This is a genomic window from Pedobacter sp. (assembly GCF_965279535.1).
GTDB lineage: Bacteria > Bacteroidota > Bacteroidia > Sphingobacteriales > Sphingobacteriaceae > Pedobacter.
The window spans coordinates 1,730,144-1,845,486 of record NZ_OZ257244.1; the positions used below are offsets into that span (position 1 = coordinate 1,730,144).

83 protein-coding genes, 2 tRNA genes and 3 rRNA genes (1 of these 88 cut by a window edge) are annotated in these 115,343 nt (G+C 38.3%); 39 read left to right on the top strand and 49 right to left on the bottom strand.

Going from position 1 to position 115,343, the window contains the following annotated elements:
• Window positions 1–54: 54 nt before the first annotated feature.
• Entirely contained in the window at window positions 55–2,445 is a 2,391-nt protein-coding gene (locus ACQY77_RS06875) for a gliding motility-associated C-terminal domain-containing protein (RefSeq protein WP_421938718.1), read from the bottom strand.
• A gap of 96 nt (window positions 2,446–2,541) precedes the next feature.
• On the opposite strand from ACQY77_RS06875, the gene ACQY77_RS06880 reads away from it, so the two are divergent.
• The 3 genes from ACQY77_RS06880 (at window position 2,542) to ACQY77_RS06890 (ending at window position 9,070) form a co-directional block, all read left to right on the top strand.
• A complete protein-coding gene (locus tag ACQY77_RS06880; protein WP_421938717.1) occupies window positions 2,542–3,831 on the top strand; it encodes a bifunctional folylpolyglutamate synthase/dihydrofolate synthase in 1,290 nt (429 codons plus the stop codon).
• Window positions 3,832–3,899: 68 nt separating this feature from the next.
• Window positions 3,900–5,552: an alkaline phosphatase PafA gene (gene pafA, locus ACQY77_RS06885; RefSeq protein ID WP_421938716.1), complete on the top strand. Its 1,653-nt coding sequence runs from the start codon at window positions 3,900–3,902 to the stop codon at window positions 5,550–5,552.
• Window positions 5,553–5,695: 143 nt separating this feature from the next.
• Window positions 5,696–9,070, top strand: coding sequence for a methylmalonyl-CoA mutase family protein (locus tag ACQY77_RS06890; protein ID WP_421938715.1), 3,375 nt, complete (start codon window positions 5,696–5,698; stop codon window positions 9,068–9,070).
• A gap of 66 nt (window positions 9,071–9,136) precedes the next feature.
• Here ACQY77_RS06890 and ACQY77_RS06895 read toward each other — a convergent pair whose 3' ends face one another.
• The 6 genes from ACQY77_RS06895 to ACQY77_RS06920 all read right to left on the bottom strand — a co-directional run bounded on the left by ACQY77_RS06895 (window position 9,137) and on the right by ACQY77_RS06920 (window position 16,079).
• Entirely contained in the window at window positions 9,137–10,117 is a 981-nt protein-coding gene (locus tag ACQY77_RS06895) for an acyl-ACP desaturase (RefSeq protein ID WP_421938714.1), read from the bottom strand.
• 325 nt (window positions 10,118–10,442) lie between these two features.
• A 5S ribosomal RNA gene (gene rrf / locus ACQY77_RS06900) occupies window positions 10,443–10,554 on the bottom strand.
• A gap of 137 nt (window positions 10,555–10,691) precedes the next feature.
• Window positions 10,692–13,569 (bottom strand): 23S ribosomal RNA (locus ACQY77_RS06905).
• 483 nt (window positions 13,570–14,052) lie between these two features.
• Window positions 14,053–14,126, bottom strand: a tRNA-Ala gene (locus ACQY77_RS06910).
• Window positions 14,127–14,211: 85 nt separating this feature from the next.
• Window positions 14,212–14,286 (bottom strand) — tRNA-Ile (locus ACQY77_RS06915).
• Window positions 14,287–14,557: 271 nt separating this feature from the next.
• A 16S ribosomal RNA gene (locus ACQY77_RS06920) occupies window positions 14,558–16,079 on the bottom strand.
• Together the 16S, 23S and 5S rRNA genes with 2 tRNA genes alongside form the textbook arrangement of a ribosomal RNA operon.
• Before the next feature lie 1,742 nt (window positions 16,080–17,821).
• Between ACQY77_RS06920 and ACQY77_RS06925 the strand changes: the two genes are divergently transcribed.
• The 11 genes from ACQY77_RS06925 (at window position 17,822) to ACQY77_RS06975 (ending at window position 30,459) form a co-directional block, all read left to right on the top strand.
• Window positions 17,822–18,751 carry an outer membrane protein assembly factor BamD gene (locus ACQY77_RS06925; protein ID WP_421938713.1) on the top strand — a complete coding sequence of 310 codons (930 nt, stop codon included), beginning with the start codon at window positions 17,822–17,824 and terminating at the stop codon, window positions 18,749–18,751.
• A gap of 6 nt (window positions 18,752–18,757) precedes the next feature.
• Window positions 18,758–19,084, top strand: coding sequence for a DNA-directed RNA polymerase subunit omega (locus ACQY77_RS06930; RefSeq protein ID WP_421938712.1), 327 nt, complete (start codon window positions 18,758–18,760; stop codon window positions 19,082–19,084).
• Window positions 19,085–19,156: 72 nt separating this feature from the next.
• Complete coding sequence (gene coaBC / locus ACQY77_RS06935) at window positions 19,157–20,353, top strand: bifunctional phosphopantothenoylcysteine decarboxylase/phosphopantothenate--cysteine ligase CoaBC (RefSeq protein WP_421938711.1); 1,197 nt, start codon at window positions 19,157–19,159, stop codon at window positions 20,351–20,353.
• Complete coding sequence (locus ACQY77_RS06940) at window positions 20,350–21,240, top strand: DUF4835 family protein (RefSeq protein WP_421938710.1); 891 nt, start codon at window positions 20,350–20,352, stop codon at window positions 21,238–21,240. The genes coaBC and ACQY77_RS06940 overlap by 4 nt, the downstream gene beginning before the upstream one ends.
• 299 nt (window positions 21,241–21,539) lie before the next feature.
• Window positions 21,540–21,911, top strand: coding sequence for a BlaI/MecI/CopY family transcriptional regulator (locus tag ACQY77_RS06945; protein WP_421938709.1), 372 nt, complete (start codon window positions 21,540–21,542; stop codon window positions 21,909–21,911).
• Between the two features lie 90 nt (window positions 21,912–22,001).
• Entirely contained in the window at window positions 22,002–23,936 is a 1,935-nt protein-coding gene (locus tag ACQY77_RS06950) for a M56 family metallopeptidase (RefSeq protein ID WP_421938708.1), read from the top strand.
• 105 nt (window positions 23,937–24,041) lie between these two features.
• Window positions 24,042–25,694 carry a DNA repair protein RecN gene (recN, locus tag ACQY77_RS06955; protein WP_421938707.1) on the top strand — a complete coding sequence of 551 codons (1,653 nt, stop codon included), beginning with the start codon at window positions 24,042–24,044 and terminating at the stop codon, window positions 25,692–25,694.
• A 62-nt stretch (window positions 25,695–25,756) separates the two neighbouring features.
• A complete protein-coding gene (locus ACQY77_RS06960; protein ID WP_421938706.1) occupies window positions 25,757–26,569 on the top strand; it encodes an enoyl-ACP reductase FabI in 813 nt (270 codons plus the stop codon).
• Between the two features lie 97 nt (window positions 26,570–26,666).
• Complete coding sequence (locus ACQY77_RS06965; RefSeq protein WP_421938705.1) at window positions 26,667–27,920, top strand: carboxypeptidase-like regulatory domain-containing protein; 1,254 nt, start codon at window positions 26,667–26,669, stop codon at window positions 27,918–27,920.
• 163 nt (window positions 27,921–28,083) lie between these two features.
• Complete coding sequence (locus ACQY77_RS06970) at window positions 28,084–29,331, top strand: carboxypeptidase-like regulatory domain-containing protein (protein WP_421938704.1); 1,248 nt, start codon at window positions 28,084–28,086, stop codon at window positions 29,329–29,331.
• A gap of 60 nt (window positions 29,332–29,391) precedes the next feature.
• Complete coding sequence (locus ACQY77_RS06975) at window positions 29,392–30,459, top strand: PA0069 family radical SAM protein (protein WP_421938703.1); 1,068 nt, start codon at window positions 29,392–29,394, stop codon at window positions 30,457–30,459.
• A 107-nt stretch (window positions 30,460–30,566) separates the two neighbouring features.
• On the opposite strand, the gene ACQY77_RS06980 is transcribed toward ACQY77_RS06975, so the two are convergent.
• Together ACQY77_RS06980 and ACQY77_RS06985 are read right to left on the bottom strand one after the other, a co-directional pair.
• Window positions 30,567–31,079 carry a CAP domain-containing protein gene (locus ACQY77_RS06980; protein WP_421938702.1) on the bottom strand — a complete coding sequence of 171 codons (513 nt, stop codon included), beginning with the start codon at window positions 31,077–31,079 and terminating at the stop codon, window positions 30,567–30,569.
• Window positions 31,080–31,233: 154 nt separating this feature from the next.
• A complete protein-coding gene (locus ACQY77_RS06985) occupies window positions 31,234–33,786 on the bottom strand; it encodes an ATP-dependent Clp protease ATP-binding subunit (protein ID WP_421938701.1) in 2,553 nt (850 codons plus the stop codon).
• 1,158 nt (window positions 33,787–34,944) lie between these two features.
• Here ACQY77_RS06985 and ACQY77_RS06990 point away from each other — a divergent pair.
• The 5 genes from ACQY77_RS06990 to ACQY77_RS07010 all read left to right on the top strand — a co-directional run bounded on the left by ACQY77_RS06990 (window position 34,945) and on the right by ACQY77_RS07010 (window position 42,407).
• On the top strand, window positions 34,945–37,851 hold the full coding sequence (locus tag ACQY77_RS06990) for a SusC/RagA family TonB-linked outer membrane protein (protein ID WP_421938700.1): 2,907 nt from the start codon (window positions 34,945–34,947) through the stop codon (window positions 37,849–37,851).
• 16 nt (window positions 37,852–37,867) lie between these two features.
• Complete coding sequence (locus tag ACQY77_RS06995; protein WP_421938699.1) at window positions 37,868–39,364, top strand: RagB/SusD family nutrient uptake outer membrane protein; 1,497 nt, start codon at window positions 37,868–37,870, stop codon at window positions 39,362–39,364.
• 302 nt (window positions 39,365–39,666) lie between these two features.
• A complete protein-coding gene (locus tag ACQY77_RS07000) occupies window positions 39,667–39,894 on the top strand; it encodes a hypothetical protein (protein ID WP_421938698.1) in 228 nt (75 codons plus the stop codon).
• 126 nt (window positions 39,895–40,020) lie between these two features.
• Window positions 40,021–41,253 carry a YaiO family outer membrane beta-barrel protein gene (locus ACQY77_RS07005; RefSeq protein WP_421938697.1) on the top strand — a complete coding sequence of 411 codons (1,233 nt, stop codon included), beginning with the start codon at window positions 40,021–40,023 and terminating at the stop codon, window positions 41,251–41,253.
• Window positions 41,253–42,407, top strand: coding sequence for a hypothetical protein (locus tag ACQY77_RS07010; RefSeq protein WP_421938696.1), 1,155 nt, complete (start codon window positions 41,253–41,255; stop codon window positions 42,405–42,407). Before ACQY77_RS07005 ends, ACQY77_RS07010 begins: the two co-directional genes overlap by 1 nt.
• Before the next feature lie 8 nt (window positions 42,408–42,415).
• Here the strand turns inward: ACQY77_RS07010 and ACQY77_RS07015 are convergent, their stop codons facing one another.
• The 4 genes from ACQY77_RS07015 to ACQY77_RS07030 form a co-directional block, all read right to left on the bottom strand.
• Window positions 42,416–44,470 (bottom strand): LTA synthase family protein, encoded by a 2,055-nt coding sequence (locus tag ACQY77_RS07015; RefSeq protein WP_421938695.1) that lies wholly within the window; start codon window positions 44,468–44,470, stop codon window positions 42,416–42,418.
• A 6-nt stretch (window positions 44,471–44,476) separates the two neighbouring features.
• Window positions 44,477–45,904 carry a glycosyltransferase family 2 protein gene (locus tag ACQY77_RS07020; RefSeq protein ID WP_421938694.1) on the bottom strand — a complete coding sequence of 476 codons (1,428 nt, stop codon included), beginning with the start codon at window positions 45,902–45,904 and terminating at the stop codon, window positions 44,477–44,479.
• Complete coding sequence (locus ACQY77_RS07025) at window positions 45,901–46,833, bottom strand: HEAT repeat domain-containing protein (protein WP_421938693.1); 933 nt, start codon at window positions 46,831–46,833, stop codon at window positions 45,901–45,903. Before ACQY77_RS07025 ends, ACQY77_RS07020 begins: the two co-directional genes overlap by 4 nt.
• A 122-nt stretch (window positions 46,834–46,955) precedes the next feature.
• Entirely contained in the window at window positions 46,956–47,321 is a 366-nt protein-coding gene (locus ACQY77_RS07030) for a response regulator transcription factor (protein ID WP_421938692.1), read from the bottom strand.
• Between the two features lie 131 nt (window positions 47,322–47,452).
• On the opposite strand from ACQY77_RS07030, the gene ACQY77_RS07035 reads away from it, so the two are divergent.
• Together ACQY77_RS07035 and ettA are read left to right on the top strand one after the other, a co-directional pair.
• Window positions 47,453–48,661, top strand: a complete 1,209-nt coding sequence (locus ACQY77_RS07035) for a GAF domain-containing sensor histidine kinase (protein ID WP_421938691.1) — start codon at window positions 47,453–47,455, stop codon at window positions 48,659–48,661.
• A gap of 176 nt (window positions 48,662–48,837) precedes the next feature.
• Complete coding sequence (gene ettA / locus ACQY77_RS07040; protein ID WP_421938690.1) at window positions 48,838–50,517, top strand: energy-dependent translational throttle protein EttA; 1,680 nt, start codon at window positions 48,838–48,840, stop codon at window positions 50,515–50,517.
• A gap of 94 nt (window positions 50,518–50,611) precedes the next feature.
• On the opposite strand, the gene ACQY77_RS07045 is transcribed toward ettA, so the two are convergent.
• From ACQY77_RS07045 to ACQY77_RS07060, 4 genes are all read right to left on the bottom strand, one after another.
• A complete protein-coding gene (locus ACQY77_RS07045; RefSeq protein WP_421938689.1) occupies window positions 50,612–53,293 on the bottom strand; it encodes an outer membrane beta-barrel protein in 2,682 nt (893 codons plus the stop codon).
• Window positions 53,277–53,510 (bottom strand): DUF1456 family protein, encoded by a 234-nt coding sequence (locus tag ACQY77_RS07050; protein ID WP_029274124.1) that lies wholly within the window; start codon window positions 53,508–53,510, stop codon window positions 53,277–53,279. The genes ACQY77_RS07045 and ACQY77_RS07050 overlap by 17 nt, the downstream gene beginning before the upstream one ends.
• 100 nt (window positions 53,511–53,610) lie before the next feature.
• Window positions 53,611–54,915 (bottom strand): DEAD/DEAH box helicase, encoded by a 1,305-nt coding sequence (locus tag ACQY77_RS07055; protein WP_421938688.1) that lies wholly within the window; start codon window positions 54,913–54,915, stop codon window positions 53,611–53,613.
• A 334-nt stretch (window positions 54,916–55,249) separates the two neighbouring features.
• Window positions 55,250–55,468: a hypothetical protein gene (locus ACQY77_RS07060; RefSeq protein ID WP_421938687.1), complete on the bottom strand. Its 219-nt coding sequence runs from the start codon at window positions 55,466–55,468 to the stop codon at window positions 55,250–55,252.
• Between the two features lie 208 nt (window positions 55,469–55,676).
• On the opposite strand from ACQY77_RS07060, the gene ACQY77_RS07065 reads away from it, so the two are divergent.
• Together ACQY77_RS07065 and ACQY77_RS07070 are read left to right on the top strand one after the other, a co-directional pair.
• Window positions 55,677–56,150: a ribonuclease H-like YkuK family protein gene (locus ACQY77_RS07065; protein ID WP_421938686.1), complete on the top strand. Its 474-nt coding sequence runs from the start codon at window positions 55,677–55,679 to the stop codon at window positions 56,148–56,150.
• Window positions 56,151–56,230: 80 nt separating this feature from the next.
• Entirely contained in the window at window positions 56,231–56,698 is a 468-nt protein-coding gene (locus tag ACQY77_RS07070; RefSeq protein ID WP_421938685.1) for an SRPBCC family protein, read from the top strand.
• 55 nt (window positions 56,699–56,753) lie between these two features.
• On the opposite strand, the gene ACQY77_RS07075 is transcribed toward ACQY77_RS07070, so the two are convergent.
• The 6 genes from ACQY77_RS07075 to ACQY77_RS07100 all read right to left on the bottom strand — a co-directional run bounded on the left by ACQY77_RS07075 (window position 56,754) and on the right by ACQY77_RS07100 (window position 64,139).
• Complete coding sequence (locus tag ACQY77_RS07075; protein ID WP_421938684.1) at window positions 56,754–57,329, bottom strand: DUF4468 domain-containing protein; 576 nt, start codon at window positions 57,327–57,329, stop codon at window positions 56,754–56,756.
• Window positions 57,330–57,415: 86 nt separating this feature from the next.
• Window positions 57,416–58,432, bottom strand: a complete 1,017-nt coding sequence (locus tag ACQY77_RS07080; RefSeq protein WP_421938683.1) for a porin — start codon at window positions 58,430–58,432, stop codon at window positions 57,416–57,418.
• Between the two features lie 50 nt (window positions 58,433–58,482).
• Window positions 58,483–59,871, bottom strand: a complete 1,389-nt coding sequence (locus ACQY77_RS07085) for an ammonium transporter (RefSeq protein ID WP_421938682.1) — start codon at window positions 59,869–59,871, stop codon at window positions 58,483–58,485.
• A 349-nt stretch (window positions 59,872–60,220) separates the two neighbouring features.
• On the bottom strand, window positions 60,221–61,165 hold the full coding sequence (locus ACQY77_RS07090; protein ID WP_421938681.1) for a TIGR01212 family radical SAM protein: 945 nt from the start codon (window positions 61,163–61,165) through the stop codon (window positions 60,221–60,223).
• A 349-nt stretch (window positions 61,166–61,514) separates the two neighbouring features.
• Entirely contained in the window at window positions 61,515–62,105 is a 591-nt protein-coding gene (locus ACQY77_RS07095) for a hypothetical protein (RefSeq protein ID WP_421938680.1), read from the bottom strand.
• A gap of 597 nt (window positions 62,106–62,702) precedes the next feature.
• Window positions 62,703–64,139 (bottom strand): APC family permease, encoded by a 1,437-nt coding sequence (locus ACQY77_RS07100; RefSeq protein ID WP_421938679.1) that lies wholly within the window; start codon window positions 64,137–64,139, stop codon window positions 62,703–62,705.
• A 277-nt stretch (window positions 64,140–64,416) separates the two neighbouring features.
• On the opposite strand from ACQY77_RS07100, the gene ACQY77_RS07105 reads away from it, so the two are divergent.
• The 4 genes from ACQY77_RS07105 to ACQY77_RS07120 all read left to right on the top strand — a co-directional run bounded on the left by ACQY77_RS07105 (window position 64,417) and on the right by ACQY77_RS07120 (window position 70,340).
• Complete coding sequence (locus ACQY77_RS07105) at window positions 64,417–66,663, top strand: sodium-translocating pyrophosphatase (RefSeq protein WP_421938678.1); 2,247 nt, start codon at window positions 64,417–64,419, stop codon at window positions 66,661–66,663.
• Window positions 66,664–66,795: 132 nt separating this feature from the next.
• Entirely contained in the window at window positions 66,796–68,253 is a 1,458-nt protein-coding gene (locus ACQY77_RS07110) for an amino acid permease (RefSeq protein ID WP_421938677.1), read from the top strand.
• Between the two features lie 96 nt (window positions 68,254–68,349).
• The gene (locus ACQY77_RS07115) at window positions 68,350–69,684 is read left to right on the top strand and encodes a porin (protein WP_421938676.1); all 1,335 of its coding nucleotides are present in this window, start codon (window positions 68,350–68,352) and stop codon (window positions 69,682–69,684) included.
• Window positions 69,685–69,758: 74 nt separating this feature from the next.
• Window positions 69,759–70,340 (top strand): MarC family protein, encoded by a 582-nt coding sequence (locus tag ACQY77_RS07120; RefSeq protein ID WP_421938675.1) that lies wholly within the window; start codon window positions 69,759–69,761, stop codon window positions 70,338–70,340.
• Window positions 70,341–70,462: 122 nt separating this feature from the next.
• On the opposite strand, the gene ACQY77_RS07125 is transcribed toward ACQY77_RS07120, so the two are convergent.
• The 4 genes from ACQY77_RS07125 to ACQY77_RS07140 all read right to left on the bottom strand — a co-directional run bounded on the left by ACQY77_RS07125 (window position 70,463) and on the right by ACQY77_RS07140 (window position 78,259).
• Entirely contained in the window at window positions 70,463–71,260 is a 798-nt protein-coding gene (locus ACQY77_RS07125; RefSeq protein ID WP_421938674.1) for an N-acetylmuramoyl-L-alanine amidase, read from the bottom strand.
• Window positions 71,261–71,640: 380 nt separating this feature from the next.
• Window positions 71,641–72,147, bottom strand: a complete 507-nt coding sequence (locus tag ACQY77_RS07130) for a hypothetical protein (protein WP_421938673.1) — start codon at window positions 72,145–72,147, stop codon at window positions 71,641–71,643.
• Window positions 72,148–72,472: 325 nt separating this feature from the next.
• Window positions 72,473–77,446: a hypothetical protein gene (locus tag ACQY77_RS07135; protein WP_421938672.1), complete on the bottom strand. Its 4,974-nt coding sequence runs from the start codon at window positions 77,444–77,446 to the stop codon at window positions 72,473–72,475.
• A 378-nt stretch (window positions 77,447–77,824) separates the two neighbouring features.
• Complete coding sequence (locus tag ACQY77_RS07140; RefSeq protein WP_421938671.1) at window positions 77,825–78,259, bottom strand: hypothetical protein; 435 nt, start codon at window positions 78,257–78,259, stop codon at window positions 77,825–77,827.
• A gap of 330 nt (window positions 78,260–78,589) precedes the next feature.
• Here ACQY77_RS07140 and ACQY77_RS07145 point away from each other — a divergent pair, with 330 nt between their 5' ends.
• Window positions 78,590–79,144, top strand: coding sequence for a helix-turn-helix domain-containing protein (locus ACQY77_RS07145; RefSeq protein ID WP_421938670.1), 555 nt, complete (start codon window positions 78,590–78,592; stop codon window positions 79,142–79,144).
• Window positions 79,145–79,479: 335 nt separating this feature from the next.
• On the opposite strand, the gene ACQY77_RS07150 is transcribed toward ACQY77_RS07145, so the two are convergent.
• From ACQY77_RS07150 to ACQY77_RS07165, 4 genes are all read right to left on the bottom strand, one after another.
• Window positions 79,480–80,640 (bottom strand): RsmB/NOP family class I SAM-dependent RNA methyltransferase, encoded by a 1,161-nt coding sequence (locus tag ACQY77_RS07150; RefSeq protein WP_421938669.1) that lies wholly within the window; start codon window positions 80,638–80,640, stop codon window positions 79,480–79,482.
• A 21-nt stretch (window positions 80,641–80,661) separates the two neighbouring features.
• A complete protein-coding gene (locus tag ACQY77_RS07155; RefSeq protein ID WP_421938668.1) occupies window positions 80,662–81,876 on the bottom strand; it encodes an ABC transporter substrate-binding protein in 1,215 nt (404 codons plus the stop codon).
• Window positions 81,877–81,984: 108 nt separating this feature from the next.
• Entirely contained in the window at window positions 81,985–83,514 is a 1,530-nt protein-coding gene (gene guaA, locus ACQY77_RS07160) for a glutamine-hydrolyzing GMP synthase (RefSeq protein WP_421938667.1), read from the bottom strand.
• A 544-nt stretch (window positions 83,515–84,058) separates the two neighbouring features.
• Window positions 84,059–84,292 (bottom strand): hypothetical protein, encoded by a 234-nt coding sequence (locus ACQY77_RS07165; protein WP_421938666.1) that lies wholly within the window; start codon window positions 84,290–84,292, stop codon window positions 84,059–84,061.
• A 477-nt stretch (window positions 84,293–84,769) separates the two neighbouring features.
• Here ACQY77_RS07165 and ACQY77_RS07170 point away from each other — a divergent pair, with 477 nt between their 5' ends.
• Together ACQY77_RS07170 and ACQY77_RS07175 are read left to right on the top strand one after the other, a co-directional pair.
• The gene (locus ACQY77_RS07170; RefSeq protein WP_421938665.1) at window positions 84,770–85,243 is read left to right on the top strand and encodes a hypothetical protein; all 474 of its coding nucleotides are present in this window, start codon (window positions 84,770–84,772) and stop codon (window positions 85,241–85,243) included.
• A 3-nt stretch (window positions 85,244–85,246) separates the two neighbouring features.
• Window positions 85,247–85,609, top strand: coding sequence for a type II toxin-antitoxin system PemK/MazF family toxin (locus ACQY77_RS07175; protein ID WP_421938664.1), 363 nt, complete (start codon window positions 85,247–85,249; stop codon window positions 85,607–85,609).
• Window positions 85,610–86,032: 423 nt separating this feature from the next.
• Here ACQY77_RS07175 and ACQY77_RS07180 read toward each other — a convergent pair whose 3' ends face one another.
• The 3 genes from ACQY77_RS07180 to ACQY77_RS07190 are packed head-to-tail and all read right to left on the bottom strand — an operon-like array spanning window position 86,033 to window position 88,260.
• Window positions 86,033–86,272: a type II toxin-antitoxin system Phd/YefM family antitoxin gene (locus tag ACQY77_RS07180; RefSeq protein WP_421938663.1), complete on the bottom strand. Its 240-nt coding sequence runs from the start codon at window positions 86,270–86,272 to the stop codon at window positions 86,033–86,035.
• 39 nt (window positions 86,273–86,311) lie between these two features.
• Window positions 86,312–86,767, bottom strand: coding sequence for a deoxycytidylate deaminase (locus ACQY77_RS07185; RefSeq protein WP_421938662.1), 456 nt, complete (start codon window positions 86,765–86,767; stop codon window positions 86,312–86,314).
• A gap of 59 nt (window positions 86,768–86,826) precedes the next feature.
• Entirely contained in the window at window positions 86,827–88,260 is a 1,434-nt protein-coding gene (locus ACQY77_RS07190; RefSeq protein ID WP_421938661.1) for an MFS transporter, read from the bottom strand.
• 145 nt (window positions 88,261–88,405) lie between these two features.
• Between ACQY77_RS07190 and ACQY77_RS07195 the strand changes: the two genes are divergently transcribed.
• Window positions 88,406–89,035, top strand: coding sequence for a LysE family translocator (locus ACQY77_RS07195; protein WP_421938660.1), 630 nt, complete (start codon window positions 88,406–88,408; stop codon window positions 89,033–89,035).
• A 103-nt stretch (window positions 89,036–89,138) separates the two neighbouring features.
• On the opposite strand, the gene ACQY77_RS07200 is transcribed toward ACQY77_RS07195, so the two are convergent.
• On the bottom strand, window positions 89,139–91,040 hold the full coding sequence (locus ACQY77_RS07200) for an amidophosphoribosyltransferase (RefSeq protein WP_421938659.1): 1,902 nt from the start codon (window positions 91,038–91,040) through the stop codon (window positions 89,139–89,141).
• Window positions 91,041–91,242: 202 nt separating this feature from the next.
• Between ACQY77_RS07200 and ACQY77_RS07205 the strand changes: the two genes are divergently transcribed.
• From ACQY77_RS07205 to ACQY77_RS07220, 4 genes are all read left to right on the top strand, one after another.
• Complete coding sequence (locus ACQY77_RS07205) at window positions 91,243–94,017, top strand: TonB-dependent receptor (protein WP_421938658.1); 2,775 nt, start codon at window positions 91,243–91,245, stop codon at window positions 94,015–94,017.
• 5 nt (window positions 94,018–94,022) lie between these two features.
• Window positions 94,023–95,345: a DUF4876 domain-containing protein gene (locus ACQY77_RS07210; RefSeq protein ID WP_421938657.1), complete on the top strand. Its 1,323-nt coding sequence runs from the start codon at window positions 94,023–94,025 to the stop codon at window positions 95,343–95,345.
• Window positions 95,346–95,550: 205 nt separating this feature from the next.
• Window positions 95,551–96,951, top strand: a complete 1,401-nt coding sequence (locus tag ACQY77_RS07215) for a DUF6850 family outer membrane beta-barrel protein (protein ID WP_421938656.1) — start codon at window positions 95,551–95,553, stop codon at window positions 96,949–96,951.
• Between the two features lie 3 nt (window positions 96,952–96,954).
• Window positions 96,955–98,094, top strand: a complete 1,140-nt coding sequence (locus tag ACQY77_RS07220) for a cytochrome-c peroxidase (protein ID WP_421938655.1) — start codon at window positions 96,955–96,957, stop codon at window positions 98,092–98,094.
• 131 nt (window positions 98,095–98,225) lie between these two features.
• On the opposite strand, the gene murI is transcribed toward ACQY77_RS07220, so the two are convergent.
• The 13 genes from murI to ubiE all read right to left on the bottom strand — a co-directional run bounded on the left by murI (window position 98,226) and on the right by ubiE (window position 110,140).
• Entirely contained in the window at window positions 98,226–99,044 is an 819-nt protein-coding gene (murI, locus tag ACQY77_RS07225; RefSeq protein ID WP_421938654.1) for a glutamate racemase, read from the bottom strand.
• 103 nt (window positions 99,045–99,147) lie between these two features.
• Window positions 99,148–99,726, bottom strand: coding sequence for an OmpH family outer membrane protein (locus ACQY77_RS07230; protein WP_421938653.1), 579 nt, complete (start codon window positions 99,724–99,726; stop codon window positions 99,148–99,150).
• Between the two features lie 59 nt (window positions 99,727–99,785).
• On the bottom strand, window positions 99,786–100,313 hold the full coding sequence (locus ACQY77_RS07235; RefSeq protein ID WP_421938652.1) for an OmpH family outer membrane protein: 528 nt from the start codon (window positions 100,311–100,313) through the stop codon (window positions 99,786–99,788).
• 99 nt (window positions 100,314–100,412) lie between these two features.
• Complete coding sequence (gene bamA / locus ACQY77_RS07240) at window positions 100,413–102,956, bottom strand: outer membrane protein assembly factor BamA (RefSeq protein ID WP_421938651.1); 2,544 nt, start codon at window positions 102,954–102,956, stop codon at window positions 100,413–100,415.
• 142 nt (window positions 102,957–103,098) lie between these two features.
• Window positions 103,099–103,839, bottom strand: a complete 741-nt coding sequence (locus ACQY77_RS07245) for an isoprenyl transferase (protein WP_421938650.1) — start codon at window positions 103,837–103,839, stop codon at window positions 103,099–103,101.
• Window positions 103,840–103,858: 19 nt separating this feature from the next.
• On the bottom strand, window positions 103,859–104,656 hold the full coding sequence (locus tag ACQY77_RS07250) for a DUF6089 family protein (protein WP_421938649.1): 798 nt from the start codon (window positions 104,654–104,656) through the stop codon (window positions 103,859–103,861).
• A gap of 2 nt (window positions 104,657–104,658) precedes the next feature.
• Window positions 104,659–105,540, bottom strand: coding sequence for an NAD kinase (locus ACQY77_RS07255; protein WP_421938648.1), 882 nt, complete (start codon window positions 105,538–105,540; stop codon window positions 104,659–104,661).
• Window positions 105,541–105,549: 9 nt separating this feature from the next.
• Window positions 105,550–106,212, bottom strand: coding sequence for a CBS domain-containing protein (locus ACQY77_RS07260; RefSeq protein WP_421938647.1), 663 nt, complete (start codon window positions 106,210–106,212; stop codon window positions 105,550–105,552).
• A complete protein-coding gene (locus ACQY77_RS07265) occupies window positions 106,212–106,976 on the bottom strand; it encodes an alpha/beta fold hydrolase (protein WP_421938646.1) in 765 nt (254 codons plus the stop codon). The genes ACQY77_RS07260 and ACQY77_RS07265 overlap by 1 nt, the downstream gene beginning before the upstream one ends.
• A gap of 254 nt (window positions 106,977–107,230) precedes the next feature.
• Entirely contained in the window at window positions 107,231–107,677 is a 447-nt protein-coding gene (locus ACQY77_RS07270; RefSeq protein WP_421938645.1) for a GatB/YqeY domain-containing protein, read from the bottom strand.
• Between the two features lie 89 nt (window positions 107,678–107,766).
• Window positions 107,767–108,528, bottom strand: coding sequence for an SDR family NAD(P)-dependent oxidoreductase (locus ACQY77_RS07275; protein WP_421938644.1), 762 nt, complete (start codon window positions 108,526–108,528; stop codon window positions 107,767–107,769).
• 86 nt (window positions 108,529–108,614) lie between these two features.
• Window positions 108,615–109,412, bottom strand: a complete 798-nt coding sequence (locus ACQY77_RS07280) for an outer membrane beta-barrel protein (protein ID WP_421938643.1) — start codon at window positions 109,410–109,412, stop codon at window positions 108,615–108,617.
• Window positions 109,409–110,140, bottom strand: coding sequence for a bifunctional demethylmenaquinone methyltransferase/2-methoxy-6-polyprenyl-1,4-benzoquinol methylase UbiE (ubiE, locus tag ACQY77_RS07285; protein ID WP_421938642.1), 732 nt, complete (start codon window positions 110,138–110,140; stop codon window positions 109,409–109,411). Before ubiE ends, ACQY77_RS07280 begins: the two co-directional genes overlap by 4 nt.
• A gap of 146 nt (window positions 110,141–110,286) precedes the next feature.
• Here ubiE and yihA point away from each other — a divergent pair, with 146 nt between their 5' ends.
• From yihA to ACQY77_RS07300, 3 genes are all read left to right on the top strand, one after another.
• A complete protein-coding gene (gene yihA, locus ACQY77_RS07290) occupies window positions 110,287–110,907 on the top strand; it encodes a ribosome biogenesis GTP-binding protein YihA/YsxC (protein WP_421938641.1) in 621 nt (206 codons plus the stop codon).
• Between the two features lie 34 nt (window positions 110,908–110,941).
• Window positions 110,942–111,805, top strand: coding sequence for a UbiA-like polyprenyltransferase (locus ACQY77_RS07295; protein ID WP_421938640.1), 864 nt, complete (start codon window positions 110,942–110,944; stop codon window positions 111,803–111,805).
• Between the two features lie 63 nt (window positions 111,806–111,868).
• Window positions 111,869–113,581 carry a M3 family oligoendopeptidase gene (locus tag ACQY77_RS07300; protein ID WP_421938639.1) on the top strand — a complete coding sequence of 571 codons (1,713 nt, stop codon included), beginning with the start codon at window positions 111,869–111,871 and terminating at the stop codon, window positions 113,579–113,581.
• Between the two features lie 51 nt (window positions 113,582–113,632).
• On the opposite strand, the gene ACQY77_RS07305 is transcribed toward ACQY77_RS07300, so the two are convergent.
• A complete protein-coding gene (locus ACQY77_RS07305) occupies window positions 113,633–114,865 on the bottom strand; it encodes an MFS transporter (protein WP_421938638.1) in 1,233 nt (410 codons plus the stop codon).
• Between the two features lie 243 nt (window positions 114,866–115,108).
• Here ACQY77_RS07305 and ACQY77_RS07310 point away from each other — a divergent pair, with 243 nt between their 5' ends.
• Window positions 115,109–115,343, top strand: partial view of an amino acid permease gene (locus tag ACQY77_RS07310; protein ID WP_421938637.1) — the 5' portion only. It continues 1,715 nt past the right edge of the window; only the first 235 of its 1,950 coding nucleotides appear in the window; the start codon lies at window positions 115,109–115,111; the stop codon falls past the right edge of the window.

Below are 115,343 nucleotides of genomic sequence, written 5' to 3' on the forward strand. Positions count from 1 at the left end.
ATGCCTTTTTCATTTTATCTTGCGGCTATTTAGCTATCCTGCTGAATCGAAAGGCTATCTAATCAAAGTAACAGAACCCTTTTTAATAATCACTTTATTTTCTTGAGTAGTAAAGGTGGCAACCCAAAAATAACTTCCCACCGGAGCAGCACCTCCCTTATAATCTCCATTCCAACTGTCATATAATCGATTTGAACTAAACATCAGCGCACCTCTCCGGTCAAAAATCTGTAGTTTAAAATTCGTTGCTCTGCTCCCCTCTTTAGCCTTAAAAAAATCATTAACACTATCTGAGTTCGGGCTAAAGGCATTTGGAAAAGAAATATCATTGCATGCTTCTTCTTCCAGCGTTACGTCAACCTCATCTGCCATGCATCCATTAGCCTTAAGAATATCGAAGTGATAATTCCCTGCATACAACCCGGTAAAATTATGGCTTGCCTGATAAACAATCCCGTTGTATCTAATCATGAAATCGTTATTGTGCTCACCTATCGAGAAAGAAATCTGACCGCTCAAATCGCAAACCGGATTTTTAGCATTTATCCTTACCAATGGCTTTGTTAAGTTATAATCTGGCACTGTAAAGGTACTGTATTGTGGCTGGGCACCTCCTGATGCTTTTACTTCAATTTCATAAGAACCTGGTGCCAGCATCTCGAAAATCCCGGTATGATTTGAAATGGAATTATTTAGCGTAAATGTGTAAACCTCCGGAATAGTTGGGCTAATAATCTTCGCGATGCCCTTTCCCAGTACGTTACATTCCTGTTGTATTTGAATGTCATCAATAACCATAGCGCAGGGCTCATAAACGAGCTCCGCTACTTTTTCATCAATCAAACATCCTTGCTGATTAACCACTGTAAAACTATAACTACCTACATCTAAGTTATTAAATTCATGCTCGAAAGGAAAAGTTACACCTTTATATAAAATCCTGTACAATTCACCGTTAGCGAGCTGGTTAAATTTTATTCTCCCTTTAACAGCACATACAGGATTAGCACTAATGATGTTAAACACTGGCTGCAAAGACTTGTAATCTGGTACAATTGCGGTAGTTTCTATTTCATCTTCATCTGATACAATTTTAATGTTATAGCTACCAGGGAGTAAGTTTTTAAATATCCCGGAGTTATTAGTTTCAATTCCATTTAAAAAATACTTATAACTGGCTGTATGTGCTTGTGTTAAAACGGTAACTACACCTTTATTAAAGGCATCACACTGACGCTCTATTGTTACTTTATCCAGAATAATTCTGCATTTATCCTGTTTTATGGGAATATCGACCGTTTCTACCAGACACCCATTTTTATTAACAATTTCGAAATGGTAGGTACTTCCTGCAGTCAATCCTGAAAGGGTGCTATTTATTGGATAAAGCTTATTGAGGTATCTAACCTGATAAGTACTGTTGGCCTCGGGTGTTGAAAAGGCTACAGCACCTGGATTTCCACAAGATTCATCACGGGCTTTCCAGGTGTAATCAGGTTTTATTAAATCATATTCAGGCACTTCCAATGTTCCGGAATAAGCATCTGATTCTGAAGTTATTGTAAATGAGTAATTCCCTGCTTTTAATCCTGTAAACTTTCCAGTGCTATTGCTTATCCCGTTTAAGGTAAAAGTATACGTTTCAAAACGAGACCTGGTTATAATATCCACTATGGCCAGTTTATCACTTGAACAATCTTGCGTGATATCTACTTTATCCAATTCAATTCCTAGGGTACTCCCATCCTCAACAGGACTAGCAGCATCCAGTACTGAATAGGGTAATATTCCTACATCTCTCACGATCTTCTGGTTTTCCATATCCAGTTCAATCACATTGGTTTGCAATTCGTTTTTATACACCAATCCATAAACAGTATTTTTCCGCAAACCAGTAGCAACACTTACAATACCAAAAAGTTGCTGGCTCATTGGAATATGCAAGGTACTTTGACTTGGGTTATTTAGATTTACCTTAACGATTCCATTAACACTGGCCATATATAAATCTTTATTGTAAAAGCACATATCGCCACTTGGTGCAAAATTTAGCGCACCCAATGCTTCCGATTTACCTGTATTGATATCTGTTGTAAGCAAATATCCTGCAGCGTAGTATAGCTTATTATCAGCACCAAGAGTTAAAGCATTTGAATTACCCATATTGGGAAATAATTTAGTACATCCCTCCATCAAAATATCTTTCACACTTGCAGCGTGGATATTATTTTGATTTAACCAATACATCTTATCCTTATTCATTGCAATAGAAAAATATTGATCGCCAGTTGTACATTCGGCCACTTTAACAGACTGCAAACCTGAAGGGGTAACAGTTACTTTATGAATACCGCTCCTTACTGCGCTTACATAGAAAACCTGAGCTTCAGACCTAAAATAAAATGCTAGAAGAATGAAAAGAATGACTTTAACTTTGTTAATCACTTTGGAGATACGTTATAGCGGCGGCTAAAGATAATAACAAAAACAATAATTAAAACATGCATTTTTTCTTGTAAAGCCCTGCCGTATATTTGCATCATGAATTACCAGCAAACACTTGATTTTTTATACAGTAAGCTACCCATGTTTACACGGGTGGGCGCAGCTGCGTTTAAAAAAGATTTAACCAATACCCTCATCCTTTGTGAGGCATTAGGAAATCCTCAGGAGAAGTTCAAAACCATACATGTTGCTGGTACCAATGGCAAAGGTTCAACTTCTCATATGCTTGCTGCTGTTTTACAGATTCAGGGATATAAAACCGGATTATATACCTCTCCACACTTAAAAGATTTTAGAGAGCGTATCCGAATTAACGGCAAAATGATGCCCAAAAAAGAGGTTGTAGCATTTGTAAAAGATCAGCAAAAAACAATAGAAGAAATCGAACCCTCTTTCTTTGAAGTAACAGTAGCCATGGCCTTTGATTACTTTGCCAAACATCAGGTGGATATTGCAGTAATTGAAGTTGGCCTGGGCGGGAGACTGGATTCTACCAATATTATCCTGCCTGAACTTTCTGTAATTACCAATATCAGTATGGATCATACCAATATGCTGGGTAATACTCTCGAAGAAATTGCAGGTGAAAAAGCGGGAATTATCAAATCGAATACACCTGTGGTGATTGGAGAAAGCCAGAAAAAATCAAAAGCAGTTTTTATCCGCAAAGCGGAAGAAATGCAGGCTCCAATTATTTTTGCCGATTCGGTTTTGTCTGGTACCGACTTCAAAATCAAAAACAACAAGTTACAGCTTTCCATATTGGAGGGAGAAAAGATCAAATACAAAAACCTGAGTAGTGACCTGGCAGGGGTTTATCAACACAAAAATATACTTACCGTTATAGAAGCTTTGACTGTATTAGATCAAAAAACTGCCTTTAAAATTGATGAGAGCAGTATTTATAGGGCCTTAAAGCAGGTAAAAAAACTTACTGGTTTGCAGGGAAGGTGGCAAACACTTCAAAAAAATCCGCTAATCATCTGCGATACAGGACACAATGAAGCCGGAATTGCTGAAGTATTAAAAAATATTGAGCAAACAAAGTTTGATAAACTCCACATTGTTTTTGGAATGGTTAAGGATAAGGATATTACTAAAGTTCTATCCATGATGCCTCAAAATGCAATTTATTATTTTGCTAAACCAGATTTAGAGCGAGGATTACCGGCCGATGAATTAAAGGCACAAGCAGCCGAATTTGGCCTGCTTGGAGATGCCTACCCTACTGTAGCAATGGCAAAAGCTTCAGCAAAAGAAGCGGCCACAGTAAAAGATTTAATTTTTATCGGTGGCAGTACATTTGTAGTAGCAGAAGCGCTATAAAATCTTTACAGAAACTTCAAAAGTTCTTCATCTTAAAATCCTTACTTTAGCGCTTTAACAAAAAAATAATGAAGAAAATTTCATACCTGATTGTCTCCTTATCTCTTTTATCTGCAACATTATCAAACGCACAAACAAAAAAAACAACCCCAGTAAAAACGTTCCCTGCGGAAGTTGCACGACCGAAACTTGTGGTGGGTTTAGTAGTCGACCAAATGCGCTGGGACTATCTGTACCGATATTATAACCGTTATACCAATGGCGGATTTAAAAGGCTGATTAATGAAGGCTTTTCAGTAGAAAATACATTCATTCCTTATACACCAACTTATACAGCCTGTGGCCACACCTGTATTTATACCGGATCCATTCCAGCTATCCATGGTATTATTGGCAACGATTGGTATAATGAAGAAACCAAGAAAAATGTTTATTGTACCGAAGACAGTACCGTAACAACAGTGGGTAGTACCCCATCTGCAGAAGGAAATATGTCTCCAAAAAATATGCTCACCAATACCATTACTGATGAGCTCCGTTTAGCTACAAACTTTAAAGGAAAAGTTATAGGCATCTCCTTAAAAGACAGAGGTTCTATCCTGCCAGCGGGTCATGCTGCAAATGGCGCATATTGGTACCAGGGAAGTACAGGAAACTGGATTACCAGTACTTTTTACATGAAAGAAGTTCCAACCTGGATTGCTGATTACAACAAACTAAAACTCGCGAATAAGTTTTATGCCAAGAACTGGGAAACCCTCTACCCTATCAATACCTATGTAAACAGTACGAAGGATGAAAACGCTTACGAAGGAAAAAACAGTACATTTCCACACCTGTTAGCGCAAAATATAGATAAAAATTTTGACGCCATCAGAGGCACACCATACGGTAACACCATTACTTTAGATTTAGCTAAACTGGCTATCCTTTCTGAGGATTTAGGAGCAGATAACATAACCGATTTTCTTGCAGTTAGCTGCTCTTCTACAGATTATGTTGGCCATGCTTATGGTCCTAACTCTGTTGAAGCAGAAGATACCTATTTACGTTTAGATAAAGATTTTGAAGAGTTTTTTAACTATCTGGATAAAAAAGTTGGCAAAGGAAATTATACCGTATTCTTAACAGCAGACCATGGCGCAGCGCATGTACCAGGATTTATGAAAGAGAACAGACTGCCCGCAGGTGTGGTAAGTGACAGAGATATAACCTTTAAGTTAAACGCTTTTCTAAATGATAAGTTCAAATTGAAAAACGTGGTATTGAAATCAATGAACAACCAAATTATTTTCGACCATGCTAAAACCAATGAGGCAGACGTAAGTTTTGACGTAATCAAAGCAGCATCTATAGAGTTTATTAAAAGAATGGATGGAATTGCAAATGCTGTTGATATCGCGAAAGTATCTCAAAGTACACTGCCAGAAATTCAAAAGAAAATGATAACCAACGGGTACAATGCTCGCAGAAGTGGCGACATCTACTACATTTTAAATCCAAACTGGTTTAACGGTAGCAGCACAGGAACCACCCACGGCAACTGGAATCCTTATGATGCACATATTCCCTTGGTATTTATGGGTTGGGGAATTAAACCTGGCGCCTCTAATAAAACTCACTACATGACCGATATTTCGGCAACCTTAGCCGCTCTACTTCATATCCAGATGCCTAACGGCTGTGTAGGAGAACCAATCACAGAAATCACCAATAAATAATTTATCAGAGCCACTTTCCAAACGTGGCTTTTTTCATGCTTATATTTTTACATCAGAGCCGTAAACCAAAGGCCATAACGGTTTAAGGTCTACGGCTTCCAACAAGGTTATTTTGCTACATTTGCATACTAACTATTATTGCTATGCAACAAGCAGAAATTTATAAACCTAAGCATAAAATCCGTTTTGTAACTGCCGCTTCTCTTTTTGATGGACATGATGCCACAATTAATATTATGCGCCGTATTTTACAGTCATCAGGTGCAGAGGTTATTCACCTGGGACATAACCGCTCAGTTGATGAAGTGGTAAACTGTGCTATTCAGGAAGATGTTCAGGGTATTGCAATGACCTCCTATCAGGGCGGACATATAGAATACTTTAAATACATGTATGATTTGCTTCAGGAACGCGGATCAGGTCATATTAAGATTTTTGCAGGAGGTGGCGGTGTAATTCTACCCAATGAAATTGAAGAGCTTGAGGACTACGGCATTTCAAAAATTTACTCCCCTGATGATGGACGTAAAATGGGTTTGCAGGGAATGATTAACGACATGTTGCAAAAAACTGATTTTGTAACACAATCGGCCATTCGAAATGAACTGAATGACATCCCCCGGAAAGAAGTGAAAGCAATTGCCACAGCCATTACCATTGCAGAGAATGATCCAGAAGCCACTCAATCTTTTGTAGATGAATTAAAACGCTTATCTGCAAACAATACTGCCCCCATTTTGGGTATAACCGGAACCGGTGGAGCTGGTAAATCATCTTTAGTAGATGAGCTGGTGAGGAGGTTTTTAATTGAAGTACCAGATAAGACCCTGGCTATTATTTCCGTCGACCCTTCCAAACGCAAAACTGGTGGTGCTTTGCTTGGCGATCGTATTCGGATGAACGCTATTAATAGTCCCAGAGTTTACATGCGCTCACTGGCCACACGTCAAGCCAATTTGGCTTTATCCAAAAACGTTCAGGAAAGTATTGATATTTGCAAAGCTGCCGGTTACGATCTTATTATTGTGGAAACCTCTGGCATAGGGCAATCGGACACTGAAATCACAGAACATTGCGATGTTTCTTTGTATGTTATGACACCAGAGTTTGGAGCAGCAACACAATTGGAAAAAATTGACATGCTTGATTTCGCCGACCTGGTTGCAATCAATAAGTTTGATAAACGAGGTGCTTTAGATGCATTAAGAGATGTAAGGAAGCAGTACAAGCGTAATCACAATATATTTGATGCCAAAGATGAAGAAATTCCTGTATATGGTACAATGGCTTCTCAGTTTAACGATCCTGGAATGAACAACCTTTTTGTAGCCCTGATGGACTGCATTAAAACCAAAACCGGAACGGATTTTCAAGCCAAAATGGAACTGACCACTGACCAATCAGAAAAAATATACATTATTCCACCAGATCGCATCCGATACCTCGCAGAAATTGCAGAAGCCAGTCAAAATTACCAGGAATGGGTTGATAAACAAGTAGGAATAGCGCGTAAGATGTATCAAATTAAGGGGGTGGTTGATTTATTATCTGACACAAGTCAATCTTCCGAGATAATAACGAGTTTAAATAATGTCTATTTATCATATGAGGAGCTTTTAGATGGTGAGTGTAAAAGGTTACTTCGCCAATGGCCAGAAACAAAGAAAGCATATAAAGAAGCTTTTTTCATCTATAAAGTAAGGGATAAAGAAATTAAGCAGCCACTGTTTTATGAATCGCTTTCCAAGCTTAATATCCCAAAAGTATCCTTACCTAAGTACGAAGACTGGGGCGATATCTTACGTTGGTTACTAACCGAAAATCTTCCTGGTGAATTCCCTTATGCAGCAGGTGTATTCCCACTCAAAAGAGATGGGGAAGATCCAACCCGAATGTTTGCAGGAGAGGGTGGCCCGGAGAGAACCAATAAACGTTTCCATTATGTATCCTTAGGACAACCGGCACATCGCTTATCAACAGCATTCGATTCAGTTACTTTATATGGAGAGGATCCCCATATTCGCCCTGATATTTACGGAAAAATAGGTAATTCTGGTGTAAGTATCGCTACACTGGATGATGCGAAAAAACTATACTCTGGATTCGATCTCTGCGCAGCATCAACATCAGTTTCGATGACAATTAATGGCCCGGCACCCATGCTTTTAGGCTTTTTCATGAATGCAGCCATTGATCAGCAATGCGAGAAATACATCATTGAAAATAATTTAGAAACTGAAGTTAAAGCCAAAATTGCTAAAATTTACGAGGCTAAAAATATTGCCCAACCCAGCTATAATGGTTCATTACCCGAGGGGAACAATGGCCTGGGTTTGATGTTGCTAGGCCTTACCGGCGATCAGGTATTGCCAGCGGATATTTATGCCAGCATCAAGGCAAAAGCGATCAGCACGGTTAGAGGAACCGTTCAGGCTGATATTTTAAAAGAAGACCAGGCACAAAACACCTGCATATTTTCTACAGAATTTGCCCTGAGGATGATGGGCGATATTCAAAAATATTTTATCGATCAGAAAGTTCGAAACTTTTATTCGGTTTCTATATCGGGATACCATATTGCAGAAGCAGGTGCAAACCCTATTTCCCAGCTTGCTTTTACCTTAAGTAATGGATTTACTTTTGTAGAATACTACCTGAGTAGAGGAATGCATATTGACGATTTTGCACCTAACCTGTCGTTCTTCTTTTCTAATGGTATAGATCCGGAATATGCAGTAATTGGGAGGGTAGCCCGGAGAATCTGGGCCAAGGCAATTAAAAATAAATATAAAGGAAATGATCGCTCACAAAAACTGAAATATCATATCCAAACGTCTGGCCGCTCCTTACATGCACAGGAAATTGATTTTAACGACATCAGGACTACATTACAGGCGCTATATGCTATTTATGATAATTGTAATTCCCTACATACCAATGCTTATGATGAAGCCATTACAACGCCTACAGAAGAATCTGTTCGCAGGGCGATGGCTATCCAGTTAATTATCAACAGAGAATTAGGATTGGCTAAGAATGAAAATCCATTGCAGGGAGCATTTATAATTGAAGAGCTGACTGATCTGGTAGAAGAAGCCGTACTAACGGAGTTCAAGAGAATTAATGACCGTGGAGGGGTACTCGGGGCGATGGAAACCATGTATCAAAGAGGAAAAATCCAGGAGGAAAGCCTGTATTACGAAACATTGAAACATACCGGGGAGTATCCAATTGTAGGAGTTAATACATTCCTGAACAAAAATGGATCACCAACTATCATTCCGGGAGAAGTTATCCGCGCTACTGAAGAGGAGAAACAGTATCAAATTGCTGCACTCGAGAAGTTTCAACATAGAAACCATGGTCAAGCTGAAGAAATGCTAAAACAACTTCAGAAAGCAGCAATTTCTGGCGATAATATATTTGAACAGTTGATGGAGGTTTGTAAATATTGCTCTTTAGGGCAGATCAGTAAAGCCCTCTACGAGGTTGGTGGTCAATACCGCCGGAACATGTAAAAGCTTAAAACTGAAAAGCCTGGAACTTCAAAATTCCAGGCTTTTAAATGCTTTATTTTTAATTCCTTAACCGGCAATCCAGCTAAATTTATAATCCATTGTTGGGTTTTTCATGCGTTCTGCAACACGTAGCAAACGGGCGGGTAGATTCATGATATAATCACGAGCTTTCTCTCCTGCCTCATTCAAATCACGCATACCTTCAATTTTCCAGTCTTCGATAAGTTGCTGCATAATCTCTACATAATCCACTGCCGTATATACGCCTAAACGTTGCGCAGCGTCAGTAAAATGCCCAAAGGTCTGACCTATTTTCAAACCAACCTCACGTAAAAAATGAGCAGGCATCACGATTTTCTTACGCATCATATCTTCAAAGGCAAGCATTGCCTCATTAGGATCGACTTCGAAAATGCGGTTCATAAAATCTTTATAGGCCTTGGCATGTCTGGCTTCATCAGAAGCGATTACACCACACATTCTGGATAATAAGGTATCGCCATCCTTTTTAGCCAAAGATGCTACTCTTCTATGAGAAATGTTAGTTGCCATTTCCTGGAAACTGGTATAGATGAAGTTACGATAAGGATCGTGCCCTGTACCGATTTCAAATCCATCAGCAATTAAATACTGTGTAGAAATTTCCATCTGGCGCATATCAACACGTCCTGATAAATAAAGGTATTTATTTAACAAATCACCATGACGGTTCTCTTCTGCAGTCCAATGACGATTCCATTTCATCCAACCACCATCTTCAGCCATACTAGGGCCTTCAACCATAGCTAACCATGATTCATAAGTTGGCAAAGCCTCCTCGGTAATGGTGTCTCCAATTAAAACAGCTACCAAATCATAAGATAGTTCTTTCGCATTTTCTCTTAAAGCACGGATATCCTGATAAAATGTTTCACTGGTAGAATCTGGTAAGAAGTCTGATGGTTGCCAATTGGTATCGATTGGTTTCAAATAGGTATCCATCATTTCGAGCATATACTTCTCGATATGTACCATTACTTCACCTCTTTTCTGTGCAAAAAAGCTCATTCGTTATTCTTATAAAATTGTTATCCTACAAAGATAACCAAATAATATGCAATCTATGCTATATTAACATATTAAGTACACAATCAGTTTTAAAAGTGACTGACATTACTTTATAATCCTTTCTAAATTGAAATCGTAGCGGGAGTTCTGAGTATAGAGTAGGGAGCTGGGAGTTGTGAGTTCTCAGTCAAAAGTCTAGAGTCATCAGTCATGAGTCCTGAGTTGGGAGCTGAAAGGTCAAAGTCTTCAACATTGTGCCTTTGGTCCTTGTAAACCTTATAAAACACGAAAACCCCTCAGAGTTAACTGAAGGGTTCCGTTTAAGATCTGGCACCGACCTACTCTCCCACGTGTTACCGCAGTACCATCGGCTCTGGCGGGCTTAACTTCTCTGTTCGGAATGGGAAGAGGTGGACACCGCCGATATAGGCACCTGAATATTTTTATTTAAGTAATAAGTGGTAAGTATTAAGTTGTAAGTAAAACTTACTTAAAACCTATAACTTATAACCATCAACTTAAATGACATATTATTGAAAGAAGTTAAGTTTCGAAGAGCAAACAACTTGTGTTGCTTTGAAAGCTTCGGGTGATTAGTATTACTCGACTGTGATGTCACCATCTTTACATCTGTAACCTATCAACGTAGTAGTCTGCTACGGCCCTATATGGAATTCTCATCTCGTGGCTAGTTTCGCACTTAGATGCTTTCAGCGCTTATCTATTCCCAGCGTAGCTACTCTGCAATGCCCCTGGCGGAACAACAGATTCACTAGAGGCTGGTCCAACCCGGTCCTCTCGTACTAAGGTCAGCCCCACTCAAAATTCCTACGCCCACAACAGATAGGGACCGAACTGTCTCGCGACGTTCTGAACCCAGCTCGCGTGCCACTTTAATCGGCGAACAGCCGAACCCTTGGGACCTTCTCCAGCCCCAGGATGTGACGAGCCGACATCGAGGTGCCAAACCTCCCCGTCGATATGAGCTCTTGGGGGAGATCAGCCTGTTATCCCCAGCGTACCTTTTATCCTTTGAGCGATGGCCCTTCCATGCAGAACCACCGGATCACTATATCCGTCTTTCGACCCTGATCGACCTGTATGTCTCACAGTCAAGCAAGCTTATGCTATTGCACTCCCCGTACGGTTACCAAGCGTACTGAGCTTACCTTTGAAAGCCTCCGTTACCTTTTTGGAGGCGACCACCCCAGTCAAACTACCCATCAAACAATGTCCTCCCACTAAGGGAGTTAGACACCGAATACAGAAAGGGTGGTATTTCAACGTTGGCTCCACGATGCCTGGCGACACCGCTTCATAGCCTCCCACCTATCCTACACATCCTGTACCCAATGTCAATGTTAAATTGTAGTGAAGGTGCATGGGGTCTTTCCGTCCCGTTGCGGGTACCCGGCGTCTTCACCGGGACCACAATTTCACCGAGCTCATGGCTGAGACAGCGCCCAGATCGTTACACCATTCGTGCAGGTCGGAACTTACCCGACAAGGAATTTCGCTACCTTAGGACCGTTATAGTTACGGCCGCCGTTTACTGGGGCTTCGATTCAATGCTTCTCCTTGCGGATGACATCCCCTCTTAACCTTCCAGCACCGGGCAGGTGTCAGGCCTTATACCTCATCTTTCGATTTTGCAAAGCCATGTGTTTTTGTTAAACAGTCGCCTGGGCCTTTTCACTGCGGCTGATATTGCTACCAGCGCCCCTTCTCCCGAAGTTACAGGGCCATTTTGCCGAGTTCCTTAGCCATGATTCACTCGAGCACCTTAGAATCCTCTTCCCGGATACCTGTGTCGGTTTGCGGTACGGGTTTTTATAACCTGAAGCTTAGCGGTTTTTCTTGGAAGTCTGATTACCTGCACTATCCACTTACCCGAAGGCTCGCGGTACTATCAGCGTTCAGCACACTCGGCGGATTTGCCTACCAAATGTATACCTACAGCCTTCAACGATCTATTCCGTCAGATCGCGGCAGTGTCACTACTCCGTCCCCACATCGCAGTTATAAAAAGTACTGGAATATTAACCAGTTGTCCATCGAATATCCCCTTCGGGTTCTCCTTAGGTCCCGACTAACCCTGATCCGATTAGCGTTGATCAGGAAACCTTATCCTTTCGGTGGGCGGGTTTCTCGCCCGCCTTATCGTTACTTATGCCTACATTTGCTTTTCTAGAAGCTCCAGCACCCATTACCAGGTACCTTCACTGCCGCTAGAATGCTCCCCTACCGATATATTTCAATCCCATAGCTTCGGTGTACAATTTAATGCCCGTTTATTATCCATGCCCGGCCGCTCGACTAGTGAGCTGTTACGCACTCTTTAAATGAATGGCTGCTTCCAAGCCAACATCCTAGCTGTCTGTGCAACCGGACCTCGTTAGTTCAACTTAACTGTAACTTGGGGACCTTAGCTGATGGTCTGGGTTCTTTCCCTCTCGGCGCGTGACCTTAGCACCCCGCGCCTCACTGCAGATCATATTTCATAGCATTCGGAGTTTGTCTGGATTTGGTAGGATTTGACTCCCCCGCACCCAATCAGTAGCTCTACCTCTATGAAACTTAATATCCACGCTGTTCCTAAAAACATTTCGGGGAGTACGAGCTATTTCCCAGTTTGATTAGCCTTTCACCCCTACCCACAGATCATCCGGAAACTTTTCAACGTTTATCGGTTCGGTCCTCCAGTACGTGTTACCGCACCTTCAACCTGTCCATGGGTAGATCACAAGGTTTCGCGTCTACCTCCTCTGACTATACGCCCTATTCAGACTCGCTTTCGCTTCGGATCCGTGCCTGAAGCACTTAACCTTGCCAGAGAAGAGTAACTCGTAGGCTCATTATGCAAAAGGCACGCCGTCACACCACCTGGATGCTCCGACCGCTTGTAAGTACACGGTTTCAGGTTCTATTTCACTCCCCTGTTCGGGGTTCTTTTCACCTTTCCCTCACGGTACTGGTTCACTATCGGTCTCTCGGGAGTATTTAGCCTTACCGGATGGTGCCGGCAGATTCCCACAAGGCGTCTCCGACCTCGCGGTACTCAGGATACTGTTAGGCCAATGGTATTTACGTGTACAGGGCTATCACCTTGTGTCGCCGGGCTTCCCATCCCGTTCCACTTCATTACATTGTAACCACATCACAGTCCTACAACCCCACACATGCCGTAACAGGTGTGGTTTGGGCTCTTTCCCTTTCGCTCGCCACTACTCAGGAAATCATTGTTATTTTCTCTTCCTCTGCTTACTTAGATGTTTCAGTTCGGCAGGTTTGCTCCATTATGGTGACATGTCTTCAACATGCCGGGTTGCCCCATTCGGAAATCACCGGGTATAGTTCCTATTTGCAGATCACCGGTGCTTATCGCAGCTTATCACGTCCTTCATCGCCTCCGAGAGCCAAGGCATCCCCCGTGTACTCTTCTTTACTTTCTTCTACGCATACGCCTTTTGCGCCGTATGGTATGCTTTTTTGCTCTTGTTATGATGTCTCATACCATATCCAGGTTGCCCCTTCAATGGTGAGCACAAACACAACAGTCGCCTATTGTTGTTTGCTCTTCTTTTTTAACTTCTTCCAATATGTCAAAGAACTTTACTGAAACCGAAAACCAAGGGTATAAAGGTGTAGGGTGTCATGTGCCCCAACCTAAGCCTTGTCCCAGCTTCGTTAGTGAAAATTGCGGGCTCGAACCGTTTCTCTGTGCCCCGATGGCATTCTCTTCTTTTTCTTGATGTCAATGTATACTACCGATCCAGGTAGCTTTGTTTGAGTTGTAAGTTTCGAGTTGTAAGTTTTAAGTTCTAGGTTGTAAGTTTTAAAACCTATAACTTATAATTAACACTTATAACCGTTGTAAGTTCCAGGTTGCAAGTTTTAAAACTTATAACTTATTACTTACCACTTATAACTTCCAGTGGAGAATAACGGAGTCGAACCGTTGACCTCCTGCGTGCAAGGCAGGCGCTCTAGCCAGCTGAGCTAATTCCCCGAAAGATATGTTGCAGTTTTCTGTTCCCCGTTTGCAGTATATATAACTGTAAACTCATAACTCTTAACTGTTAACTCCCTTATAGTAGTCCCGTCCAGATTTGAACTGGAGACCCCTACATTATCAGTGTAGTGCTCTAACCAGGCTGAGCTACGGGACTTTCTGATCTTAGATTTCCTGACCCACGATTTTAGATTTAATGCAATCGCAAACCGTAAATCAAAAATCGTAATTCAATTTCAATCTCGCCTCTCAAAGATTTGTTAAAGCCACTGAGTGGTTAATCTTTTGGGTGTGTCTTTTTTAGTCGTTAGTATAAAGTATATCGTACCAAGGCCATGTGGCCTTTTCAACTTATAACTTAATACTTTCAACTTTTTAACTTTTATTAGAGTATCATGTTGCGCAGCGAGTAGTCAATGCTACTCCAGAAAGGAGGTATTCCAGCCGCACCTTCCGGTACGGCTACCTTGTTACGACTTAGCCCCAGTTACCGGTTTTACCCTAGGACGCTCCTTGCGGTTACATACTTTAGGTACCCCCAGCTTCCATGGCTTGACGGGCGGTGTGTACAAGGCCCGGGAACGTATTCACCGCGTCATTGCTGATACGCGATTACTAGCGAATCCAACTTCATGGGGTCGAGTTGCAGACCCCAATCCGAACTGTGAACGGCTTTGTGAGATTCGCATTACATTGCTGTATAGCTGCCCTCTGTACCGTCCATTGTAGCACGTGTGTAGCCCCGGACGTAAGGGCCATGATGACTTGACGTCGTCCCCTCCTTCCTCTCTGTTTGCACAGGCAGTCTGTTTAGAGTCCCCACCATTACATGCTGGCAACTAAACATAGGGGTTGCGCTCGTTGCGGGACTTAACCCAACACCTCACGGCACGAGCTGACGACAGCCATGCAGCACCTAGTTTCGTGTGATTGCTCACTTATCCATCTCTGGATAATTCACTAACTTTCAAGCCCGGGTAAGGTTCCTCGCGTATCATCGAATTAAACCACATGCTCCTCCGCTTGTGCGGGCCCCCGTCAATTCCTTTGAGTTTCACCCTTGCGGGCGTACTCCCCAGGTGGAACACTTAACGCTTTCGCTTAGCCGCTGACTGTGTATCGCCAACAGCGAGTGTTCATCGTTTAGGGCGTGGACTACCAGGGTATCTAATCCTGTTTGATCCCCACGCTTTCGTGCCTCAGCGTCAATAAGACCATAGTAAGCTGCCTTCGCAATCGGTGTTCTGAGACATATCTATGCATTTCACCGCTACTTGTCTCATTCCGCCTACCTCTAGTCCATTCAAGCCCGTCAGTATCAAGGGCACTGCGATGGTTGAGCCACCGTCTTTCACCCCTGACTTAACAGGCCGCCTACGCACCCTTTAAACCCAATAAATCCGGATAACGCTTGGATCCTCCGTATTACCGCGGCTGCTGGCACGGAGTTAGCCGATCCTTATTCTTCCGGTACATTCAGCTACTTACTCGTAAGCAGGTTTATTCCCGGATAAAAGCAGTTTACAACCCATAGGGCAGTCTTCCTGCACGCGGCATGGCTGGTTCAGAGTTGCCTCCATTGACCAATATTCCTTACTGCTGCCTCCCGTAGGAGTCTGGTCCGTGTCTCAGTACCAGTGTGGGGGGCCATCCTCTCAGATCCCCTAGTCATCGTCGCCTTGGTGGGCCGTTACCCCGCCAACTAGCTAATGACACGCATGCCCATCTTTATCCTATAAATATTTGATCATTGTACAATGCTGTACTGTGATTTTATGCGGTGTTAATCCGGATTTCTCCGGGCTATCCCCCTGATAAAGGTAGGTTGCATACGCGTTACGCACCCGTGCGCCGGTCTCAAGGAAAGCAAGCTCTCCTCTACCCCTCGACTTGCATGTATTAGGCCTGCCGCTAGCGTTCATCCTGAGCCAGGATCAAACTCTCCATTGTAAAATGTGTTTTGAAACTGACCAGTTTTAACTATGTTAAAAATAGTCTTCTTTTTTAATTTTGTCTGTTAGTCACTGACTTTAAAATAAAGCGACGGTATTCTGTACTTGAATGCGTACTTCATTACCCCGCTACGCTACATTGACATCTCTTTTAAGAACTTATCGATCTGGTAAACCTCACGGCCGATCTCTTTTTTATATCTTCTGAACCGAAGTTCGTCTGTATCTCTTTTTTAAACCCCTTTCCGACATCCGCCGTTCCGGGAACCCCTTTCGTTTCCGTTTGGGATTGCAAAGGTAGAAAAACTTTTTTAATCCGCAAGAAAAATATTTTTATTTTTCCGCTTTTCTTTTCAACCTTATTTCAATTATCACCCTCTCCGTATCCCCCTATCACTTTCCGTTCCTTCCGAACCGGGCTGCAAAGGTAGTGAACTTTTTTAATCCTGCAAGAAGTATTTTAAAATAATTCTAAACCCCTCTTTTCATCCGCTTTTGCACACCTTTTAAGCTAAACCGTTTCCTCCGAAGCGGGATGCAAAAGTAGAAAAAATATCTACGCCGGCAAATAGTAAATGCCTTTTATTTTAGGTAAACCGTCTAAACAAATGGTTATCAGCACGAAAAAATAAAACAGGGGGTAAAACAAACCCAGGGAAAGGTTGTTTGAGCGGCAAAATGGGAGGCTGTATTTTAAAAAGTTAGGCAGTCAGTCCTTCGACAGGCTCAGGATGACAATTGATGATTACTGCAACTGAAATGCACAGTAACCTGATTTGCTAAAAAAGGGAATGCGGAGTAAAAAACAGGGCGCTTTGCCTATACCTCCTGCTTTTAGGTATTATACGATATTGCTGAAACGCTTAACAGGCTTACCTGAGTCCTTCGACAGGCTCAGGATGACAGTTGATGGTTATGATACCATCTCAACATGAAAGCCCCGATTCAAACCGGGACAAGCTGTTGAAATGCCTAACAGCTTAATTAAGCCCTTCGACAGGCTCAGGATGACAGTTGATGTATACGCCTGGCAGGTTTTTACCCCTCCGAAGCACTACTGCCCCGGCAAAACTAAACCCGACTGTATGGAAAATCCCCGGACGAGGTAACGAGGACGGGGATTTGGAAGGAAGGCGGGACTGCTGCAACAGAAATGCACAGCAACCTGATTTGCTAAAAAAGGGAATACGCAGTAAAAAACAGGGCGCTTTGCCTATACCCCCTGCTTTTAGGTATTATGCGATATTGTTGAAACGCTTAACAACTTACTTTCCTTCGACAGGCTCAGGATGACAATTAATGACTGCTGCAACCGAAATGTACAGTAACCTGATTTGCTAAAAAAGGAATACAATAAAAAACAGGACGCTTTGCCTATACCTCCTGCTTTTAGGTATTATGCTATATTGTTGAAACGCTTAACAGCTTACTTTCCTTCGACAGGCTCAGGATGACAATTGATGACCGCAACAACCGAAATGCACAGCAACCTGATTTGCTAAAAAAGGAAGGCGGAATGGATTACAGCAAGTTGAAAATAAAGTTGTTTTTTTGACCTTACATTAAATAGCTGAAAATTGATATACATATATATACTATATAGCATTGATTAAAGAAAAGTACCTTACCTTATATATATGTTAAAATTTGTTAAGGGCAAGCTGCTACTGAATTGCTTTAGCTAGCTTAGTGCCCGATTGTTTTTATTGATGTTATCGTATTATTAATTATCTTTGCAGAATGTTTAAAGTTAAACACTTAATTATTTTAGTATTTGTTGCCGCTTTGGGTATGGCGGGTTGTAAAAGTCGTTTCGAGAAATTGAGGGCTAGTAATGATGTTGCAAAAAAATACCAGGAAGCGCTCCGTTTATACAATAAACGCGATTACAGTAAAGCCCTGGTACTTTTTGAAGATCTTTCTCAAAAATATCGCGGCCGTGCAGAAGCGGAGGATTTGAACTATTACTACGCGTATACCTTATATAGATTAAGTGATTATACTACCGCCAGATATCAGTTTAAAAGCTTTGCAGATACTTATCCTGCAAGTAAAAACGCTGAAGAAGCGCGTTACATGAGTGCCTATTGTTACTATCTTGAATCTCCTATTTTCTCTTTAGATCAGGAAAACACTTATAAAGCAATAGATGCTTTGCAATTATTCATCAACCTATATCCAACCAGTGACCGTGCCGCAGCTGCTGGAAAATATATCGCTGATTTAAGAGGTAAGTTAGAAGATAAAGCTTTTGAAAATGCTAAAATGTATTTAACTACAGGACCAAGCAATGTAGATAACTACAGGGCAGCTGTTATTGCTTTAGAAAATGCTCAGAAAGACTATCCGGATATTAAGTATGCAGAAGAAATGGATTTCTTAATGATCAAAGCGCAATACCTGTATGCTAAAAACAGTTATGCTATTCGCCAGGAAGATCGTTATAATGAGGCGATAACTTTATATACTGATTTTACAGAGAAACACCCTGAGAGCAAATTTACAAAAGACGCTAAACAGCTAAAAGAGGATATTGATGCAGGAATTGTATTGGCTAAACAAGAGCTTGCTGAATACGCAGCACAAGAAGCCAAATACAAAGAAATGCTGATCAGAACAGGTAAGTTGAAAGATACTACCATCATTAACAAAACAGATAATAAAAATTAATAATAGATGAATACTAACAAACCTGCAATACCAAATACAACGGTTACCAGAAATGTACACGATTTAGATAAAACAACTGACAATTTATATGAATCGTTAGTTGTAATTGCTAAAAGGGCAAATCAGATTTCAAACAACATGAAAGAGGAGTTGCATGGTAAATTAGCTGAATTTGCTTCTAGCAATGATAACCTGGAAGAAATTTTTGAAAACCGTGAGCAGATTGAAATCAGCAAGCACTACGAACGCATGCCTAAGCCTGTTTTAGTTGCTATGGATGAGTTTTTAAGTGGTAAAGTTTACCATAGAAATCCTGCTAAAGAACAAAAGTAATTAGCAAAGGGCAAGGAGCATGGCGCAATTTCCTAAGCATATTAATGCTCTAAGCCCCATGCCCAACACTCCATGCTAAAAGACAAAAATATACTCCTTGGCGTTTGCGGTAGCATCGCGGCATATAAGTCGGCATTTTTAGTTCGGCTTTTAGTTAAATCTGGTGCAAACGTTAAGGTTGTTCTTACCACTGATGGCGCAAATTTCATTACGCCACTTACCCTTGCTACGCTTTCAAAAAACCCGGTATACACGCAATACTTTGAAGAAGAAACCGGTGTTTGGAGTAATCATGTTGAATTAGGCCTGTGGGCCGATTTGATGATTATTGCCCCTATCAGTGCTAATACCCTGGCCAAACTCGCTACCGGAATATGTGATAATTTATTAACTGCAGTTTACCTTTCGGCTAAATGTCCGGTTTATGTTGCACCTGCAATGGACCTGGATATGTGGAAGCACGAAACTACTCAGCATAATATTAAACGTATAACCAGCTTTGGCAATACTGTTATTGCTCCGGCAAGTGGTGAACTGGCGAGCGGTTTATATGGGGAAGGCAGAATGGCAGAACCTGAAGAAATAGTATCGTTTTTAAATCATGCCATTTTAAAGGCCATGCCTTTGTATGGCAAAACAGCTATGGTTACTGCCGGACCGACTTATGAAGCCATAGATCCGGTACGATTTATTGGCAATCACTCTTCCGGAAAAATGGGTTTTGCCATTGCAGATACCCTGGTACGCCTGGGCGCTGAGGTAACCTTAATTGCCGGACCAACGGCGCAAAAGGCTACCCAGCCATTAAAACGCATAGATGTTGTGAGTGCAGCAGATATGTTTAATGCCTGTTCTGAACATTTTCCGCAAAGCGATATCACGGTGATGTGTGCCGCTGTTGCCGATTATAAACCCAAAACAGTAGCGGAACAAAAAATAAAGAAGAAAGACAGTGACCTCAATCTGGCTTTAGAAAAAACGGTTGATATTTTGGCCAATCTTGGTAAAAATAAAACAAAGGGACAGGTATTGGTTGGCTTTGCCTTGGAAACCAACGATGAAGAGAATTATGCCAAAGGGAAGCTGGAGAAGAAAAACCTGGATTTGGTTGTGCTCAATTCGCTGAATGATCAGGGAGCAGGGTTTAAATCAGATACAAATAAAATTACTATTTTTAACAAGGCTTTAGAGAAAACTACTTTTGAAATGAAATCAAAAACTGAGGTAGCCAATGATATCTGTGAAGCCATTTTAAAAATTATAAAATGATAAAAAGAATTGTTTTTTTCTGTTTGCTATGCGGTTTGGGAAAACTTCAGGCTCAAGAACTGAATGCAAGAGTTACACTTTTAGCACCTCAGGTTTCTAACATCAGTAAACCTGCTGTAGAAGCATTACAAAAAACAATTCGTGATTTTTTAAACAATAACAAATTCAGCAACGAAAGTTACAAACCTGAAGAAAGAATCGATTGCAGTTTCGTTATTACCATTAACTCCTGGGATGGTGGTTCAGGTTATACCGCTGAAGCTCAAATTCAAAGTAGCAGACCTGTATTTAACAGTACTTACAACAGCACCTTGTTAAATATGAGTGACAAGAATTTTGATTTCAGTTATAATGATGGTTCAACGATTGATTTCTCTGATCAGAACTATATCTCAAATATCAGTGCACTCCTCACCTATTATGCCTACACCATTATCGGTTTAGATAAGGATAGCTTCGGTAAACTGGGCGGTACATCTTATTTTAAAAAAGCACAAAATATCATCAACCTGGCTCAGGCATCGGGCAATACAGGCTGGAGAGCTGCAGATGGACTCCGCAACCGCTTTTGGTTTAATGAAAATACGCTTAATCCTATCTTTGGAGAATTAAGGAACTTTATATACTATTACCACCTTAATGGTTTAGATCAGCTAACCGATAATGATAAAGGGTTAAAACAAATTCTGGCTGCCCTGCCGGCACTCCAGCAAATGGATAAACAAAAATTGGGCTCTATATTCCCTAATGTTTATTTCGCTTCTAAAGCTGAAGAAGTAACCAATGTACTATCAAAACTGAATGTTCAGGAACGCCTGCAAGCCTACAATATGCTCGCAGAAATTGATCCTGCTAATATTGGAAAATACGAGGGACTGAAGAAATAGTTTATGGTTGCTTAATTGTTTAACTGTTTATTTGTTTAACTGATCAGGTGTGCTCAATGTTGCATAACCTTTATCTATCCATTACTATTACCGCTCCCTACAACGATAGCACACCCCAACAGTTTAACAATCCTCCAACTCAACACCTCAGCACCTCACCAATTAATCACCTAAACATTCCCTCTCCATGCAACAATCCGGATATCGGATTGTCTTATGTTAAAAAACTGTTAAAATATTTTGTTATTACGAATATCTTCGTACATTTGAATACGAAATAATTCGTACAACTGTAACATATGAACATTCACAACATCAAACCTACCGAGGGAGAAATGGAAATCCTGCAAGTGCTGTGGCAAAACGGTCAGGCAACTGTAAGAGAAGTACATGAAGCCTTGAATAAAAAGGATTCTGGTTACACCACTACCCTCAAACTGATGCAGATTATGCATGAAAAAGGCATGGTAGAAAGGGATACCAATCAGAAAACACACATTTATAAAGCATTGGTTAGCCAGGATAAAACTGAAAAACAATTGGTTAATAAAATGATAGACAATGTTTTTAATGGTTCGGCAGCAAGGTTAGTGATGCAGGCTTTAGGAAATCACAGTGCAAGTGCCGATGAAATTGAAGAAATAAAAAAATACTTAGATAGCCTTAAATAAGGTAAAAGAGCAGGTTAAACGGTGGAGGGCTAAAGGCCAATTAAAAGATAACAATAGAGCTTAGGCTCAGAAAAAATTAAAATCACCAACATGGAAACGCTATTACAACAATTTATCAAAGCATTTGGCTGGAGCATCTTAAACTCACTCTGGCAAAGCGCCCTCATTTATGGTGTGCTATTTATCGTTATGTTCGGAGTTCCGAAACTGGCAGCAAAATATAAGCACAACTTAGCTTTTGGTTCAATTGTACTGATGTTCCTTTGTTTTAGCTACAACTTCATCTATCAGATGATGATTAGTTTGCCTCAAACACAGGTAAGCGCGCAAGCAGGGCAATTTCAACTCTCCCCCTACTTTAACAATTTGCCACAGAGTTTTAGCAGCAAGGCCGAGCAATACTTCCCTATCATTGTAGCATTTTACATCATAGGTATTATCCTACAACTCTTTGTCATCACTAAAGGTTATAATCAACTTTCTAAATTTAAGAAAATCGGGCTGAGCACTGTGCCAGAAAATTGGAAAAGCATATTTACCCATGTAACTACCAGCTTAAAAATTAATAAACAGATCAGATTTCACTTGTCAACGATTGTGAATGTACCACTTGTAATTGGTTACTTAAAACCAGTTGTACTCTTTCCGGTTGCGCTGGTAAACCAGTTAGATACCGATCAGGTAGAAGCCATCCTCATCCATGAGTTATCGCACATCAGACGGAATGATTTTCTACTTAACCTGATTAAAACAGCTATTGAAACATTGCTCTTTTTTAATCCATTTGTTTGGATGGCTGGTCGCTTCATACACATTGAACGTGAACATGCCTGTGATGACCTGGTATTAAAAGTTACCGGAAAGCCTTTAAACTATGCCCATGCCTTATTAAAACTAGAGCTATTGAAGGATAAAAACAGTCCTGCTTATGCGCTGGCTGCTACAGGCAAAACCCAAAATTTGTATCAACGCATAAAAAGAATAACCAACATGAAAACAAATTATTTAAATGCAAAACAGCAAATGGCAGCCCTTACATTGGGTATCGCCTGCTTGTTTTCTATCGCATGGATTAATCCGACAGAGAAGAAAAAAGAGAAAGTTAAAACAAATAAAGTTCAGATTTATAGTATTCGCAATACCAATACTAACCTGAATACCTTAGTTTGCCTGGATACAACCAAGAAGCGTAAAATTAAGATTGTAACCATCGATGCCAATGGTAAAAAAACAGAGTATAACTCTGTTAAAGAAATGCCTGATAGTTTAAGAAAGGATTTTTACCGGGATGAGTTGTTACAGGGTAACCGGGTATTTAGATTTAGATCTGACAGTGCTTTCCATTTTAAAGATTCTTTATTACATGCCAGACTCTACCGCGAATTTAATTCTCCGGAGGCTAAACTAAAATGGAAAAAATTTGGTGAAGACATGGACAAAGAATTTAACTCTCCTGAGGCCAAAGCGAAATGGAAAAAAATGGGTGAAGATATGGCGAAAGAATTCAATTCTCCTGAAGCCCAGGCCAAATGGAAAAAAATGGCTGAAGACATGCAAAAGAAAATGAATTCGCCAGAGGAACAGGCCAAGTGGAAGAAATTTGGAGAAGATATGGAGAAAGAGTTTAACTCTCCAGAAGCCAAAGCCAAATGGAAGAAAATGGCTGAGGATATGACAAAGGAATTCAGCTCACCAGAAGCTCAGGCTAAATGGAGAAAAATGAGTGACGATATTGTAGTTAAAATAAACTCTGGGGTAAGGGCTCAGATCGATGGAGCCAAAATGAGGGCTTTATCAAACGACCTTAGAAAGCTCGAAGGGAAGAGATTTCACATCGATTCTCTTCGTACTCACCTTAGGTATGATAGCTCAGAGCCCCGTGTTTTATACTTTGAAGATAACAACAATAAAAAATTAAGAGAATCTGCAGAGTACAAAAAAATCAGAGAAAAATACGAGCAGGAAATAAAAGAGCTTAAGGAAAAAATAGAAAAGAAAGAGAAAAAGGAGAAACAGGAAAACTAGCATTGAATAACATAACAAATGATACCAGAGCAGCGAAGAATAAACTTCGCTGTTTCTGTTTTATAGCATCTGTTAAAATAACTTTTTAGTATTTTCGTAGTCAGTATGCTACAGAAACTTTCAATACGTAATTACGCTTTAATCGATAGTCTGGATATCGAGTTTGATAAAGGACTAAATATTATTACCGGAGAAACCGGAGCTGGTAAATCCATTATGCTGGGTGCACTATCACTTATTTTAGGCCAACGGGCAGAAAGCAAATATTTCTTTAACCAGGAGAAGAAATGTGTTATTGAAGGCAATTTTCGTTTGGCAGACGAAAATCTAAAGCTGCTTTTCGAAGAAAATGATGTCGACTTTTTTAATGAAAGTATCTTAAGAAGAGAAATTTCAATTGATGGAAAATCGAGATCATTCATTAACGACACTCCTGTAAATCTTTCCACATTGAAATTGATTGGGGAAAAGCTAATTGATATCCATTCACAACAAGCTACACAAGAGCTCAACGATACCGATTTCCAATTACTGATTGTAGATGCCCTGGCCAATCATCAGTCTTTGTTGTTTAATTATCGCTCTGGTTATAAAAAACTAAAGCAATCCATAAAAAACTTAGATCAGCTTAGTAAAGAAGCGACTGAGGCCCGCAGCAAACAGGATTATGAGCAATTTCTTTTTAATGAGCTGGAACAAGCCAATCTAAAAGCTGATGAACAAGAAAGCCTGGAGCAGGAATTAGAACGTTTAACACATGCAGAAACCATAAAACGAGGTTTGCTCACTGCTAATGGTCTGCTTACTGAGGCCGAACCATCTGCTATTCAAATACTCAAAGAAGCACAACTTCAGCTGCAACAAATCGAAAAATTTGATCCCGCAGTTAATGCACTTTATGAGCGGCTAAAATCAACAGTGATTGAAATTAAAGATATAGCCGATGAAGTTGCAGGTATAGAAAATAATACTTTACACCAGGCAGACCGATTAGATTCTATCAACCAAAGGCTAGATTTATTATACTCGCTGCAACAAAAACACAGGGCTGCCAATAATCAGGAACTAATAGACTTACAGCAACAGCTGGAAAACAACCTGAATAAGCTTCTATCTTCTGATGAAGAAATAGAAAAAATTCAGGCCGAAATAGCGCAATTAACCATTGAATTAAAAAAACAAGCGAGCCAACTGAGCGAAAACCGCAAAAAGGCAATTAAGATAGTAGAAGATCAAACTGGAGCTACACTCAAAAAAGTAGGCATGCCAAATGCAAAACTTGTTTTAGCGCAAAACTTATCTGCTGAATTAGGTAAAGATGGAATAGATACAATTAATTTACTCTTTACAGCCAATGCAGGCCAGGTGCCGGCACCAGTAAGTAAGGTTGCCTCTGGTGGTGAACTTTCCCGCTTAATGCTCTCTATAAAAGCACTTTTGGCTAAACACACCTCCCTTCCAACCATAATTTTTGATGAAATTGATACCGGAATTTCTGGAGAAACTGCGGTTAAGGTTGGCGAAGTTATTGCAGAACTTGGTGAAGACATGCAAGTAGTTTCCATTACACACCTGCCACAAATCGCTGCAAAGGGTCAATCGCATTATTTCGTACATAAGCATGAAGCAGGTGGAAAAACTACTACAGGGATCAAAAAATTAAAACAAGAAGAGCGCATTGAAGTGATAGCGGAAATGCTTAGTGGAAAAAATCCAGGCTTATCGGCTATAGAAAATGCGAAAGAACTTTTAGCCTGATCAAATTTCTATAATTTCTAAATTCCTGTACCTTAGCTTTACCTTAACAAAACAAAAAGCATATGTACAATTTATTAAAAGGTAAAAGAGGAATCATAACTGGTGCATTGGATCAAAATTCGATTGCCTGGAAAGTTGCTGAAAAAGCGCATGAAGAAGGCGCTACTTTTGTGCTCACCAATGCTCCTATTGCAATGCGCATGGGTGAAATTAATGCTTTAGCAGAAAAAACCAATTCACAGATTATTCCTGCCGATGCAACAAATGTAGACGACTTAACGCAACTATATACCCAGTCACAGGAAATTTTAGGTGGTAAAATCGATTTTGTGTTACATTCTATTGGAATGAGTGTAAATATTCGTAAAAAAATACCTTATGCAGCATCCAACTACGATTACTTTATGAAAGGTATTGATGTTTCTGCTTTGAGTTTTCATAAAATGCTGGCTGTTGCCAAAAAACTGGATGCCATTGCAGAAGGTGGCAGTGTAGTTGCCTTAACTTATATGGCTGCACAGCGCACCTATCCTTTCTATACCGGCATGGCTGATATTAAGGCTATGTTAGAGTCTATTGCGCGTAGTTTTGGCTATCATTATGGCCTTGATAAAAAAGTGAGGATCAACACCGTATCCCAATCTCCAACCAAAACTACTGCCGGAAGCGGAATTAAAGGATTCGGCGATTTCTTTGACTATGCCGATGCAATTGCACCGCTGGGTAATGCTGATGCCGAAAGCTGTGCCGATTATTGCATTACCCTCTTCTCCGACTTAACCAGAATGGTTACCATGCAAAACCTTTTTCATGATGGAGGATATTCTTCAACAGGCGTAAGTGATGTTGTTATGCAAAAAATGGGATTGGAATAAGCTAATTTCTCCCCTTTTAAAAGCGTATCTAAAGCCGTAAATTAGATACGCTTTTTTATAGCTTTAATAAACTATAAAATTAGTTTATATTTATATCATGAAAGCCCTATTGATATCATTTTTATGTATATGCATTACTTTCAACAGTTTTGCCCAGCAGCAATTTAAACTGAGCGGAACACTAAAAGATAAAAGAGGAGAAGTACTTCCCGGTGCAGGCGTATATGTAAGTGGTTATAAAATGGGTACCATCACCGATAATGATGGTAAATTCAGCTTAATTCTAAAACCTGGAAATTACGACATTCTTATCCAATTAATGGGTTATAAAGCTTCAAACAAGAATGTCATTATCGCCGATAAGCCTGTTAAACTTGATGTGGTATTGCAGGAAAATGTTACACAATTAGCAGAAGTTACAATTAAGGCAGACCCTAACCGGGCACGATATATTAATTTATTCAAAGGGTATTTTATCGGTACAACCCCAAATGCGGAATCCTGCAAAATACTCAATACAGATATATTAAACATTTCTTACAACAAGGAAACCCGTATTTTAAGTGCAAACACCACTGATTTTTTGATGATCGAAAATCGGTCGCTAGGCTACAAAATCAAATACTTATTAAATGATTTCCAATATGATTACGGTAACCGGGTAGTTTATTATGAAGGCTACCCCACTTATGAAGACTTAAAAGGATCGGCAAGCAGGAAAAGAAAATGGGCGCAGAAACGATTGGAAGCTTACAATGGTTCGGCTCAGCACTTCTTTACTTCTTTGTATGCAAATCGGTCTACAGAAGAAGGATTTATTATCAACAAATTATTAAGAAAAGCAAATCCGGACAGACCTTCAGACAGCCTTATCAAACTCAACATCAGACGACTCACAGCGGCCAAAGCAGAAATGAACAGAAACAGAACCGATTTAACAAAATTAAAACTTCATCTCGGCCTAAATGAGGTTGATTCTTTAAATTATTGGATGAGAAAACAAAATATGCCCAAAACCATTTCCGTTTTGAGCAGAGCTGTTGTTGCCCCGGATACCCTGGTACACACTTATAATGAAAGCATCAAACGTATTGATTTTACGGATATCCTGTATATCGTTTATACCAAAGAAAAAGAAGTAGATGCTTTTAAAGACCGGATTGGCTTATCTATTTCAAGACCAATGGAACTTGCCGATTATCAGGTTTCACTCGTTAACTTACAGATAAGACCTGTATTCTTTTATAAAAATGGTTCCATTTACAATGCTAAATCTATGATTTATGAAGGATACTGGGGCTGGGAAAAAATAGCAGACAGTGTGCCTATGGACTATGTACCTACACCATGAGCGCAGTTTTTATTGGTAAATGATTAATTGTTGAACTGTTTAATTGAACAATTGACAAATAAACCAATGACCATTCACCAATGACTAATAACTAATGACTAATGACTAATAACCATTACCAAATGCCCATCTACTCCTAAACTTTTTTACTACATTCGTTTCCATGTTTAAAAATCTCTTAATACCATTGTTCCTAATCATTGGTATTAATTCATTTGCACAAAATACTTATTCCATTTCCGGTACCGTTCGCGATGTGAAAGATGGCTTGCCCGGTGCCAGTATTTATTTAAGTGGCTATAAAATTGCTGCAGTTGCCGATAATGACGGAAAGTTCCGTCTTGCTAATTTACAACCCGGCAGCTATAATTTATTGGTTCAAATGGTGGGCTATCTCCCCTATTCTAAAAGCGTAATTATTGCCGACAAATCAGTTCAGGTTGATCTGGTATTGAAAGAAAATACAGTAGAATTAAATGAGGTGGTGATCCGTACAGATCCGAACAGGCAAAAATACATCAATCAGTTTAAAGAATTTTTTATTGGAAAAACGCCTAATGCCTTACAATGCAAAATTCTTAACCCTCAGGTATTACGTGTTGATTTTGATATTACCAAAAGTACATTAACCGTTAGCACTTCCGAATTCCTGATCGTTGAAAATAAAGCACTCGGATACCGCTTAAAGTATATGTTGGATCACTTCGAATATAATTCCCGCACCAGAATAATTTACTATTCCGGACACCCGTTTTTTGAAGAACTCAAAGCCTCGGCAACCAAAAAGAAGAAATTTATTGCGGCCAGAGAGACAGCCTATTATGGATCATCTCAACATTTTTTCAGATCATTATATAACGGAACAGCTCAGCAGGAAGGTTTTATCATTAATAAAATGCTGAAAGTGCCTAATCCCAATCGCTATCCAGAATATGTGATCAATACCAACCTTGATAAAATCAGATTCACTGCCGAAAAAACCGGCATAAGACAATCCAAAGGTAAGGTAGATACTGCTTTACTGGCTTTTTGGACCAAGCAAAAAGAAATGCCCAAAACCATCGATAAATTTTCGAGAGCTGATGTACAGCCTGATACCTTAGTGCACGATTATGATCAAAACCTTAAATGGTTAAATTATACGGATGCACTTCTGGTTCAATATACCAGGGAAAAAGAATCATTGGCTTATTCCAAAACTGGTTTTTGGATTTTCAGACCCCTTGATGTACCTGAAAATGAAATTTCTGTAATTAACCTCATGCAGGCCCCTGTTCGTTTTTACAAAAATGGCGGTATTTATGACTCCCGTTCGCTATTGTATGAAGGTTATTGGGCATATGAAAAAGTGGCCGATATGGTGCCTATGGACTATGTACCCCTCTCCAAAACAACCACACCAGCTAAATGATGTTGTAAAAGGTGCATAACTTTTTATTAAAATTACTAAAAATATTAGTAATTTTATGTTATGGCAGCTGGTGAAGAAAAAACCTATTTCAAAGGTAGAGGGGCGCAGGTTAATCCCCATAATAAGTTTCTAAAAGATGTTTATGTAAAAGAACATGAAGAAGGAATAGACGACTGGGAAGAGCAAGATAAAAAAACCTCATTCATTTTCGAAAGTTCCAAAACGATTGTTAATAAAGTAGAAAGTCCGGATGTAGGAATGGCTTATTCTTTAAATCCTTATCAAGGCTGTGAACATGGTTGTACATATTGTTATGCGCGCAACTCGCACCAATATTGGGGCTACAGTGCTGGTATAGAATTCGAAAGAAAAATAATTGTCAAAAAAGATGCACCTATCCTATTTAAAAAATTCCTGGAGAAAAAAGGCTGGGATGCCACAACCATTTCCTTATCAGGAAATACTGATTGTTATCAGCCAGCTGAACGTAAGTTTAAACTCACCAGGCAGCTTTTAGAAATTGCCCTGGAATATAAACAACCTATCGGGATGATCACTAAAAATTCTCTTATACTCAGGGATACTGATATTCTTTCTGAATTGGCCAAACTGAATCTTTGCATGGTTTATGTTTCAATCAACAGTCTGAATGAAGATTTAAGACAGGTGATGGAACCCAGAACAACAACCGCCAAACAAAGACTTAAAGTTGTAGAAAAGCTGAGCGAAGCCGGAATACCAATGGGTGTGATGGTTGCACCTCTTGTTCCTGGTTTAAGTGATCATGAAATTCCAAAAATTTTAAAGGCTGTTGCCGATGCCGGAGCCAGTAAAGCCGGGTATACAGTTGTTCGTTTAAATGGTGCCATTGGGCAGATATTTGAAGATTGGCTTAGAAAAAATTTTCCCGACCGCTTCGATAAGGTGTGGCACATGATTCAGAGTTGCCATGGTGGTCATGTTAATGATAGCCGTTTTGGGGATCGCATGCGTGGTGATGGCAACATTGCGCAGCTCATCCGTGATAATTTCAGACTACATTGTAGACTGAATGGCTTAAATCAGAAAGAAATTGCCTTAGATCATACCTTATTTAGAGTGCCACGTGCACAGACCAGTTTGTTTTAATTTTGCTGCTAGCTTTGGATTGTGAGGCCGGAACTGAAATTAAGGTCATGGCGATACGCTATGAATTTAAACGCAAATATGCTACAACTGGTGAAGATAATACAGCCCTATTTAGCCGCAAAATCCTGCGTCCAGAAATTTCCTTGCCTGCCCGCCCCCATCTCCTTGAATTTTGCATTCATGATGTTTTTGCAGTGTCCCTCACTTTTGATCCAATCGTTGAAAACCTGAGCTTCTGTGGTTTGCCCCTGGGCTACATTTTCGCCTGCCGTACTCCAAACATAACCAGCTGCTGTAATCCTATCTCCAAAAGTTTTGCCATCTGCAGAGTTATGCGTCATCGTGTTCACACTTGCCATATACTTACTATGACCTACAGCCGCGGCAGCCAATTGGTTATTCCAGACTAAAGTGGGCACAGGGGGCATAACTGTTGTACCACAATTACATCCGGCAGCCCGGGTATCATTTACCAGCTTTAGGAGTACTTCGTTGTTTAGGTTGGTTTGTACGGTTACTAAAGGATCAGTAATAACCTCAGGATCTGTATTTGAATTCTTTTTACAGGATAACGCACAGCACAATGCCAGACCAATTAAGGTGATAGACTTAAATTTCATCAATAGGGGATTTATTGAACCGAATTTACGCAGTTAAACTCAAAAACACTAACCTAATATCAATTATTTAAGCAGGGATTGAAAACTGCTACATAGGTGTCAAGCGCATATACAGGCATTAAAAAAGCTCCCAACTTTCATTGGGAGCTCTCGTTTATTTGCTAGAAGATCCTTCTTCTTCTTTAGGCTCTTGTTTTTTCTTTTCGCCTTTTTTATGCTGAACAGATATTACTTCCGTTGATTTATCATAATCAATTTCCAAAACATCTCCTTCTGCCAGTTCACCTTTAAGGATTTCTTCAGCAATTGGGTCTTCCAGGTATTTTTGAATGGCTCGTTTTAACGGACGTGCACCAAAATTACTGTCAAAACCTTTTTCTGCGATATATTCTTTAGCATTTTCAGTTAAAGCAATATCATATCCTAAAGTATGAACGCGGCCAAATAAAGCTTTCAACTCAATGTCGATAATTCTGAAGATTTCTTCTTTACCTAAACTATTGAATACAACTACGTCATCTACACGGTTCAAAAACTCTGGAGCAAATGCACGTTTTAATGCGCTTTCAATTACTCCACGACTGTGTTGTTCTGCCTGATTGGTTTTAGCTGCTGTAGAGAAACCAACTCCCTGACCGAAATCTTTTAACTGACGGGCGCCGATATTAGAAGTCATGATGATAATCGTGTTTCTAAAATCTACTTTTCTACCCAAGCTATCTGTTAACTGACCTTCGTCTAATACCTGTAATAAAATATTAAATACATCAGGGTGAGCTTTTTCGATTTCATCTAATAAGATAACGGCATAAGGCTTTCTTCTAACTTTTTCTGTTAACTGACCACCTTCTTCATAACCTACATATCCCGGAGGCGCGCCCACTAAACGTGAAACCGCAAATTTCTCCATGTATTCACTCATGTCAATCTGGATCAATGCATCATCGCTATCGAACATGAAACGAGCCAGTTCTTTAGCCAATTCTGTCTTACCTACACCAGTTGGACCTAAGAAAATGAAGGAACCAATTGGTTTTTTAGGATCTTTTAATCCAGCTCTTGTACGTTGAATCGCTTTGGTTAATTTCTTAATGGCATCATCCTGACCGATGATTTTCTCTGCAACCTTATCGTACATATTCAATAACTTTTGGCTATCTGTTTGTCCGACACGTTGAACCGGAATACCAGTCATCATGGCTACTACCTCTGCAACATTATCTTCTGAAACCTCATAACGTTTGGTTTTGGTTTCAGCTTCCCACTCAGCTTTGGCTTTATCTAACTCTTCGATCAAATTCTTTTCAGTATCACGAAGTTTAGCTGCTTCTTCATATTTCTGGCTGCGCACAACCTTGTTTTTCTCTAGCTTGATATCCTCAATTTTAGCTTCGATATCAATAATGTTCTGAGGAACATGAATATTGGTTAAATGCACTCTTGAACCTGCCTCATCTAAAGCATCAATGGCTTTATCCGGTAAGAAACGATCCGAAATATAACGGGAAGTTAAAGTAACACAAGCTTCAATTGCTTCCTGGGTATAAGTTACCCCGTGATGCTCTTCGTACTTATCTTTAATTCTGGTTAAAATTTCGATGGTTTCATCTGGTGTGGCCGGCTCAACCATTACTTTCTGGAAACGACGATCCAAGGCACCATCTTTTTCAATATACTGACGATACTCATCTAAAGTTGTTGCACCAATACATTGTATTTCTCCCCTGGCTAGTGCAGGTTTAAACATATTAGATGCATCTAACGAACCTGAGGCTCCCCCCGCTCCAACAATAGTGTGAATCTCATCAATGAATAAGATTACATCGGTAGATTTTTCCAGCTCGTTCATAACGGCTTTCATACGCTCCTCGAACTGTCCACGATATTTAGTACCTGCAACTAAAGAGGCCAAATCCAAAGTAACCACACGTTTATTAAATAAAACACGTGATACCTTACGTTGAACGATGCGAAGTGCCAAACCCTCTGCAATAGCGGATTTACCAACACCTGGTTCACCAATTAAAATTGGATTATTTTTCTTTCTGCGGGATAAAATCTGCGATACACGTTCAATTTCTTTCTCGCGACCAACAATTGGGTCTAAACGACCTTCTTCTGCTGCCTTGGTTAAATCACGACCGAAGTTATCTAATACAGGAGTTTTCGATTTGATATCAGAAACTTTCTTTGGAGCGCTAAAGCTTTCCTCTTCACGATAATCATCGTCTCCCCCGGTTGAAGCGCTATTAGAAATATCATCTCTAAAGCCATTTTTATTTACTTCAACTTCTTGTTTAAAAACATCATAAGTAACGCCATACTGTAACAAGATTTGTGAGGCGATGTTATCATCATCTCTCAAAACTGACAACAATAAATGTTCGGTGCCAATTAAATCGCTTTTAAATATTTTAGCTTCTAAGTAAGTAATCTTTAAAACTTTTTCTGCCTGTTTCGTTAACGGGATGTTACCCAGATTAACTGTTACACTCGAAGTGCCACGAACGGCATCTTCAATTGAGCGGCGCAATTTACCAGTATCTACTCCTAACGATCGTAAAATTTTGATGGCCATCCCATCCCCTTCACGGATGAGGCCCAACAATAAATGCTCGGTTCCGATGTAATCATGTCCTAAACGGAGAGCTTCCTCTCTACTAAAAGAGATCACATCTTTTACCTGTGGTGAAAATTTTGCTTCCATAATACCTTTCTTAACAGCTACGTCCCTAAACTATAAAATAAATTATAAAAAGAGGAGGTACTGTTTTGTTTATTTTATCAACAATTGCGCCATATGGGTGGATAAGAACCTATTTACGCTAATCCATCCCGAAAAAAATCATTACTTAATCGTGTAGATTACTTTTAAATAACTGATGATATATATACGTAATACCTGTTTTACAAGTTTTAAAAGGGCTTTTTATTCAGATTTAGATTAAACCCTTCTCTTTGTCGGTTTATTGTAAGGATTTTTGCCAGGTTTTATACTGACAAATTGTTTCTTTTTACTAAGGCAATTTACAAGTTTTGACAGAAAAATAAAAAGAACGTGACATCATTTAACATATTTATTACTGCTTAACTATACAACAGCTCAACAGTTCAGTAATCCTTTAATACCCTTACGAAAAAAACGAACAACCGGTTGTTTTTGTTTCAGCTATTTTCTGAAAAAAGATAAAGAAAGGGCAATCATTGTTGATCGCCCTTCGCTATTTAAAAAAAACTTGACTTGACGTCAAAACTAAAATGCGCTTATTAGACGAAGAATACCGACAAATGTTTCTGATTTCACAAAATTTAACAAAAAAGAGCCTTCCATCTGCCGAAAGGCTCTTGGAATAAAATCGTCCCGTTGATTTAATTCTACATCACAAACATAAAAAGATAAGGTCAGGAAATTTAAAAGAGTAGATGAAAGACCAGAAAAAATCGTTTAACACCAAAATCTGTATTACAAAGTATACACCAAACAAAATACCGTACAATTCAATCATTATCAAGCCGATACGAAAAATAGCATTTATACGCCCTAATCGTTGATTTGGTAACAATAAGCACTTTATACCGCTCAAAAACAAACGTTTGCGTTTAACGCAATTGTGCTTAAATGATTAAGCTTCCTCATTCTTGTAAAAAAGCTAGGATTAAACAGCTTTCTGCCATTTCAGGTAGTTGTTCCAAGCAAACGTTTGCGCTGCCTTTATCATTTGAACTTAGTTTTTATGCTCATAGATTAGGGAAAACCATTGCTAACAAGGTGTATTATTCGATGAACTTAAGACTGATTTTCAGCCCACCCTAAGTTAACTCTCTGCTCTGCAACAAACTAAAACTAACCTAAATCTTAAACAAAATGAAGCAATTTATTCTAATGATTTCCTTTATTGTTTGCGCCTATGTATCCAACGCACAGAACCGTGCTGTTTCGGGTACGGTAACAGACAATAAAAAACTACCGCTCCCTGGGGTTACCGTAAGCGTTACGGGAACAAAAACAGCAACTCAAACCGATGCAAACGGAAAATATACCATCCAGGCAGATAACCAAAGTACGCTTGAATTTAAAGCGCTTGGATTTGCAACACAATCCATCCGCGTTGGCAATAACAGCACGTTAAACATTAGCCTATCCGATCAGACTACAGACCTCGATGCCGTTACAGTAGTAGGCTATACTTCGAAAAAAAAATCAGAAATTTCCAGCGCGGTAAGTACTGTGAGCGGATCACAGCTAAACGATGTGACTTCTGTGAATCTGGGCAATCTTTTGCAAGGAAAAGCACCTGGAGTAGTGGCAAGCTCAGCTTCGGGTGATCCAACAGCAGGCTCAACCGTTGTTGTTCGTGGTGTAGGAACCATTAATGCCGGAATCGGCCCACTGGTAGTGGTAGATGGTAATATTGGTGGCACATACAACCCTGCAGATGTAGACAATGTAACCATTTTACGTGATGCCGCAGCAACAGGATTATATGGATCCAGGGCGGCAAATGGAGTTATCATTGTAACCACCAAAAAAGGAAAAGCCGGAGAAACCAGATTTAGCCTGAATTCAAGCCTCGGTGTTGCCAAAGCTACCTCTGGGAATTTTCAGTTAATGGACGCACAACAGCTTTATGATTACCAAAGGACTTTCTTTACAACCCCTCCGCCAGCTTCCGTGACCAATATTAACACCAATTGGTGGGATGAAGCATTTAGAACCGCAATGGTTAATAACCATACCTTAACTGCTTCGGGAGGTACGGAAAAAAGTCAGTTTTATATTTCAGGCAATTATTTCAAAGAAGAAGGTACATTAATTAATAATGATAAAACGCAATACAGCCTTAGAGCAAACCTCACTTCTCAACTGACCAAAAAGTTAAAGCTGACAGCGCTTTTAAGTGGCATTGTAATTAACGACAACTACAATCCGGAAAGTGCAGTTTATCAAGCCTATCTTAACCTGCCTTATGACCCTGCTTATGATGCAAATGGCATCCCAACAGATCCAAGAACCATCCCATCCTGGAGAGGCCGGGACCGTTCCAACTTCTTACAGAGTTTACAATACAACTATTCTAAAGCCAGAAGTTACACCACAACCGGAGATGTGAATTTGGATTATGACCTTATTAAAAACCTGACCCTTTCCAGTTATAACCGGGCAACCATCGCCAGTGGAAGATCTAATAACTATTATGACAGAAGAAGTCAGAGTGGTGCTACCAACCTCGGAACAGCATCATTAAGTAATTCATTCGCAACAACCTTATTGTCATCCAACAGAATTAAGTACGCATTGAATGTTGGTGACCATAACTTCAGTGCACTCGGAGTTGCCGAAATTGAAAGCTATCAATACGATGAAACAGGCATCACAGCAAAGGGACTTCCAGCTGGAATGGATGCGATCAACACAGCAACTGATATCATTAATAAACCTACTGGATTCTATAATGGTTATCGAAACATAAAGTTTTTGGCTCAGTTAGATTACAGTTTTCAAAGTAAATATTATCTAGTAGCTTCCATTGTAAACGAATATGCATCCCGTTTTGGTAAAAATAATCCGGCAGCCACTTTTTATCAGTTTGGGGCATCATGGATCCTATCCAACGAAAGCTTCCTGAAAGGCAATAACGTATTAAGCTTTTTAAAACTCAGGACCAGTGCAGGAACGACCGGTAATCAAGGTGGTATTGATTATTATCAGTCTTTTGGATTGTATAATTTAAATGCAGCAGCTTCTTATAATGGTGAAACTGGCGCTTTTCCAACACAATTAGCCAATCCGGATTTAACCTGGGAAAAATCAAGGACCTATAATTTAGGGGTAGACTTTAGCCTTTTTAACCGCATCGATTTTACTATTGATGCTTATGACAAGCGTAACTCCGATTTACTGTTTGCTGTGCCATTACCTTCAACAGTAGGCTATGCAAATATCAGGAAGAATATTGGATCTGTTAGAAACAGAGGTTTAGAATTTACCATTAATTCGAAAAACATTCAGCAAAAAGATTTCAGTTGGGAAACCAATTTCAATATGTCGTTCAACAGAAATAAAGTGATGGAGCTTAATCAGGGGTTATTGGTTGTAAATACCAGTACCCAACCTATTGCTCTTGGTCATGATATGGATGAGTGGTATATGCAAAAATGGGCAGGTGTAAATCCTGCAGATGGAAAGCCGTTATGGGAAAAATTAGATGATCCAACTGGGGTGACCAGCACGTATAATCAGGCCACAAGGCAATATACAGGCAAATCATCGGCACCTAAATTTAGTGGAGGTATCACCAATACCCTGGCTTATAAAGGTTTTACACTATCAGCCTTTGTTAATTTTGTTTATGGCAACTGGGTATATAACGATAGTCGTTTCTATTTTGATAACGATGGGGTTTACGAGAGTTACAATCAACAGGTACTACCAAAAGGTTCGGTAAGATGGACCACCCCCGGACAAACCGATGCCACCCATCCACAGGCTAAGTTTGGCGGAAACCTTCAATCGCACCAATCCTCTACAAGATTCTTGGAAAACGGTAGTTATTTGAGGCTGAGAAATGTAACCATGGGCTATAACTTACCAACAACATGGTTAAAGAAGGCCGCTATTAATGCAGCCCGCATTTACCTGAGTGGCGATAACCTGTTTACGGCTACAAAGTTTTCGGGTGTAGATCCTGAGGTGGATTTAACAGGTGGTATATCTTCTTTCAGGTATCCATCAAGCAAGCGATTTATTTTGGGCGTAAACTTAACTTTCTAACCTAAACTACACTAAAATGAAAATTAATCACAACCATATCATCAAAATAGCCATGGTAGCAGGCGTTATTTTCACTGCTTCCTGCCGAAAAACTTATTTCCCTTCAGACCGCGTAGAGGATACCAACCTCCTCACTACTCCAGATGGTTTGCGTACAGCAACCTTAGGAAACTACGCCACGCTCAAATCACTGAACTATGAAAATAATTATCATTGGTTAGCAGAACTTCCATCAGATGAGGTAGCGCAGGGACAAAATTCATCCAGCGATGTTACCAACCTGTTTAAATACACCCATTTGGTAAACTCTGCCAATGCGACTACCTACTTCCAGCAAGCTTACTATATTATTACTGCTGCTAATAAAGTAATCAGGTCAATACCAGAAAGTGCTACTACAGACCTCCAACAAATAAAAGGTGAAAACTTATTCCTTAGGGCTATGTTGCATTTTAACCTGGTGCGTATGTTCGGCAGGCCATATCAGCAATCTCCCACCACTAACCCAGGTGTACCTATCTTGAGTGAAACGGTGAGTGAGGAAGAGGCGGCAACAGTTAAAAGAAGTACGGTTGCACAGGTATATGATTTCATTCTTGCCGACTTATTAAAAGGGGCTCAGTTGATGACCGTTAATAAAAGCAATAGTTTTGCGACCAAACTTGCTGCATATGCCCTTTTATCCAGGGTATACCTTTACATGGACAATAACGCTAAAGCTATAGAGTATGCTAACCTGGTAATCAGTGCCAACAAATACCAGTTGCTGCAAAATACAGAATACCAAACTTATTTCAGGGTAGCTCCAGAAACAAACAAGGAAAGTATTTTCGCAATTAAGCACACCAAAACTGAAAATTATGATTACTCGGCAGTAGGGTCTTTATATTATAGTGGCGATGCTAATGGGAATGCTCTTGGTCAGGGCCAAAGTGGCTGGGGAGAAATATATGCTTCTAAAAAGTATTATGATTTTCTCAACCAGAATCCGCAGGATAAGCGCAAAAGTTTCATTTCTCCATACATTGTAGATGGCGTACAGCAGGTAAATACCAAATTAACACCTGGTGCACCCATGTATTATGTAAACAAACATAATCTGCAGGAAGGGGTTGTTAATCTTACATCACCGGTTTACCTGCGCTTAGCTGAAATGTATTTAAACAGAGCTGAGGCTAATGCCAAACTTAACAACACGCAGTTAGCTTTAGATGATGTTAATGTAATCAGATTACGTGCAGGAATTCCTACTTATGCATTAACAGATGTCACTGCCGCACATTCCATCCTGGATATCGTGTTAGAGGAACGTTGGTTAGAACTGGCATTTGAAGGTCATCGTGCATACGATCTTTTCAGAAACAACCGTCCGGTAGTACGTAATTACCCCGGAACACATTCAACCATCAATGGCACGGTTAATCAAACCATAAATCCAACTGACGCCAGAGTGATTTATTTTATTCCTCAAACCGAAAGAGACAAAAACCCGAATCTTTCCCAAAACCCTTAATAAAAAAGAGCCTGTATCATTTTCATGAACAGGCTCTTTACATTAACTAATGTCCTACGGTATCTACTAAGAACTAATCCGTAACTAAAAGTAACTGATTTAATGCGCCCAGCAATATTTAGTTCTTTTTATGAACCTTAGGTGATAATTACATTAAATAGAGATTAGAATACATCTTTTTTATGTTAAAATGATCCAAACTAATGCAATCTGTCTTAATTAATCTTAATTGCAGGCGCGCTTATTGAGCAACAGTATTTGATCGAGGAAAAACGTTATATTTGATCATTATCTAAACTAGTATGCCTCTTCAAAACACCTGTGCCTTTCTAAATATGGGCGCCTCAGAATTTTTTATCGTCATTGTATTTGGCTTTGCACTACTCTTTGCTGTGGCCAATTATGGCCGAAATACTTCACTGGGACTTTTTGGTTCGTTGCTATTGGCGCTGATCACCTCCCCTTTAATCGCTTTCTTTATTATTTATATTTTCTTTAAGAAAAATAATACGATTGCAAAAGACAGCTAACGAGTTCAACCTTAGCATAATCACATTATGCTTAAAAAACCACTTTGCAATAGCTTTGCTGGCAATATTTGATACTTTCTAATTTTAGTTATTTGATTAACTTTGAGTTTTATTTAATCCCATAACATGTATCGCAAACTCCTGGTATTGGTTACCTACCTTATTATACCCTTAGCTTTGTGTGCCCAGTCTGCTGATGACTTTTACAAACAGGCCCGCACTGCTGCATTTGACAACAAAGATTATGTAAAAGCAATTAACCTAAGTAAAATCGCGCTAGAGAAAAGTCCTGAATACTCAGAAATACGCGTTTTCTTAGGCCGTTTGTACACCTGGAGCAAGAAAACCGATAGTGCCAGAACAAGTTTTAAGACCGTTATCACCCAAAATCCAAAATTTGTTGATGCTTATTTGGCACTGGGTAACCTGGAATATTGGAACGATAACAATATTGAGGCACTAAAAATTGTAAATAATGGCCTGGTGCAGGATTCCGGAGCTGAAGAGCTGTTGTTGTTAAAGGCAAAGATTCTGGATAACGAGAAGGAATGGACCCAGGCAGACGAAGTGTTGAGTAATGTTTTGAAGAAAAATCCATCGAACACCGATGCCAGGGCGCTATCAATGAGAATTAAAGATAATAGTTCCCTAAACAAAATGGGAATCGGTTACAATTTTGTCTATTTTGATAAACAGTTTGATCAGCCATGGCACCTCGCCTATTTAGACTATACCAGGCAAACCAAACTGGGTTCAATCACCGGCAGATTTAATTACGCTAACCGCTTTAACAATAATGGAACACAGTTTGAAATAGATGCATACCCAAGGATATCTTCTAATTTACAGGCCTATGTAAACCTGGGTTATGGTGACAAGACAGGCGTATTTGCCAGATACAGGGCCGGAGTTTCACTTTTTACCAGTCTCCCTTTGAGTTTTGAAGCTGAAGCCGGATTTAGGTTCCTACGTTTCTCTGATGATGTCTGGATTTACACCGCTTCGGTTGGAAAGTATTATAAAAATTTCTGGTTTAATTTCAGAACATACCTTACCCCTTCAAATGAATCTGTTTCTCAGTCGTTTTCGCTTACCACGCGCTATTATTTAGGCGGTGCGGACGATTATCTCAGCATTGCATTAGGTACGGGCGTATCTCCTGATGATCAGCGAAATAATGTATTAATAGGCGCGCAAAAGTATAAGCTGAAATCAAATAATATTTCCCTATCCTACCGCATGTCTGTTGAACGCTTAAACATTTTTAATATTAAAGTTGGATTAGACAACCAGGAATATCTGCGCGATACAAAAGGAAATCAATTAGATATCGGCCTGGGATATATCAGAAGATTTTGATGGAAAAAAGATCTAAAAAAATCCTTTGGGGCATTACAGTAGTTTTTTTTATTCCCATACTGATGTTATTGGCCTGGGCATTATTTCCCAAAACAAAACTTGTTGTAGCCATCATAGACAAAACGATGCCCAACCAAACCGGGCAGGAGCACGTTTCACTCCACTGGGTTCTCAATCATGAAAAATTAACCAAAACCAGTCGCTTACCCTATGAAGTTTCAAGAGACTATTTTGGCTTTTTTCCAAAAGGGCAGGATAAGTATCAGATCAAAGGACTCGAGCGCTTTAATCAGGGGCAGTTGAATCAATTGAGTGCTGATGCCGATGCGGTTTATTTCACCGACACTTATGGTACTTATGAAGATGACTGGCATAGCAAAACTCCGGCAACATCATCCAATTCCCTTATTTATGGAGGTTTGAGCAATCAGGACATATCATTACTGGAGTTAATGAAGAAAAAACATAAACTGATCATCACAGAATATAATACTATAGGTTCACCTACTAATTCAGAAAACAGGGCAAAATTCGAAAAACTATTTGGTTTACACTGGACAGGCTGGACAGCCAGGTACTTCAACAGCCTCGATACATTGGTTAACAAGGAACTCCCAAAATGGCTGATCAAAAATTACCAGTCCACACACCACAAGGCATGGAAATTTTCCCAATCAGGAATTGCATTCGTTAATGACGGAGGAGCGGTTGTGATTTTAGAAGACCATGTACATCTTTCACAATCCGTACCACATATTGAAACCAGCACGGAAGGTCAAAAAAAATATGGCGTTCCTCAACGGATCAGTTACCCTTTTTGGTTTGATGTAATGGCACCAGATACCACAGTTAACAAGGTGGTATCAACATTTAACATTTCTACAAACAAAGAAGGCGTCCGGGAATTAAACAAATTTGGCATTCCAAATACCTTTCCTGCCGTACTTAGCCATCAGGGCAATGACTATCGCTTCTATTATTTTTCTGGCGACTTTTGCGATAACCCGATATCCATAACCTCTTCCTACTTTAAGGGAATCAGCTGGTTTAGCTTTCTATTTTACGATACTTCAGATACCATGGACCGCAAAAACTTCTTCTGGAATTTCTATCGACCTATGCTTACTGAAATTTTAACTTCACAAGAACAATAAAAACATTATTATTTTTTCTCTATCCTGTATTTTTTGACTAGTGAATCTGGCAAAAGGTTTTGTTTATCGGCCTGAATAAAACTGTTTCGTTTCCTAAAACCCTTAAACGCATTGCTTAAACGGTTAAACTGCTGTTCATCCTCCACAGGTTTTTCCTGCAACTTATTGTCTAATTTAAAAAGCTGTTGTCCATTCAGGTGATATTCTCCCATAACAAAGTCCAGCTGATCAGTCTTGGTTTGAATGAGTGGATAAGCATGAATATTCCTGAAGTTTACTGAGGTATCCAGGCCGGCCCCCAGCCAGGCAACCTGATCAGGGCTCTGAATGTGGTATTGACGTTTTAGATAAGTCAACAAACTTGGCGCAATATCAAAATGAGTGGATAGAGATTCCATTCGTGCCGTCCGCTTCAGCAGTGGAGAATAAATCAAGAGTGGTACATGATAACGATCTATTTTTGTTGACATTGGGATCTCCGGCATACGGTGATCACCAGTAATGATAAATATGGTATTGGCAAAGTCAGCTCTCTTCTGATAATTTGCAAAAAAACGCTCAAGAGATTCATCCAGGTAAAGAATGCTGGAATATTGAAGTTTATAATGGCGGTATGCCTCTTTTTTATCCGCTGAAAAACCGAGACGCTGCATACGTTTCTCGAAAAGATCGAGGTATTTTTGTTGATTGTTGATTAAAAACGGATCATGAGTAGACACCGTTAACATTACATTCAGTTCCGGTTGTTTTTCAGCGTTTGGATTACGTGTATTCAAATAATACCTGAATAACTGGTCATCCGTATACCCCCAGCTAAAACCATTAGCCTGTTGTGGCAAACGCGTATATCCTCCTGGAAAAGTCGCTACATCCCTTAGCTCATCTACCTTATTATAACGAAGAAAATCCTTCATATTATCAAAACCTGCATCCCCTCCATAATAAAAAGAAGTATGGTAACCGTTGTGCTTTAAAATCGAATAAAGAGAGAGGTGAGGAGGCATATGCTCGCCCATATCCAGAAAACCTGCTTTACCAAAAGGAAGTGAGCCCATTAAAGAAGGTAAAATAGCGAAGGTTCTCCCACCGGCACTCAAAAAATTTGACCAATAAAGGCTCTTCGTAGAGAGCGAATCAATAAAAGGGGTAAAACTCCCCAAATAAGCATCATCATTGCTAAAGGCTCTTCCAAGTCCTTCCACTATTATAAAAACAAAATTGGGGAGATTTTTTCCGGAATTAAAAAATGGCCCCAGCACCTCCTTGTCGCCAGCTACATGTAAAAACGGATAGCGATCAGGATCGGTATACGACAGTTGATCAGTGGCTGCTGACTGTATACCAAAATCTCCGATGTAGCTATCAGCATAAATATCAGTTTCTGCTTCCCTATCCAAAAAATATCTGCTGCCAGAAGAAAGGAAATATGCCAATTTATTGGTAGCTAGATTATTTGCATATTCTGAAGAAAAGCGATTAGCACCCATACGTACTGCCGGATTGACAAGAAAAAACAGTATTAATGTACAGAGTATGATAACGGATACTTTTCTACTGATTTTGATATGAGGCGATAAGTATCGTAAAAGAAAAAATATAATAGCCAGGAACAGTAAAAAACCGATAATACTTCTTGCGCTAATCACACCTGACGAGGCCGTAGTTTGCAGAATATCTTTTATAGAATAGCTGTAGAGATCAGCCCCTAAAGGCACCAAAGCAGTATTAAAATAAAATATAAGCAATAAGGAAATCATTGCAAAAATAACGAGCACAGAGATTGCCATTACTGATGCAACCTTTTCAGAGATAAGATAAAGAATAAAGAAAATAGGATAAATTATTGCAGAAGAATAGATTGCAAATAAAGTACCATTTACCAAACTCCGCAATACCAGACCACGTTCGTCAGAAAAACCATGGGTAATGCCGGTTAAAAGCTGTTCCAGTATAGATATTAACACAATCAACAGTACCCATATAACCATCAAAGGGAAAAACTTAGTGGCTGAATCGATGATTTTGCGTATGGGCAAACGCTCAATAATATCTCTTTTACGCATGAATAATTACTTTTTATTTGGGCCTGAAAAGCCTGCTCTGGTCATTTCTCCCCAGGAGTTCTTTTTTCTTAAAAGATCTATGTTCCCCTTTATTGCTGACCATACTACAAAAGGATGAAAAACAAATGCTTCAGTGAAAGCTGCAAAAACAAGCCTTAGAATATCTTTACGTCGTTTATACTGATTATAGGTTAACGCTTCCATAAATATGGCAAATACAGAGTAAAGAAAGCCAAAGCTGAAAACAAGCAAAAACAATGTTAAAAAGAATTTCCATTCTGTTAAGCCCAAAATGCTAAACAAAATAAACAATACAAAGCCCAAAAACTCAATAATTGGAGACAGAAATTCAAAAAAGAACCAATAGGGATAACTCAGCATACCCAGTATGCGATACCTGGGATTAAAGAACATCTTCTTGTGGATATTAAGTGTTTCAATTGTCCCACGTGTCCAACGATTGCGTTGCCGTCCTAAAATTTTGAACGAAGCGGGAGCTTCTGTCCAGCACAATGGATCGGGGATGAAGCTCACTACATAGGGAACATTAAGTTCTTCCATATACCTGCGCATCCTAACTACAAGCTCCATATCTTCCCCAACAGTGCTATGATCATATCCTCCAGCTTTGATGGCTATTTCACGATCAAAAGCACCAAACGCACCGGATATTAACAGCAGGCCATTTAATCGCGACCAGGCCATGCGGCCCAAAAGAAATGAACGGATATACTCCAGCGTTTGCACCCTTGGAAGAAACGATTCAGGTAAATTTACCTTAACCAGTTTACCTCCTTTAACTTCACAGCTATTGGCAATGCGCACAACACCACCTGTTGCGATCACCCGCTTTTTAGTGTTTTCTAAAAAGGGCTTTGCGAGTTTGAGCAACGCATCCTGTTCCAGAATACAATCTACATCAATACAAACAATATAATCTTTCTGCGAAACATTAATTCCTACATTCAGTGCATCTGCTTTGCCACCGTTTTCTTTATCTACAACAATCAGCTTCTTGAATATGCTTTTTTTACTTTTATAAATACCCCTTACAGGTTTAGTATGGATTTGTTCATTAACAAAATAATCAATCTTGCACAGATCGTAAGCTTCTATCAGTTTTGCCAATGAATCGTCCTTACTACCATCATTAACGATAATGAGTTCGAGATTGGCATAATGGATACTGAGCAAGGAACGTACATTTTCTACAATATTGGCACCCTCGTTATAAGCGGGGGCCAAAATACTAATTCCCGGCGCCTGTTCTGAACTGGCCAGAAGCCGGTAATCGGTAAACCTGTTTTTCAGCATATAAGTTCTTACCTCACCAATAGAATAAAGGGCTATAAAGAGGTAGAATGAAATGAGCACAATAGAATATGCCAATAGCCCATAACTAAAAAAATCTACCAGAATACTTTGCCAGCTCATCCTCGTTTTTCTCCTTCCACCTGCTTAATAATAGAAAACAATACTTCGTCGGCCATTTCAGAATACTTTAAAGTTTCGAGTGCAGCAAATTCGATCTGGGCTATTGATCTGACCAGGCAACGCTTAAGTTCATTATGCGGTGTATCTAATAATTTGATCAGATGTGGAACATCATCTTGGCCTGCAATAAATTGAAAAGCCCGTGCAATGGCGAGCTGATTTGGAAGTGTTTCCTGTGGGAAAAACATAAAAAGATATTGCATACTTTCTTCAGCTTCCCATTTGCGCAAACAATTAATAGCTTCCAATCTGATGTTTTCCTGAGCACTTTCCAAATGAGGTAAAACATAGGAATACAGCTCAAAACGCCTGTAATTACCTGCAAGTTTAAGCGAAAACATTACCACACTCGAATTGGTAGACTGTAGCCACTTGTCAATTCCACTAAAATTTTTCGCCGGGAGCAATGAAAGCTCATTGAGTAACTTAATCTGCTGCCAGGCGGTAAGCTGATAGGATATTACGTCCAAAAAGCGCAATCCTTCAAAACCATACAGCTTGATGATGGCTACCTGCGCTTCAGCTCGAACCAACTCATTCTTATGATTACTATATCGGTAAATTTTAGTCAGCAGGTTTTTTAAATCCATTAAACCAATCTCTTGCAATGCCATGGCTTTGCGATGCCAATGAGGACTTTTTAATTGCTTTAAGGCATATTGTTCTAGTCCGAGCTGGAGGTAAAGGTGCTTTAAAGGTAAGGATGAAAGTCCAAGAATATTTTTCCGGGCAATCAGCAGCTGACGCGTGAGTAGCTTTCTAAAGTTTCGGTTGCCCAGCAGTTTTTGCATCCTCAATGTAATCCTGATCGGTTCATCAGCCTGTCCTGGTTCCCTAAAGATGGCATTCCTCACCAGAAGATCACACATGTTCTTCCATTTCGCCCGTTTTCTGTGTCTTAATTTGCTTACCGTTGCTTTTAGGATTACATATATAATAAGTACAAGAGAAACGACAAAAAAGACTAAAGAAAAAAGGATAAAATAGTTCATTATTTCATACGCAAGGCGAACCTTTTCACCCGTACAGATAGTTCGCTTGGGCTGAATGGCTTGGTTATAAAATCATCAGCTCCCAACTGAAAAGCTTCCAAAACTACTTCTTCCTGCCCCATTCCGGAAAGGATAATAATGGGGATTTCCGGACTATAACTTTGCTTAACCGTCCCTACAATCTCCAAACCGGTAACAAAAGGCATCATGATATCAGAGATGATCAAATCAGGTCTCAATTGTTCAATTTGTTCCAATGCTTCCAATCCATTCTGGCAGCAAATAACGTCATGACCATCTTTGCGGAGACGAAGCTGGATGGTTTTAAGCATCAGTTCATCATCCTCAGCGATTATAATTTTCATATCGGGATTTTGCCCGAAGATATAAAAATTTACGTCAGATGAGAAGAGCCTTGTCATAAATCCTATATTTACAACCGTTAAAAAAAACTACATTCACTAAGGAATAATCCATCAGAACCATAATAATCGATATGTCATCCCAACTAAACCCAATTCCCAGTAATGAATTTGAAAGACTAATTAGCCTATCGGATTTCGATCTGGATTATTCTAATTTAAATGATAATTTCAAGGATCTAACTGAACTGGCAGCCAGGGTTTCTGATTCGGAAATATCAGTGGTAAATCTGATTGATAGCTATACTACCTGGTCTATATCCAGTTTTGGGCTCGACAATGTATCACAAACACCAAGAGAGGAGTCTACCTGCCAATATACGATTATGGGTAAAGATTTTTTCGAAGTAGAAAATCTTACTCTCGATGATCGACTTCGCGACAAAGCCTTTGTATTTCCTCCATTAAGCCTGCGCTATTATTTTGGATTACCACTGTCTACAGCAGATGGAAGCAATATTGGTGCACTTTGCGTACTCGATAGAAATACAAGAAAACTCAGCCCTGAAAAGATAGAGTTACTCAGGTTAATAGCCAATGAAATAGTTAACAGGCTCAATACCATTAAAGTAGTAAAAGAACTGAAGAACAGGCTAACAGATTCCAAACAGAACAATATGAAAATTGCCCATGATATTCGTGGGCCACTATCCGGCATTATTGGTATTGCCGAAGTAATTAGTGAACGTGGAGACAAAAACCAATTGAATGACATTCTCGATCTAATCAATATGATCCAGAAAAGCGGTAAATCTCTGCTTACACTTGCCGATGAAATCCTGACAACAGATTACCAGAAAAGCACGGCACTATCCAATGATGAATTTAATCTGACAGTATTGCAGGAAAAGCTCGATGTACTTTACCGGCCACAAGCCAGAAACAAAGACATTCATTTTACGGTTGAAATCAGCTCAACAAATCATAAGATCCCTTTTGCAAAAAACAAACTGCTACAAATAGCTGGTAATTTAATTTCAAATGCAATCAAATTCACCCCTGTTTCAGGCACAGTGTCTGTGGATCTTGGACTTAAAATGGATTCGGATGGGAAAAACCTCATAATAGGTGTTTCAGACAGTGGACCAGGCCTGAATGCTGAAGCCATACACATGATTCTTTATGGAGAAAAAAATTCTTCTTCGGGTAGTAATGGCGAGCAAGGTTATGGTTTTGGCCTTTTAATGGTCAAACACCTTATTGATGGGTTACAGGGAAAACTCGAAATCGATTCAGACGGTCAAAAAGGGACTCAGTTCAAGGTCATTTTACCCATCACATAAAGGGAGCAAAAAGTTCCGGATAAATCAGCTTTCCAGGTAGATTCTTTCATCACCCCTGGAAAGTTATCATATACTTGATAAACCATTTGGTTACCCGCTTGCCTTCCTTATCTTTGTAGCCTTTGGGAAATTTAATTCCTTATCATTATAATATCCTTTAAATAGTATAAAGTAACATGTCAGACGAGAAAATCATATTTTCAATGGCGGGTGTAAATAAGATTTACCCCCCACAAAAACAGGTTTTAAAAAATATATACCTTTCTTTCTTTTACGGGGCCAAAATCGGTGTTATCGGTTTAAATGGTTCTGGTAAATCATCCTTATTAAAAATTATTGCTGGTTTAGATAAATCTTATCAGGGTGAAGTGGTTTTTTCTCCAGGTTACTCTGTAGGTTATTTAGCCCAGGAGCCTATTTTAGATCCTGAGAAAACAGTACGTGAAGTAGTAGAAGAAGGCGTAGCAGAAATTACTGCTGTTTTAAAAGAATACGAAGAAATCAACGAAAAGTTCGGATTACCGGAAGTTTATGAAGACGCAGATGCGATGGATAAACTCCTGGCCAGACAAGGAGAGCTTCAAGACAAAATAGATGCAACAGGAGCTTGGGAAATCGACAACAAACTAGAGCGTGCAATGGATGCGCTACGTTGTCCGGATCCAGATACTAAAATTGGAGTATTATCCGGAGGAGAGCGCCGCCGCGTAGCCATGTGCCGTTTATTGTTGCAACATCCGGACGTATTGTTATTGGATGAGCCAACCAACCACCTGGATGCAGAAAGTATCGATTGGTTAGAGCAGTTCCTCCAAAACTATGAAGGAACGGTTATCGCCGTTACCCACGACAGGTATTTCCTTGACAACGTTGCAGGCTGGATTCTAGAACTAGACCGTGGTGAAGGCATTCCATGGAAAGGAAATTACAGCAGTTGGTTAGATCAAAAAGCGAAACGTTTATCACAGGAAGAAAAAACAGAAAGCAAACGCCAGAAAACTTTAGAACGCGAATTGGAATGGGTACGTATGGCGCCAAAAGCACGTCATGCAAAATCCAAAGCCCGTTTAAGCAATTATGAAAAATTAGCTTCAGAAGATTCGAGAGAAAGAGAAGACAAACTGGAGCTATTTATTCCACCAGGTCCACGTTTAGGTAATGTAGTAATCGAGGCCACCAATGTTACGAAATCTTATGGTGATAAAGTTCTTTTCGACAACCTTACTTTCGCTCTTCCTCCTGCAGGTATAGTTGGTATTATTGGGCCGAATGGTGCAGGTAAAACCACTTTGTTCAGGTTAATTACCGGACAGGAAGAGGCTGATGCAGGAACATTCAGGGTGGGTGAAACCGTTGAATTGGGTTACGTAGATCAAATGCACAATGATTTAGACGCCGATAAAACTGTTTACGAAAATATTACTGATGGTTTAGACAATATCCAATTGGGTAATAAAGCGGTTAATGGCCGGGCCTACGTTTCTAAGTTTAACTTTAATGGAGGCGATCAACAGAAAAAGGTTGGCATTCTATCCGGAGGAGAAAGAAACCGTGTTCACCTGGCTATTACTTTGAAAAAAGGTGCAAACGTACTTTTGCTCGATGAGCCAACCAATGATATCGATGTAAACACACTTCGAGCATTAGAAGAGGCATTGGAAAACTTTGGTGGCTGTGCCGTAGTGATTAGTCACGACAGGTGGTTCTTAGACCGTATCTGTACACATATCCTGGCATTCGAAGGTAATTCAGAAGTTTATTTCTTTGAAGGAAATTACTCCGACTACGAAGAGAATCGCAAGAAACGCTTAGGTGATGTTACACCGAAACGCATCAGATATAAAAAATTAGGTTAAATAAGAAGCTCCAGAAATGGAGCTTTTTTTGTCTCAGCCAGCCCAAACATGTATTAATTCTATCATTCACTCATCCACTCATTCAATAACTCAATCATTTCCTAACCTTCAGTCCCAGTCCCTTTTTACCACCAAACTGGTTGATGTTATAGGCTAAACTAAACTGTACATACCTGCTTATAAACCGGGTTCTGTTTTCTGAGATGGAATTATTGTTGATACTCGAACGGAACAATACGCCCTGGTTAAACAAATCGTTCGCCATAACTGTAAGTGTTAACCTGTTATCCTTTAAAAATGATCCGGTTGCTCCTATGTTAACAAATAGGGGATTTCCCTGATTTATTCTGTACCCAAAATTAAAACTCTTAGAAGCAGTACCATTGATTTTAAACTTTGGGCTAAAAATCCAGGATCCGGAAACACCCAGGCTAACAATTTGAACATTGCTAATGTTTTGGTTGAGTACCGAATAAGTATTAGAACTATAACTATAAGCTGTATTTGCAGTAAAGCTGTACTTTTTCTGGTTCATATTAACCCTGAACGAGTTGATAACATTAATTCCACTGCTCATGTTCAATACATCATCTGTATAAAACACATTGTGCGAATAGCCAACATTCCCATTCCAGGATACAATAAGCTTTTCCTCTAAGAATCTTTTGCTTAAAGAATAGTTTGCATCAATATTATAAATGCCATTAACATTTTCAAAGGTGGTTTGCTGTTTGAGGTTATCCAGGGTATCGGTTAAAAAAACAGTATTACTCACTACACTGTTGAAGGCAAACGTTCCTGAGATACCAACCATCATACTAAAACCTCCCTTGAGCCCAAACTGGTTATAGCTTAAATCGGCTGTATGGCTTGAAGTGGCCTTTAAATTAGGGTTGCCAATAGTAATATTCTGCACGTCATTCGTATTCCGTATTGGCTGAAGCTTATTAAAATCAGGTGTGCTGGTATAACCACTGTAATTGAAGCCAAGATTACTGTTCTCTTTCAATTGATAATTGATATTACCACTGGGTGTGAAGTTAAATTGGTAATTTTTTAATCGCTGACCAGTAGAAGCATACTCTCCCAGGATAACACTTGGCGAAAAGGTAAGCCCAAAACCATAACTCAGTTTTTCCTGGTTACTATTATAACCTAAACCTATACTTTGATTAATAAAGTTTGAAATATAATCTTGCCCTAACGAGTCGATTGGAACTTGTTCTCCTAATTGCGAAGCCACTGTTGTTTTTTGTACATTTTGTGTTCTGCTTGCAGAAAACCGGTAAGAAATACTCAAATAACTGTAGCTGGTACTATCCCCTTTATTCTTAATGGCATTAGAAAACTGAATACTTCCACCGATATTAGAATTTATAGTATTATTATTTACCAACCGGTTTAATAAAGAATCTTTCACCAGAACACTCGTACTCTCATTATAATATTTAATGATATCACTGATATCGCTTTCAGATTGCCCCTCATTTCTTCCAAAATTTAGCCCTACAGATAAAGAACGTTTGGTATTGGTTAATCGCCTAGACCAATTTAAATCGCCACTAATGCCAGGGTTTTTACTTTTGACATGAGCATTCGATAACAAATCTTGCTTAATAAGCCCGGTCTTGTTTGATACAGAATTTGCATCATTACGATTACTGTTTAAAGCACCCGATAAAGATAAACTTAAATAGTTTTTATTGTTAGAGCCATTTAAGCCCAGGCTTAAAGAATTATTTAACAACTTCGTTTGATTCAGGCTCTCTCTGAGGTCATATATTGTTCCCTGAGGATTAAAAGTCTCTGTAAAAAAGCTTTGAACAGCTTTATTATTACTGTTTGAAAGGCGATACCCTGCGTTATAGCTAAAGCTTTTATTAATTTTATTTCGGATACTGCTATTAAAACTATTGTTATTTACCTTGCTAAACCGGTTACTGGTTAACCCAGCATTCCCCCCAAAGCCGAATTGGTTAGCCTTTTCCCAAACATTTCCATTTAAATTCAGACTATGTGCGTTATTGGTTCCAGAATTTTCAGATAGGCTGCCAAATACACCTTTACCCATTTCGGGCTTGGTTACCAGATTGAGCATTTTTTGAGGTTGACCTATTTTAATTCCGGTAAAATTAGCCTCATCACCATAATCATCTATCACCTGAAGTTTCGCGATAATATCTGCTGGCAACTGCCGGATGTAATCTTCAACGTTGTTGGTAAAAAAATCCTCCCCGTTAACGCGAAGTTTAGTCATCTTTTTACCCATTGCCTTTACCCTACCGGCATCATCAACCTCAACACCCTGAAGCTGTTTCAGCAAGTCTTCCACCTTGTCATTTTCTCTGATAGTATAGGCTGCAGCATTATACTCAATGGTATCCTTCTTAATTCTGATTGGATCTACTTTTACCTTAATTTCAACATCCTGAAGCAAAATAGATTCAGTTTTAAGTGATATGGGTTCAAGAACAATACTTTTTTTACCCCGGTCAACCTCAAAAACAGCGGCTTGAGATTTATACCCTAAAGCCATGAGCGATAGGTAAAAATGATGATGTTTAACTTTCGAAAAGCTGAAGTTTCCGCTGGCGTCAGTGTGTGTTCTTAAAGTGTCTTTATCGCCGATCAACTTAATACTAACCCCATCTATGGGTTTATTAAGCGAATCAACTACAGTTCCGGAAACTTTAATGGCGGTTTGAGAGAAAGCGTTAAAAGAGAACGTTAGCACTATGAAAAATAATAAAAAGCATATTTTATTGCTTTTTCTCATCTCTAGGTCCCCTTTTATAAATAACCAGGCCATTTAAAAAGTTACGCAAGATCTGATCACCACAAGGTTTAAAATTCTCGTGATCTTCATTTCTAAATATATCGCCTAATTCTGCTTTGGTTACCTTAAATCCTACAAGATCGCAAATGGTAATAATATCTTCAGTTTTTAATGATAGCGCTACGCGTAGTTTCTTTAGTATATCGTTGTTACTCATAAATATATTGTTGTGCTGGTTTTGCCCGGCTTATTGATTATTACTTAAATTAGAAATAGAAAAATTTACTTTGTTACAATTAAACTGAAATAAGCTGTTCTTATTTTGCTATTGCCAACTTTAATTTTTTGCCCTTGATTTTCTCGTTGCTTAAATTTTTCAGCAACTCTTCCGCCTTGTCCCTTTTTACCGCAACATAGCTTGATGAATCTTTAACTTCAATTAAACCCAGATCATCTTTTGCCAGTCTCCCCTTTTGCAAGAATACGCCTACTATATCTATTTTATTTATTTTATCTTTTTTGCCGTTCGGAATATACAGCGTCACCCACTCACTCACTTCAGGAACATCATAACGATCGGCCAGAACCTCTGTTTCTATATCTGCAGGTAAATACTTGTAATTTTCCTCTTCAGTTAAAATGGCATAAGCCGTACCTTTTGCATGCATCCTTGCTGTACGCCCATTTCTATGAATATAAGCGTCTTCCGTATAAGGCAATTGATAATGAACAATATTGGCAACAGTGGGTATATCCAATCCCCTTGCCGCCAAATCTGTTGTAATTAATATTTTATGGCTGCCATTTCTAAACTTCAGCAGTGCTTTCTCCCGATCAATCTGCTCCATACCACCATGAAAAACGTCATGCCCCAGGCCATGTTCAAAAAGCAAATCACTTATCCGGTCTACCGTTTCCCTGTGGTTACAAAAAACAAGTGTGTTCGCATCACCTATCTTACTCAATAATCTAAACAGTACATCCAGTTTATCAGCCGCAGGCGCAATTACCTTTTTTAAGGTCAAATCAGGCTTTGCAGGTAAATGTTCAGTAAAATCTATTTCTATTGGTTTTTCAAGAGCCAAAAAAGCCGGAAACTCCGCCATTTTAGTAGCAGAAGTTAATATCTTCTGATTAACTGAACGAAGGGAATTAGTGATATAGGACATATCAGATTCAAAACCAAACTCCAGCGACTTATCAAACTCGTCTAAGATAAGGCAGGTAATCTCTGATTCATCGAAATTATTATACTCCAGGTGGTAAGCAATTCTGCCAGGTGTTCCAATTAGCACTGCAGGCGGGTGCGCCAGATTATTCTTTTCAATTCTAACCGAGTGGCCACCATAGCAGCAATTTACCTTAAATGGCGTACCCAATTGCTTAAATACTTGTTCAATTTGTAAAGCCAACTCTCTGGAAGGGGTTAAAATTAAGGCCTGAACACCCTTAACTTCTGTCTTTAACCGCTGTATTAAGGGTAACAGAAAGGCTAAAGTCTTACCTGAGCCGGTAGGTGCAACAAGTACAATATCCTGACCTGTACCAGCCGATTTCAGCGCGGTTTCCTGCATCTTATTTAATGCAGTAATATTTAATCTCTTTAAGGCTTTTTCTAACATTTGGCTATAAAGGTACGTACCATTTTAGACATTAGATGTACGATTTTAGATTGGGTGTGATATGGAAGCAAGGGAAAATTATATATACCGATCCTTCATGTAAATAAATCTATCCGGCTAGTTAATATAGGCAAGTTTCCTTTCAATATGTGCATCCGTACAGTTAAATTACGAAGCAATATAGTTACATCGCACATCGGCATAGTTAGATTATGCATCGAAACTATGCAATATGCATGCGCATCTATAAATTTTTCAAACGTATTATTAAATATTTTAAGGCAAAACAGTCCTGTAGGGCTTCTTCCTCCAAGCCGCACCCATAAAACCATTCTTATTTCTTAAAAAAACGCTGTCTTAATTTTTTAAGCGTAGAGAAACTCAACTTGCTTTCCAACAACATTAACATGCTCCCCCGCTTAGAAATTGATGAAGCGAATTTCTCATTCACTGCCTCGACAGAAGACATAAAATGATCAGTTAGTTCTTCAGCAAATTTGTTAACCCGACTTTGCTGCAACAATTGAAGTTCATAGATAAGTTCAGTATTCATAAGAAATTAATTTTGTTGTTCTAAATACAACGATACGATCTGTCATTTGTTTCAAAATATCCGTCAATAACAGGAAATTTTAAGTAACTTGTTGATAACTAACTTTTTGTTAGCAAATAAACCATTTCCTGTTAACATATATTTAATTTATAGCGCTTATTTTTATTAAAAACCTGATTACCACTTGTTAACCTCAAAAACATAGCGTATGACCTGGAAAAAATTCAGCGGAGAAATCATTCATTCTACCATTCTGGAAGAAGTTGAAAAAGCAATCATCAGAGAAACAGAAAATGGCTTTAAGCTAAAAGTATGCATCGGAACAGACTCACAGGTAAAAGGAGCAACAACCGATTTTGCTACTGTTATCGTACTTTTGAGAGAACATCATGGAGGTTTTATGTACATCCATCAAGAAAAAAGCACCCAGCAGGTTAGTATTAAAGAAAGAATGTTAATGGAAGTGCAAAAATCTATCGAAACAGCTTATTCCATTTGTGATTTATTGGATATTTATGATGTAGCTTTAGAAGTGCATGCTGATATCAACACCAACCCCTCATTCAAATCAAATAAGGCATTAAATGATGCGATGGGTTATATCTTAAGCATGGGATTCATTTTCAAAGCCAAACCAGAAGCCTTTGCAAGCTCTACCTGTGCTGATAAGATGGTGCATTGAGGCAATAAACAAAGCAAAGTGAGAATTATTGAACTGCCAGCAACAAAATGGCCATTCAACTGTTCTCCATAAAAAACATTTTGAAAACATATAGATTAGAATTTAACCAGAAAATCCCGGTGCCGATTGAAAAAGCCTGGGATTTTTTCTCTTCGCCATTGAACCTGGCAGATATTACACCTGCAGACATGACATTTGATGTCACATCACCGATAGATAAAGATGAAAAAATGTACGCAGGAATGATTATCACCTATAAGGTAGCTCCCTTATTTGGCATCAAGTTAAACTGGGTTACAGAAATTACCCACGTAAAAGATTTAAGCTATTTTATTGATGAGCAACGCTTTGGGCCTTTTGCATTTTGGCACCATTATCACCAATTTGAAGCGATTGACGGAGGTGTAAACATGCGCGATATCCTCCATTACGGCATTGGCTGGGGACCTATCGGCAGTGTTGCGAATGCTGTGATAGTGAATAAAAAAATAAAAGCAATATTCGATTACCGTTTTAAAAAAGTCGAATCTCTCTTCGGCAAATTATAACTTACAATTAAACAGTGAATCATTTAGTCAGTTAAACAATTACACAATTGTTCCCTTACCATTTCTTAACAGAAATCTTCTCCTCCTTCTTTCTCGCCTGTGGCTTACGCTCTGTGGCTAAGGATTTTTGAAAATCAGCTGCAATCTTATCAATTTTAGTATAAGCACTGGCTAAAATCGCTTTCCATTCTGCCGCAGCCAGTTTGCTTGGGCTTCTTTCCAATGGAGTTCCAATATTCTTTGTAGCCACATAATTACCATAGCGGTCACGCTGATAAGGAATAAATTCAAAATTGCTAAACCAGTAACGGTATTTACCCGGACGTACTTCGAAGTTGAATGAATATTTTACCTCACCGCTGGGATGGGAAGCTACCAGCACCGTTTTATCAATAATTGTTTTCCCTTTTGCGGTGATTGCTGTATCAGAAGCATTTTCTGTGGAAATATACTGCTTGTTTTTAGTGATAAAGCCTCTTGCACGAAGCATTAAACTATCCCTGTTAACAGATTGCGAATCCACAACCTTATAGTAGATATATTTCCCGTTATCATCCAAAGGAAAAGACTTTTGTTGCGCCCAAAGTTTAGCGGATAACAAAACAAATAAGATAATGAGGAACTGCTTCATGGTAGGATAATATTATTGATTTTAAAGATACTAAAAAGCCGCCAGTTAGATTCCGGCGGCTTTTAATTCTGAGTAAATTATTTTTATTAAAAAGCGTAAACTGCGGCTAAGCTGAACTGACCAGCATTTGGAGCAGCCCCGCCATTACTTTTTACAAATGGAAGATCTTTATTGTGATCTAATCTCACCTCTGGAATGAAGGTTAATCCACCAGATTTGATATTTGCAGTAAGTGTAACACTGGTAAAAGCAGTTCCTGCAGTAGTGCCCACGTCTTTAGTTTTGAAGTATTCACCTCTCAAACCTAAAGTTACAGCATCAGCTACCGCATACTGTGGGTATAATGCAACACCTGCATAACCACCGCCATCATTATCTATGTCATAATTCGCAGCGTTCAAACCCAATTTAAACTTATCTGTAATCTGGTAAGAAGTAGTTAAATCTTCTATGGTTCCATATCCGTAACCACTTAATCCAGATAAAACATTTAAATAAGCTGTCCAGCCTTCTACTGGCGACACCATTAACTGTCCACCAATACTCGATACACCTCTTGTAGCACTGTAAACATTCCAATCGTTAAATAATCCAGCCATTAAACTCACTTTATCAGAGAATTTATAAGTGGCTTTAATACCTGCGTTTTGGAAGGGCCCGCTGGTGAACAAATAAGAAGTTGAGTAGTTAAAGTTTCCTACCGGAGAAATTACTTCATATCCGATGAAAGTACCCATGTAACCGGCTGTCATGGAGAACTGATCCGTGAAATCATAATTCACATATAAGTTCTGAATGTGAAACGAAGAACCATTTGCCGCTTCATCAGGAATTGATTGCGTTTGCCCTCTGGGACCAAAAGAAATTTCACCTACGAATGAAGCTTTGCCTGTTTTTTTCTTTAATACAAGGTCAATCATTCCCAATGATACTGAATTGTGATCACTGGCAAAGGAGGTGGTAATGTTTGGTTGTTTCGCAAAATCGTATTTAAAGTAAGTATCTACCGATCCTGAAAATTCCAGTGGAGATGTTGGCGCCTCTTGAGCTAAGGCATAGGTTGAGCTGGCTATAGTTAATATAGCGGATAAAAGTTTCTTCATGTTTGAGCTGAATTGGGGTTTAGATATATAAGTTGATTGTCTTTAAATGGTTAGCTTAAAGATTCCTGTAGTGGACTGTGTTTTTCAATATAAGTCACTTTCTCTTCAACCAATAAAGTTCCTTGAGAATATTTCTCATTGTGTTGCGACTCATCAAGACCCATTTCTTCTTCTTCTTCAGACACACGGATTGGTTGAATTAAGTTGATAAACTTGAAGATCACGAATGATACTATAAAACTGAATGCGATTACGATTACTGCGCCTTTCAATTGAGTAAAGAAGAATTCAGTTCCGCCGTAGAACAAACCATCTGCACCTAATGAATTGACTGTTTTAGTAGCAAATACACCTGTTAAGATCATACCTACGATACCACCAACACCATGGCAAGGGAAAACATCTAAAGTATCATCTAAGCTTGTTTTTTGTTTCCATGAAACAACCAAGTTAGAAACAACCGCAGCAATTGCGCCGATGAAAATACTAGAAGGTATACCAACAAAACCTGCTCCAGGGGTAATGGCAACTAAACCAACTACCGCACCAATACAGAATCCTAAAACTGAAGGTTTTTTACCTCTTGCCACATCAAAGAACATCCATGATAAACCAGCAGCACCCGCAGCAGTATTGGTAGTGATGAAAGCTGAAACCGCTAATGCGTTTGCACTTAAAGCAGAACCTGCATTGAAACCGAACCAACCGAACCATAATAAACCTGTACCAATTAATACGTAAGGGATATTTGCAGGTGGAACTTCTTTATGCTCCATGTGAGATTTTCTACGCTTTAAAACCAATGCTCCGGCTAAAGCTGCCATACCTGCAGAAATGTGTACTACCGTTCCTCCGGCAAAATCTAAAACTCCCATTTTTAATAAAAATCCGTTTGGAGACCAGGTCCAGTGTGCCAGTGGAGAGTACACGAAAATGGCAAATAACACGATAAATAAGATGTAAGAGGTAAATCTGATACGCTCAGCAACCGCACCTACTACTAATCCTGGTGTAATGATGGCGAACATTAATTGGAAAACAGCAAATAATGACAATGGAATAGTTCCCCATGCTGGCCCCGAGTTTACCCCTTGAAAGAACAAATAGGTTTTAGGACTTCCGATAAAACCACCGATGGTATCACCAAATGCAAGACTAAATCCTACAACTGTCCAAAGCACAGTAATAACACCTGCAGCAACCACACTTTTAATCATGGTTGAGAGTACATTTTTGCGATGAACCATACCACCATAGAAAAATGCTAAGCCTGGAGTCATTAAGAAAACTAATGCTGAAGCTACCAATACAAATGCAATATCAGCTGCACTGTATTTACCTTCATCAAAGTTCGGTAAAAGAGGAACAAAGAGCGATAAAACCGCGACTACCATCAAGACTATAAATGGCGCGTACTGTTTAAAGGAGAAATTACTCATAATTTTTAGTTTAATTTGTTTGTATTGATAAATATTTAAGTTATTCGCTTTTAATTTTTATAAAAGTACGAGATATCACAGTTTTTACACCATATTTTCTAATATTTTTAATATAAAACCGTAATTTTTGTAAAAACAATTAAAATATTATCCTAAAATTGAAATAAAACAAAAAATCACTAACAAATAATACCATTTTTTGATAAAAATTAAAATAGCCATTTTCAATACATTATATGATTTCGACCAATTTTTATAAAAAATTACCACCAAAAACACCTTTAAAAACAAAAAACCCATGAAATTTCATGGGTTTTTATAAAAATTATATTAAAATTTAAGTTTTTAACTAAAAATATTGAGATCCTTGAACCACACCTCTTTTTTCAATTTCTTTATCAATATAGGTTTGAATTGAAGATTTATTAAGCCCCCAATTAGGTGCAATTAACAAATCCCAATCTGAAATTCCGAAAAGTCGCTGAATTACGATATCAGGTCTTAACAATGGGATGAGCTCACAAAGTAAATCCGTATACTCTTCCAGTGTAAATAATTTAAAAGGTTCTTTTTTATACTTCACCCCCATTATCGATCCTTCTACAATGTGGAGGTGGTGAAATTTAACGAACTTAATCTGCGGGAAACGATTGATCTCATGAATATAACCGCGCATCTGCTCGCGGGTTTCCCATGGGAAGCCAAAGATGGTATGCACGCAAAGATCCAGCTTTGTGTTTTCTAACAACTTAACGGCCTCTACAAATTCACCATGGCTACAGCCCCTGTTAATCTGATTAAGGGTTTCATCATAAATAGATTCCATACCCATTTCCAGATCCACGTCGAAACGATCGGTATAACTTTCCAGTAAAGCTACCTTCTCGGCATCAATACAATCCGGACGGGTACCCACAGCAAACCCTACAATATCTTCTGTATTAATTGATAGTGCTTCATCATACATCATCTTTAAATAATGTACCGGAGCATAAGTATTGGTATTGGGCTGGAAATAAACAATGAATTTATCTGCTTTATAAGAATTCTTTGCCCGTGCCATGCCTTCAGCAAGCTGATCCTTAATTGCCGGGTTCTTTCTTGAAGGCTCTGGCGTAAACGAGTCTACATTACAATACGTACATCCACCATAACCCTTGCTACCATCCCTGTTCGGACAAGTAAAGCCCCCATCCACAATTACCTTAAATACACGCTGGCCATTATATTTCTCACGCAAATGCGTACCGTAATTTTTATATCCTTTAAAACCTAAATCTACCTGTGTTCCCATGTGTTGCAAAGATAAGGAAATAGTTTTGGAGTCTGAAGTTAGAAGTCCGGAGTCTGAAAGATGAAACTTTTAAAACGAATTAAAATAGAGGCATCTAAATGGCAGTAATTATGGTTTTATACTCAAAGATCCTTCAGGATGACAGATTTTGATTAGTACTCCCGTCATTCCCGCGCAGGTGGGAATCTTAAAATCGCGCTAGTAAAATCGTTGCAAGATTGCTTCGTCGTTCCTCTTCGCAATGAAGATTTTTCTCGCCATATGAATTCACTAAATCCCCTCGCTGCCGCAGACCTGCCGCGTGTGTCTTTATATTAATTACCAACAAGTAATAATAATCCCTTTCAAATCATTCAACATCCACATTAAAAAAATCGATAACCCTTGGAGAAATCCTCAAATCGGGGCGGAACAGCAAGACACCCCGGATGAAATGTTTTTTTAATTCTTTACCATTTCTAATGGAAAAGGGTGTTTCAAAAGTAATGGCTTTACATACTATTTTATTTGTAGGGTAATCCTGAGTGTAAACAAGTAATTCTATACGTACATCATCGCCATCCGATAGATCAACATCATACATTTTGTTAAGATTTTGCCGTAAGGAATCAAAAGTAATTGATTTAACTTTTTTGAGATCTTCGACATGATGGAAACCCTGTTGATCAACAATCACCCTTGTGATTTTATTGATTTTATCTTCGTTATTTTGTTTAAAGAAAGTTCTTATTAGAAAAAATAGCAGAAATAATGCTAGTACTGTTGATAAAACTTTTAAAACAAGATCTATTTCGTTAGTCGAAACTACAGTGATTGTAATCGCTGTTATTCCGAAAGTAGTTATTGCATAAAGCAGGTAGCCAACTAATTTTGCCAGAAAAGTTACTTTTTCTGCCCTTTCTGATTGTTTTTCTTGAAATTCAATATTACGAGTAACCATTATACTTTATGTTTGCTACATTCTTCAAAAATCCCGAAGCTCGTAAGAATGGCTAAAGCGCCTACGATAACATTTATTTTTTCGATCATATTTGTTCTGGTTAGTTATCCCAAATTATAATTTATTCATTAAAAAATAAAGTTGCCGGTAATAAAACAATTTTAGAAATTATTAACATTTTAAGAAAAGAGTGAAGAAGATACTTTCGGTCAGCAACTGTAAACAGAATGAAATGAACTTGGCTAAAGACTTCCCGATAAGACTAGACAATTATTATAAACCTGATGATATTCCTGTGCCGAAACCAAAATCTACGGGTTTGGCTAAAACGGAAAAAATGAACAACAGGTGTATTCATTGATCTAAATAGTTCAAATTTTATACCTCTTTTTTGGGAGGATCAACCTTTTAAAATGCACCTGGTTAAGTCATATTCAATTTCATGCTGCTCAAGATACTCATTTGGGAACATCAAACAGAAATAACCAATTAGCAATGACGTAAAATACAAATCAAAAAAAAGGGCCATGTCATAAAATCAATTTATGATATGGCCCTTTAATTTAATAATGGGTTGTCTTAATCCATATTAAGTTATTAAGTAGTCTTTTTATTGATAAAAAAGTAAACCGGAACGCCTATCAATACAATGATAAGTCCTGGCCAGGTATATTGTTGTTTATAAATAAGCAATAAAATACAAAAGGCAGCACCAATTAATAAGTATACAATAGGTGTAACAGGGTAAAGCCAGGTTTTATATGGTCTCTCCAAACCAGGTTTGGTAAATCTTAAATAAATAACACCAAAAACAGTAATCATGTAAAATAATACGATCACAAAAGAAATCATATCCAGAAGATTACCGTATTGTCCACTTAAACAGAGTACAGAAGCCCAAATCCCCTGCATCCAGAGTGACTTCGCCGGAACTCCATTTTTGTTATTATCCAGGGCGGCTTTAAAAAACATTCCATCCTTTGCCATGGTCTGAAAAACCCTTGCACCTGCAAGTACGATTCCGTTTACGCAACCAAAGGTAGAGATCATCACCAGTACAGCCATTATGATTGTACCGATTCCGCTGCCAAAAATCAGCTCAGAGGCAGCAACTGCTACCCGATCATTAAGTGCAAAAGCAATACCATCTCTATTTAAGGTATTGAGGTATATAAAATTAACCAATAAATAGAGCACCATCACAGCAGAAGTACCTAACACCATGGCACGCACCACGTTCTTTTTAGGGTTTTCGATTTCTCCCGAAACAAAGGTTACATTTTCCCAGGCTACACTAGAAAATACAGAACCTACCATCGCAGCCGCAATACCACCCATAATGGTCATCCCTGAAATGGATTGCCAGCCAGCCTTTGTGAAATTCCCGGAAGCATCCGTTTTTAAATTATTGAACGCATCCCATCCAAAACTCATATTCTCTGCCCAAAAAGTCCCTTTCACTAAAATAAAGCCTAAAATTATTAAACCTATTAAAGCAACTATTTTAGATCCTGTAAAAATATTCTGCAGCCACTTACCTCCTTCAACACCTTTGGTATTGATAAAAGTTAGCAATAAAATAACCCCTATAGCCAAAATCTGTATCCAGGTAATTTTATAACTTCCATTTTGAAATATTGGAGCGGCATCATTCAGGGCTGGTATTAAATAGGCTGTAAATTTACCGAAAGCCACTGCAACAGCAGCAATGGTACCGGTTTGAATGACTGTAAAAAGCCCCCAACCATACAGAAAGCCCATCATTTTACCAAAAATTTCTTTCAAATAAGTGTACTGCCCACCTGCTTTCGGAAACATAGAAGATAGCTCTCCGTATGAAATTGCTGCAGCAACAGTCATCACACCTGTAATTATCCAAACAACGATTAACCAATAGCCAGAACCCAGGTTCCGCATAATATCGGCACTCACGATAAAAATCCCGCTCCCAATCATTGATCCCATGACCAGCATTGCGGCATCAAAAAGGCCTAGCTTTTTTTTAAGAGGTCCTTTTTCCTGAAGTTTTTCCATTTTTTAGTTTTTGCTTGGTTTTAAAGTTTAGTTTGTGGCTAATTTATTTAAAAAATCAATACCTGCAGGTATTGTCATGTATTATTTTAATCGAACAAAAAATATTTTTGGCTGTTGTTAAAATTTTAAGCTGAAGAAGAATATTTTATTATCTTGCTAAATAATAACCAGATATAAATACAATACCCCGAACAACTGAGCACGCTGATGTTGTACTGTACTTTTAATGATTAATGGATATGAACAACCCTAACAAATCAATAACCAAATATTAACTATGGATTTTTTACAAAACAATTTACTTTATGTGATTCCGGCCTTAGGCCTGATCGGAATTATCGTGATGATGATCAAGAGCGCCTGGGTAAGTAAGCAGGATGCTGGCGACAAGAACATGCAGGAACTGGCTGGCTACATTGCTGATGGGGCAATGGCCTTTTTAAAAGCAGAATGGAGGGTATTAAGTGTATTTGTTGTTTTTACAGCTGCACTGCTTGCCTATTCTGGTACAATTACTGAAATTAATGGTGTAGCCATGCATTCCAGCTGGATTATTTCCATTTCATTTATTATAGGTGCGGTGTTTTCTGCTACTGCAGGATACATTGGTATGAAAGTAGCCACCAAGGCGAATGTACGTACCACACAGGCCGCAAGAACCAGTTTGAAACAAGCCCTGAAAGTTTCTTTCACTGGCGGTACCGTAATGGGGCTTGGTGTTGCCGGACTTGCCGTTTTAGGTTTAGGAGGGTTATTTATTGTTTTCTTACAGTTATTCCATGTTACCAACGCCAATAGCACAGAAATGCGCACAGCTATCGAAGTATTAACTGGTTTTTCTTTAGGTGCAGAATCAATTGCACTATTTGCCAGGGTTGGCGGTGGTATTTATACCAAAGCGGCAGATGTTGGTGCAGATTTAGTTGGTAAAGTAGAGGCTGGAATACCTGAAGATGATGTACGAAACCCTGCGACTATTGCAGATAACGTTGGTGATAACGTAGGAGATGTGGCGGGTATGGGTGCGGATTTGTTTGGCTCATACGTAGCAACCATATTGGCAACCATGGTATTGGGGCAAGAGATTTCGGTAACCGATAAGTTCGGCGGAATGTCGCCAATATTACTACCCATGGTTATTTGTGGCTTGGGTATTATCTTTTCCATTATTGGAACCTGGTTTGTAACGATAAAAGATGAGAAATCTAATGTTCAAAATGCATTGAACCTGGGAAACTGGTCATCTATCATTATTACTGCTGTAGTTTCTTTCTTTGTGGTAAAATGGATGCTCCCTGAAACTTTAAGTTTAAGAGGATATGAGTTTTCGAGCATTAATGTGTTTTATGCAATTATGGTCGGCCTGGTTGTAGGTACGATTATGAGTATTGTAACCGAATATTTCACTGCAATGGGCAAAGGACCTGTTAATTCCATTATTCAACAATCATCAACCGGCCATGCAACTAATATCATTGCCGGACTTTCTGTCGGTATGAAATCAACGGTGATCCCTATTTTGGTGTTAGCAGGTGGAATTATGTCATCATATCACTTTGCAGGTTTATACGGCGTTGCCATTGCTGCCGCGGGAATGATGGCTACTACAGCGATGCAACTGGCTATTGATGCCTTTGGACCTATTGCAGATAATGCTGGCGGTATTGCAGAAATGAGCCAGTTGCCACCTGAAGTTCGGGAGCGTACAGATAATTTAGATGCTGTTGGAAATACCACTGCAGCCACAGGAAAAGGGTTTGCCATTGCATCCGCAGCTTTAACTTCATTAGCCTTATTTGCCGCCTTCGTTGGTATTGCAGGTATTAGCGCTATCGATATTTATAAAGCGCCTGTACTGGCAGGTTTATTCATTGGCGGCATGATTCCTTTTATCTTTTCGGCACTTTGTATACAAGCAGTTGGTAAAGCCGCTATGGATATGGTACAGGAAGTACGCAGGCAGTTCCGTGAAATACCTGGTATCATGGAGTATAAAGCAAAACCGGAATACGAGAAATGCGTAGCCATATCTACAAAAGCATCCATCAGGGAAATGATGATGCCGGGAGCAATTGCTTTAATTACCCCTATTATTATCGGTTTCACTTTTGGCCCAGAAGTTTTAGGCGGGCTGCTTGCCGGTGTTACCGTAACGGGAGTATTAATGGGAATCTTTCAGAGCAATGCAGGTGGAGCCTGGGATAATGCCAAAAAATCATTTGAACAAGGCTGTGTAATTAACGGTGAAACTTTTTACAAAAAATCTGAACCGCACAAAGCATCCGTTACCGGAGATACCGTGGGAGATCCTTTTAAGGATACTTCCGGACCTTCCATGAACATTTTAATCAAATTAATGTCGATTGTATCCTTAGTTATTGCTCCTTATATCGCTGTGAAGGCTGTTACTTCCGAACATAAGCAAGAAGTTCGCAAAGAAATCAGAATTCAGCAGAAAACCGATAGTCAGGGCAACACAATTATTGATACTTTAACCAATACGACCGATACTTTAACACACTAGTTGTAAAAACTAAGATATAAAAACGTAAAAAAGGGGTTTTAACAAAATCCCTTTTACATTTTCGTAATTTTTATTTAGGTTTACGGCTTATTATCATAAAAAAATCGACAAACATAAAAGACTAAACAACTTATGAATCTAAAAAAGCCTATTGATGTGCTTATAGCAGAATCTGCTGAAAGTGGTGAGGGCACGCTAAAACGCACGTTAAGCAGTACGAGCCTTGTTGCTCTGGGTATTGGAGCTATTATTGGCGCAGGGTTATTCTCTTTAACAGGTATAGCTGCCGCAGATCATGCCGGCCCCGCAGTAACATTATCTTTCGTACTGGCCGCAGTAGGATGTGCTTTTGCAGGATTATGTTATGCAGAGTTTGCTTCAATGATTCCGGTTGCGGGAAGTGCATACACGTATTCTTATGCAACTATGGGCGAATTTATGGCCTGGATCATTGGATGGGACTTGGTACTCGAATACGCATTAGGTGCTGCTACAGTAGGGGTTTCCTGGTCTGGGTATTTTAATAAACTATTACACGAGTTTGGCGTGGAAATGCCACTCTATTTAACCAAATCTTTTGCAGAAGTTGATGGCGGTGGTGTTAACCTTCCGGCAATTGTGATCGTTTCCCTATTATCACTGATGCTGATCCGCGGTACAAAAGAATCAGCAAGCTTAAACAACATTCTGGTTATCGTTAAGGTTGCTGTGGTAATATTATTTATTTCACTTGGATGGAAATTTATTAATCCTGCAAACCATACACCTTATATTCCACAAAATACGGGCGTTTATGGTGAATTTGGTATTTCAGGTATTGCTGCAGGTGCAGCATTGGTATTCTTTGCTTTTATTGGTTTCGATGCAGTATCTACTGCAGCACAGGAAGCTAAAGATCCGCAAAAAGGTATGCCAATCGGAATTTTAGGCTCATTGGTTATCTGTACCATATTATATGTACTATTTGCACACGTAATGACAGGTTTAGTTCCTTTTAATGTATTTAAAGGTGATGCTTCCCCTGCAGCTACAGCATTTAAAGTTACCGGATACAACTTCTTGCAAATGGGATTAATTATCGCAATCCTTGCTGGTTACACTTCGGTAATTCTGGTGATGTTAATGGGACAATCAAGGGTTTTCTACACCATGTCTAAAGATGGATTGTTACCAAAGTTCTTCAGCAGCATCCACACTAAATTCAGAACTCCTTTCAAAACCAATTTATTCTTCATGGTGTTTGTGAGTATTTTCGCTGGTTTTGTTCCTGTAACTGATTTAGGCCACATGGTATCTATCGGTACATTATTTGCCTTCTCGCTGGTATGTATTGGTGTAATGTTATTACGCAAAACTGATCCAGACAGGCCTCGTCCGTTCAAAACGCCTTTGGTTCCTTTTGTTCCAATTATGGGTATCGTAGTATGTGTATATTTAATGTATTCGTTACCTTTTGAAGCCTGGATCAGGTTGGCCATCTGGATGGGATTAGGTATTGCTATTTATTTCTTCTACGGAAAAGGAAACTCAGTACTTAGAAATAAAGGAAAAGTAGTTACTCCTGTTGATCCGCCAAGACCGGAATTATAGTCAACTTAAAAATATTATCAAAGCCCACGAATTAAATCGTGGGCTTTTTTTGTATTAAATAATTGTTAATAGATTACCTTTGCAAAAAAATCTGAAATGAACTTTAAGTTGTTGCCCAAGTATAAATCCCTAATTCTTTCGTTCTTTATATTATCAGCTTCTTATCAGGCAATTGCCCAACGAACCATTAATGATGTAATGGATTCAACTACTGTAAATCACCTGCTTATTATTTCTAAGAAATACGGTTCACTGTCGTTTAGCGGTTACCTGCAACCTCAATTTCAGTTTGCAGAATCTAAGGGTACGCTGGCAGAATATCAGGGTGGTAACTTTGGAGAATATACCAGCAACAGATTCAGGTTAAGACGCGGTCGTTTAAGAGCAGATTATATGATGTTAAACGAAGATGGAAGTCCTTCAACCTACTTCGTACTTCAGTTTGATGGTACTGAGCAAGGCGTAGCCATCCGCGATTTCTGGGGACGTTATTATGAAAATAAGTGGAAAATCTTATCGGTAACTTTAGGTTTATCAGGCCGTCCTTTCGGGAATGAGTTACAACTGTCATCTTCTGTTCGCGAAGCGCCTGAAAGGGGAAGAATGTCTCAGATTTTGATGAAAACAGAACGCGATTTAGGGGTAACCTTTACATTAAACCCACGCTGGAAAGGCGCAAAATTAAAAAATGTTTCCCTTGATATGGGTATCTACAACGGACAGGGCCTGGCAGGACCTGCTGAGTTTGACAATAGCAAGGATTTCATATTCAGGCTTAGCCACAAATCCATTCCGATTAAAAACACGCCTTTCACGATAGCCGGCGGAATCAGCACCTTACAAGGAGGTTTAAACCACCGTCTTCCGGTGAGTTATCGCATGCAGCAAAGTAATGAAACGTGGAAAATGGTAAAGGATTCTTCGGCCAATACCATCAACCAGGTGGCTCCCAGAAGATATTATGGAGCCGATGTACAATTGGCAACCAATAAAAAAAGCTGGAAATCGGAGCTTAGGGCTGAAGTAGTTTCGGGTTTACAAACGGGTACAGCTACAACTTCAACCACTCCTGGTTCTTATCCTGTTGACAGTAAAAGTGTTGCCTTACCTTATTATACCAGAACATTCAATGGTGCTTATTTTACATTTGTTCAAACGCTAAACAGCACCGATAATCAATTAATATTAAAGTATGACTGGTATGATCCAAATGCCAAGGTAAAAGGAAATGATATTGCTGCAGTTAATGGCTTATCAGCTGCCGACGTCCGTTTTAACACCTTTGGTTTTGGATTCCTGCACCACTTTAACCCCCATTTTAAAGCGGTTATTTATTATGATGTTATCAAAAATGAATCAACCCGGATATCTGGTTACGAAACAGATCGAAAAGATAATGTTTTCACGTTAAGAACACAGTTCTACTTTTAAGTGAACAGATAAAATCTGCGTCGAATGATTTGAATTATACAAATTGAATTACCTTTGCCTAAAACCCTATTGCCATGGAATTCGATTTTCTGAAATTCAACTTAAGCCAGATTCTTTCTACCACAATGGTACTGTTTGCAATCATAGATATTTTAGGTTCTATTCCGGTTGTTATAGAATTACGCAGAAAAGCAGGCCACATTGAATCAGAAAAAGCCGCAATTGTAGCTACCGTACTGATGGTTTTGTTCCTTCTGGTAGGAGAATCGTTGTTAAAGGTAATTGGTTTGGATGTTGAATCATTTGCCATTGCAGGTTCTTTTGTAATTTTTTTCATTGCAATGGAAATGGTTTTGGGATTAACCATTTTTAAAGAAGAAGCCCCCGAAACGGTCTCTATCGTCCCCCTTGCCTTCCCTATCATTGCCGGTGCAGGAACCATGACTACCCTGCTATCTTTAAAAACTGAATATGCCACGCAAAATATCCTGATCGGGATTTTACTCAATATGCTTTTTGTTTATTTCGTATTAAAAAACACCAACAGGTTAGAAAAGCTTTTTGGAAAGTCTGGATTGAATGTGTTGAGAAAGGCCTTTGGTGTAATTCTACTCGCCATTGCGATAAAGCTTTTCAGAAATAATACAGGCCTTTAACGCAATAACTGTTATTAGGCAGAAACATCATTTCTACAAACTTATCATATAATCTGAGTCTGTCTATCCTTCGATAAACTCAGGATGACAAGGGCGGTCTAACATTTCGCCCCTTTTAACATCTAACTAACAAAACTACCCGATACCCATTCGGTTTTACTGATGCGTAACCAATTGTTTTTACGCGCATAAATGGTTACTGGGGCTCCCTTAATAATTTGCCGCAGTATTTTGAAACTTACGCCAGGGCCCGATCTTACATTTAAAACCGATGCCGTTACCGTTCCTTTGTTTTTCCCAGCCGATGCCTGGTAGTCCCGGGCCGCCTTTGCAACTTTCGGAATAAAATTCTTTTCTGCATCTGCCACCCTGTTGCCACCAAAAAAATTAGTTCCGGGGCAGGTTTTATGTCCATCGAGCACTAACTCATCTGCCGCATTATCGCGTAAACCATCGCTTTGGCGAAACCAGTGATGATAAACAATTGAAGTGGTGTTAACAGGCAAACCAAACTTATTACACAACAACGCTGTGGCATTAATTACACTGTGCTGCTGCGCTTCATTCATCACATCCTGCTTTAAATCGAAATTGCCCAGGTTCTCTATACATATGCCACCGGTGTTATGGCCTTTTATGCATGCTGGCGTAACAGAAAGTGGCCGCCCGGTAACAATCATCCCATCAGGGAAAATGGTAAAATGCTGGGCTATCTGGCCGAAACCGATACTGATATGGTACGCTTCCATTGCCTGCTGGCGCTGAAAATAATTATCGCCTGTAAAATCACTGTATGATGGAATGAAGGTATGATGCTCCTGTATATGGGTTATTTTTCTCGAAAACCCTACCTTGAGCGCCTGGATATAAACCTCAAATTCATGGATATCCATTAATATAAATCTGCCGTTTTTCTGCATATCGATTTAAGTATTAACAGTACGATTAATAACGTAGGATGGCTGCGCTGTTTATTAAAGATCAAACCGTTTTAAACGTTCTGATCTTTAGCTTCAACTCCTGCATATAGCAAACAGCACTGACAATCAGTTGTTTTAATGTTTAATAAATACTTAAAAGGCAAAGCGCTTCCCACGAAACCCGGGATGAATACAAAACAATGGGGACAACAAACTTAAAGCTGATGCTAAAGTATAATAAATCTAGCTGTTCGGCATCAATAATCCAAATAATGGGCTTAGGAAAAGTTGTGTAGTTAAACCATATAAAGCACTTAAGAAAAATAAGACCGAACGAACAATACTTACGTGCCTTATATGGTTATAAAAAAATAGCAGCGCTAACCGCCATTCGGCTTAATGCTTAAAGCATTGTACCAATTGTTGCAAGCGGCTAGCCAATCGTAAATCATTTTAAAGGCCGCAGTTATCTCGAAAGAAAACGCTAAACTCGCAATGCAAGCGCTTTCATTGGGGGCAATGTAACGGTCTAATGCAGCGTATAACAAATCGGCCAGGTAATCTACCTCAAATTGCGTAACCGCCAGTAACTTAAAGGCCAGGTTTTTCGCATAGCGATGAAAAGATCGTTTGTTTAATAAGCCCCTGGTTTTTGTAATGAGGTTAATGGTGTTGCGTACATCATAAAGCATTGCTGCAATGGCCAGGGGCTTATGCTCCTCTGCCGATAAATTTCTGGTGGTGGCCGCGCCAATAAGATCGAGCAATGTGGTGTTAATACCCGTTAAACTGTTGCACTCGAAATAAGCGCCAATGAGTTGGTAGAATTCATTCACAGCTTCAACTGGTGAAGGGAATGGTGTGGTTTGGTTTTTCTCGGTTCGCATAACTAGAAAAATTTTAATATAAACGCCCGAGTCACTGCGAACCGAGTCAGCGCGAAGCTGAAAAGTTACAGGACTTGCACCCGTATGCCCGGGCGTTATTTTGTTAAGAAATTTTTGAATTGAATTGCTCCAACTCGGTTCGCATTACTAATGTACGAACCTTTCTTCAAATTCCTAAATTTATTCGTGATTGAGGTCAACAGATGAAAATTTGTGCATTACTTCTGTTACAACCTGGGTTCGCTAAAGGGGTGGTTTAAGCGATCTATTGAAACACTTAAACCTAATTAAGCTTAGAGCTCTTTCGGAACTCTACACACAAGAATTAAAGAGAAAAACTTTTATAGTACAGTCTCTCATTATTAAATTCTTTTTTCCTTCTAGTGATATATTCGTTTAGAGTATCCTCTCTAATTCTTAAAGCTTCATTCGGCTTCATCACAGAGATTTCACTGTCTTTCTTGTATCCCACAGAATTAACACTTGTACCTATCCGAAGCCCACTGTTTTTTGTAATTATCCAGCGATCATGAAATGGGGGTTCAGAACTACTTTGAGTTCTACAAAATGTAACATTTACAAAGGGCGGCTCTTCATCACAGATTGATTTCCAGTAATTCCTGTACTCATCTTCTACATCTGATATAAAATAATCCTTTGAGCCAAGAATATCAACATCTACACTTACATCTATTTCATTAATAATTTTTAATAATTCAAGATCCTGTTTTTCAAAAAAAGGATCAGCAATAATTATAAATTCTTCTACATTTTCTAAAATCCAATTTTTTATAAAATTAAAGGTTTGTTCTCTAGATTTTGGCTTTATGGGTTTATTACTCGAAAATTCTTCGTCAATGAAAAATTGTCTAAAAGATTTCTCGGATCCTTTTTTTCGTTGAGATAAAATTTGAATCAAATTTGTTGCGTTAACCGCTTCCCTAAAATTTTCCCTATGTATATTTAGGATAGATTTCTCTGTCGAAGATCTATATATTTTTGAGCAGTTATTGAGGTAATACATATAAATAGGGAACGCCTCATGAAGTGGGAGCTTATTTCCTAAATTTAAGTAGTTAGAAATTTCTGTGATTTTTTTAGGACTTATTTTTTCTGTGTTTAAGGCTTTCAGAGCAATGAAAACTCCATTGACAACTGAATGCGCATTCTCTTTTTCCTTTTGAATCAGAGTCTTGCTATTTTTTATTTTGTTGGCTACTTCTAATGTTTCATAGTGTTTATTCAACAAGTTATTAATTTTGTTAGAATGATTATCTTGATCAATTCTTTTAATCAAATGCTTAGCAAAAGTTGGATCAATTCTGTACATGGAATCAATAATGTTTTTTTGAGATTTATATACATCAGATCCAGCAATTAGATTTTTTGATAAATCAAATGCTTCCTCAACGAATTTCTTCCATGTTGTCTTATCACATTGATACATTGTTTCTGAAATATCAGTAACTCTTTGAACAAATTCGTAATGAGCTGGTAGTTCTTTAAGCCTAAAAGTTATCTGCTCAAAAAGTTGTTTTTTCAAATTACTACTTGGTATTTTTTCAAATGGAATTTCATCTAGTAAAACTGATTGGATATATATCGTATCAGATAAATTAGGGACATCATTAGCTCGTTTTAAAAAATTTTCCCAAAATAAAGGTGTCTTAGAGCTATATCTATCTATTCTGCTAATTGCTAACTCGGAAACAACCTTATACCCTTCATGTTTTATATTTTTCAAATCCGGGAATTTGACATTCACAATTGCCTGAAGGTCAGTTAACAGTGTGGATATCTGGGGTTTTGACAAATCCCTATCAGCATAAATAGCTTTGGAAATATGACCTATTAAAAAATAAATTACGTTATCAGTTTCTATTTTTGATAAAACTTCGATCGCTTTCGACAATTCACTAAAAGTGCAAGTATATTTTGAAACATTAGATTCATAAAAGTCAAATGGATTTCTCTTAGTGATATAAAAATAACAGATAGAGTCTAATACCATTTCTTTTGTTTCTCTATCTAGTTTGTTAATGTACTTATAAGCTAAACTTGGATTAGAAAGATGTATTAATGTTAAAACACTCGTAACATTTTCAATATTAATATTTGAATTTACTAGTTCGTGCGTTATTATTATTATATGGTCATTAACAACTCGCTTTAAAATATCTTCGCGATCTGCCCTATTTGCAAAAAATCCAATTTCCGCCCATAATCTTAATGCTTCAATTTGTGAAGGCACTCTGGCGATTAAATCATGTATAATTCTGTAATCATCGTGGGTGTCAGATTGCGAACACATTAATCCATTAAAAGCCCTTATTACTACTTTAATCGAATTCAAATAGGTATAAGCAACAAGTCTTGAATCTAGCCAGCTATCTTTCTTAAGTTGTTCACTTTCATCAAAAATTTTCTTTGCAAGCTGGGTATTATCTTTTGCCAATTCATAACATAGTCTAAATCCTTCATCGATCTTATCCCAATCCGCTTCAATGCCTTTCCAATTGTTATATATTTGCGTTTCAATTTTTACAGCTTTTTTAGCCTTCCATTCTTGATCTTTGATTACAATTTTATAGAAAAACGTAAAACCCAAAATGCGTTGTTTTACGTCTGTAAGCTTTGATATTTTTTCATAATAGTGAAGTAACTTTAATATATCACTATAAGATAAAAAATCCGCCTCAGAATATCGTTCCACTACATCTAAATAGAACTTTTGTTGAGAGGCCCTGGTCTCAAAAGCTAAATCAAAGTCATGAAGAATATCTGTTGAAATTTGATCAAATTCATTTTCTAGATAGGAATCTAGTGCTAATGCTCTCCCTTCCTCCCTGTAGGCAAGATTATTTATTTTGCTTATGATCAATAGGGACAACTTAGGATTTCTTTTTGCAATGGTTTTTAAGAATTCCTCACTTACCTTATACTGGGAAGCAGTTGTTTCAAACAGTTTCTCAGATAGTGTAATTATCCTAGAGTAAATAAAATTTACTTTAGGTTTTAATCCCCATTCATTCATCAGAGTAAGCTTATCAAAGGCTTCAGCAAATGATTCTAATTGAATGAGTATGTCCTGTACACTTTCAATGTCATTTAAAATTTTATTTAGGGAATGAATCGAAGTGTCTTTAAAAATTAAAAACTCTGTGTGAAACATATTAAGTTGGTAAACAAACTTATCTTTCACCATACCAAGATCTGATAGATCATTTTCAACACTTTTAAATCTTTTATATAATTTGATCCTAGCAACCTCATTCTCAATATAAGGCAGTCGACTTGATAGTTCATTTAGAACCTCGATTGTAATGGAGGTTTCTGACGTTGTAGCAATCATCTCATCAAGAGCCTTACTTATAACCTCATCAATATTCCCTGACGATGCTTTAGAATTATTTAACCATAAACGCAACAATTTTAACTTTTCATCTCTATCAGAAATCTTATTTACTTCAGATAAAACTCTTTCTGAATCATAATTTCCTACCAAAAATGCTATTGCTTGACTTACCTGTCTAAATGCTGGTGGGTTAAGCCTTTCAATAGCCTCTATCTTCCTGCGATAATTACCATTATCACTTTTATCTCCAGATTCAATGGCTGCTATTGACAACTTTGCCATTACCCAACTATTAATATTTTTGTCAGATACCTTACCTGAAGATTTTTCTATTATTTCAATTGCCAAATTTGGAATTGCATATATAAGATGTGTAACTATGTCATATATCTTATTACCTACGGAAGAAATATCAATTTGATAATATAGCTCCTGAATTAAATTAGCTAATACCTCATCAACTTTATCAAATAATTCTTTCTGTCTTCGTGCAATAAGAGCTAAAAGCCGGAGCCTATCTACTAATAAAACAGCACTCTCAGCCAATGATACAGCACCTATAAAATCCTTTATTGAAATCCTCGCTTCAATTTCTGACTCCCAAAATAAATAGTTGTCTAGCTCGTTCACTATACTTCCTTGCAAGGAATATCGTAAAAGATCAGAACTACGATTAGCCTTGTCTGCTGCTTCTACTCCAAGCAAAAGTGTGTCGTTAACTATTTGAATAGATCCAGTACGTTCTAAAATTTTGCTTAAATATTTGTCATCTAAAAGTTCAATAACTTTTGGCCATTCTTTCCTTTCACAATACAACCTTGGAAGTTCAATTAATGATGTAAGAGTTTCATTTTGTGCATAGTAAGAAATTAATAATTCTTCTATCTTGCCTTTATTACCTCTTAATAGATTTTTTAGATATTTTTTGTGCGCATTTGATGCAATTTTTATGTACTTATCGGATTTTTCTAGTATACCAATTTTTGCTATAATATCCATTACAATATTTATTTCTATCGAGGTAATTTGTGCTATATCCTGCGGTGAAAAAGATTGCTGTGATAAGGTTAATAAAGAAATTATTGCATTGATTTCAGGATTTCGAAGATTAATAGAGTCACAATCTAGCTCGAGCCATGTACTATATGTAGTGTGTTTAGATATCCTATCTAATGAATATCCCTCGCTTTTTAGAATTCGTTTTAAGGTTTTTAATCTACCGGGGTATCCTTTAGTTATTTTATAAAGATCTCCGATAATATTATTTTCAGCATTTTTAAGATCCAAAAATTTAATGGCTTGATCATCTGAAAAACCGGATAAAATAATTGATTTAGACTCTTGTCTAATGAGCTTCGGATAAATATCTAAATATTTTTGACGGTTACCACTTATTATAATCCTAAAAAACTCCTCTCCAAATGGTATAATCTGGAACAATTCTCTAACAAAATTGGGATTTTCTATCAATTTGCTCTCGAGGCCATCAACTAACAAGTTAATATGATTCTTTCTTTTTTTTAGAAACTTCCTAAATTGATATAATGATTGAAGATATTGTTCAGTGCTTATTAAAAGTGTATTTTCGTATGGAATTTCATCCCCAAGCAAGTGGCTTATTTGAAGAACAACATTTGTACAATAATAGTCAAGATTATAGTCAAAATCATTTAAAGGATTAAAGAAGACAGATATTGAGGTTTCAACATTTTTTTTCACAAACTGTGCAAGCAATGTAGACTTGCCTGCATCTTCCTCTCCTTCGATAAATAATAGTTTGATATTTTCAGCCCCATCATCCTCAATTTGCGATATATAATTTGATCTAGGTATTAATTCTTCCCAATTTTCTTTTGGGAAGCCATCTGAGTAGTAAGTAGCATCAATGATTACGAGAGGTGAATCTTGATGTATATTTGATTTAGGAGTATTGTCAGTTAGCATCTGAAAATATTTTACGATTAAGGCATCAACAAGCTTTCCAAAAATTCAAGCGTTACTATATTTAAATTAATTTGAAAAGGTTTCAAGTCCTGGTTATAACTTAGATATTTTATTGTCAAATGTATTATGATTATTCTTGATAATCACAGTAAAATACATTCTTTTGTTACAAGAATACCATACCACCTTTCGATATGATATTTCTTACTGAATTCAAGTATTCTTGTCTTATCCCCTAAAATAAAAACTATCCTCCAATCCACCTTACGGGAAACCATAATTACTCAGAATTAAGTACGCCAACAAAAAAGCCACAACATAAATGCTGCAGCTTTCTTTTTTATACACCAGAAATGAATTTAAAACAACAGAGCGATTTTACAACTTAGATTTTTGTGCGGCTACTGCCGCAATACATGCGTCTGCCTCCTCAAGCTCGCGCATAACGCGGGCAATGTTAAATTCCTTTTCTAAGAGGGCAATAGCACCATAGTTTGCTTTGCGATTAGATAACAAAAAGAGTTTGTATTCTAATTTTTTTTGTTTTTTAATACTGTCTTCCTTAACCTCGCCCTCAGGCAAGGCGGCAACCACCATGTTTACGGCGTTAAGTTCAGCAGTTAAAATCTCCAGTTCGGCAGATACCTCGATGGTGTTACTTGCATAATTTTCTTGCAAGTGCTCTAGTGAGAGTTTTTTGAATACCAGTTCTTTCTTCTCTTTTTCTACCATGGCCAGCACATTGTCGCAATCGGCAACAGTTGTAAGCGCTAAAATTGAATAATCCATTTTGTGTTTGATTGAATGAAACATTATTAATTGGTTTAATATTAACCACATTAAAAGCCATTAGCCGTTTTTAAACGTTTAATTTTTGTATGATTATCTATACAATGAAATTTACTCATCAGCTTTCTGTCCAGGCATTTAGCTTCTTTTTAAAAAAAACAATTGCTTGCAAAAAAATTAAAATATGGCTTACTAACATACAGCCGCAGAATTGTGCAGATTTTATTTGTGTAGAAAAATTACTGCACAAAAAATTACTGCACAAAATTGTGTACACGGCTAATGTGCCGGTAAAAAGCTGCACAATAAAATATTGCACTTAATGGCTTAAATTGAAAATAAATTTAACGCAGCATGAAAAAACTTAGAGAAGCATTAGGCCTAAGTCAATCCCAAATGGCCAATTTAATTGGCGCAACAACCAGCTTAGCTGCCATGTACGAACGTGGTGAACGTCAGCTTAGTTTTAAGCAATTGTATATGCTTAGTACGATAGAATTGTTGGTTAATGAGCCATCTGATTTATTGGCTATAGAAAAAATCCATTTACAGGAACAACAAACTGTAGTGGCTATCATTAAGCAATTAACTATCGATTTAAAGCAAGCAGAAGTAAAACATCAATTGCTAAGCGAAAAACTTTTGCAAATGAAGGACAGGTACGAAAAGAACCATCAATTGTGGCGCATAATTAGCAACTTAAGAAAGAAAATGGTTACGGGTAAAGTAGAAATCCCTTATTTAGATTTGCTGGAGATAGTTTGCCATGATAAGTTAAAATCTTGTGGGTTACACCAACAAATTAAACTTGAGCATCAAATTGATATGTTAGGTTGTAAAATTACTTCTGCCCAATTACTTATAAATAAATATAAGGGCTTTGGTTTGCCTATACCGCAAGATGTTTGAGTAGTTGAAATACCAATTGGAAATCAAAACATTTTTAGTGAATTAAAAGGTCATCAACAGCCTGCCCCAACCGCTCTTGTAATCCTAAGCTTATCGAAGGACAGACCACTCTTGTCATCCTGAGTTTGTCGAAGGATAAACGAGCTCAGATTGATAATAATATAAAGTAAACAAGTGTGAATCTCCTGTAACATTTCGCCCCTTTCAACATCTAACTAACAAAGCAACAAGATGAACAGATTTGAAGAATATACTGCAATTATTGGAGGAATCGCTGTTTTAATCGAAGCTATAAAACACCTTAAACGAAAGTTTAAATCATGGTTTAAGCATGCCTAAGTTTTGATTAACCGGGCTACAAACATGGTATCAGCTTTCTGCCCGTAACCTTTAATCAATTCCATTTTTTCCAATTTTAAAGGCAGATTATCGAGCATAAACTGCACAACCTCTTCATTTTCTGCGGCAAAAGCAGAACAGGTAATGTAAATCAGGGGTTTATCCTGCTTAAGGTATTTGATTACATTTTGCGCAATGCCTTTTTGTATGGCAGAAAACTGGCCGATTTTTCGGGGATCGAAAAAAGTAAGCATTTCAGGCGTTCTTCCCCAGGTACCCGAACCGGTACAAGGTGCATCTAAAATAATACCATCAAATTCATAATGATGCAAGGACTGGTCGTTATTCTGCAACAGATCGAGTTCTTTCTTTTGATATTTCTTTATCCCTGCTAAGCGGAAACGCTCATCAAGATTAGCCAGTACACTCTCTCTTAAATCTGTTACCAATAAACTTAGGTTAGGTTCCAGACTATGCAAAAGCAAAGTTTTACCACCTGAGGCAGCGCAGCAATCCCACCATTTTTCCCATTTGTGTGGTTCGAAAAAGCTTACTGTATGTTGTGAGGATAAATCCTGAACCTGATAACTACCTTCTTTTAAAACGCCTTCCAGTTTAGTTCCGTTAGGTAAGGCTATAGTTGTTGATGATAATTGTTCTGCGGTTATTCCTGCTGATATCAAATCAGCCAGAACACCTTTCATCTGTGTATCTACAACACGGATAAACAGATCTGGTTGCTTAAAAAAAGATGCATAAAAGGCTGTATGATCCATATCTTTAGAGAGATAGGAATGGAAGGGGAATACTTCTTCCAGTTTAAAATCTGGATATTTACCCTGGATAAGTTCTATCTTTTGATCTAGGTTAGAAGCACTCTTTTCAGCTAGCTCAGGAAAATTTTTATTTACAATTAATCCGGGAGTTTCATGGCACAGAAAATCTGCAACGCTTAGCCGAAGCTCATTGCTCAAGTTTGAAAGCGCTTTCCCCAATCTAAAAAAGCTGTAAATATGACGAGTTGCCCATCTTCTGTCAGAAGAGCCCATTTGCTTGTTAAGCTTAAAGTATGAAGGTAAAAACCTGTGCAAAGGCATGCTACCATCATAACTGGATAAAATTTGCTCAAAAGCTTTTAACTGGTGCTCTGCTCTCATGTTAGTTGGGGAAAAATCTGATTATTCTACGATATTTAACGCGTAATTTTTATATCTCAACAGCATTAAACTGGTATTGATATAACCGAACTTCTCATCGTGTATGAAAGAGAAGCTATTATGTAAACCTTTGTATTTTTCTTTGGTCAGATAATCTCTGTAGTCTTCTCCGTAGGTAGCCAGCAATCTGCCAAAATAGTAGGCAATATCAAAGCCCTTAAAAGCATAATCGCCAGGTTCAAACCCGTATTTACTTCTGTATCGCTTAATAAATGAAACGACCGCAGCATTCTTATAATCAATTTTATAGGAAGAGCTGATTATGGTATTTAAATTCTCGAGCTTTTCAACCGGATAATTCTGCTTTACCCAATTGGGGTGACCAAAAAGCTGAATATTGTACCCTCCGGCAGCAAGATTTTTAAGCTTGTAAAGTTTTTCTATGGTAGGCAATACAAATGCACGATCAGCTGAGGTTACAATCACTGCATACTGCTTACCTTTAATCATCTTAGTTTCAAAGGCGTAAGAAGATGCGTATTCCTGAACAATAAATTTACCCTTAGCGGTATTTTCAAAAAAGGTTTTGATCGGTGATGCTAACTGTTCATCTTCCGTTTTCTTCGTATTGATTAACACTACGATTGTGTTGGCCGGATTAAAATTTCTGGCTATGTAGGCTGCAATTTTTTTCCCGTGAAGATCGATGTTATTTACAATCGATACCAAATTAGGATTGTTAAAATCTGCTGGTTGTGAGGCCGCCAAAGGCGATACTACTAAGTTGTTATTGTCTTTGGAGTAGTTGGCGATGAATTTTTGCCCTTCAGGAAAAACAGGGCCAATGATCAGATTACTTTGCTTAAAACCATCGTTTTTATACAGACTGGCGATATGGGTATTATCATCTCGCGTATCAAAAACATTGAGTTTAAAATTTAACCCAGAAGCGGCAACAGAATCAATTCCAAGTTTAAAGCCCTGATAAAAATCGATGGGCATGGCAAACTTTTCAATATCAGCTTTGGTAGCAGTTTTTAAATTAACCTCGTTGAGTTTAAAAGGAACCAGCAAAGAAATATTGGCTTGAGAAAACCTTTTAACAGGTTTCTTCTCTGCAACTTTTTCCTTTTCTGTTGGTTTTGATTCGGGCTTAGGCGTTCTGATCTTTGGCGAACAAGCCGCTAAGAAAACACATCCTAAAACCAGAAACCAATATTTATATTTTAAACGCATACCTTACTTTATTAACAAAATATGCTAGCAAAGTTTATTCCACCTTGCTAGCATAATCGTATCATTTATATAGACTCTCGACTAAATACTCAAGACTCTGGACTTAAATTATTCCCACTCAATAGTTGCAGGAGGTTTAGAGCTGATATCGTACACCACTCTGTTAATTCCCTTAACTTTATTAATGATTTCGTTAGATATTTTCGCCAATACCTCATATGGTAAATGACACCAGTCAGCCGTCATCCCATCAAGAGATTCTACTGCACGTAAAGCGATTACATTTTCATAAGTACGCTCATCACCCATTACGCCTACTGACCTTACGGGTAAAAATATGGCGCCTGCCTGCCAGATTTTATCATATAAACCAGCCTCTTTAAGGTTATTGATGTAAATATGATCTGCATCTTGTAAAATAGCTACTTTCTCTGGCGTAACCTCTCCGATAATACGGATACCTAAACCTGGCCCCGGGAAAGGGTGTCTGCCTAAAATGAAAGCTTCTAAACCTAACGTTGTTCCAACGCGGCGAACCTCATCTTTAAATAACGATTTTAACGGTTCAACCACCTTCAGTTTCATAAAATCAGGCAATCCACCTACGTTGTGATGAGATTTGATTGTTGCAGAAGGACCTTTAACTGAAACCGATTCGATTACATCCGGATAAATGGTTCCTTGTGCCAGCCATTTCACATCCTGAATCTGATGTGCTTCATCATCAAACACTTCGATAAACACACGGCCAATTATTTTACGTTTGGTTTCCGGATCTTCAACACCTGCTAATGCACCCAGGAAACGATCTTTAGCATCAACACCTTTAATGTTTAAGCCGAAATCTTTGTACTGTTCTAATACACTTTCGTATTCATTTTTACGTAGAAGGCCATTATCAACAAAAATACAATGAAGATTTTTGCCAATTGCTTTGTGAAGCAACACGGCAGCCACACTACTATCTACACCGCCAGAAAGGGCTAAAACTACTTTATCATCTCCTATTTGTGTTTGTAAATCGGCAATTGTTGTTTCCACAAAGGCTGCTGAAGTCCAATCCTGACTACAACCACAAATATCTACCAAAAAGTTTTCTAAAAGCACTTTACCATCAATACTGTGCGTTACTTCCGGGTGAAACTGGATAGCGTAAGTATCAGAGTTTTTTACGTGGTAAGCTGCTACCCTTACACTATCTGTGCTGGCAATCAGTTCAAAATTATCTGGAATTTGCGTGATGGTATCTCCATGGCTCATCCAAACCTGCGAATCGATATTAATGCCTTTGAAAAGCTTATTCTCCTGGTTTACAAAACTGAGGTTTGCACGTCCATACTCTCTTGTTGAAGAAGGCTGAACATCGCCACCTGAATGCTGGGCAATGTATTGTGCACCATAGCAAACGGCTAACACAGGGTATTTTAAATGAAATTTTGCTAAATCAATTTGAGGGGCATCCTCCTGACGAACTGAATAAGGACTTCCTGAAAAGATTACACCTTTTACATCGTCAGCAAATTCCGGAATATTGTTATAAGGATAAATTTCACAGTAAACATTCAGTTCGCGAACCCTACGGGCTATGAGTTGTGTATATTGCGAACCAAAATCGAGGATAATGATTTTTTCTAGCATGGGCAAAAGTAGTTATAATTAAGGAAAATTAAAAACCGTTAAATAAAGTATATAAAAATTGGTTTACTAATTTTTAAGATTCAAAAATTACCTATTTTTTTATGCTGACAATTCATTTCGCTCCAGACTGAACGCCTGTTTCGCTCCAAGCTGTACGCACTGATAAAAGCATCAGAAATCTTCACCTAGTGTCCAATAAAATTTCTAAGTTCAGGCCAAATTAAAGCCGTAGGAGTAAAACTGATACATGATGTAATTTGCATCCATTAGATTGGATTTAAACGCTTCAGAGTGTCATTTTGATGGATTTTCCGGTTTCGTCCGGAGGAGTATGGAATGGAGATTTAACGAAAAGCTGAATTTTGAAGGCCGAACCGAAAGATAAGGAGCACCTGGGGGAAGAAGAAAATTTGCAGCCAGACCGCTAAACGTTCAGATGGAAAGGAATGATTTAGCAAAAAATCCGGCAGCTAGATTTGCGTACAGTTTGTAGCGAAACGGACTGTACAGTTTTAATGAAATACGCATTTAGCCTTTTGCTTAGTTATTTGAAGATCTTCCACGTCTTATTTTTTTCCTGAAGCTTTTGTTTCAGTTTAATAACCCCCTGCTGAAATGCAGACATTGGTTTTCTGTCAAAAGCTTTGGATGTAGATATACCAACATCTGAGAAAATCTTCTTTAATCCCTGAGCGTTTTTCTTTGCTTCATTAATGTTTAATGTAGCGGTATAATTTAACCCCCTGGTGCCATTGGCTTTTACTTTTACTTTGCCCATAAAGCAAAAATACCTTGGATGGTTGGGGGAATTGGGGTGGGTATTACTAAGCGATATTAATAAATTTGTAATTTTATTTATGTTTCATTGCGGAAATTTTTAAACTGGAGAACAAGATCCATTATGAAAAATACAAAAATTCAAAATGCATCTAAATTGTTACATTTAATTTGAAAAGAGTATTTAGGTCTAAAAATTATGACTGGTCGGTACAAAATTTTGGTTATAATCAAAATTTGACGGTTTTCCGGAAAATAGAAAAGATTGATTAATGGATAGGCCTAGGAGAATTACGGTTTCACGTATTGCTTATATGAAACCAATCTCCTACATTAGACGTTAATTAAGCGTGCTTGCAAAAATGGTCATATGTTCCAAAGACATATTTTTTTGTACAACAAGGTTTTACTTAAAAAATATTACTACTTTTGCAGCCCGTAAAAAAATTGCAGAACCAAAAATAACACTCTCCTAAAAATGATGTCAGTTGTAGCACATAGGTCACCTGAAAGTAGCCCTTTGTTTGCGTTTCAAAAAATGCTCGAAGTTATATTTAAAGCGGCGAATGATGTTGAACATGATGTAAAGGAATGTTCGAAGCTTAGAGAGACAAGAAAATTATTGAAATCTGTGTCACCAGGATTGGTCAATTTGTTCATCGAAACTGATGAGGAAAACAGATCATTACTCGAAGATAAAGTGGTTAGTTTAAAAAATAGAGCTAGACTTTTAATTCATAAAATCAATAATGGAAGTATTCACTTTAAACACTCCTTAACAAAAACATTCGTATTAAGAGAACTACGTTTATTCGTATCTATTTTCTCATCATTACATGAAGAATTTTCTTCTCATATTTATAGTAAACCAGCATTAACATTGCCAGAAGAACATCCGCTGGCAAAAAAGGTGATAGCAACTTGGGGTGAACACTCTTTCCAAGATTGCTAATAAATGAAATTTAAAAGAGGCCAAGTTCTTGATTGTTTATGGGCAAAAAAGAGAAATTCTAATGGCACGGTTACATTAGAAGCACGACCTACTATTGTATTAAGAGATACAATGGACAAGCCAGATTTAGTGTCTTTGATTTACTGTACAACGCAAAACAAGGAACTTACTTACTCAAATCACATACTCATTAAAGAAGGCACCGATGAGTTTATCTTAATGGGCTTAGACCAAGATACATACATAGTTCCTCAATATTTTGAAAACGTTGAGGTTGAACTTATAACTAGAAAAAGAGGTCATTGTCCTGAAAATATCATGAAACAAATAGAAAAAGTATTAGAGGACTGGACTTTAGGGAAATAACACTAAGCCACCCTTCCAGGTGGCTTCATTTAAAATATATCATTAACATCCCTGACTTCCATCTTAGGCTTCTCGGCCGCTGATTCGGACTCGTCATCCTATGAATTTATTGCAGCTAAATATAAAGTGTAGTTTTTCCAGGTTGTTTCCCATAGAAGAGATTGCATGGTCACAGCTCCTTTAAAGTATCACAAAATACTGCCTATTCCTGTGTGTGGGAGGCTATCGACTTGATCCCGTCTAGCGGACTTGCGCTTGGTTCCAGTATCTTTACTGTTCCTCTCATCAAGGCAATAGAATTGAAAAAAGACTGCATGCCTTGCTAATTAAAACTGCATTTGCTGAATTGCCTGCCAGACCAGCATCTTATCAAAAGGATCTTTATGCCAAGTTTCTCTTTATTGATGATAATTAGTTGCTTCCTCAGGCAAAACCTAAAAACTCTTCTTCAGTTATTTTGAAATCGTCTTTAAATAAAACATCGGCCTTGCCGTCTAACAATCCCAAAGTACGTTTTCCTTTTTCTTTATTGAGCTTTGGAACAAAATATCCAATCACTTCCTTTTTCTTCCCATAAGTTACCGCAATCTCTTCTCCATCTTTAATTTGCTCAACGACTTCTGAAAAGTGAGTTTTAAATTCTCCAACCGACATTGTTTTCATATATTAATATAGGAAATATTTGACAACTTGTCAAGTAAGCTAACCCTCCATCAACTTCACCTCAACCCCAAATTTTCTCAAAAAGTCTACCCCCTCATCACTTGGTAAACCTTTATATGCAGCGTAAGATTTAGAATAGTATACCAGTTTAATACCTGACGACAAGATTAATCGCGCACATGCAATACAAGGCGACAGTGTAGTATATAAGGTGCAACCTTCTATTTTAGAGCCATTTTTTGAAGCATACAAAATTGCATTCTCTTCGGCGTGTAAAGCTAAAGAGCAGCTCCCTTTGCTGTCCCTCGCGCAGCCATGCTCCGGCCATTCTTCATCGCAATTGTGCGTACCCGCTGGCGGGCCATTATATCCGATGGAGATAATGCGCGTATCTTTAGTTAACACAGCACCTACATGAGCGCGAACACAATGTGAGCGGGCAGCCAGATCGGTTGCCAGGTTCATAAATATGGTATCGAAACTTGGTTTATCCATTATATTAAATAAAAAAGCCACAGGAAGATCCTGTGGCCGTAAAATTAATGCTTTAAATATTAATGTCCGCCAGAAATCTTTTTATCAAAACTGATTCCCTGGCTTCTTAAAATGCTGCTTACTCTCCAGGCATAAAACGCAAGGTACGCAAAACACAATACACCAATAATATAGCTGTATTGGATGCCTGTAAACTCTGAAATGAAGCCTTGTAACCAACTAACAATTCCACCGCCCATAATCATCATGATCAGGAAACTACTGCCCTGACTGGTATGTTTACCTAAACCACTAACCGCTAAAGTGAAGATACATGGCCATAATGTACTACAGAATAAACCTACACTGGTAAATGCATAAACACTTACCATACCCGTAGTGAACATTCCAATTAATGTTGCCAGAATACCGAAACCGGAGAAGATTAACAGCATTCTTGCCGGATTACCTTTACTGGCCATGTCTGCTCCGATTAATACTAAAATAATCAAAGCATATACGTAAAACGGGCCTAAATCGTGTTTAGCAATAGCGTTTACAATTAAGAATACCCCAAAAGCAAGATAAGGTGCAATAAACCTTAATATTTTTTGCGTACTCATGTTATCGGTAAATGCTTCAACTGCGCCCGTCCATCTACCAATCATTAAACTTGCCCAGTATAAAGAGATGTATGGAGCAACATCTGCTATGGCAAATCCTAAATCTTTTTCCATATAAGCAGGCAAATTACTTGCTGTAGAAACCTCTACACCTACGTACAGGAAAATTGCAATCATTCCCAATACCAACTGTGGAAATTTTAAAGCAGATCCTTCTATTTTAGCTTCGCCATCAGTCGCTTCAGAAAGTTCTGGTCTATCAGGCAATGATGAAAATTTTAAGAAAATAGCAACTGCAATAAAAGCCGCCCCCAATATTAAATATGGAATTTTAACACTCTCAATACTGATATTTGAAGTTGCACCTGTGTTAGAGCCAAAAATGGCAAAACTAACGATAAGTGGGCCAATGGTTGTTCCGAAATTGTTAATACCACCTGCTAACGTTAGTCTTTGAGATCCGGTAGTGATGGGACCTAAGGCAATAGCTAAAGGATTAGCTACCGTTTGTTGCAAAGAAAAGCCGAGGGCTACAATGAATAATCCCGAGAGCATTAAGGCAAATGAGCCGGTATTTGCAGCAGGGTAAAATAGCAATGTACCTACGGCAGATATGGCTAAACCGAGAGCTAAACCGTTTTTATAACCAATCCTGTTTACAATATCTTGCTTCATTACGACAGAAATCCCGTTGTAAATTAATGCGCCCACTGTATACGCAATATAAAATGCCAAAGAAACCAACTGACTTTGCGATTGGCTAAGTTTAAATGCTTCCTTAAATACAGGAATCAAGATGTCGTTACTTGCGGCTACGAAGCCCCAAAAAAAGAAAACCGTAACGAGGGGAATAAATTGCCCCCATTTGGTTTGTGTCTGCTCTGAATTCATTTTTAAAATTTAGTTTTAGTGGGGCTAAACTTAAATAAAAAAAAATTAAAATCGGGTAACTTTTGTGCAACCTGATGCAACAAAAATAAATGTGAGATGTTTAGGTATAAAATTGCATATTCGCATATCATAAACAATACAATGCATGTTTGAAGCCATCATCTTAGGTATAGGGGCAGGGATTATTTCGTCGTTTTTAACAGGTCCGGTATTTTTTGCAATGATCAAAACCAGTATAGAAAGAGGCTTCAAAGCTGGCTTTTCTCTAGCCATTGGTGTCATTATCAGCGATGTAGTCTTAATAGGCCTCGTACTTTTTGGTAGTCAGTTTTTCGAGTATAAATCAGAATTTGATAAATATGTGGGCACCGTTGGAGGTGCCTTTTTATTGGCGGTAGGCATATACTACCTGCTTTCTAAAATTAAAGTACATTATGATAATGCCACACTCCAAAAGGTAAGTAAGCGCAATTACATCCTCAAAGGATTCTTAATGTGCATACTCACACCTTCTACTTTAATGTTCTGGATTATCGTTAGCGGAATCATTTCCGTTAAACTCAACAACATGCTGACCGAGAAACTGGTCTGTTTTTTTATTGCGATGGCCACACAGCTGAGTATTGATGCTACCAAAAGTTTCTATTCGAGCAAACTGCGCTACAAGATTAAGGAAGATGCACTAAAAAAGCTTAATAAAATTGCCGGAGTGGTCATCATATTTTTCGCCATATGGCTCATTGTCAAAACGTATTTGAAGTTTTACGCCGCGTAGTTGTAGTTATTTGCTTGTAAGTGATAAGTTATCAATTGCCTGATAAACTTACAACCCGTACACCATAAAAAATCAAAAGCCCCGAAATTGTCGGGGCTTTTGATTAATATGCTCTTTGGTTATTTCCTTCTTTCCAGTTGATAAAGGCCTTGTTTACGACCTTATTACCCCCAGGGGTTGGATAGTTTCCGGAGAAGTACCAATCACCTTTGTTTTTCGGACAAGCCTCATGCAGGTTTTCCAGACTCTGGTAAATTACTTCTACTTCAGCCACTGTGCCTTTTGGCGTAATAATCTCTGCAATCTTCGCAGAAATCTCCTCAGGAGTAAAGGGTTTGTAAATATCTTTAACGTGATTTACGATCTCCTCTTTGGGTAACAATAAAGATGCTTTACATTTGGTGTACACATCTTCAATTACCTGCCACATCCCGCGCTCAGTAAGCAACTGTATAGCTGCATCGAAAGCCACAAACTGCCCCATCCTGCTCATATCTATACCGTAACAGTCAGGATAACGGATCTGAGGTGCAGAAGAAACAATAATAATTTTTTTAGGATGTAAACGATCTACAATCTTAATGATACTCTGTTTAAGGGTGGTACCACGAACAATCGAATCATCCAGTGCCACCAGGGTATCCTGATGATTGTTAATAATACCATAAGTGGTATCGTATACGTGCGCAACCATTTCACTTCTATCCGCATCTTGCGTGATGAAAGTACGAAGCTTCACGTCTTTAACAGCCAATTTTTCTACACGCGGAGCCAATGACAACAATTCTTCTAATTGTTCATCGTTCAGTTGCTCCTTTTTATGTAATAGCGTATCCTTTTGCAGTTTGCGCACATATTGATTTACCCCATCAACCATACCAAAGAAGGCTACCTCTGCAGTATTTGGAATGAAAGAGAAAACAGTGTTTTTTAAATCGTGCTTAACCGCATCTAATATTTTATCTGTTAATAACCTACCCAATTGCTTACGCTCGCGGTAGATTTCAGCATCGCTTCCTTTTGAGAAATAAATACGCTCAAACGAGCAGGAAAGGCGTTCTGTAGGCTCACGGAACTGCTCCATACTTACTTCACCATCTTTCTTAATAATTAAGGCATGACCTGGATCAATTTCCTTAATATCTTTAAATTGAATATTGAAAGCGGTTTGTAATGCCGGACGCTCAGAGGCTGCTACTACAATTTCATCATCATAGTAATAATATGCCGGACGAATTCCTGCCGGATCGCGCATGATAAACGAATCACCGTTACCCACCATACCACAGATTGAATATCCTCCATCCCAGGTTTTAGCTGAACGGCGAAGAATATTTGCAATATTGAGGTTATCAGAAATTTTGTGTGTGATGGCTACGTTATCGTGACCTTCTTTTTTATAGGCATCAAAAAGCTCCTGGTTTTCATCGTCTAAGAAGTGACCGATTTTCTCCAGTACCGTAACCGTATCCGCTTTTTCTTTTGGATGCTGGCCCAGTTCGTAAAGTTGCTCCAGTAGTTCGTCAACATTGGTCATGTTGAAATTACCGGCAATAACCAGGTTTCGGGTCATCCAGTTGTTCTGGCGTAAAAAAGGATGGCAATTTTCGATGCTGTTTTTTCCATGTGTACCATAACGCAAATGGCCCAATAACACCTCGCCAATAAAGCTAACGTTGTTTTTGAGCCACTCTGTATCCTGCATCAGTTCAGGGGTATTTTCCTGAATATCTACAAACTTATTTTGTACATATTCAAAAATATCTGCTACGGCATTCGAAGCCATGCTCCGATATCGGCTGATATACCTGCTGCCTGGCTTCATATCCAATTTAATGGTTGCAATACCTGCGCCATCCTGGCCCCGGTTGTGTTGCTTTTCCATTAAGAGATATAACTTGTTTAGGCCGTAAAGGGCAGTACCGTACTTTTGCTGGTAGTATGAAAGTGGTTTTAACAGGCGAATAAACGCGATTCCGCATTCGTGTTTTATCTGATCACTCATTGTGTGGGTTTGAAGCCGCAAAGTTATCCTTTTAAATAATTACAACCTAGATAAAAATGCATTCTTTTTAGAATGATGAGGTTTGGCTGACAGAGGAGGTAAATCGTTAAAACGCTGTATGATTAATTAGAATCTTTCTAAATAATTTGCAACCTAAGTGTATTTTTAACACTTTTGCGTAATTATTAAGATTTAGTCTAAATTGAAAAAACTTTACACATCCTTATTTTTATTTTTTATTTGTTTCAGTGGTCTGGCGCAGGTAAAAAACGTGGTTACCGGAAAAGTTGTAGATCCACAAAACAAAGCCTTAGAATTGGTAAATATCAAGGTTGTAGAAACCAACCAGTATACCATTACCGATAAGAATGGAATATTCAGGATCAACGGATCGGAAACAAACAACATTTTAACGCTCGAGTTTTCCTATATCGGCTACCAGAAGCTAAGCTTACCCCTAACCGTTAAAGCAGGAGAAACCAATCTTGGAAATATCCGGTTAAAGGTTTTAGATCTAAGTTTGGAGAATATTGAGATTAATGCCAAGCGTAATTATTCAGGTTCTACCAACTCTTCATTGATTATTAACCGGGATATGATTGAACAAATACCTGCGCTTAGTGTGAATGATCTGTTAAATCAGATTCCGAATCGAAAGATTACGCCCCCTTCTTTGCAAAATATTCAAAATCTAACTCTTCGCTCTGCATTTGAACCTACAACTTCTGGTAGGGACCCGTTTACCCTTAATAACTCATTTGGGGTTGCGATCATATTGGATGGAAATAATATTTCAAACAACGCCAATATGCAGGGTTACAACCCTGGCCTAAGGGGATTGGGCAACACAAGTGTGAGTAGTAATGATTTTGGATTAACTGGCACTACATCCACAAGTTCTTATAGCGGCGATTTCGCTTACGGTGGTACAGATTTAAGGCAGATTCCCGCAGATAACATTGAAAGTATCGAAGTGATAGCCGGGGTGCCTTCTGTAAAATACGGAGATTTATCTGACGGTGCAGTAATTATTGAGCGTCAAGCAGGAAAATCACCAGCTTACGTACGGATGCAAGTTCGCGATAATGCAACTTCCTATAATTTCTCCAAAGGATTTTTACTTAGCCCTAAACTTGGAAGCTTCAATGTAGGCGTAAACTATGTTAATTCTTATGCTGACAACAGAGATAAAATTAAAGCATACAAACGCATCAATACAAATGCAATGTGGACAAATACGTTTGGAAAAGATAAAAAGCTTAAGAATACATTGGGTTTTGATTATGGCAGAAATCTAGATGGTATAAAAAAAGATGATGATGATCCAACCAGTAAAATATTGAATTTTAATAGTTGGAATTTAAGTTTAAGCAATAGAACAAGTTATCGTGTTGAAGGCGGTTTCCTTAAAAATATTAGCCTTAATTTGAGGTATAGTAATTCTCACCAAAGGAGTTATACAGAGCAATTTGTAAATAGTCCGTATGTTTTATATAGTAATTCTACTGAAACCGGGCTTACTAACGGCATCTATGATAAAGGAATTTATACGGCCATAAGTAATGTTGATGGTAGACCGGTAACTGCCTCTGCACAACTGGATATGAATGCAGAATTCGGAACTGGTAGTGTAGCTCATAATATAAACTTTGGAGGAAATTTCTCTTATGCAACGAATAAGGGGCTGGGAAGATTATCGGATCCCAGCAGACCAAGAATTGGTTACAATACAACTGGAAATTCACTTTCAAGCGGACCATCCGAACGTTACTACGATTTCTCTCTAATATATGCCCAAAAGGATTTTGGTTTATATGCAGAAGATGTTTTCTCAGTAAAAATGAATGGCCGAGATCTAAACTTTCGAGGTGGTTTTCGCTTAGATGGACAGAATGGTTTTGTTACACTTTCTCCACGTACAAATATAAACTATCAGCTAACTGATAACTTTAGATTAGGTTTGGCATATGGTCTTTCTGTTAAATCTCCAGGCTTAGCCCAGAGATATCCAGGCCCAACTTTCGTTGATATTCCATTACTCAATGCCTATAATGGAAATGCAAATGAGAGTATGAGTATTTTCTATATCCAGCGTTTTGATCCTGATGGCACCAAATTAAAGTCTTCAAAGGGACAGACTTTTGAACTCTCCGGTTTATACAAGCTTAAGGATTATCAGGTTTCATTTTCACTCTTTCACAAATTAAATACTCAAGGATATAATACGATAAATCAATATGATATCCTAACTCTTCCTCAATATTCCGCAGTCTTTGTGCCCGGATCAAAGCCCGTTATCAATCAAATTGGTGAAAAAAGATTTCTTATATCTCACAATGAGTTTGATAACGCCCTTCGATCCAATAATCAAGGTTTTGATATGATCTTGACTACACCAAAATATGAGTTAATATCAACTTCTTTTAATATAAGTGGAGGGATTTACCGTTCAAGCTACCAAGAAACGAATGATCGTTTAGGATCAACGGTATCGGACAATAATACAAATCCAGATTATCCTATTACTGGAATTTACGCACCAAGAAAACGCACTACTTATTTTAGCTCTGGCAGAATAACATCATCTACACACATTCCTGCAATAAGCTTAATTGTACAGCTAACAGCAGAGTTTAGCTTTTTAAATAAGACACTTATCAATCCAAATGATGGAGTTCCAAAAGCTTATTTTACTCGCGATGTTAGGTATGTTGAAATTTCTAATCCTGATCCAAATAGCCCTGTATATGGACATTTGTTTGTACCTGAAAACGAGCTAACTTCTGACAATCAATTTCGAATCTATTCTAACTATCATTTGAGTTTAGCCAAGGAGATTAAGAAGCGATTTCGATTTGCATTCAATGCATACAATTTTTTAAACTATCAGCCAAGATATCAAAAACCAAATTCTATTACAGTAGTGACTCCTAATAGCGCACCGACTTTTGGTATAGAATTATCCCTAAAACTTTAATATCCATGAGAAAAATTTTATTAATAATAGTTATTGGATTATTGGCAGCTTGCAGCAAAGAGCATTATCCCGACCTGTCCCAAACAGATTTAAACTTAAAAGTGGCTTTTGACCTTTCAAATAGCGGCTATACGTTTCCTATTGAAAACATAACGGTTCGATTAAAGAGCCTGATTTCAGGCAAATACCGCACAATAGTAACAAACGATAAAGGACTAGGAACATTTACTGATTTACCAGCGGGCAGGTATGATATTGACGTATCTTATACAATCTCTGCTGTAGATTATACTGCAATTACAGGAATAATAACTACAAAGCCGGTAATTTTCAATGCTTCAGAAAAAAACAGGTTAGTTAATAAAGACAATACTACACTTTTGACGTTAAATCTGAAATCTGGCGTAATCGGTTCCTGGCTTGTAAAGCAAGTGTATTATGCTGGTTCGGATAGAACCTTAGGCGCGCTTTATCGTGACCAATTTATCGAAATTTATAATAACACAGATCAAGTAATGTATGCCGACAGCTTATATATTACAGAAATATGGGGTAGACAAAGTACCACAAATACAACTTTTAATTTGCAAGCTAATGGGCAATACGATTGGTCAAAATCTCTTAACATGGTAACAACGAATGGAGATCCAAATACTGATTTCGTATATGCAAAAACGCTATGCATGATTCCGGGATCAGGTAAAACTTATCCCGTAAAACCTGGAGAAAGCTTTGTCTTGGCACAAACAGCACTAAATCATAAATCGCCATTTACCGGAACCGATGGACAAACAATCTCTGTAAGAAACCCTGAACTTACAGTTGATTTAAGTAAAGCAGAATTCGAAGCGTTTTATGGATCCTTTTTACCAAAACCATTGGATTCAGATATCGACAATCCACTGGTTCCAAACGTAGAGGTTTTATCTTATACAGGAAATGATATGATTTTAGATAATACCGGAAGGACTGGAATTGCAATTTTTAAGGTAGACAATACCCAAAATGTAAAAAATTGGCCAATGTATAATGAGCCAACTAAAACCACCCCTTCTGCTTCTGCGCGTAAATACTATCAAATTCCTTCAAAATACATTATTGATGCGATGGAGATACAACCGAACGTACCTACCTCACGCCTTCCGAAAAAATTAGGTGCCGACCTTGATGCAGGATTTGCATTTGTTCCGACAGGAGCCTATACTTCCCAATCGGTAATCAGAAAAACAGAAAGAATAGAAAACGGAAGAGTTATACTTAAAGACACAAACAACTCTACAGAAGATTTTGACTTTTTGAATATCGCGCAACCAAAAGCCTTTAAATAAAATTCACAGTACCATTTAGTTTTACATGAGAAAACTCTTTTACATATCCACCCTCATCGTCTTATCTTCGACTCAACTTTTTGGACAAACCAAAGAAAGCCTTTCGAGAATACAAGCAACAGAAAGCAAATCTTATTCTATTGATTCAGCACTAGTACAACTATACAATTTTTCAAAGGAAAACTCCTTTTTTATTGAAAAGCTGATGCCAAACAAGTACAACAATTTATCAGTTAAGTACGATTTTGCCAAAGGACACTATATACCCGTTCAAGGTGCCTCGCAAGTACAAAGCATATCCTTATTTAGCGAAGGTAAAACAACATTGGAAAAGTTTCACTTGTATGGTTCTTTTAATTACCAAAGAAGTACGGAGGACAGTACAAGATGGGCACACCAATCAAGATTTAATAATAGCTCACCATTATACTTCGGTTCAATGAAAAACAATCATTATGAACGATCGGTATATCAAATTAATGCTGCTATAAGCAGGCCTATGATTGAGCATAATCTCCCGATATCCATAGGATTGGAATATAGGATTGGAAACCATTTCAGTAATAATGATCCTCGAGGGGATATTAAAGATTTTCAGCTCAACATTAATCCCGCTATCGGATACACCTTTGGAGAAAAGTTATCCATTGGTTTGGGTTATCAGTACGGATATGGCAGAGAACAAATTGGTGTTGGATATAAGAATAGTTCCTATACAGAAAATACTGTAGATGCTCAACTTTCCAATTACTTAATAACCGGCTATGGCGGAGCTCAGTTATTTCAAATCAAAAATCAGTTGAGGTATAATAATGATCAAAATCGTCAATATGCGAAGTTCTTTATTAACTATAGTGGCTTATCCAATGCGAATATCATTCTCGCCCTAAAAAAAGGAAAAGAAAATGAGTTATTCAAAAGAAACTTAACAGATAATCCAGGCTACAATACATTGATGTCTTATGAAATCAATCACACATCAGCGGATTTAATCTGGTACAAGCGAGGAGAGCAGGCCGAGATAAATTTCTCTTTAAACTATGATTACAAAGCTGGTAGTGGTTATGACCAGGAGTTAGCCGGTGTTAATTATATTAACGATGAAGAGTGTTATGGCTTAAAAATCTATTATACACTAAAAGGTAAGAATGGCCTAATCAATAATTTAAATTTTGGGGTCCAACATATAGAAAACGTTAAACGAGATGGCAATAATGGTATTGACATCTCCTTTAACAGAATTAAACTTAATGCAGGTTGGGGCATAAATAAACCTTTAAAGAAAAATCATAGCATTGGTGCCGGGATATCAACATTTTACATTCTAAAAACCTCATCGACCTTTTTGGCACCTATAGAAAATGAAAATATTTTTTTTAATTCCGTAATGTATCCAGATTACCTGTTTTATACTTCAAACAATTACTCAGTGGCTTTGTCAGCTGATTATTCATTCCCAAGCTTTAAAGGAATACAAACTTCTATTAAGCTCTCTGGGAATTATATTCAAAGACTTGGAAACTATATTGATCTGCAAAGGACTATCCTAAATACCCCCGGCAAAGATCGTTTTTCTTCCAATATCAGCCTAAATCTGTATTTTTAACCCATGAATAAAGTTTTTGTTGCGCTCGCTGTTGTATTTTCTGTTCTCCTTTTGTTTTCATTCCAATCTGGCGATTTTAACAATGAAGATGAACTGAGCATTGATAGCTTACGCAAAGTTTATTCAAAAACTACTGATCAATGGCCTAAACCTACTGTTGATGAAGGTGCTGTTTTTCAGGAATTAAGCGAACTTCCGCCCTCGCCTGTCGATTTAAAAAATGATTCGGTAAAAAATGTAGTAGAGCTTGGTAAAATCTTATTCTTCGATCCCCGCCTTTCAGGATCAAATCAGATTTCTTGTTCCAGTTGCCATGCTCCTGATTTGCACTGGTCAGACGGCCGGCAGGTTTCTGTAGGACATGACCACCTAACGAATATTCGCAACGCCCCTTCTTTAGAGAATGTTTGGTTTTATAAAAGATTATTCTGGGATGGACGTGCAAAAAGTTTAGAAGAACAGGCTGAAAGCCCGGTAGCAGCACACAATGAAATGCATCAGGACATGAAGGTTCTTCCGAAGAAGCTGAGCAAAATTAAAGGCTATCAGCCCTATTTTACGGCCGCATTCGGATCAAAAGAAATTACCAATAAACGAATTTTCGAGAGTTTAGCTACTTTTCAGCGTACCATCGTAAGCAGAAGAACACCTTTTGATCGTTTTTTAGCCAAAGATAAAAAGGCTTTGACCGATCAGCAGATTATGGGCTTACATTTATTCAGAACAAAAGCCCGCTGTATCAATTGCCACAATGGTCCTTTATTTACGGATAATGAGTTTCATAATGACGGACTAACCTATTTCAAAAGAAAATATGAAGACTTAGGTTTATATAACGTCACCAAAAAACCTGAAGATGTGGGCAAATTTAAGACACCTGGCTTAAGAAACGTAATGAAAACTGCACCATGGTTTCACAACGGTTTGTTCCCCGATATGGACGGGGTAATGAACATGTACAATGTAGGGATGCCGGTACAGCGTGTTAGGCCAGAACAGGTAAACGATCCTCTTCTCCCTAAAAATGATAAGCTCCTGAAAGGTTTAATGTTGAGTAAGGCTGAAAAAGATGCAGTGGTCTCTTTTCTGGATGCATTAACCTCTCCTACCGTATTAATCAGAGTGGAGCAATTGCCTAAGTAAGCAGGATTATTAGTCCATTAGTCCATTAGTCCATTAGTCATTGGTGCATTAGTCATTAGTTTATTGGTCATTGGTTATTGGTTTGTAAAAAGCAAACTCAAAAACCACCTGATTTTATTTAATTTAAAGCCTTACATCTTAGCCGATTTCAACGGCTCACCGAAAAATATTGAGGCATGCGCATCGAAGGCCAATGGATCGCCACTAGTATAAAAAGATTTAGAACCCGTTTTACCTAGTTTTTGTTCGATTTCCGGGTGTCTGGCCAGATAATCGACCAAACTGTTTGCCACTATTTCTCCCTGGCTTAGAATCTCTATATAATCGGGAAAGGTTTTTTTCAGTTTTGGAAGCAATAAAGGGTAGTGCGTACATGCCAAAAGTACACAATCAATATCATCAGATTGTGCCATCAGTTGGTTGCAGTACTCCTGGATAAAAAAATCTGCACCTGCTTGTAGATGTTCATTATTCTCAATGAGTGGAACCCACATGGGACAGCTTTGCTGATAGACCTTAACTTCTGGAAAAAACTTATTAATCTCTAAAAGATAAGATTCAGAATTAACGGTACCACGCGTTCCCATTACCCCTACTGCCTGGCTTTTAGTGTAGCTGCCAATAACTTCGGCAGTAGGCCTGATCACTCCAAGCACCCTTCTGTCAGGATATTTGGCTGGCAGATCTCTTTGTTGTATGCTGCGCAGCGCTTTTGCAGAGGCCGTATTGCAGGCCAGTATAACCAGCTGACATCCTTTAGCGAAAAGCCACTCTACACACTCTAATGTATATTTATAAATGGTATCGAAAGAATGATCTCCGTAAGGCGAACGGGCATTGTCTCCCAAATAGATATAATTGTATGCAGGTAAACGTTCGGCTATAGCTCGAAAAACGGTCAATCCGCCATAGCCTGAATCAAATATTCCTATCGGTGATGTATTCTTCATTATTATTGGACAATATAATCCCTTTAAAACAATAAAGCGGAAACAAGTTAAACTTATTTCCGCTTTATTAAATGGCTCGAGACTGACGACTCAAGACTGTTGACTATTTTTTAGGTGCAGCTGGTTTAGCAGCAGTTGCTGTAATACCTAATTTAGTTTTAACTGCAGCAGTGATATCATCACCACCTTCCCAGAATACTAAATTGTTACCACCTTGACCGTTTGCGATATCGAAAACGTAAGCCAATCCTTTTTCTTTTGCTACAGCAGAGATTGCTGTTGCTACTTTAGCCTGGATAGGTTGGAATAATTCGCCTTGTTTAGTGCCAATATCTTGTGATGCTTTAGTACGGGCATCAGTAATGCGTTTTTCTAGGTCTTGTAATTCTTGTCCAGCTGTTTGTAATTCTTTACCTACAACTTCTTTGTTAGCCTCACTTAAAGTTTTTTCTTTAGCCTGAGCTGCCGCTAACTTAGTCTGATATTCTTTGATCATTGCATCAATATCAGTTTGTTTTTGTTTACCTAATGTTTCTAAGGTAGTTTGTGCTGCTTTAGCATCTGGTAAGTTAGCAAAAACCTCTTCAGAATTAATGTGACCTACCTTTTGTTGTGCACTCGCCATATTCGCTGTAAACAATAACCCTGCTGCTACAAAGAATACGTTAATTAACTTTCTCATCTTTTCTATTTTACTTTTTTATTTTTTCTAATTGTTTTTTCGATTCCTGGGCGAATATACTAATTTGCCGTTCCTGGTTTATATCCTAATTTTACAATTACATCACTACTTAAGTCATAATTGCTACTGGCATAAATCATCATTGTTGCCTCGCTACTTTTATCGAAGATAAAATCTAAATATTTCGCTTTAGCAATTTGTTTAATGGCTTCTGCTACCTTATCCTGAATAGGCTTAATCAGCTTTGCCCTGCTTTGAAAAAGTTCTCCATCCGGACCAAACTTCTGACGTTGAAATTCTTTGGCTTGTTTTTCTTTCTCGATAATTTCGTTTTCACGGCGTTTACGCATATCATCAGTTAATAAAACCTGATCTGCCTGATAGGCCTTATACATGCGGTCTATTTCTGAAAAATTCTGATCTACCTGCTGTTGCCACTGTTTAGAAGCTACATCTAACTGGCTTAACGCCGATTTGTATTCTGGCAGATGTTTTAAAATATACTCTGTGTCTACATAAGCAAACTTTTGGGCAAAAGCACCAAAGCTTGTGCAAAGTAGAAATGCGATAAAAAGATACTTTTTCATTGTGTGTGTTTTATTGATTTCGTTAATAACCTAAGCTTTCTATAAACTCAACTTGCTATGTTTTATTGCATAATTAGTTAAATTTTTACTCTTTATCAATTAAAATCCACCTAATTGTTGTGCAATACTAAAATGGAACTGCCCTTTGTTTGAACTTGGTAATCCCGGAATGGCATCAAAACCATAACCGTAATCAATTCCTAACAATCCAAATATCGGTAAGAAGATTCTTGCACCAACACCTACTGATCTTCTGATATTGAATGGATTGAAATCGCTGAATCTATTCCAGGTATTACCACCTTCAGCAAAAGCAAGAACAAACGCAGTTGCCTGCTGGCTTGCAATTACCGGATAACGTGCCTCTAATACATATTTAGTATAAATAGGGCTACCAGATTGTTGAGCAATGCTTGGATCTGATCCTACCGGGATAACTGTATTGTTTGCATAACCACGCATCGCGATTAACTCAGAACCCTGCAAGAAGTCGAAACCCTGCATACCATCACCACCCAATTTGAAACGCTCGAATGCAGATTGGCCTACCGCTTTGGTGTATTGACCTAAGAAACCAAATTGTGCCTGTGCTTTGATAACCAGGTTACCGGCAACACGTTGGTACCACTGTGAATCAAACTTCCATTTATGGTATTCTGTAAAGCGATATTTTTCTTTATCAGATGCTGTAGCGTAGTTGATTTTATTAAACAAAGAATATGGTGGAGTAGCCTGAACTGTAAAACGGATAAATGAACCCGATTTAGGGAAAATAGGCGAATCTCTCGAATCTCTGCTTAACTCTTGTGATAAGTTTAAGTTATATGACGTACCTGTTTGGAATAAATAACCTGCATAGTTATTCAAAATATATTGTTGCAGGTTAATGGCATGGCTTAACTGAAAATAGTTATCTGGCCAGTTTAATCTTCTACCTAAACTCACAGTAACCCCATTTAAACGGATCTTCATGAATTGAGCATTGTCTGAACTTAAACCATTAGATTGTAATGAAGTAAATGCACTAATCCCAAAACTTACCGGCTTCTCGCCGCCAAACCAAGGTTGTGAGAAAGAGAAACTGTAAGATTGATAGTATTTACCATTGGTTTGACCACGTAAGCTTAATTTTTGTCCATCACCTTTAGGAAGTGGCTTATAAGCTTTCAGGTTAAATAAATTACGTAATGAGAAGTTATTGAAGGTTAAACCCAATGTACCAATGATACGGCCACCACCAAAACCACCTGACAATTCAATCTGATCTGAAGGTTTTTCTTCTACGGCATATTCGATATCCACAGTTCCATCGGCCGGATTAGGGCGAGGTGTAGGTACAGTTTTAGATTCATCGAAGTTACCTAACTGACCAATCTCACGAATGGTACGGATTAAATCACTTTTATTGAATTTCTGTCCCGGTTTGGTACGAATCTCTCTTAAAACTACCTTATCATTGGTAATGGTATTACCTTTTAAAGTAATGCGGTTATTGGTATACTGTGGCCCTTCATACATTCTCAGTTCTACGTCTACAGTATCACCATAAATGCGGGTTTGAACCGGGTCTATATTGAATGTTAAATAACCGTTATCAGTATACAAACTGTTAATATCACCACCGTTTTCGCCACCACCATTAAGCTTTTTGTTTAAACGCTCTTCACTAAAAACATCACCTTTTTCAATGGTTAACACTTTTCGAAGGATAGAGTCGGGATAAATTGCATTTCCTGCCCAGGTAACGTTACCGAAATAGTATTTTTTACCCTCGTATAAATCCATTCTGATATTTACCTTCTTCGCGTTATGCTGGTAAATGGTATCTTTTAATAATTCGGCATCACGATAACCTTTCTCGTGAAGTTTAGCGATCATTTTGATCTTATTTTCTTCGTATTTTTCTTTAGAGAACTTTCCAGAACCCCAAAAACGCCACCATGCAAACTGCTTAGGGTTTTTCAAATACTTTCTCAGCTTTGCAGATTTAAAATCTTTATTTCCGGTAAAATCGATATGTTGAACTTTAACACGATGGCCTTTATCAATATTGGCCTCCAATACAACACTGTTTTCAGCGTTTGGGTCTTTACGTGTTTTATAATCTATTTTAGTAAAGAAGAAACCTTTATCAAGCAAATATTTCTTTACTATTGCCGATGTTGTATTGTAAAGGTTATCATTTACAATCTTTCCGGTTTTATCGTTTAACTTTTCCTGAATGGCTGTTTTTTCCGACTTACGAACACCTTTTAAATCAATAGAGCTTAATCTTGGACGTTCTACTACTTCTATCTCGAAAAAAACTGAATCTCCAACAAACTTTTCGATGTTTAACTTTACATCATCAAATAGTCCTTGCGCCCATAAGGTCTTAATGGCATCAGAAGTTGCATCTCCTGGCAAAACCACTTTATCACCTTTGGTTAATTTAGATAAGGTAACCAAAACATCTTTATCTAAATATTGTGTTCCGGTAACGCTTGTACCACCAATAATGTATTCTTTAGGACTAAAGTAATCGACATCCAAGCCACCAACCTTTAAAGAGGGAGTTGCCGGTGCCTGACCTTGAGGGCGAATCTGAGCGAAGGCCGGAGCGGCTAAAACTAGAAGGATTAAAACTTGAAATATTCTTTTCATCAAAATAATTTGTTCAGTAATGTTCAGGGTAATGGAAATGGGTTATAACTTCCTTTTTAATATTCCTTACCTTGATTCATTTATCGTATAAAAGTGGTGCTAAGTTAGTTTAAACGCTTGTTAAAAAGTGTTAAAAGAAAAATTAGTTTAATTGTTCGCTAATTTTTCCAAAACGTCGTTCGCGTTTTTGGAAGTCTACAATGGCTTCAAAAAGATGTTCTCTTCGAAAATCCGGCCATAAAACATCGGTGAAATAAAACTCGGTATAGGCCATCTGCCACAGCAGATAATTGCTAATGCGGTGTTCTCCACTTGTCCGGATCATCAATTCCGGATCAGGCACATTTACTGTAGTTAATTTAGAGGAGAAGAGCTCCTCATCAATATCGTTTAAGTCGATTTTGTTTGCCTTAACATCCGCAGCAATTTTTTTGGCTGCTTCTACAATTTCCCATTTAGCACTGTAGCTTAAAGCCAATGTTAAGGTACATTTTTCATTGTGTGCTGTTTTTGCCATAGCCTCTTTCAAATCATTTATACATTCTTGTGGTAAAGATTCGATATTGCCTATTGCATTGAGCTTAATATTGTTTTTATTAAGGGTTTCAGTCTCTTTATTGATGGTTGAAATGAGTATTTGCATTAAAGCATCTACCTCTTCTTTTGGTCTGTTCCAGTTTTCTGTAGAAAAAGCATAAAGCGTTAAGTATTCGATACCTATTTCAACGCAACCTTCTACAATATCTTTTACAGAAAGTACGCCCTGTTCGTGTCCGAAAACCCTTACTTTGCCCTGGCCTTTTGCCCATCTGCCATTGCCATCCATGATTACAGCAATGTGTTTTGGCAAACGATTATAATCTATTTGTTCTTTAAATCCCATTAATTATGTCAAAATCAGCTTAAAAGGAATAGCATTTTGAGGATACAAAGGTAAAAGATATGCCAACACTAACAAATAGATAAGTGTCCCTTTTTCTAAAATCGCCTCTTTGGGTACCTGGATATCCTGTTTGATGCAATGAAGGGTCTGATAAATTAACCTGATTAGGTGAATCTCCAACAATTGGTTGTGCCACAGGATATACGCCGCTCACATCATCTATATAATCTGTAAAGGCTGTTCTATACCCTATTTCAGAGAAAACACTCCAGGCACCTTTGTAGTTGTATCGTAATCCCACACCATAAGGAATGGTTAAAGCAACGTTACTATAACCTTCTTGCTGCCCTTCTGTTAAAAATCTGTTTAATCGATATTTGGTATCATTATATTCTGCGGTGGGCTTAAAAACAACAAAACCTACTCCGGTAAACAGGTAGGGTGTAAATTGTCTGGTACCACCGCCCAAATTATAATTAAAGAAATTAAAATCAACCAGGGTACTCAGTTCATTGAGGGATGTTTTAAACCTGAGATTGCGTTCCCTGAACTGGGCATTATTGGATGTGGCATCGTCAGCTTTAATCTGGCCGTAGGTATAATTCAACCTTAGCCCTATATATTGATTAAAGTTTCGCTTGGCGTACAAGCTGCCTGACAGGCCGCTAACTTTCAATGGATTATTCTGATTCAAATCTCCCATATAACCCGCTCCCCCAGCCATGATACCTAACTCCCAGTTTGCTTCTTGTGCAGTAGCATACTGATTAGATAAAAGGATAAAAAAAGGAATTACAAGGAGTTTGTTCAGCGTCATAATTAATAGTTACGGGTATCTATGCCCCATAATAATTTATTCCTTAACGTGTTTAAGTAAGTTTCATTGTTAAGGCGGATAAGATTTATGCAAAAATCTGCTTTTTTTATGCTAATCTTTACCGAACGTTCTACGGTTACTGTTCTGCTGTCGCAAGAAACAAGAAACTTAGATTCTCTTGCCTCGACCTCAAAAGATAGCGTATTATCATCAGGAACCACAACCGGCCTTACATTAAGGTTATGCGGCGCAATTGGTGTTACTACAAAATTTTCAGAATCCGGGTAAATGATTGGCCCTCCACAACTTAACGAATAGGCCGTAGATCCTGTTGGCGTTGCAATGATTAACCCATCGGCCCAATAAGAGTTAATAAACTCATTGTTCATTGAAGCATGAATAATCATCATTGCCGAATTATCACGACGGTGGATGGTAATATCGTTTAAAGCAAAATTCTCTTCACCAAACAATCCATTATCTGATTCTAATGTGAGCAGAGATCGACTATCAAGCGTGTATTCTCCATTGATTAAAGCATTTAACGCCGATTCAATTTCGTTTTTATTGATACTGGCCAAAAAGCCCAAACGACCAAAGTTTATCCCGATTACAGGAATATTAGAATTTCTGATGAGTGATAGCGTATCTAAAAGTGTCCCATCCCCTCCTAAACTTAATAATACATCGGCATGAGCCTTTAGTTCTTCATGATTATGAAAAACAATTGTATTTTGAGGTAGTGCTACCTTTCCATCCAGGTATTTTTTAAACCTGGAATAGATTACGGGTTGGGTATTGTGATTTTTTAAATGATTAAAAACCTCTTGTACATAGGGCAAAACTGTATCATTGAAGTCTCTTCCGTAAATTGCAATCCTCATACGTTGGTTTTATACATTTAGATAGTTCATAAAGGAATCATAACGTTCTTGTGTTCCATTATCAACTTGTGTATTGTTATAAACTTCTTTTACCTGATAATCATATCGCTCAAAAGAAGCTACTAAGCCAGTTATTTCTGTTTTATTTACTTTGATCGTTACTTCTAAGCGGGTAGAATCTTCAAACGAATTGACATAGGAGGATAAGATTTGTGCATTATCTGCTTCTACAATCTGGGCGATGTGTGCCAAAGAGTTATCGCGATTACCAATCTCCAAAACAATAATACCGCCCGGCTCATTTACCGCATACTGCTGAGCAACAGCGTTAATCAGGGTACTGAGAGAAATAAGACCCTTGTAATTTTTTTGCTGATCTAAAACAGGTACTGCAGTTAATTTTAACTGGCTCAACAAACGAATAACATCATATGTATGCGCATCATTCAACGTAAAAACAGTTAATAAATTAACTCCTGCGTGTGCCAAATCAACTTTATGGTCGCGAATATTAATCAAATCATCCTCTGCTACCAGGCCAAGGTAAGCCCCATCGTTAACTACAGGCAAGTGCTTTAGTTTAAATTCGTTCATGCGATCTAAAGCTTTTTGCACCGAGTCATCGGTTCTTAATGGTAGTATGGCATTCGATATGATTTCTTCAGCAAACATTATTTAAGCAATATCCTATCTAAAAATTTCTCAAGATAATTATTAAAAATTTCGGGATGCTCCATCATAGGAGCGTGCCCACATTTATCTACCCAGTTTAACTCCGAATTTGGAAGCAGTTCGTGAAACTCTTCTGCAACTTCTGGCGGAGTTACCTTGTCGTTTTTACCCCAGATCAATGAAACGGGGATGGTAATTTTTGACAATTCCTTAGCCATGTTGTGCCTGATTGCAGACTTGGCCATTGTCAATATCCTGATTACCCTCGATCTGTCATTGATGGTCGCAAATACGTCATCAACCAATTCCTTTGTAGCAGTAGCAGGGTCATAAAATGTAAACTCTACTTTTTCCCTTACATAATCATAACTTTCTCTGCGCGGGAAAGAACCTCCAAAAGCATTTTCGTATAAGCCTGAGCTTCCTGTAAGTACCAGCGCTTTCACAAATTCCTGGTGAGCTACGGTAAATACTAAACCTACATGCCCACCCAAAGAGTTACCTACGAGAACAACCTGGTTAAAGTTTTTATATTTCAAAAAGCGGTGTAAGTACCTTGAAAGTGCTTTAACACCTAAAGTTAAAATTGGTAATTCATAAATTGGCAAAATAGGCACAACAACATGGTAGCGATCTTTGAAACGATCAATTACCTGCTCCCAGTTACTTAATTCACCCATTAAGCCATGTAGCAATACCAGCGTTTCGCCCTGTCCAGCTTCGATGTATTTAAATCCGTCTTCTTCTTTTATCTGGTGTGTCATATATATTCTAGATGGTACTGTGCTACTAAGTTAATAGAGTAAAGTTAAATTTTTGCATTTCTTTGCCATTTTATTGAAATAAAAACGAAAACGGTATAAAAACCCTTGTTGCGCTATCGGGAACTTAGTATCAAGACTCAAGTAGTAAGTATCAAGTAGAAAGGCTCAGGTATCGAGACTTTAGTAAAAAGATGAGCTAAACAAAATCATTTCCTTCCGCTTACCCTTTTCACTTTCAACTTTCAACTCTTTCACTAGGCTAACTTTTCCTTTACTATTTCAGCAATCAATTTACCGTCTGCCTTTCCTGCAAGTTCTTTATTGGCTAAGCCCATCACTTTCCCCATATCTTTAACTGATGTAGCGCCAGATTGTTTGATCACATTCTCAATTATAACCGCAACTTCTGCTCTATCTAACTGCTTAGGCAAGAATTGGTTAATTACCTCAATTTCTTCTTGCTCTACCTGATAAAGATCCTCCCGGTTCTGTTGCTTGTAAATATCTGCAGATTCACGACGTTGCTTTATCAGCTTCTGAAGAATCTTTAATTCTCCTTCTTCTGTAAGTTCTTCTGCTGCATCTTTTTCGGTTTTAGCTAACAATAATGCCGCTTTTATGGCTCTTAACCCTCTTAATTGAGCATTGTTCTTGGCCAACATGGCTTTTTTTATCTCCTGATCTATTGTATTTGATATCATTGCTTAATGGTTTAATTGTTTAAGTGTTTAATTGCTGAATTGTTTAACTGTTGGACTCAAGACTAAAAACTCCCGACTCAAGACTCAGATTATCCCTTCCTAATTACCTGTGTTCCATTTGCCTGTGCAGTTGGCATAATCAACATATCATTAATATTGACATGTTTGGGCCTGCTTACCACATACCAGATTGCATCAGCAATATCATCCGCAATCAAGGGCTCCACCCCTTCATAAACTTTCTTTGCACGCTCCTCGTCTCCTTTAAAACGAACCAGAGAAAACTCGGTTTCAACCATCCCTGGATGGATTGCCGTAACCTTTATGCCATGGGGCAGAAGGTCTATCCTCATTGCTTTGTTCAATGCATCAACTGCATGCTTACTGGCACAATATACGTTTCCATTCGGATAAACTTCTTTACCTGCTATTGAACCAATGTTAACAATATGTCCGGATTGATTCTTAATCATCCAGTTGGAAACGATTTTAGTTACATATAGAAGTCCCTTCACATTGGTATCGATCATGTTATCCCAATCATCTATATTTCCTTTATCAATTGGCTCTAAGCCCTGACTAAGACCCGCATTATTGATCAAAACATCTACTTTCTTCCAATCTTCGGGAAATGCTTCTAAGGTTGTTGTAATCTGCTGTCTTTCGCGTACATCTCCAATAACCTGCTTTACTGTAATTGCATATTTATCTTCCAGATGATGGGAAAGCCTGGCTAATTTTTCAGCCCTGCGGGCCAGTAATATTAAATGATAACCTTGTTGAGCAAAGGTATGTGCACAAGCTTCGCCAATGCCAGAGGTAGCTCCCGTTATAAATGCAATTTTGGACATTTCTATGAATTTTAAGTTTCGATGAAAATCATCAAAGGACGCTCGTCGATGTGAGCAAAGGTAAGTTTTTTTGACCTTTTTTAAAGCTATTGAAAGATCAAACTGAATGTTAATTGACGTAATTTTAACTTATCTATCGGAGAAGCAAACACCGTATTATCATGCTGCAAAAGATCATCAACTGAATAAGAAAGCTTGATCTCCGGTGACATTTTAAAATATTCGAAATAAAGATCGAAACCTATACCTGTTTCGTACGACAAATAATTTCGTCTGTTTTTTAGAAACTTATTCATCGGCGATTCGCCTTCATCGAATGTTTTCTTTTTGGAAGCAATGTCTATCGAATATTTTGCTCCACCAAGCCAGTATGCCCGAAAATTATTCATCCGGTTAGACTTCACTTTAATGCCCAGCGGAAATTCAAACATTGTAGCTTGTACTTTTCGGTCAATGGCAGTCTGATAATTTCTGGTTTGCCCATTTGGGAGACCTACAGAAGGTAAGGGTTCGTATTCATAATGCACAACCCGATCACTGAATATCAGGGAAGGTGTAGCACGAATATCAAAATTCTCGGCAATACGTCTGTTCATTACGAAGCCTAAGCCAAAGCCTTGTGAGGGAGGGCTCGAAATGGAGTTCAGTGAATTGGCTACTAAATCGCCGGATGCAGGATCTCTTGAAACGCCCAGGGTATTTGGCACTTCATAAAATGGCGATCTCCAGTCTAATTTTTTAAGAATTTTGTACTCAGCAGAAATGTATTGAAAGTTAAAACCCCAGCTCCAATCTTCATCATCTACACCCCCACCCCAATTTTGGGAAAAGGCTGTTGTTGATACCATAAAGAGGGAGATAATGAGGCTTAATTTTTTTATCATTTAGTTCCGGTGTAAATCGAACTTATTCCAAACGTTAAAATCTGTTGTTTGGTACTTTTGAACCCTACTTTTTGCAATAAATCAGTAAATTCTTTTCCATCCGGGAAAGCGGCTACCGATTCGGGCAGATAAGAATAAGCCCTGCCGTCTTTGGAAAAAAGCCTGCCAAAGAATGGCGTAATTTGCTTAAAATAAAAATTGTAGAGTTGCTTAACAGGAAAAACGCGAGGCTTAGAAAATTCCAGCACCACAATTTTACCATTTGGTTTTAATACCCGAAACATATCGGATAAACCTTTTTCCAGGTGTTCAAAATTACGAACCCCATAAGCAACGGTAATGGCATCGAAGGTATTATCCTCAAAATGAAGCCCCTCAGAATCACCCACCTGAACGGTAAAAACTTCAGTCAATCCGCGTTCGTTGATTTTCTTTTTCGCTACTTCCAGCATCCCCTCAGAAATATCCACTCCGATAATTTTTTCGGGATGCAGTTTTTTAATGGCCTCAAATGCAAAGTCACCGGTACCTGTGGCTACATCCAGCATAATGCGCGGATGGATAGACACCAACTCCTTAATCGCTTTCTTACGCCACAACACATCAATACCTAAAGAAAGAAAATGATTTAAAAAGTCGTAAGTTTTAGAAATGTTATTAAACATATCTGCAACCTGTTCTTTTTTGGTTGCATCTTCGATTTGATAAGGAGTGATATTCTGATTCATGATATGAAGCAAAGATAGAGAAAAAGTCCGAAGTCGGTAGTCTGAAGTCTGAAGTCAGGCAGCATCTGTCGAATTTGACATTCTATCCAAATTCTGAGGCAGTCTTCCCCCGCAAAAGACTAAAAACTAATTGTTACCTTTGTAATATGGTTATAAAAACGGCAAATTTTATTTGCAGCAACACACAAGTATCGGCTCTACCGCCAGCAGTTATGCCTGAATACGCCTTTATTGGTCGTTCCAATGTGGGTAAATCGTCATTGATCAACATGTTGGTTAACAAACACGGTTTAGCTAAAACCTCTCAGCGTCCGGGCAAAACTCAATTGATCAATCATTTTTTGATCAATGAATCGTGGTATATTGTAGATTTACCTGGTTATGGGTATGCCAAGGTTTCGAAAACAAGCAGAGAAAAATGGGAAAAATTTATCCGTGCCTATATCACCAAAAGAGAAAGCCTGCAGTGCGTTTTTGTATTGATTGACAGTCGACTTGAGCCGCAACAGATCGATCTTGAATTTTGTTATTGGCTGGGAGAAAAGCAGATACCTTTTTCATTGATTTTCACTAAAGCAGATAAGCAGGGAATGAACGTTACTTCAAAAAATGCTGCTGCTTTTAAAAAATCGCTTAGCCAATGGTTCGAAGAAATCCCTGCCAGCTTTATCACCTCAGCCGAAAAAGCGCTTGGTAAAGAGGATGTACTACAATTTATTGAAGAGGTAAACAAAGATTTTGTTAAACCCATTCTTAAAGAATTCTAAAGCCGCAGCCCTATAAATATCGTATATAAATAAAATGAAGAAATATTTTTCACTGGTCTTATTTGCGCACTCTATATTCGCATTGCCTTTCGCTATGATTGGCTTTTTTTTAGGCGTTACCACTACCGACAGCCCCTTTATGTGGCAAAAACTGGTTTTAGTATTGCTCTGTATGGTTTTTGCGCGTAACTCTGCTATGGCCTTTAACCGCTATTTAGATAGAAATATTGATGCAAAAAATCCGCGCACTAAAATGCGTGACATCCCTTCCGGAAAAGTATCCGCCAAAGAAGCTTTAATCTTTGTAATCATCAACTGCATTCTGTTTGTTGTTGCAACTTTCTTCATCAATCCATTATGTTTTTACCTTTCTCCAATAGCTTTATTTGTTGTTTTATTTTACAGTTATACTAAACGTTTTACGGCGCTTTGTCATTTGGTTTTAGGCTTGGGGCTCTCACTGGCACCTATTGGGGCCTATATTGCCGTTACTGGTCACTTCGCACTTGTTCCGGTACTTTATTCTTTCGCTGTGCTTTTTTGGGTAAGTGGATTTGATATCATTTATGCTTTACAGGATGAGGATTTCGATCGCGGAGAAAAATTACACTCTATTCCATCGGCACTTGGCATAAAAAATGCATTAAATGTTTCCGTGATCTTACATATTTTTTCTGCGGCATGCGTTATCGCACCTATATTTTTAATGCCTGATGCATTTAGCTGGGTATACTATTTAGGTGTATTGTTTTTCTGCTTTGCGTTAATCTATCAGCATTTATTAGTTAAACCTACTGATATAAGCAAGGTAAATAAAGCTTTTGCAACCACAAACGGAATGGCATCCGTTGTCTTTGCACTTTGCTATTTAATCGATACTTTTTTAAGAACAAGATAAAATAAGGATACGGTCCCATACCACTGCGTAACACTTACGGGTCTGTTGATAATCAATACTATTATGAGCTTAATTATAAATAAGAAACCAAGAACCTTTATACCAGCTGATTTTACCATCACCTGGGAAAACCTAGAACCCCTTTTTAACGAATTAAAATCCCGTGAAATCGGCAGTGCTGATGAATTAGAAAAATGGTTGAAAGACCGCTCTGAGCTTGAAGCTGCTTTGGAAGAAGATTTCGCATGGCGTTATATTAAGATGAGTTGCGATACCGCGAATGAGGAGCTGGTAAAAAGCTTTCAATATTTTGCAACAGAGATCGAACCCAAAGTTTCTCCCCTATCCAATGAACTGAATAAAAAGTTTGTAGATAGTCCCTACATGGACAATCTGGACAAGCAAAAATACTTTGTTTACAGCCGGGCAATTAAAAAAGCGCTGGAGATTTACAGGGAGGAGAATATCGAACTTTTTACTGAGCTACAGGTTAAACAACAGAAATATCAGGGCATTACCGGTGCAATGAGTGTAGAAATTAATGGTCAGGAATATACCTTAGAGCAGGCTTCTGTTTTGGTTAAGGACCTGAACCGTGAATTACGTGAAAAAGCCTGGAAAACTGTTCAGCAACGCAGATTGGTTGATAAGGACGACTTAAACATCCTGTTTGACGAATTGGTTCGCTTGCGCAACCAGGTGGCCTTAAATGCTGGTTTTGAAAACTACCGCGATTACATGTTCCAGGCCCTGGGACGTTTTGATTATACACCTCATGATTGCTATGATTTTGCTACGGCAATTGAAAAAGAAATAGTACCTATTTTAAGGGAACAGGCAGAAAAAAGAAGAGCATCCCTGGGCTTAGAGATTTTAAAACCTTGGGATATGGAGGTAAGTGTAAGCGGGAAACCTGCTTTAAAGCCTTTTAATAATGGTGCTGAATTAATTGATAAAAGCATTGCTTGCTTTAATGCCATCGATCCTAAACTTGGAGAGAAACTGGCTACCATGAAAGCCAACAATCTCTTTGATGTTGAAAGCAGGAAAGGTAAAGCCCCAGGAGGATACAATTATCCATTGGCAGAAACAGGCGCTCCTTTCATTTTTATGAATTCGGCAAATTCTTTACGCGACCTGACTACCATGGTACACGAAGGTGGCCATGCAGTACATACTTTTTTAACCGCTGGCCTGGAGTTAAATGATTTTAAACACTGCCCATCTGAAGTGGCAGAATTAGCTTCCATGAGTATGGAGCTCATCTCTATGGATAATTGGGATGTTTATTTTGACAACCCGGAAGAACTTAACCGTGCAAAAAAAGAGCAGCTGGCCGACGTACTTAAAACCCTACCTTGGGTGGCAGTGATTGATCAGTTCCAACATTGGATTTACACCAATCCCAATCACACGGCAGCAGACAGAGAAGAAACATTCAAGCAGATTTATAATCGTTTTGGAGCAGGCTTTACCAATTGGGATGGTCTGGAGAAAGAATTTGGTAATGTGTGGCAAAAGCAACTTCACTTATTTGAAGTTCCCTTTTACTACATTGAGTATGCCATTGCTCAATTAGGGGCTATAGCCGTTTGGAAAAACTATAAAGAGAATCCCGCAAAAGCATTGGAACAATACCTTGCTGCACTTTCTCTGGGTTATACCAAACCCATGAATGAAATTTATGAAACTGCAGGGATCAAATTTGATTTCAGCGCAGCGTACGTGAAAGAGCTTGCCAACTTCGTGAAAGAAGAATTAGAAAAATTAGGCTAGTCAACATTATCATAAAAAAAGCTCGAAACTGCAGTTTCGAGCTTTTTTTATTCACTTATCAGCAATTGTTGCCCCTTCCTTATTCTTAATTTTCAGGATGATATACATTACGATAAGCGATAGCAAAATCATAATCAGATAGCTATAGCTCAAATTGCGTTCATCTTTTGCTGGAACCACATTAACAATACCATAGCTTAAAAAGGAGACAATCACGTAGGTAATTCCTCCTGTTAAGCCACCGGCAATACCCGCATTCTTCGGAAATTTACTCAAACAAAATGTGAAATAGTTATTGAAGGTAAAACCCGCTCCGATATGGATGATAAACGCAAAAAAGATCAATGAATAAAGGTTGCTGATAAAATTAAGGCTGAAGATCATAACAATCACAAAAGCCAGTTGTAATACAGTATTTATTGCCAATCGTTTAAAAAATGGTTTAGTAATGGTTGCTTTTCCTATAAATCCACCTACCATCCAGGCAAAACCAAGCACCAAAGAACTATAACCTGCCACTATGGGTGTAAGATGCAGGTGATGCTCAATAATAAATGGCCCCGTCATATTGTATACCATTACCATACAATAGGCAAGACCCAACATCACGATCCCTAAAGTAAAACTTGGCGTCTTAATCATATTCAAATAGATATTGGCAATTTTCTTCAATTGGAAATCGGTGAAATGTTTTAGGGTTTCTCCACTAAACACATACTCTAAAATGGCAAAAACAAGTGCAAAGCCCCCCAGAAAATAGAAATTAGATTCCCAGCCAAAGGCACTTTGAAGGTACCCGCCAATAAAGGGTGCTACAATTGGTCCTGTTGACCAGATGATAGAGAACAAACTCAAATAGTGCTTAAGCTGCTCACCCTCAAAAACATCAACAAAATAAGCTCTTTTAGCTACTACAATGGCTCCAACGGTTAATCCATGAATAATTCGCATTAAATAAATCAGGTATATATTGTGGGTAACAGCAATGACTATGCTTGCCGCAGCGAAAATCAGCAAGGAATATAATCCAATTTTATACCGGCCAAAGCTGTCCAGAACACTTCCGATAAATAATTGGGCAACACCATAGCTGATTAAAAATATACTTAATGTGAGTTGCACCTGCACACTGCTTACCTGCATCTCTCCTGCCATTGTAGGTAAGGAAGGGATATAAATATCTGTTGCAAATCCACTTAAAGGGATCAATGCAAAGGCGAGAATAGTAGCTATTTTTTGATTTTTCTCTTGGATAATGGATGAAGATTCAATAATCGTATTCATAGTGATGGCATTCGGTAATAAAATCTACCTCGATAATAAATCGGTAGCCCGGGATGGGTTGCAAAATTAGCACTTTGGAAATGCCTGTCTAGATTAAATAGATATAATGACCTAATCGCTACAAACTTCGTTTAAGCGCTTAAAAAACAGCATTCATCCCAGCGCATAGTATTTTTATATCATGCGTTAAACGTTTTTAGCCGATATTTTTTTAAGTTTGAAGAATACTTCAACGAAACACAGATGTTCGAAAAGCTATTTAGAAAGAAATCCATTTCAAAGATATTACAAGATGCAGCCAAGGGTTATGGCGACCACGAAAGTTCTTTACATAAAACATTGGGGGTACGTGATTTAACGGCCTTCGGTATTGCTGCAATTATTGGAGCCGGGATTTTCAGTACCATTGGAAAAGCCAGTGCTGACGGTGGGCCTGCGGTAATCTTCCTTTTTATCTTTACAGCGGTTGCCTGTAGTT

Excerpts from the sequence above, each read along its gene's own strand:
- ACQY77_RS07235 (WP_421938652.1), bottom strand. The coding sequence starts at position 100,313 with ATGAAAAAGTATCTTTTTATCGCATTTCTACTTTGCACAAGCTTTGGT.
- ACQY77_RS07135 (WP_421938672.1), bottom strand. The coding sequence starts at position 77,446 with ATGCTAACTGACAATACTCCTAAATCAAATATACATCAAGATTCACCT.
- ACQY77_RS07090 (WP_421938681.1), bottom strand. The coding sequence starts at position 61,165 with ATGGGAACACAGGTAGATTTAGGTTTTAAAGGATATAAAAATTACGGT.
- ACQY77_RS06980 (WP_421938702.1), bottom strand. The coding sequence starts at position 31,079 with ATGAAATTTAAGTCTATCACCTTAATTGGTCTGGCATTGTGCTGTGCG.
- ACQY77_RS07175 (WP_421938664.1), top strand. The coding sequence starts at position 85,247 with ATGAAATTTAAAAGAGGCCAAGTTCTTGATTGTTTATGGGCAAAAAAG.
- ACQY77_RS07080 (WP_421938683.1), bottom strand. The coding sequence starts at position 58,432 with ATGAAGAAACTTTTATCCGCTATATTAACTATAGCCAGCTCAACCTAT.
- ACQY77_RS07295 (WP_421938640.1), top strand. The coding sequence starts at position 110,942 with ATGAAGAAATATTTTTCACTGGTCTTATTTGCGCACTCTATATTCGCA.
- ACQY77_RS07120 (WP_421938675.1), top strand. The coding sequence starts at position 69,759 with ATGGAATTCGATTTTCTGAAATTCAACTTAAGCCAGATTCTTTCTACC.
- guaA (WP_421938667.1), bottom strand. The coding sequence starts at position 83,514 with ATGCTAGAAAAAATCATTATCCTCGATTTTGGTTCGCAATATACACAA.
- ACQY77_RS07275 (WP_421938644.1), bottom strand. The coding sequence starts at position 108,528 with ATGTCCAAAATTGCATTTATAACGGGAGCTACCTCTGGCATTGGCGAA.
- ACQY77_RS07200 (WP_421938659.1), bottom strand. The coding sequence starts at position 91,040 with ATGAGTGATCAGATAAAACACGAATGCGGAATCGCGTTTATTCGCCTG.
- ACQY77_RS07300 (WP_421938639.1), top strand. The coding sequence starts at position 111,869 with ATGAGCTTAATTATAAATAAGAAACCAAGAACCTTTATACCAGCTGAT.
- ACQY77_RS07260 (WP_421938647.1), bottom strand. The coding sequence starts at position 106,212 with ATGTTTGCTGAAGAAATCATATCGAATGCCATACTACCATTAAGAACC.
- ACQY77_RS06895 (WP_421938714.1), bottom strand. The coding sequence starts at position 10,117 with ATGAGCTTTTTTGCACAGAAAAGAGGTGAAGTAATGGTACATATCGAG.
- ACQY77_RS06945 (WP_421938709.1), top strand. The coding sequence starts at position 21,540 with ATGAACATTCACAACATCAAACCTACCGAGGGAGAAATGGAAATCCTG.
- ACQY77_RS07060 (WP_421938687.1), bottom strand. The coding sequence starts at position 55,468 with ATGAATACTGAACTTATCTATGAACTTCAATTGTTGCAGCAAAGTCGG.
- ACQY77_RS07095 (WP_421938680.1), bottom strand. The coding sequence starts at position 62,105 with ATGGTTACTCGTAATATTGAATTTCAAGAAAAACAATCAGAAAGGGCA.
- ACQY77_RS07010 (WP_421938696.1), top strand. The coding sequence starts at position 41,253 with ATGGAAAAAAGATCTAAAAAAATCCTTTGGGGCATTACAGTAGTTTTT.
- ACQY77_RS06990 (WP_421938700.1), top strand. The coding sequence starts at position 34,945 with ATGAAGCAATTTATTCTAATGATTTCCTTTATTGTTTGCGCCTATGTA.
- ACQY77_RS07020 (WP_421938694.1), bottom strand. The coding sequence starts at position 45,904 with ATGAGCTGGCAAAGTATTCTGGTAGATTTTTTTAGTTATGGGCTATTG.
- ACQY77_RS06995 (WP_421938699.1), top strand. The coding sequence starts at position 37,868 with ATGAAAATTAATCACAACCATATCATCAAAATAGCCATGGTAGCAGGC.
- ACQY77_RS07170 (WP_421938665.1), top strand. The coding sequence starts at position 84,770 with ATGATGTCAGTTGTAGCACATAGGTCACCTGAAAGTAGCCCTTTGTTT.
- ubiE (WP_421938642.1), bottom strand. The coding sequence starts at position 110,140 with ATGAATCAGAATATCACTCCTTATCAAATCGAAGATGCAACCAAAAAA.
- ACQY77_RS06880 (WP_421938717.1), top strand. The coding sequence starts at position 2,542 with ATGAATTACCAGCAAACACTTGATTTTTTATACAGTAAGCTACCCATG.
- ACQY77_RS07005 (WP_421938697.1), top strand. The coding sequence starts at position 40,021 with ATGTATCGCAAACTCCTGGTATTGGTTACCTACCTTATTATACCCTTA.
- ACQY77_RS07140 (WP_421938671.1), bottom strand. The coding sequence starts at position 78,259 with ATGTTTCATTCAATCAAACACAAAATGGATTATTCAATTTTAGCGCTT.
- ACQY77_RS07015 (WP_421938695.1), bottom strand. The coding sequence starts at position 44,470 with ATGCGTAAAAGAGATATTATTGAGCGTTTGCCCATACGCAAAATCATC.
- ACQY77_RS07045 (WP_421938689.1), bottom strand. The coding sequence starts at position 53,293 with ATGAGAAAAAGCAATAAAATATGCTTTTTATTATTTTTCATAGTGCTA.
- ACQY77_RS07230 (WP_421938653.1), bottom strand. The coding sequence starts at position 99,726 with ATGAGAAAGTTAATTAACGTATTCTTTGTAGCAGCAGGGTTATTGTTT.
- ACQY77_RS07190 (WP_421938661.1), bottom strand. The coding sequence starts at position 88,260 with ATGAATTCAGAGCAGACACAAACCAAATGGGGGCAATTTATTCCCCTC.
- ACQY77_RS06930 (WP_421938712.1), top strand. The coding sequence starts at position 18,758 with ATGAATACTAACAAACCTGCAATACCAAATACAACGGTTACCAGAAAT.
- ACQY77_RS07215 (WP_421938656.1), top strand. The coding sequence starts at position 95,551 with ATGCCAAACAAGTACAACAATTTATCAGTTAAGTACGATTTTGCCAAA.
- ACQY77_RS07185 (WP_421938662.1), bottom strand. The coding sequence starts at position 86,767 with ATGGATAAACCAAGTTTCGATACCATATTTATGAACCTGGCAACCGAT.
- ACQY77_RS07265 (WP_421938646.1), bottom strand. The coding sequence starts at position 106,976 with ATGACACACCAGATAAAAGAAGAAGACGGATTTAAATACATCGAAGCT.
- ACQY77_RS07075 (WP_421938684.1), bottom strand. The coding sequence starts at position 57,329 with ATGAAGCAGTTCCTCATTATCTTATTTGTTTTGTTATCCGCTAAACTT.
- ACQY77_RS06970 (WP_421938704.1), top strand. The coding sequence starts at position 28,084 with ATGTTTAAAAATCTCTTAATACCATTGTTCCTAATCATTGGTATTAAT.
- ACQY77_RS07150 (WP_421938669.1), bottom strand. The coding sequence starts at position 80,640 with ATGAGAGCAGAGCACCAGTTAAAAGCTTTTGAGCAAATTTTATCCAGT.
- ACQY77_RS06950 (WP_421938708.1), top strand. The coding sequence starts at position 22,002 with ATGGAAACGCTATTACAACAATTTATCAAAGCATTTGGCTGGAGCATC.
- ACQY77_RS07030 (WP_421938692.1), bottom strand. The coding sequence starts at position 47,321 with ATGAAAATTATAATCGCTGAGGATGATGAACTGATGCTTAAAACCATC.
- ACQY77_RS06925 (WP_421938713.1), top strand. The coding sequence starts at position 17,822 with ATGTTTAAAGTTAAACACTTAATTATTTTAGTATTTGTTGCCGCTTTG.
- ACQY77_RS07130 (WP_421938673.1), bottom strand. The coding sequence starts at position 72,147 with ATGCGAACCGAGAAAAACCAAACCACACCATTCCCTTCACCAGTTGAA.
- ACQY77_RS06985 (WP_421938701.1), bottom strand. The coding sequence starts at position 33,786 with ATGGAAGCAAAATTTTCACCACAGGTAAAAGATGTGATCTCTTTTAGT.
- yihA (WP_421938641.1), top strand. The coding sequence starts at position 110,287 with ATGGTTATAAAAACGGCAAATTTTATTTGCAGCAACACACAAGTATCG.
- murI (WP_421938654.1), bottom strand. The coding sequence starts at position 99,044 with ATGAAGAATACATCACCGATAGGAATATTTGATTCAGGCTATGGCGGA.
- ACQY77_RS07115 (WP_421938676.1), top strand. The coding sequence starts at position 68,350 with ATGAACTTTAAGTTGTTGCCCAAGTATAAATCCCTAATTCTTTCGTTC.
- ACQY77_RS07050 (WP_029274124.1), bottom strand. The coding sequence starts at position 53,510 with ATGAGTAACAACGATATACTAAAGAAACTACGCGTAGCGCTATCATTA.
- bamA (WP_421938651.1), bottom strand. The coding sequence starts at position 102,956 with ATGAAAAGAATATTTCAAGTTTTAATCCTTCTAGTTTTAGCCGCTCCG.
- ACQY77_RS07180 (WP_421938663.1), bottom strand. The coding sequence starts at position 86,272 with ATGAAAACAATGTCGGTTGGAGAATTTAAAACTCACTTTTCAGAAGTC.
- ACQY77_RS07035 (WP_421938691.1), top strand. The coding sequence starts at position 47,453 with ATGTCATCCCAACTAAACCCAATTCCCAGTAATGAATTTGAAAGACTA.
- ACQY77_RS07110 (WP_421938677.1), top strand. The coding sequence starts at position 66,796 with ATGAATCTAAAAAAGCCTATTGATGTGCTTATAGCAGAATCTGCTGAA.
- ACQY77_RS07125 (WP_421938674.1), bottom strand. The coding sequence starts at position 71,260 with ATGCAGAAAAACGGCAGATTTATATTAATGGATATCCATGAATTTGAG.
- ACQY77_RS06965 (WP_421938705.1), top strand. The coding sequence starts at position 26,667 with ATGAAAGCCCTATTGATATCATTTTTATGTATATGCATTACTTTCAAC.
- ACQY77_RS06960 (WP_421938706.1), top strand. The coding sequence starts at position 25,757 with ATGTACAATTTATTAAAAGGTAAAAGAGGAATCATAACTGGTGCATTG.
- ACQY77_RS06975 (WP_421938703.1), top strand. The coding sequence starts at position 29,392 with ATGGCAGCTGGTGAAGAAAAAACCTATTTCAAAGGTAGAGGGGCGCAG.
- ACQY77_RS07025 (WP_421938693.1), bottom strand. The coding sequence starts at position 46,833 with ATGTGTGATCTTCTGGTGAGGAATGCCATCTTTAGGGAACCAGGACAG.
- ACQY77_RS07155 (WP_421938668.1), bottom strand. The coding sequence starts at position 81,876 with ATGCGTTTAAAATATAAATATTGGTTTCTGGTTTTAGGATGTGTTTTC.
- pafA (WP_421938716.1), top strand. The coding sequence starts at position 3,900 with ATGAAGAAAATTTCATACCTGATTGTCTCCTTATCTCTTTTATCTGCA.
- ACQY77_RS07210 (WP_421938657.1), top strand. The coding sequence starts at position 94,023 with ATGAGAAAAATTTTATTAATAATAGTTATTGGATTATTGGCAGCTTGC.
- ACQY77_RS06940 (WP_421938710.1), top strand. The coding sequence starts at position 20,350 with ATGATAAAAAGAATTGTTTTTTTCTGTTTGCTATGCGGTTTGGGAAAA.
- ACQY77_RS07270 (WP_421938645.1), bottom strand. The coding sequence starts at position 107,677 with ATGATATCAAATACAATAGATCAGGAGATAAAAAAAGCCATGTTGGCC.
- ACQY77_RS07055 (WP_421938688.1), bottom strand. The coding sequence starts at position 54,915 with ATGTTAGAAAAAGCCTTAAAGAGATTAAATATTACTGCATTAAATAAG.
- ACQY77_RS07255 (WP_421938648.1), bottom strand. The coding sequence starts at position 105,540 with ATGAGGATTGCAATTTACGGAAGAGACTTCAATGATACAGTTTTGCCC.
- ACQY77_RS06890 (WP_421938715.1), top strand. The coding sequence starts at position 5,696 with ATGCAACAAGCAGAAATTTATAAACCTAAGCATAAAATCCGTTTTGTA.
- ACQY77_RS07195 (WP_421938660.1), top strand. The coding sequence starts at position 88,406 with ATGTTTGAAGCCATCATCTTAGGTATAGGGGCAGGGATTATTTCGTCG.
- ACQY77_RS07100 (WP_421938679.1), bottom strand. The coding sequence starts at position 64,139 with ATGGAAAAACTTCAGGAAAAAGGACCTCTTAAAAAAAAGCTAGGCCTT.
- ACQY77_RS07000 (WP_421938698.1), top strand. The coding sequence starts at position 39,667 with ATGCCTCTTCAAAACACCTGTGCCTTTCTAAATATGGGCGCCTCAGAA.
- ACQY77_RS07105 (WP_421938678.1), top strand. The coding sequence starts at position 64,417 with ATGGATTTTTTACAAAACAATTTACTTTATGTGATTCCGGCCTTAGGC.
- ACQY77_RS07245 (WP_421938650.1), bottom strand. The coding sequence starts at position 103,839 with ATGGGATTTAAAGAACAAATAGATTATAATCGTTTGCCAAAACACATT.
- ACQY77_RS07220 (WP_421938655.1), top strand. The coding sequence starts at position 96,955 with ATGAATAAAGTTTTTGTTGCGCTCGCTGTTGTATTTTCTGTTCTCCTT.
- ACQY77_RS07165 (WP_421938666.1), bottom strand. The coding sequence starts at position 84,292 with ATGGGCAAAGTAAAAGTAAAAGCCAATGGCACCAGGGGGTTAAATTAT.
- recN (WP_421938707.1), top strand. The coding sequence starts at position 24,042 with ATGCTACAGAAACTTTCAATACGTAATTACGCTTTAATCGATAGTCTG.
- ACQY77_RS07085 (WP_421938682.1), bottom strand. The coding sequence starts at position 59,871 with ATGAGTAATTTCTCCTTTAAACAGTACGCGCCATTTATAGTCTTGATG.
- ettA (WP_421938690.1), top strand. The coding sequence starts at position 48,838 with ATGTCAGACGAGAAAATCATATTTTCAATGGCGGGTGTAAATAAGATT.
- ACQY77_RS07305 (WP_421938638.1), bottom strand. The coding sequence starts at position 114,865 with ATGAATACGATTATTGAATCTTCATCCATTATCCAAGAGAAAAATCAA.
- coaBC (WP_421938711.1), top strand. The coding sequence starts at position 19,157 with ATGCTAAAAGACAAAAATATACTCCTTGGCGTTTGCGGTAGCATCGCG.
- ACQY77_RS07065 (WP_421938686.1), top strand. The coding sequence starts at position 55,677 with ATGACCTGGAAAAAATTCAGCGGAGAAATCATTCATTCTACCATTCTG.
- ACQY77_RS07280 (WP_421938643.1), bottom strand. The coding sequence starts at position 109,412 with ATGATAAAAAAATTAAGCCTCATTATCTCCCTCTTTATGGTATCAACA.
- ACQY77_RS07250 (WP_421938649.1), bottom strand. The coding sequence starts at position 104,656 with ATGACGCTGAACAAACTCCTTGTAATTCCTTTTTTTATCCTTTTATCT.
- ACQY77_RS07145 (WP_421938670.1), top strand. The coding sequence starts at position 78,590 with ATGAAAAAACTTAGAGAAGCATTAGGCCTAAGTCAATCCCAAATGGCC.